This is a genomic window from Chryseobacterium sp. Tr-659, from assembly GCF_011752975.1.
Lineage (GTDB): Bacteria > Bacteroidota > Bacteroidia > Flavobacteriales > Weeksellaceae > Chryseobacterium.
Genome location: NZ_VWWP01000001.1, coordinates 1 through 115,343 on the forward strand (window position 1 = coordinate 1; position 115,343 = coordinate 115,343).

At 35.9% G+C, this 115,343-nt stretch carries 97 protein-coding genes, 9 tRNA genes, 1 other RNA gene and 1 pseudogene; 73 read left to right on the forward strand and 35 right to left on the reverse strand.

Translation table 11 applies throughout. The features are described 5' to 3' along the window. The 5 genes from F3J23_RS00005 to tilS form a co-directional block, all read right to left on the reverse strand. A partial coding sequence (locus F3J23_RS00005; protein WP_167022257.1) for a protein-disulfide reductase DsbD family protein occupies positions 1-1,408 on the reverse strand: 1,408 nt, incomplete at its 3' end. Between the two features lie 304 nt (positions 1,409-1,712). After that, positions 1,713-2,630, reverse strand: a complete 918-nt coding sequence (locus F3J23_RS00010) for a hypothetical protein (protein ID WP_167022260.1) — start codon at positions 2,628-2,630, stop codon at positions 1,713-1,715. Positions 2,631-2,700: 70 nt separating this feature from the next. Beyond that, positions 2,701-3,660 carry a redoxin domain-containing protein gene (locus tag F3J23_RS00015; protein WP_167022263.1) on the reverse strand — a complete coding sequence of 320 codons (960 nt, stop codon included), beginning with the start codon at positions 3,658-3,660 and terminating at the stop codon, positions 2,701-2,703. A gap of 69 nt (positions 3,661-3,729) precedes the next feature. After that, positions 3,730-4,296, reverse strand: coding sequence for an RNA polymerase sigma factor (locus F3J23_RS00020; RefSeq protein WP_167022266.1), 567 nt, complete (start codon positions 4,294-4,296; stop codon positions 3,730-3,732). Then, on the reverse strand, positions 4,269-5,624 hold the full coding sequence (tilS, locus tag F3J23_RS00025) for a tRNA lysidine(34) synthetase TilS (protein ID WP_167022270.1): 1,356 nt from the start codon (positions 5,622-5,624) through the stop codon (positions 4,269-4,271). Before tilS ends, F3J23_RS00020 begins: the two co-directional genes overlap by 28 nt. An 87-nt stretch (positions 5,625-5,711) precedes the next feature. Between tilS and F3J23_RS00030 the strand changes: the two genes are divergently transcribed. Next, positions 5,712-6,545, forward strand: a complete 834-nt coding sequence (locus F3J23_RS00030; RefSeq protein ID WP_167022273.1) for an OmpA family protein — start codon at positions 5,712-5,714, stop codon at positions 6,543-6,545. Between the two features lie 50 nt (positions 6,546-6,595). On the opposite strand, the gene F3J23_RS00035 is transcribed toward F3J23_RS00030, so the two are convergent. Genes F3J23_RS00035 through F3J23_RS00045 form a run of 3 tightly spaced genes read right to left on the reverse strand, consistent with a single transcriptional unit; the run spans position 6,596 to position 8,770 of the window. Then, complete coding sequence (locus F3J23_RS00035; protein WP_167022276.1) at positions 6,596-7,546, reverse strand: HTTM domain-containing protein; 951 nt, start codon at positions 7,544-7,546, stop codon at positions 6,596-6,598. A gap of 5 nt (positions 7,547-7,551) precedes the next feature. Beyond that, a complete protein-coding gene (locus tag F3J23_RS00040) occupies positions 7,552-8,124 on the reverse strand; it encodes a hypothetical protein (RefSeq protein WP_167022279.1) in 573 nt (190 codons plus the stop codon). Between the two features lie 52 nt (positions 8,125-8,176). Further along, on the reverse strand, positions 8,177-8,770 hold the full coding sequence (locus F3J23_RS00045; RefSeq protein WP_167022282.1) for a hypothetical protein: 594 nt from the start codon (positions 8,768-8,770) through the stop codon (positions 8,177-8,179). An 834-nt stretch (positions 8,771-9,604) separates the two neighbouring features. Here F3J23_RS00045 and F3J23_RS00050 point away from each other — a divergent pair. From F3J23_RS00050 to F3J23_RS00075, 6 genes are all read left to right on the forward strand, one after another. Then, entirely contained in the window at positions 9,605-9,757 is a 153-nt protein-coding gene (locus tag F3J23_RS00050; RefSeq protein WP_167022285.1) for a CCPGW family putative bacteriocin, read from the forward strand. A 113-nt stretch (positions 9,758-9,870) separates the two neighbouring features. Next, the gene (locus F3J23_RS00055; protein ID WP_167022288.1) at positions 9,871-10,518 is read left to right on the forward strand and encodes an O-methyltransferase; all 648 of its coding nucleotides are present in this window, start codon (positions 9,871-9,873) and stop codon (positions 10,516-10,518) included. Positions 10,519-10,539: 21 nt separating this feature from the next. After that, positions 10,540-11,256: a C40 family peptidase gene (locus F3J23_RS00060; RefSeq protein WP_167022291.1), complete on the forward strand. Its 717-nt coding sequence runs from the start codon at positions 10,540-10,542 to the stop codon at positions 11,254-11,256. A gap of 22 nt (positions 11,257-11,278) precedes the next feature. Further along, the gene (locus F3J23_RS00065; RefSeq protein WP_167022294.1) at positions 11,279-11,746 is read left to right on the forward strand and encodes a DUF1648 domain-containing protein; all 468 of its coding nucleotides are present in this window, start codon (positions 11,279-11,281) and stop codon (positions 11,744-11,746) included. Beyond that, on the forward strand, positions 11,743-12,087 hold the full coding sequence (locus F3J23_RS00070) for a cupin domain-containing protein (RefSeq protein WP_167022296.1): 345 nt from the start codon (positions 11,743-11,745) through the stop codon (positions 12,085-12,087). The genes F3J23_RS00065 and F3J23_RS00070 overlap by 4 nt, the downstream gene beginning before the upstream one ends. 7 nt (positions 12,088-12,094) lie before the next feature. Then, positions 12,095-13,333, forward strand: coding sequence for a 3-deoxy-D-manno-octulosonic acid transferase (locus F3J23_RS00075; RefSeq protein ID WP_167022299.1), 1,239 nt, complete (start codon positions 12,095-12,097; stop codon positions 13,331-13,333). Here F3J23_RS00075 and F3J23_RS00080 read toward each other — a convergent pair. The 3 genes from F3J23_RS00080 to F3J23_RS00090 are packed head-to-tail and all read right to left on the reverse strand — an operon-like array spanning position 13,325 to position 15,707. Continuing rightward, positions 13,325-13,951 carry a deoxyuridine 5'-triphosphate nucleotidohydrolase gene (locus F3J23_RS00080; RefSeq protein ID WP_167022302.1) on the reverse strand — a complete coding sequence of 209 codons (627 nt, stop codon included), beginning with the start codon at positions 13,949-13,951 and terminating at the stop codon, positions 13,325-13,327. The two genes, F3J23_RS00075 and F3J23_RS00080, sit on opposite strands and share 9 nt — an antisense overlap. Then, positions 13,951-14,706: a glycosyltransferase family 2 protein gene (locus F3J23_RS00085; protein ID WP_167022305.1), complete on the reverse strand. Its 756-nt coding sequence runs from the start codon at positions 14,704-14,706 to the stop codon at positions 13,951-13,953. The genes F3J23_RS00080 and F3J23_RS00085 overlap by 1 nt, the downstream gene beginning before the upstream one ends. Before the next feature lie 23 nt (positions 14,707-14,729). Continuing rightward, entirely contained in the window at positions 14,730-15,707 is a 978-nt protein-coding gene (locus F3J23_RS00090) for an acyltransferase family protein (protein WP_167022308.1), read from the reverse strand. A gap of 201 nt (positions 15,708-15,908) precedes the next feature. Between F3J23_RS00090 and F3J23_RS00095 the strand changes: the two genes are divergently transcribed. The 11 genes from F3J23_RS00095 (at position 15,909) to F3J23_RS00145 (ending at position 26,390) form a co-directional block, all read left to right on the forward strand. Then, entirely contained in the window at positions 15,909-16,382 is a 474-nt protein-coding gene (locus F3J23_RS00095) for a lipocalin family protein (protein WP_167022311.1), read from the forward strand. A gap of 183 nt (positions 16,383-16,565) precedes the next feature. Continuing rightward, positions 16,566-19,379, forward strand: a complete 2,814-nt coding sequence (leuS, locus tag F3J23_RS00100; protein ID WP_167022314.1) for a leucine--tRNA ligase — start codon at positions 16,566-16,568, stop codon at positions 19,377-19,379. A 240-nt stretch (positions 19,380-19,619) separates the two neighbouring features. Then, positions 19,620-20,483 (forward strand): MotA/TolQ/ExbB proton channel family protein, encoded by an 864-nt coding sequence (locus F3J23_RS00105; RefSeq protein ID WP_076594929.1) that lies wholly within the window; start codon positions 19,620-19,622, stop codon positions 20,481-20,483. A gap of 61 nt (positions 20,484-20,544) precedes the next feature. Then, positions 20,545-21,153, forward strand: coding sequence for an ExbD/TolR family protein (locus F3J23_RS00110; RefSeq protein WP_167022317.1), 609 nt, complete (start codon positions 20,545-20,547; stop codon positions 21,151-21,153). A gap of 11 nt (positions 21,154-21,164) precedes the next feature. Beyond that, positions 21,165-21,734, forward strand: coding sequence for an ExbD/TolR family protein (locus F3J23_RS00115; RefSeq protein ID WP_167022320.1), 570 nt, complete (start codon positions 21,165-21,167; stop codon positions 21,732-21,734). 27 nt (positions 21,735-21,761) lie between these two features. Beyond that, positions 21,762-22,601 (forward strand): energy transducer TonB, encoded by an 840-nt coding sequence (locus F3J23_RS00120; RefSeq protein ID WP_167022323.1) that lies wholly within the window; start codon positions 21,762-21,764, stop codon positions 22,599-22,601. A gap of 75 nt (positions 22,602-22,676) precedes the next feature. Beyond that, the gene (locus F3J23_RS00125; RefSeq protein WP_172617109.1) at positions 22,677-22,874 is read left to right on the forward strand and encodes a DUF308 domain-containing protein; all 198 of its coding nucleotides are present in this window, start codon (positions 22,677-22,679) and stop codon (positions 22,872-22,874) included. Beyond that, entirely contained in the window at positions 22,864-23,736 is an 873-nt protein-coding gene (locus F3J23_RS00130) for a PstS family phosphate ABC transporter substrate-binding protein (protein WP_167022325.1), read from the forward strand. The genes F3J23_RS00125 and F3J23_RS00130 overlap by 11 nt, the downstream gene beginning before the upstream one ends. 88 nt (positions 23,737-23,824) lie before the next feature. Beyond that, entirely contained in the window at positions 23,825-25,477 is a 1,653-nt protein-coding gene (locus F3J23_RS00135) for a tetratricopeptide repeat protein (protein ID WP_167022328.1), read from the forward strand. Positions 25,478-25,559: 82 nt separating this feature from the next. Beyond that, entirely contained in the window at positions 25,560-26,279 is a 720-nt protein-coding gene (gene bshB1, locus F3J23_RS00140) for a bacillithiol biosynthesis deacetylase BshB1 (protein WP_167022331.1), read from the forward strand. Positions 26,280-26,314: 35 nt separating this feature from the next. Continuing rightward, a tRNA-His gene (locus F3J23_RS00145) sits at positions 26,315-26,390 on the forward strand. A gap of 420 nt (positions 26,391-26,810) precedes the next feature. Here F3J23_RS00145 and F3J23_RS00150 read toward each other — a convergent pair. Together F3J23_RS00150 and F3J23_RS00155 are read right to left on the reverse strand one after the other, a co-directional pair. Then, positions 26,811-27,146: a DUF3276 family protein gene (locus F3J23_RS00150; protein ID WP_002976288.1), complete on the reverse strand. Its 336-nt coding sequence runs from the start codon at positions 27,144-27,146 to the stop codon at positions 26,811-26,813. Between the two features lie 99 nt (positions 27,147-27,245). Continuing rightward, positions 27,246-28,907: an ABC transporter ATP-binding protein gene (locus tag F3J23_RS00155; protein ID WP_167022335.1), complete on the reverse strand. Its 1,662-nt coding sequence runs from the start codon at positions 28,905-28,907 to the stop codon at positions 27,246-27,248. Positions 28,908-28,998: 91 nt separating this feature from the next. On the opposite strand from F3J23_RS00155, the gene F3J23_RS00160 reads away from it, so the two are divergent. The 6 genes from F3J23_RS00160 to F3J23_RS00185 all read left to right on the forward strand — a co-directional run bounded on the left by F3J23_RS00160 (position 28,999) and on the right by F3J23_RS00185 (position 34,708). Further along, positions 28,999-29,904, forward strand: a complete 906-nt coding sequence (locus F3J23_RS00160) for a transcription antitermination protein NusB (protein ID WP_167022338.1) — start codon at positions 28,999-29,001, stop codon at positions 29,902-29,904. 1 nt (position 29,905) lies between these two features. After that, entirely contained in the window at positions 29,906-30,412 is a 507-nt protein-coding gene (locus tag F3J23_RS00165; protein ID WP_167022341.1) for a DUF1573 domain-containing protein, read from the forward strand. A 10-nt stretch (positions 30,413-30,422) separates the two neighbouring features. Then, complete coding sequence (gene yajC, locus F3J23_RS00170) at positions 30,423-30,776, forward strand: preprotein translocase subunit YajC (RefSeq protein WP_167022344.1); 354 nt, start codon at positions 30,423-30,425, stop codon at positions 30,774-30,776. A 200-nt stretch (positions 30,777-30,976) separates the two neighbouring features. Continuing rightward, complete coding sequence (locus tag F3J23_RS00175) at positions 30,977-31,711, forward strand: SDR family NAD(P)-dependent oxidoreductase (RefSeq protein ID WP_167022347.1); 735 nt, start codon at positions 30,977-30,979, stop codon at positions 31,709-31,711. Between the two features lie 491 nt (positions 31,712-32,202). Continuing rightward, the gene (locus tag F3J23_RS00180; RefSeq protein WP_167022350.1) at positions 32,203-33,057 is read left to right on the forward strand and encodes a mechanosensitive ion channel family protein; all 855 of its coding nucleotides are present in this window, start codon (positions 32,203-32,205) and stop codon (positions 33,055-33,057) included. Positions 33,058-33,175: 118 nt separating this feature from the next. After that, positions 33,176-34,708: a T9SS type A sorting domain-containing protein gene (locus F3J23_RS00185; RefSeq protein WP_167022353.1), complete on the forward strand. Its 1,533-nt coding sequence runs from the start codon at positions 33,176-33,178 to the stop codon at positions 34,706-34,708. Between the two features lie 2 nt (positions 34,709-34,710). Here F3J23_RS00185 and F3J23_RS00190 read toward each other — a convergent pair. After that, a pseudogene (locus F3J23_RS00190) lies at positions 34,711-34,863 on the reverse strand (Ku protein); the annotation flags it as partial. Positions 34,864-35,004: 141 nt separating this feature from the next. On the opposite strand from F3J23_RS00190, the gene F3J23_RS00195 reads away from it, so the two are divergent. Continuing rightward, the gene (locus F3J23_RS00195) at positions 35,005-35,574 is read left to right on the forward strand and encodes a Crp/Fnr family transcriptional regulator (protein ID WP_167022357.1); all 570 of its coding nucleotides are present in this window, start codon (positions 35,005-35,007) and stop codon (positions 35,572-35,574) included. A 103-nt stretch (positions 35,575-35,677) separates the two neighbouring features. Further along, positions 35,678-36,949 carry an adenylosuccinate synthase gene (locus F3J23_RS00200; protein WP_167022360.1) on the forward strand — a complete coding sequence of 424 codons (1,272 nt, stop codon included), beginning with the start codon at positions 35,678-35,680 and terminating at the stop codon, positions 36,947-36,949. An 88-nt stretch (positions 36,950-37,037) separates the two neighbouring features. Here F3J23_RS00200 and F3J23_RS00205 read toward each other — a convergent pair whose 3' ends face one another. The 3 genes from F3J23_RS00205 to F3J23_RS00215 form a co-directional block, all read right to left on the reverse strand. Next, on the reverse strand, positions 37,038-38,369 hold the full coding sequence (locus tag F3J23_RS00205) for a M12 family metallopeptidase (protein WP_167022363.1): 1,332 nt from the start codon (positions 38,367-38,369) through the stop codon (positions 37,038-37,040). 513 nt (positions 38,370-38,882) lie between these two features. Further along, the gene (gene aspS, locus F3J23_RS00210) at positions 38,883-40,637 is read right to left on the reverse strand and encodes an aspartate--tRNA ligase (protein ID WP_167022366.1); all 1,755 of its coding nucleotides are present in this window, start codon (positions 40,635-40,637) and stop codon (positions 38,883-38,885) included. Positions 40,638-40,775: 138 nt separating this feature from the next. Further along, the gene (locus tag F3J23_RS00215) at positions 40,776-41,135 is read right to left on the reverse strand and encodes an ankyrin repeat domain-containing protein (protein ID WP_167022369.1); all 360 of its coding nucleotides are present in this window, start codon (positions 41,133-41,135) and stop codon (positions 40,776-40,778) included. 383 nt (positions 41,136-41,518) lie between these two features. Between F3J23_RS00215 and F3J23_RS00220 the strand changes: the two genes are divergently transcribed. Both F3J23_RS00220 and F3J23_RS00225 read left to right on the forward strand, forming a co-directional pair. Further along, positions 41,519-42,913 (forward strand): MATE family efflux transporter, encoded by a 1,395-nt coding sequence (locus F3J23_RS00220; protein ID WP_167022372.1) that lies wholly within the window; start codon positions 41,519-41,521, stop codon positions 42,911-42,913. 201 nt (positions 42,914-43,114) lie between these two features. Then, complete coding sequence (locus F3J23_RS00225) at positions 43,115-43,234, forward strand: 30S ribosomal protein THX (protein WP_167022374.1); 120 nt, start codon at positions 43,115-43,117, stop codon at positions 43,232-43,234. A gap of 60 nt (positions 43,235-43,294) precedes the next feature. On the opposite strand, the gene F3J23_RS00230 is transcribed toward F3J23_RS00225, so the two are convergent. Continuing rightward, a complete protein-coding gene (locus tag F3J23_RS00230; protein WP_167022377.1) occupies positions 43,295-43,951 on the reverse strand; it encodes a DUF937 domain-containing protein in 657 nt (218 codons plus the stop codon). A gap of 109 nt (positions 43,952-44,060) precedes the next feature. Next, the gene (locus tag F3J23_RS00235) at positions 44,061-44,570 is read right to left on the reverse strand and encodes a DUF2480 family protein (protein WP_167022381.1); all 510 of its coding nucleotides are present in this window, start codon (positions 44,568-44,570) and stop codon (positions 44,061-44,063) included. Between the two features lie 78 nt (positions 44,571-44,648). Here F3J23_RS00235 and lpxB point away from each other — a divergent pair, with 78 nt between their 5' ends. The 10 genes from lpxB to F3J23_RS00285 all read left to right on the forward strand — a co-directional run bounded on the left by lpxB (position 44,649) and on the right by F3J23_RS00285 (position 56,979). After that, complete coding sequence (gene lpxB, locus F3J23_RS00240; protein WP_167022383.1) at positions 44,649-45,752, forward strand: lipid-A-disaccharide synthase; 1,104 nt, start codon at positions 44,649-44,651, stop codon at positions 45,750-45,752. A 41-nt stretch (positions 45,753-45,793) separates the two neighbouring features. Further along, the gene (locus F3J23_RS00245) at positions 45,794-46,882 is read left to right on the forward strand and encodes a glycoside hydrolase family 99 protein (RefSeq protein ID WP_167022386.1); all 1,089 of its coding nucleotides are present in this window, start codon (positions 45,794-45,796) and stop codon (positions 46,880-46,882) included. Positions 46,883-47,023: 141 nt separating this feature from the next. Next, complete coding sequence (locus F3J23_RS00250) at positions 47,024-48,796, forward strand: ComEC/Rec2 family competence protein (protein WP_194303822.1); 1,773 nt, start codon at positions 47,024-47,026, stop codon at positions 48,794-48,796. A gap of 145 nt (positions 48,797-48,941) precedes the next feature. Continuing rightward, on the forward strand, positions 48,942-49,604 hold the full coding sequence (locus F3J23_RS00255) for a succinate dehydrogenase cytochrome b subunit (protein ID WP_167022389.1): 663 nt from the start codon (positions 48,942-48,944) through the stop codon (positions 49,602-49,604). Between the two features lie 15 nt (positions 49,605-49,619). Further along, entirely contained in the window at positions 49,620-51,632 is a 2,013-nt protein-coding gene (locus tag F3J23_RS00260) for a fumarate reductase/succinate dehydrogenase flavoprotein subunit (RefSeq protein WP_167022392.1), read from the forward strand. Positions 51,633-51,656: 24 nt separating this feature from the next. Further along, the gene (locus tag F3J23_RS00265) at positions 51,657-52,424 is read left to right on the forward strand and encodes a succinate dehydrogenase/fumarate reductase iron-sulfur subunit (protein WP_002976316.1); all 768 of its coding nucleotides are present in this window, start codon (positions 51,657-51,659) and stop codon (positions 52,422-52,424) included. Between the two features lie 311 nt (positions 52,425-52,735). Next, on the forward strand, positions 52,736-54,280 hold the full coding sequence (locus tag F3J23_RS00270; RefSeq protein WP_167022395.1) for a TlpA family protein disulfide reductase: 1,545 nt from the start codon (positions 52,736-52,738) through the stop codon (positions 54,278-54,280). A gap of 108 nt (positions 54,281-54,388) precedes the next feature. After that, on the forward strand, positions 54,389-55,801 hold the full coding sequence (gene rlmD / locus F3J23_RS00275; protein WP_167022398.1) for a 23S rRNA (uracil(1939)-C(5))-methyltransferase RlmD: 1,413 nt from the start codon (positions 54,389-54,391) through the stop codon (positions 55,799-55,801). 73 nt (positions 55,802-55,874) lie between these two features. Further along, complete coding sequence (locus F3J23_RS00280) at positions 55,875-56,351, forward strand: hypothetical protein (RefSeq protein WP_167022401.1); 477 nt, start codon at positions 55,875-55,877, stop codon at positions 56,349-56,351. Next, entirely contained in the window at positions 56,317-56,979 is a 663-nt protein-coding gene (locus F3J23_RS00285; RefSeq protein ID WP_167022404.1) for a DUF6048 family protein, read from the forward strand. The genes F3J23_RS00280 and F3J23_RS00285 overlap by 35 nt, the downstream gene beginning before the upstream one ends. A gap of 47 nt (positions 56,980-57,026) precedes the next feature. Here the strand turns inward: F3J23_RS00285 and F3J23_RS00290 are convergent, their stop codons facing one another. Then, entirely contained in the window at positions 57,027-57,488 is a 462-nt protein-coding gene (locus tag F3J23_RS00290; RefSeq protein ID WP_167022407.1) for a hypothetical protein, read from the reverse strand. 96 nt (positions 57,489-57,584) lie between these two features. Here F3J23_RS00290 and F3J23_RS21590 point away from each other — a divergent pair, with 96 nt between their 5' ends. Both F3J23_RS21590 and F3J23_RS00300 read left to right on the forward strand, forming a co-directional pair. Next, positions 57,585-59,603, forward strand: a complete 2,019-nt coding sequence (locus F3J23_RS21590) for a M43 family zinc metalloprotease (RefSeq protein ID WP_228455238.1) — start codon at positions 57,585-57,587, stop codon at positions 59,601-59,603. A gap of 165 nt (positions 59,604-59,768) precedes the next feature. Next, the gene (locus F3J23_RS00300; RefSeq protein WP_167022410.1) at positions 59,769-64,190 is read left to right on the forward strand and encodes a GEVED domain-containing protein; all 4,422 of its coding nucleotides are present in this window, start codon (positions 59,769-59,771) and stop codon (positions 64,188-64,190) included. 127 nt (positions 64,191-64,317) lie between these two features. On the opposite strand, the gene coaE is transcribed toward F3J23_RS00300, so the two are convergent. The 4 genes from coaE to ruvB are packed head-to-tail and all read right to left on the reverse strand — an operon-like array spanning position 64,318 to position 67,484. After that, positions 64,318-64,947: a dephospho-CoA kinase gene (coaE, locus tag F3J23_RS00305; RefSeq protein WP_167022413.1), complete on the reverse strand. Its 630-nt coding sequence runs from the start codon at positions 64,945-64,947 to the stop codon at positions 64,318-64,320. Between the two features lie 9 nt (positions 64,948-64,956). Then, the gene (locus F3J23_RS00310) at positions 64,957-65,823 is read right to left on the reverse strand and encodes an MBL fold metallo-hydrolase (protein ID WP_167022416.1); all 867 of its coding nucleotides are present in this window, start codon (positions 65,821-65,823) and stop codon (positions 64,957-64,959) included. Between the two features lie 13 nt (positions 65,824-65,836). Further along, positions 65,837-66,448, reverse strand: coding sequence for an FMN-binding negative transcriptional regulator (locus tag F3J23_RS00315; RefSeq protein ID WP_167022420.1), 612 nt, complete (start codon positions 66,446-66,448; stop codon positions 65,837-65,839). 13 nt (positions 66,449-66,461) lie between these two features. Continuing rightward, positions 66,462-67,484 (reverse strand): Holliday junction branch migration DNA helicase RuvB, encoded by a 1,023-nt coding sequence (gene ruvB, locus F3J23_RS00320; RefSeq protein WP_167022423.1) that lies wholly within the window; start codon positions 67,482-67,484, stop codon positions 66,462-66,464. A 381-nt stretch (positions 67,485-67,865) separates the two neighbouring features. On the opposite strand from ruvB, the gene hutI reads away from it, so the two are divergent. From hutI to F3J23_RS00345, 5 genes are all read left to right on the forward strand, one after another. Further along, positions 67,866-69,092, forward strand: coding sequence for an imidazolonepropionase (gene hutI / locus F3J23_RS00325; RefSeq protein WP_167022426.1), 1,227 nt, complete (start codon positions 67,866-67,868; stop codon positions 69,090-69,092). A 23-nt stretch (positions 69,093-69,115) separates the two neighbouring features. After that, positions 69,116-70,183, forward strand: coding sequence for a DUF695 domain-containing protein (locus tag F3J23_RS00330; RefSeq protein ID WP_228455239.1), 1,068 nt, complete (start codon positions 69,116-69,118; stop codon positions 70,181-70,183). Positions 70,184-70,484: 301 nt separating this feature from the next. Continuing rightward, complete coding sequence (locus F3J23_RS00335) at positions 70,485-72,500, forward strand: BCCT family transporter (RefSeq protein ID WP_185156415.1); 2,016 nt, start codon at positions 70,485-70,487, stop codon at positions 72,498-72,500. A 125-nt stretch (positions 72,501-72,625) separates the two neighbouring features. Continuing rightward, entirely contained in the window at positions 72,626-73,549 is a 924-nt protein-coding gene (gene hutG, locus F3J23_RS00340) for a formimidoylglutamase (RefSeq protein ID WP_167022429.1), read from the forward strand. Between the two features lie 142 nt (positions 73,550-73,691). Continuing rightward, positions 73,692-74,987 carry an aldehyde dehydrogenase family protein gene (locus tag F3J23_RS00345; protein WP_167022432.1) on the forward strand — a complete coding sequence of 432 codons (1,296 nt, stop codon included), beginning with the start codon at positions 73,692-73,694 and terminating at the stop codon, positions 74,985-74,987. Positions 74,988-75,159: 172 nt separating this feature from the next. Here the strand turns inward: F3J23_RS00345 and pyk are convergent, their stop codons facing one another. From pyk to F3J23_RS00400, 11 genes are all read right to left on the reverse strand, one after another. Continuing rightward, entirely contained in the window at positions 75,160-76,605 is a 1,446-nt protein-coding gene (pyk, locus tag F3J23_RS00350) for a pyruvate kinase (RefSeq protein ID WP_167022435.1), read from the reverse strand. Next, positions 76,598-77,071: an IPExxxVDY family protein gene (locus F3J23_RS00355; RefSeq protein ID WP_167022438.1), complete on the reverse strand. Its 474-nt coding sequence runs from the start codon at positions 77,069-77,071 to the stop codon at positions 76,598-76,600. Before F3J23_RS00355 ends, pyk begins: the two co-directional genes overlap by 8 nt. Further along, positions 77,049-77,813, reverse strand: coding sequence for a ribonuclease III (rnc, locus tag F3J23_RS00360; RefSeq protein ID WP_167022441.1), 765 nt, complete (start codon positions 77,811-77,813; stop codon positions 77,049-77,051). The genes F3J23_RS00355 and rnc overlap by 23 nt, the downstream gene beginning before the upstream one ends. A 9-nt stretch (positions 77,814-77,822) precedes the next feature. Continuing rightward, positions 77,823-79,067, reverse strand: a complete 1,245-nt coding sequence (fabF, locus tag F3J23_RS00365; protein WP_167022444.1) for a beta-ketoacyl-ACP synthase II — start codon at positions 79,065-79,067, stop codon at positions 77,823-77,825. 34 nt (positions 79,068-79,101) lie between these two features. After that, on the reverse strand, positions 79,102-79,341 hold the full coding sequence (locus F3J23_RS00370) for an acyl carrier protein (protein ID WP_002976354.1): 240 nt from the start codon (positions 79,339-79,341) through the stop codon (positions 79,102-79,104). 544 nt (positions 79,342-79,885) lie between these two features. After that, a complete protein-coding gene (locus tag F3J23_RS00375; RefSeq protein WP_167022447.1) occupies positions 79,886-80,314 on the reverse strand; it encodes a hypothetical protein in 429 nt (142 codons plus the stop codon). After that, positions 80,314-83,739, reverse strand: coding sequence for a DUF6443 domain-containing protein (locus tag F3J23_RS00380; protein WP_167022450.1), 3,426 nt, complete (start codon positions 83,737-83,739; stop codon positions 80,314-80,316). The genes F3J23_RS00375 and F3J23_RS00380 overlap by 1 nt, the downstream gene beginning before the upstream one ends. A 5-nt stretch (positions 83,740-83,744) precedes the next feature. Continuing rightward, on the reverse strand, positions 83,745-87,008 hold the full coding sequence (locus F3J23_RS00385; protein WP_167022453.1) for an RHS repeat protein: 3,264 nt from the start codon (positions 87,006-87,008) through the stop codon (positions 83,745-83,747). Positions 87,009-87,025: 17 nt separating this feature from the next. After that, positions 87,026-88,633, reverse strand: a complete 1,608-nt coding sequence (locus F3J23_RS00390; protein WP_167022456.1) for a T9SS type A sorting domain-containing protein — start codon at positions 88,631-88,633, stop codon at positions 87,026-87,028. A gap of 248 nt (positions 88,634-88,881) precedes the next feature. Continuing rightward, positions 88,882-89,285, reverse strand: a transfer-messenger RNA (tmRNA) gene (ssrA, locus tag F3J23_RS00395). 146 nt (positions 89,286-89,431) lie between these two features. Then, positions 89,432-92,572 carry a T9SS type B sorting domain-containing protein gene (locus F3J23_RS00400; RefSeq protein ID WP_167022459.1) on the reverse strand — a complete coding sequence of 1,047 codons (3,141 nt, stop codon included), beginning with the start codon at positions 92,570-92,572 and terminating at the stop codon, positions 89,432-89,434. Positions 92,573-92,928: 356 nt separating this feature from the next. On the opposite strand from F3J23_RS00400, the gene rpsU reads away from it, so the two are divergent. From rpsU to rplL, 28 genes are all read left to right on the forward strand, one after another. After that, positions 92,929-93,126 (forward strand): 30S ribosomal protein S21, encoded by a 198-nt coding sequence (rpsU, locus tag F3J23_RS00405; RefSeq protein WP_034687383.1) that lies wholly within the window; start codon positions 92,929-92,931, stop codon positions 93,124-93,126. Between the two features lie 78 nt (positions 93,127-93,204). After that, entirely contained in the window at positions 93,205-94,092 is an 888-nt protein-coding gene (locus F3J23_RS00410; RefSeq protein ID WP_167024524.1) for a tyrosine-type recombinase/integrase, read from the forward strand. After that, entirely contained in the window at positions 94,089-94,379 is a 291-nt protein-coding gene (locus F3J23_RS00415; RefSeq protein ID WP_167022462.1) for an HPF/RaiA family ribosome-associated protein, read from the forward strand. Before F3J23_RS00410 ends, F3J23_RS00415 begins: the two co-directional genes overlap by 4 nt. Positions 94,380-94,488: 109 nt before the next feature. Then, positions 94,489-94,562 (forward strand) — tRNA-Thr (locus tag F3J23_RS00420). Positions 94,563-94,580: 18 nt separating this feature from the next. Next, positions 94,581-94,661, forward strand: a tRNA-Tyr gene (locus F3J23_RS00425). An 88-nt stretch (positions 94,662-94,749) separates the two neighbouring features. After that, positions 94,750-94,822, forward strand: a tRNA-Gly gene (locus F3J23_RS00430). Between the two features lie 89 nt (positions 94,823-94,911). Then, positions 94,912-94,985, forward strand: a tRNA-Thr gene (locus F3J23_RS00435). 20 nt (positions 94,986-95,005) lie between these two features. Further along, positions 95,006-95,086 (forward strand) — tRNA-Tyr (locus F3J23_RS00440). 87 nt (positions 95,087-95,173) lie between these two features. After that, a tRNA-Gly gene (locus F3J23_RS00445) sits at positions 95,174-95,246 on the forward strand. Between the two features lie 41 nt (positions 95,247-95,287). Then, positions 95,288-95,359, forward strand: a tRNA-Thr gene (locus F3J23_RS00450). A gap of 354 nt (positions 95,360-95,713) precedes the next feature. Continuing rightward, positions 95,714-96,394 carry a response regulator transcription factor gene (locus F3J23_RS00455; RefSeq protein WP_167022465.1) on the forward strand — a complete coding sequence of 227 codons (681 nt, stop codon included), beginning with the start codon at positions 95,714-95,716 and terminating at the stop codon, positions 96,392-96,394. A 5-nt stretch (positions 96,395-96,399) separates the two neighbouring features. Then, positions 96,400-97,764: an ATP-binding protein gene (locus F3J23_RS00460; protein WP_167022468.1), complete on the forward strand. Its 1,365-nt coding sequence runs from the start codon at positions 96,400-96,402 to the stop codon at positions 97,762-97,764. A gap of 221 nt (positions 97,765-97,985) precedes the next feature. Beyond that, entirely contained in the window at positions 97,986-99,227 is a 1,242-nt protein-coding gene (locus tag F3J23_RS00465) for a TolC family protein (protein WP_185156416.1), read from the forward strand. A 4-nt stretch (positions 99,228-99,231) separates the two neighbouring features. Beyond that, positions 99,232-100,317, forward strand: a complete 1,086-nt coding sequence (locus F3J23_RS00470; protein WP_167022471.1) for an efflux RND transporter periplasmic adaptor subunit — start codon at positions 99,232-99,234, stop codon at positions 100,315-100,317. A gap of 22 nt (positions 100,318-100,339) precedes the next feature. After that, entirely contained in the window at positions 100,340-103,438 is a 3,099-nt protein-coding gene (locus tag F3J23_RS00475) for an efflux RND transporter permease subunit (RefSeq protein WP_167022474.1), read from the forward strand. Positions 103,439-103,692: 254 nt separating this feature from the next. Further along, complete coding sequence (tuf, locus tag F3J23_RS00480) at positions 103,693-104,880, forward strand: elongation factor Tu (RefSeq protein WP_034693176.1); 1,188 nt, start codon at positions 103,693-103,695, stop codon at positions 104,878-104,880. 59 nt (positions 104,881-104,939) lie between these two features. After that, positions 104,940-105,010 (forward strand) — tRNA-Trp (locus tag F3J23_RS00485). 12 nt (positions 105,011-105,022) lie between these two features. Continuing rightward, entirely contained in the window at positions 105,023-105,229 is a 207-nt protein-coding gene (secE, locus tag F3J23_RS00490; RefSeq protein ID WP_045501119.1) for a preprotein translocase subunit SecE, read from the forward strand. Positions 105,230-105,249: 20 nt separating this feature from the next. After that, positions 105,250-105,792 carry a transcription termination/antitermination protein NusG gene (gene nusG, locus F3J23_RS00495; RefSeq protein ID WP_065395256.1) on the forward strand — a complete coding sequence of 181 codons (543 nt, stop codon included), beginning with the start codon at positions 105,250-105,252 and terminating at the stop codon, positions 105,790-105,792. A 378-nt stretch (positions 105,793-106,170) separates the two neighbouring features. Continuing rightward, a complete protein-coding gene (locus F3J23_RS00500; RefSeq protein WP_167022476.1) occupies positions 106,171-106,788 on the forward strand; it encodes a hypothetical protein in 618 nt (205 codons plus the stop codon). Between the two features lie 17 nt (positions 106,789-106,805). Beyond that, a complete protein-coding gene (locus tag F3J23_RS00505) occupies positions 106,806-107,453 on the forward strand; it encodes a hypothetical protein (RefSeq protein WP_167022479.1) in 648 nt (215 codons plus the stop codon). Positions 107,454-107,463: 10 nt separating this feature from the next. Further along, positions 107,464-108,132, forward strand: a complete 669-nt coding sequence (locus F3J23_RS00510) for a hypothetical protein (protein ID WP_167022482.1) — start codon at positions 107,464-107,466, stop codon at positions 108,130-108,132. 167 nt (positions 108,133-108,299) lie between these two features. Beyond that, a complete protein-coding gene (locus F3J23_RS00515; protein ID WP_167022485.1) occupies positions 108,300-109,856 on the forward strand; it encodes a LuxR C-terminal-related transcriptional regulator in 1,557 nt (518 codons plus the stop codon). Between the two features lie 143 nt (positions 109,857-109,999). Beyond that, on the forward strand, positions 110,000-111,628 hold the full coding sequence (locus F3J23_RS00520; RefSeq protein ID WP_167022489.1) for a T9SS type A sorting domain-containing protein: 1,629 nt from the start codon (positions 110,000-110,002) through the stop codon (positions 111,626-111,628). A gap of 275 nt (positions 111,629-111,903) precedes the next feature. After that, positions 111,904-112,350, forward strand: a complete 447-nt coding sequence (gene rplK / locus F3J23_RS00525; RefSeq protein ID WP_045501113.1) for a 50S ribosomal protein L11 — start codon at positions 111,904-111,906, stop codon at positions 112,348-112,350. Between the two features lie 11 nt (positions 112,351-112,361). Next, the gene (rplA, locus tag F3J23_RS00530; RefSeq protein WP_002976422.1) at positions 112,362-113,054 is read left to right on the forward strand and encodes a 50S ribosomal protein L1; all 693 of its coding nucleotides are present in this window, start codon (positions 112,362-112,364) and stop codon (positions 113,052-113,054) included. A gap of 17 nt (positions 113,055-113,071) precedes the next feature. Further along, a complete protein-coding gene (gene rplJ, locus F3J23_RS00535; protein WP_167022492.1) occupies positions 113,072-113,656 on the forward strand; it encodes a 50S ribosomal protein L10 in 585 nt (194 codons plus the stop codon). 46 nt (positions 113,657-113,702) lie between these two features. Next, positions 113,703-114,071: a 50S ribosomal protein L7/L12 gene (rplL, locus tag F3J23_RS00540; protein ID WP_062675820.1), complete on the forward strand. Its 369-nt coding sequence runs from the start codon at positions 113,703-113,705 to the stop codon at positions 114,069-114,071. Positions 114,072-115,343 lie beyond the last annotated feature (1,272 nt).

Sequence of the window (115,343 nt, forward strand, 5' to 3'; positions counted from 1 at the left end):
ATCCTAAAGCGATAATGATCCATATGGCGATGAACAGTTCCCTTTTCAGGAAGAATGTTTTCGAAACCAGATCCGCTTTAGACAAGAACTTGAGAGCCAGAGCCAGTTCCACAAACCCTAAAACCACTTTTACCGTATTCATCCATCCACCGGATTTCGGCAGACTCTGCAATGCCTGCGGGAATAAAGCCAGCAATCCGAAAACAATCGCCCATGCCAGTCCGAATCCTGCCAGAGCAAAAGTCAATAACATCGGCACGTTGGAAGATCCCGTTACCGCGCTTCCCAGTAAACTTCCCAGAATAGGGCCCGTACACGAGAAAGAAACAATAACCAGAGTTAAAGCCATGAAGAAAATCCCAATGATGCCTCCCGCTTCCTCCGCCTTCGAAGATTTGTTGGCAATAGAACTCGGCAGCGTAATATCATAATACCCGAAGAAACTTCCGGCAAAGAAGATAAATATAATAAAGAAGACAATATTGAGCCATACACTCGTAGAAATCTCATTGAAGATATTTCCTGCAATTCCGTCAATAATATGGAAGGGGATGCTTAATAAAATGAAGATCAGCAGGATGAAAAACCCATACATAAGAGCATCTCTTTTACCCTTTGCCTTATTCTTGCTTCCTTTAGTGAAGAAAGAAACCGTAAGCGGGATCATCGGGAAAACACAAGGCGTAAGCAAGGCAATCAGCCCTCCAATAAAGCCTAAGAACAGATAGGTCCAGTAGTTTTCATCCATTTTTTCAGCCGCCGTACCACAATCCGTTAAAGGATTTTTGAAATCAATTGTTTCAATTTTCAGTTTCTTAGGATCCAGGGCAGACGTTTCAGAAATGGTCATTTCCTGCTTTGCGGGAATCTCAGTAACAGTTTCCGTAGTTTTTACAGAATCTTTTCCCTTCTGGGCAATTTCTTCAGCCGCCGGATCTTGCGTTACCCCTTTTGGAGTCACTTTCTGATTAAACTCTAACGTATTGGGAGCCAGGCATACCCTGTCATCACAAGTCTGATAAGTAATTTCAGAAGTAACCTCCGCAGGCTTTGTGGGATCCTTTAATTTGAATTTCTGCTTAAACCCTGCCGCATTAGAATAATACACAATAGTCCCTCCGAAAGCCTCCGAAAACTCTTCGTGTTTTTTTCCCGCTTCAGTAAACTTTCCTATGAGTTCAATATTCTTTCCGGACACTTTATACTCGGTAGGAATCCCTGTATCTTCCGGAAGATCCTTGGAATAGATATGCCATCCGCTTTCCATGGTGGCATTGAGAACCGCTTCGTACTGGTTATTCCCCAGATCGTTGATGGTGAATTTAAACTTAACAGGATTTTTTATCTGTGCATTAATTCCCGTTGCTAACACCAGCAGAATTAATAAAAACCAATTTCTAAATTTCATTTTTTCGTTTCATTAAAAATTTTGAGACTCCATTTTGTTTTCTTATCCTTTGCCCATTTCTATTTTGTCTGAAAACTTTCCATGAATGGAATTGTAGTCTTCAGTAGGTATATATTTTTTTGCTTCGCTAAAATAGATAATTTTTTGTCCCTAAAAAACTTAGAAACTCTCTTTTTTAAGCTTGAAGTGCAAAATATTCAGTCTTTGCCATCATTAAAATAGAAGTATCACTTTCTTTATTATTTAAAATGATTATTAATTTTGTCAATTCTGTTGATATACTGCGCAATAAATATTTTTTTGATTAAAATCTGACATTATATTCGAGGGTTGCTATGAAACTTCTCGTTAAGCCGTCAGGTCTTGTATCTCGGGTTAAAAATGGTGCTCCCAAGTTAAGTTGGAGAGCGTGATTTTGATTAATATCATAATCTAAAAAAAGATTTCCATTCATTGTTAATCCCTGAGACCCTTCAATTTTTTGTTCTATCCCTGATGTAGTGGTGAACTTATCACGGGATAAGTGATAAATATTCAATAAGCTCGGCGTAACCCGGAATTGGTGTGTAATTCTGAAGGGATAAGAAGCTCTGAACAAAAGATCACCACTGCGTTTAAAATCTTTAGTGCTTTGAAAGCCTCTCCATATTGAATTCTCCGGACTATTTTCAGCAATAAACTGATTGTTGTTTTGTGTTAATGGTTGTTGTAAAGCAACAGCCAGCTGAAGCTTTTTGATTTCATACCCAATTCCAACAATCATATCCCAGGTTCCCAGACTGGACTGATAATCCATTGGTAAAATCTGTCCGTTTTTAGCTGTATTTCCATCTGTTAAAGGAATTTTGGTCCCTAATGTGAATGAGATGTTTTTGCTTGGCCGGTAATTGGTGGTTAAATAGATATCCGACAACCCAAAAGTATTTACGCCGTTTCCGTTTTGTGATAATGCGGATGCTTTAATACTGACACTCAGTTTTGAATTTACCTCCCTGTTATATTCTAAATAAGGACTGTATATACTAATGGAGTGGTCTGCTTTACCAAAAGAGAATCCAGCTTTGAATTGATTCTTATATAGAGATGTAGAATCATGATCATTTCCCGGTTTTAAACTGTTTACCGTACAGAAACCTGCATCGCTACACCCTTGCGCATATAATGATACAGGAATCGAAGCTGCAAAAAGAATACATAATAATTTTAAATACTGATTTTTCATATTGATGTTTTTTTAGAATTGAAATAGAATTAATTAAGTGTTCAATCAAGACAAAAGATGTTTACAAAAATCAATGTAAATTTTTTAAAATATCTTCTATGGACGCTCTGTTTTTATAGTCTGGGTCAAAATGTCTCCATGTGATTTCTTTGTTTTCATTAAGAATGAATGTTGCAGAAACAGGAAGCCTGCCTGAATTATCAGATCTGCTTTTGGTAAAATCATCCTTTAGTCTTGAGGTATAGAAACCCAGGGTTTCACTGTTGGGAGTATATAGAACATCAAAAGCCTCCGCAATTTTATAACCTTCATCATATAAAACCGTGTAGTCGGTTTTTGTTTTACTAATGGTCTTTTCTATGAATTCAGGCTTTTCCGGAGAAATAATAACAAGTCTGGCATTTTTAGATTTTAGTTCAGGAGCCAGGTTTTGTAATGTTTCAATGTATTTATTACAATAGGGACACCATTGTCCTCTGATAAAAACAATAATCAGCTTTTGATTTTCTTTTGATGAAGAAAATGTATTACCCAGGTGATCTTTGGCTGTGAAATTATCAATTTTATCACCAATCATTTTTCCTTTTACCTGATCTAAAGTTTTATCAGACTGGTCCGTTTTCTTTCTCAGAACAGAAGCTCCGACTTCTAGAAACTGTGCAGGGTTATAATACCCGAAATCATATTGAACCAGTTCGCCTTTTGGATCCAGAAATAAAAAAGACGGATAGTTGACCACTTTAAATTCTTTTGCCAGTTTTACCCCTTCTTTTTCTGCGTCAATAGCAAGGCTCACAAAATTTTTATTAAACATCTCTCCGATTTGGGGATCAGTGAATGTTTTTTTTGCCATGAGTTTGCAGGGGCCGCACCAGGTGGTGTACAGATCAATGAAAATAAGTTTATTCTCTTTTGCCGCAGTTTTTTTCGCTGTTTCTAAATCAATCTTTTGAAAATTGATACCGTTACTTTGTGCATACATTGAAACTCCTGCTAATATGAAGAGGTTCAATACAATCTTTTTGAACATAATATTGTTTTATATTATATTCTCATAAGAAGAAAAAAATCACCCGTTAAATCAATAATTTATTTTAATCTACTGAAAATCAGCGGAAAAAGTTTTATCTTTAATTTTTCTGATTTGCTCTACACATTTATATTTTTGGTTCTGAGCATTGTGTTTGCTTGAATATTGATATTTGTTCTGGATTTCCTCAATACTTTTATTCTCAACAAAAATATCATGGATCAAATTTTGGCAATGGGAAGAAATAGACTTAACATATCCTAGAATTTTTTCCCAATAATATTTTTCGTCCTCAATAGCAGCACTGATTTCATGCTGGTGTTCCAGGAAATAATCTTCAGGAGATGTAATGTAGAAGTTTTTGTTTTTTAATTTTTTCAACCACAGGTTTTTAGAAATTCCGATGATATAATTTCCCAGGCAGGTTTGGGCCTTAAAATGGTCTGCATTGAGTTTTTCATAAAGAATAAGCAAAGAATCCTGGAAAATATCTTCTGCATCTTCTATATTTCCACTATTCTTAAGGATGAATTTTTTGGTGTACCTGAAATACTGTTGGTATAAAATCCCAAAAGCGATATTACTGTCTTTCTTAAAGTCATCTATAGCTACAGAATTAGTTGTTCTTCTATCCATCTTACTGTTACCTTTTTTTGAGTATTTCTATCAGCCTGAAACCTTCGATCTTGCCTTAAAGGAATCACACCAAGGATTTGATTGTCAGCATTACATAATAACCATATCTTTTCCTTATTAAAAACAGATAATTTCGTGTCCCTGAGAAATTTTGAAACTTTCTTTTTCCCGGAAAAACCTGATGGATAAAAAAGATCCCCTTCTTCCTGTTTTCTCAGATACAAAGGAAATTGAAGCAGCTCTGCGTCAAAGTCCCATTCAAAATTCTTGTTGTTGTATTCGTTTATACCTTGAACCAAATCTTGAAGGTTAATATGAATCTGATCTTTTGAAGTATCAAAATGATCAATCAACAGTATTTTTGTTGGAACTTCCGGGGCGTTATTTCTATTTACCAATATCAGTTCATCGCGATTAACAATCAATTGATATTCTTTTGAAAAAAAAGAGCTGTTGTTTTCTGCTTTAAAAATTTTAGGAATTTCTTCTTCCTGGTTAAACCCGTATTTTTTTAGGATTTCAAATTTGACAAAATCATTTTCCTGATCCAGCTTATCTTTTGATAGGATTTTATGGCTTAGGTTAAATAAAGTAATGCGATCTTCAATCTCCTGAATTTGTTTTTGAACAAAATCTTTGGTTTGATTCAGGTAAAAAGAACTTTTTTTGAAGTTATCAAGGAAGTGGTCATTTGTTTCCAGTAATGCCGGAACGATCTTGTTTCTGATTTTATTTCTCAGGTAATCATTTTTTTTATTCGAAAGATCTTCCCGAAATTCAATATTATTCTGTTCTGCAAACTGATAAATTTCGTTTTTTGAAAAACTTAAAAGTGGGCGGAGGATCGCATTGTCATTAGCCGGGATTCCACTTAAACCATTGATGCCGGCAGCCTTGGAAAGGTTAATGATAAAAGTTTCCAGCTGGTCGTTCAGATGATGGGCGGTAACAAGGAATTCCAGATTTTCTTTTTCCTGAATTTCTTTAAAAAAGTTATATCGAAGCTCTCTGGCCCAAAGCTGAATAGAATTTTCAGGCTTCTGATCCTTTTCCGAAACTTCATACCCATGAAATTTTATATGATTTTTCTCACAAAAATCCTGTACCACCTTTTGATCCAGATTCGAATCTTTACCACGAAGTTTATAGTTAATATGAGCCACCTGAATTTGATACTTTGAACGCTGGAATTCAGTGCTAAGGTCCTTGAATAATGAGGCGAGAACCATAGAGTCTGCACCTCCGCTTACCGCCAGAAGATACGTGTGATTTTCAGGCTGATAAACGAGATTTTTTAATTGGTTGATAAAGCTTGATTTTTCCAACATAGATGTGGAGAATTTCTTTTATGCAAAGATAACCCATATAATTCAATTGATTTTTCCTAACTTTGAGTAGTCTAAAAATGATTACTTATGAAGATTTTAAAAATTTTAGCAGTTTCTGCAATGGCGCTGGGGATGACTTCTTGTGTCAGCAAAAAGCAGTATGATGCTTTAAGCACAAACTATAAGCAATGTATTGAAAACATCGGAGAAAGACAAAGAGAAATTCAGGATTTGAAATCTCAGAATTCAGCATTGGCAGGTGAGAATAACTTACTTAAAAGCCAGCATGATGCTTTAAAATCGTCTCTTGATGCATGTCTTTCCAATACAGGAAAAAGTTCTGCTAACATTGATAAACTGGTAGGCGAGATCAATGCTTCCAATTCTTATATCAAGCAGTTGATTTCAAGCAATGCGAAAAACGATAGCTTAAACCTTGCATTGTCTAACAAACTGAAGAGATCTTTGGATAATGTATCTGATCAGGATGTACAGGTAAAAGTGCTGAAAGGAGTGGTAATGATCTCTCTTTCTGATAAAATGTTATACAAAACAGGAGATTACAACATTCTGCCTGCCGCTCAGGAAGTGTTAGGTAAAGTAGCAAAAGTGATCAACGATTACGATAAATACTCTGTATTGATTGAAGGTAATACAGATAACGCTCCTTTAAACTCTCCAAATTTACCAAGAGACAACTGGGATCTTTCTGCTTTAAGAGGAACTTCTGTGGCTAAGGTTCTTCAGACTCAGTTTGGTGTAGATCCGGCAAGAATTACTGCAGGAGGACGTTCTGAATATAACCCGAAAGCTACAAACATGAGCGTTTCAGGAAGATCGGAAAACAGAAGAACGGAGATCATCATTATGCCTAAGCTGGATGAATTCATGAAGCTTATGGATATTGCTCCAAAAAAATAATTACAAACCGTATAGAAAATATATGAATCCCGAAGAAATTCGGGATTTTTTTATCCGATGACTTGTCCGGAAATAACTTTCTTTCCGGGAATTGCTGATCTTTTTGAAGCAGGCTGTTCAAAATAAAAATTTGTGATATTCCAGATGATCATGATGGCTGAAAAATAATACAGGTTAAGGATAAGTGCAATTCCTATATGCATTGAAATTGTCAGTAATAACCAGATTTTTTGTGTGGGTTTGTACCAGATAAAAATGGGATAACACATTTCAATGATAATTGTACTCCATCCGATAAAAATGAGAAGATAAGAATGCTCTGCAAGCCAGGAGAAATCCATATTCAGGTCTCTGTTCGAATAAGGAAGATGAATGGCTTTCCAGATAGATTCGCCGTTCCACCAATTAAATCCTAAAGCTTTATCAAGACCTGAGAAAAAATAGGCAATAGAAATATGAAGCTGAAATAACCTCTTCACCGGAGTGATATTAATTGTTCCGGACTTTTTGCCGTTAATTAGGTTTTTAACTGAAAATATTTGATCGGAAGGGAAGAGGATCAAATAAAATAATGACATGCTGGTGAAAAAATCTGCACCATAAGTAAAAAAAGAACTTCCTTTCAATAATGCAATCTGTAATACCAACAGCAAAAAAGCTGAAATTCTGGAATAGAATCCCATGATGATAAAAATACACAACGTAATAAATGAGATTTTTGTCATTATCATTGTTGTACTTTCAGGAATTCCTAAAGAGTGGAAGAAGTTTATGATTTTTGGAAATGTAATAATCCATTCAGGAGTAAAAACTCCCATGATATCTTGCGGAATAATGCTGCTGCTTGAGAATAGCTTATCAAAATCAGCCATCACAGCAGTGAATTGAAGAAGAATAATAAGTCCTATTGATATTCTGAAGAAACTTAAGAATTCTGCTTGATAATCCTGTTTGAAAAAGAAGTTTTCAACTTTTGTATAGATCAGATTCAGTTTTTTCATTGTTTTTAATGTTTGAATTCATCAACTAGAATAAGGCTTTCATTCGTTTTCCCTTTTCGGAATTCTGCAATACTAGGATAATCGTACAGGTAAAGTCTTGTAGTAACACTGGCTGCTTTCGGATTTTCCTTCATTACGTGAGCTGCTATCTGCTGAATGATAATATCCAGATATTGGTAATATTTACGATCGTATCTGTTTCTGTCGGAAATTTTATCAAGAAACATATTGAAGACAGTAGTATATCTTACTCTGCTCTCTTTACTTTTGAAATTGGGCATTGTTTTTTCTTCCAGTACATTTCCATTCTTGTCTTTCAATTCAAAGATCATAACAAAGTCGCTGGCAACATTAGGAGCGTAAAACCCATATCCTGTATCAAAACCAGTATAAGAAGCAAAAATACTTACAGGTTTAAAGAGGGTAATATCTTCTGAAATTCTGTATGCCAGAGGTTTCTGATAGCTCTTGTTTTCATAATAAAAACCATAAAAACCATCAAATGTGCCTTTCAGTCCGATAATGAAGACCAGAAGTAGAATCATGAAAATTCCTGCTAACTGAAGTTTTCTTTTCATGGCGAAAGATTTAAGAAAAGGCTGTTTTATGAAGTAAAACAGCCTTTTACTGTTATTTGTAATTCACTAATACATTATTAAGCTTCACATTTATTTTCGGATCAATAGTCATATTGTTTTTTACAGATTTCATGATCACGTTGGTAAGATTTTTTCTTCCCATAGTTGGAGGGCAGATCGTATATTCATCGGCTCCTCTTACGGTTAATTTACCCAAAGCGGCAATGTCTTTTTGGCTCAGAAGTGCTGCGTTAGTTGCTACCTGATTGTTCTGAATAGCGTAGTAATCCGTGCCTAATTCTTTTGCTCCGTATTTTTTGAGGATTTCATCCACTCTGATTTTCAGATCTCCATATTTTTTCCAGTCGATATTGGCTTTCATAAAGCATCCACGGATGATATACTGGCGGTTAATTTTGTAAACAAGGAAATTAGTACCCAGGGTTTTCTGGTGAAGGTTCTGTAGTCGTAATAAAGTTTTCACATCATCATCAGAAATTTTTTTCACTTCTTTAATGATGTAGTTGTTGTCAACAATGTAATTGCCCTTTTCTTTATAAAAAGACATTTCCTGAGGTTTCAGCTGGGAAAAAATAATCACTATTCCCACTATTGCCCCAATTAAAAATAAGGTTTTTGCTTTCATGTGGTCGTTTTTAATTTTATATCCCTACTCTGTTTAGGATTTTCGGGTTCCTCCTTTTAATAGAATGTTTTTCATTATTAAAAAATCTATATCAAAGGTAGAAGTATGTCAGGAGTTAATAGTAAGTGTTTTCACTGATTTTTCATCAGGTTTTTACTCCCGGTAAGATGTAAAATGCAAATGGCTTTGTTGTTTAATGAAGCAGTAATGCAATTTAAACATAGAATGAAATCTATTATTTAAATTTTATCAACAAAGTGTTTTGTTTGAGTTTATAGATTGTCAAAACTGCTCTTTGGAAAGCTGGTGATCCCGGTGGAAATAGTATATTTGGTCGAATGTATAACCTGGGATTGAATAGGTGTCGGTATAAAAAAAATAAATCCCGAAGGAGACCGGGATCTATTTTTAATCAAATTAATTCTTCCTTTTTGAGGAGTGAAATAATTCGTTGCAAAAATGAAGTGGATATTTCTGTCTTAGTTCTTTTTGCAGAAGAATCTGTTTTGCTTTTCAGCAGAACTCTTTGTTGATTCTCATGGTTAGTTTGTGTCTCTCCTGCAATCATGTTGTTTTCTCTTAGTGTTTTTACCCCTTATTCTCTATGCAAACTTAGAACTAATACCACAAAAATACCATCCGTATTTTCCCGGTATTTTACATGGGTTTTTCCCGGTGTAATGATTAACAGATGATTACGGATTTTAACGCTATAAGTTATGTAAGCTGGTTATTTAAAATTACGTATATTTAATTCTCTTTAAAATGAAATAAAAAAACAGAGGTATCCGAAAATCTTAAAGAGTAGGAAACTAATACAAAATCCAAATCACCATGAAAAATTTAAAGAAACTTTCAAGAGGACAATTAAAAGATGTAAAAGGTGCAATCAGAGATTGTAATCCGCAGATCATTTGCCGTGCCACCCGAGATTGCTGCCCGGGCTGGGTATGTGGAAGACCAGGACAGTATTGCATTGCTTTATAACAATGAAAAGTAAAAAAGGGAGATTGATTTCTCTCTTTTTTAATGAATATTGACGGGTAATATTGTATTCAAAAGACGTTTTAAATTCTTAAATTTGTTTAAATTAAAATTGTATGAGTTTTTTTGAAGAAAAGAATCCTGAAATGGACAGATATCTGGAAACCCACGCTTCCTCGGAATCCGAAATTCTGAAAAAACTGAGACGAGAAACATACCAGAAGACAACGCAGCCGCATATGATCTCAGGATATCAACAAGGAAGACTGCTAACCATCATTTCTCAGATGCTGCAGCCCAAAAATGTCCTTGAAATCGGAACATTTACAGGGTATGCAACCTTATGCCTGGCCTCCGGATTGGCTAAAGACGGTAAAATCACAACATTGGATGTGAATGAAGATCTTGCTTACCTTCCAAAGAAATATTTTGAATCCAGTGAATATGCAGATCAGATTGATTTTAAACTTCAGGATGCCAAAGAATTTTTACAGGAAACAGATGAGTTCTTTGATTTGATCTTTGTAGACGCAGATAAAGAAAATTACGCTGAATATTTCAGACTGATAAAGCCTCATACAAAATCAGGATCTGTTATCCTGTTCGATAATGTTTTATGGTACGGAAAAGTACTGGAAGAAAATCCCAAACTTAAATCTACGCAGTCTATTCAGGAGCTAAATGATTTAGCCGCAAAAGACGAAGATTTTGAAAATCTTATTTTACCTTTGCGTGATGGAGTAAATTTTCTTCGCAGAAAGTGATCATCTTTAAATTAAGAGTTAATGAATAAAGGAATTTGTATTGTTACAGTAGCACCGGTTCGCGCAGAAAATTCTGACAGAGCTGAAATTGTTACAGAAATATTGTTCGGGGAAAGTGCAGATATTTTGGAAGTAGATAAAAACTGGACTAAGATAAAAATGCACTATGATGGATATGAAGGATGGATGGATACCAAACAACTGAAACCTGTAACAGATGAAGAGCTGGCCAATAGAAAAGTGACGGTGGTAACTGAAGATTTTTCTTCTGTGCTGATGAATGATGGTAAAACATTACTTTCAATGGGATCTGAAGTAGAATTTCCTGTTGTAGCATCAAGAAGAAGCCATGACGTACGCGAAAGTATTGCCCTGACTGCGAAAGAATTCCTTAATGTACCTTATCTGTGGGGAGGAAAAAGCTTCTTTGCAGTAGACTGTTCCGGATTTACACAACTGGTATATAAAATTCATAACATTAAAATACCTAGAGATGCTTCACAGCAGGCGGAAGTAGGAGAACCACTTACTTTTGTGGAAGAAACACAACCCGGAGACCTTGCTTTCTTTGAAAATGCCGAAGGAAAAATTATTCACGTAGGAATTATGCTGGAAAATCAGAAAATTATCCACGCATCCGGAAAAGTGAGAATTGATACGCTGGATTCTACAGGGATTTTCAATAAAGAAATGAATAAACATACTCACAAGCTGAGAGTACTCAAAAGTGTAATTTAATTCTTGTTAAATACGCCCTGAAATGGAAAATACCCTTTTTATCATTTTTGATGTTCTCAATTTTGGATGGGTTGCATTTCTGTGGTGGTTTACCCTAAAGAATTATAATACTTTGCCGGAAAAAATTCCTGTTCACTTTGATCTGGATGGAAAACCCGATAGATTCGGGGGTAAAATCTACGCCTACCTGATGCCTGTGCTGGCGATGCTGATGTTTGTTTTGTTTGTATACATTACAAGACATCCGGAAGGAGCCAATTTTCCGGTAGAAATTACAGAACAGAACAAAGGAGCACAATACCTGATTATGAAGGTATTTCTGAGGGTTTTATTTATATTGATTATGGTACTGTTTATCAACAATCAGGATTATATGTTCAGATATTCTTTTGATGAAAGTGCAAAGCCCAGAATCCCGATGATTACTATTATTTTATCCGTGATAGGCTTTGTGCCTGCAATGCTCTTAATTACTCATTTTTTCAAATGATACAGTCTAAAAATAATTCAGAACACTATATTTGGGGTGATGGCTGCGACAGCTGGATACTCAAAAGTACATCGGGGTTGTCTGTTAAACAGGAAAAAATGCCTGCAGGAACTTCGGAGAAACTACACTTCCATAAATTGGCAGGGCAGTTCTTTTATATATTGAAAGGAAATGCCATGCTGTATATTGATGACGAAAGATTTCAGATGAAACAAGGAGAGTCCATTTCCATAGAACCGGGATCAAAGCATTTTATCTCTAATGAATCCAACGAAGAAATTGAGTTTCTGGTGATATCAAACCCTCCTGCAGATCAGGATAGAATTGAAATAAAAGAATAATTAAACAATGGCTTTTCTGTACAATATATTTATCAGCCTTCTTATTTTCGGAATGAGAGTTTTTTCATTGATTCATGAGAAAACTAAAAAAGGCGTTGAAGGAAGAAAACAGTCTTTGGATAGGGTAAAATCTGTATTCTCAAAAACGGACAAGATAATCTGGATGCATGCAGCCAGCCTCGGTGAATACGAACAGGGATTGCCCGTTTTAGAAAGGCTTAAAGAGCGGTTTCCAAAGCATAAAATACTGGTGACCTTCTTTTCTCCATCTGGCTATGAGAATGTTGTTAAAAAGAAGCATATTGCGGATGTGATCTGTTATCTGCCTTTCGATAAAAAAAGCATCGTGAAAGAATTTATATCACAATTTGATGCTGAACTATTTTTTACGGTGAAGTATGATTACTGGTATAATCTGCTTGCAGAGCTTAAAAGGCAAGACACAAAAATTTATGTTATTTCAGCTTTGTTTTATGAACGGCAATCATTTTTTACTTCTTATGGGAAATGGTTTGTAAAGCAGCTTAAAGAAAACGTAGACTGGTTTTTTCACCAGACACAGTTTTCTCTTGCTTTAGCTAAAAGTATAGGATTGGTAAATTCTTCAGTAACGGGAGATACAAGATTTGACAGAGTAAAACAGCTCCGCCAGCGTAATAATCATGTCGAGTTCATTACAGATTTTATTGGAGGAAATAAGACTATTGTTTTAGGGAGTTCATGGCATGCAGAAGAAAAGATTGCTGAAATAGTGTCCCGTAAAAATAGAACGATAAAGATCATCATTGCGCCTCATGACCTGAAAAGAGTAGATCATTTAAAAAATATATTTCCGGAGGCTTTATTGTACAGTGGGGTACAAGATTCGGTCTCTTCAATTCACAACGCTCAATTGTTAATTATAGATAGTATCGGCCTTTTATCAAAGCTATATTCTTATGCTGATATTGCGGTTGTTGGTGGTGGGTTTCATGATGCTGGTCTTCATAATATTCTTGAAGCTGCAACATTTGGAGTTCCTGTGATCTTTGGGAATCATTACCGGAAAAATCCAGAAGCAGATGATCTGATCTCAATGAATGGAGGGAAGTCTTTTACAGATGAATATGCAGCGGCAGAATTTGTATTGTTTCTTGCCAATGAAGATAATAAGGAAGAGCTCATCGCAATGTCTGAAAATGCCAGAGAATTTGTAGATACAAAGCCTGATTCCACAGAAATGATCCTTAGGAAGATTTTATCTTAGAAATCCCTGACTTTTAATCTCTTTCATAATGTGATCAATGTTTTCCGGAATCCGGTCACATTCAAACCAGTTAAAATCAAGTCCGTTATTGATACAAAGTTTTTGCAGATAATGATTTTTCAGAATTTTCTTTTGAATATCCTCTAGATACACATCAATTTCCATCCAATAATCTTCATCCAGCTTTTTAATTAAGATAAGAGATTTGAATATCTTATTGATGATATAGAGGTAAAGTTTATACACATTGTCAAACCTTTGCCTGCTGAGGTCGTCATTGTAATCCAGAATTTTATTGATAAGCAGAAGGTTCAGCGAAACATCCCCGAATTTATCCGTAGTTATTTTCACATGTTCTGTAATTTCTGCACTGATCTTGCGGATAATGGTCAGGAAATATTTAGCATTTCCAGTATATTTTGAAGCGAGAATAACCTTTTCCTCTACGTTTTCTTCCATTGCATTTCTTTTATCGTCGGTAGTTTCCGGATCAATAAGTTCGAAATACAGTTTTTTAGACAATAACTTATCCTTTCTCAGAAGTCTGAAAATAAGTTTATCTTTCTCTGTGCCGGAAAAGGCACTCAATGCCGCTTTAAACTCTTTTGAATACTCCATTAATTGAAGATTTTAGAATATTTAAGGAATCCGTTTAATGCCCAGTTGGCGGTATAGTATAAAGACTTTACCATTGAAAATCCCATGAAATCCTTATACACAAGATATTGGTCTTTAATGATATTTTTTTTCTTTCTGGAAACACTGTTTTCCCGCATTCTGTATTTAGCGAGGGTCTTTTTTACGGGCATTCCTTCAGGGATTACTTTTAAAAGATTCAGCCACATCACATGGTCTTCGCGTTTGCTTTTGACGGGAAATAAAAACTTGCCCACTCTTTGGGTGTCATACATTGTGGAAACTGGTGCAAGGCGGCATGTTTTCAGTAAATTAGAGAAAGTGACAACTTTATCAGCGAGAAAATCTTTCAGTATTGGCTGAAGGTGTTCATCACATCTGGAGTAGTTACAGTAAACAAGTTCAGCATTATGTTCCTGCATGTAATCCGTCATGGTTTCAAGATATTCAGGATACCAGAAATCATCAGAATCCAGAAAAGCAATATATCTTCCCTGAGCCCTTTCAAGACTGTTGTTTCTTGCGTTACCTGCTCCTCCGTTTTTCTCCAGGACTTGTAATTTTATTCTAGGATCATTATGCCTTCTGATGATTTCTACTGTATTGTCTTTAGAAAGGTCGTCAGTTATCAGCCATTCCCAGTTTTCATAGGTTTGGTTAAGGACAGACTGTATGGTTTCCTCTATAAATTCTGCAGAATTATAACAGGGGGTGATAATGGAGACAAGATCTTTCATTTATGCTTTTTGAATATGTAAAATTATAAAAATCTTTTTTCATAAAGATGCCAGGAGCTTACACCTACAGCAATAACGACCGACATACATACCAAAGCCATTACAAATGGGTTGTAATCTTCAAATAATCCTAAAGTCTGAAAAGTTCTGATGATTGGGAAGTGGAAAATGTAAATTCCGTATGTGAAATCACCATATTTTCCGAAATTATTTAAGAATTTGAATGAATAGGCAATATACATTACGATAACACCGATCATCATTGGGGAAAAAAGCTGAATTTTTAAATATAAATCAATCCAAACCGTAGCAAGAGCGATAATGAAAATGATATTTTTACGTTTGATAAATTTATCAAAATTAAAGTAAATCAGCATCCCAGGGATAAAATAAGATAAAGTTCCGGGAAGCTGCTTGGCAATTGAAATTTTATTTAATGATTCAAAATAATTTAGATAAATAAGGGACAGGAAGTATAAAATAATCAAACTTATATTTCTGTATTTATTCTTCTTTCCAAAAAGCAAGAACAACAAAGGTACGGCGAAGTAGTAGCACATTTCTATTTTCAGTGTCCAGAGAGCGCCATTTACTGCCTGATTTCCAAAGACTCCGGGAAGCCAGGGCGCTTTGAAATTTAAAAATAATGAATTCCAGAGAAGGTATTTGTAAACTTGTGTATTGCTAAAATATTCGGTGAAAGAATATGTACTGACTAAACTTAATAAAATTGCACATAAAAAGATAACCAATAAGTAAGCGGGAACAATTCTTTTGATTCTCTTTTTTAAATAACTTTTTAGGCTTGAAGACCTTTCATAGCTCCTTGCTATAAGAAATCCACTGACTGCAAAGAAGCCGAAAACAGCAATTTCTATAGGACTGTGTTCAAAGATTTTAAGATCAGGAGAATTACTGAGGGTGCCTAGATGTCCTACAAAGACAATAAAGGCAAGGAGAACACGTATGAAGTCAAAATTGTTTTTCGTAATATCCTGCATCTGTATTTTATATTTATTACAAAAATAACTTTTTTAGCAGAACCGAGCGCTTCCATGCATTCAATATTTGTTGAATAAAGGGAAAATTGTGTCTGAGTGTTTTTAAATATATATAAATAATGAGAGAAGAAATAATTTTTCATAAAAAATAGTGATATAAATCAAAAAAATTATAATTTTAGCGCTTGAAAAAATTGATCTATGAAGAAATTAGCTTTACTATTTGGAGGATTGTCATTGTTGGTAGCTGCAGGATGTAATAACGACAATGATACTGTCATTGAATCTCCTTTAATCGGAAACTGGCAGCCGTTAAAAGAAGTTGTTACCACGGTAGAGGTGGGGGAAGACCCGGTTTCTAACACGATTACGTATACAGACTGCCAGAAGAAATCCAGATGGCTGTTCAGTATTGAATCCAAAGGAACGAGAACTGACTGGGGAGATACCGCTACACCAGGGCAGTGTGCTATTTTATCAGATAAAAAATTTAATTATACCTATGATAAGGATGCTAAGACTGTTCAGCTGAAATATCAGGGAACGGTAGAGCCGGTTAATGGAAAAATCATTACTCTGGATGATACTTCGCTTAATCTTTCTGTGAGAGAAGAAACTCAGGATCCTAAGATATACCAGACGAGAACTTATACCTTCAAAAGAATTACTCAATAATAGTCATACTTCAGAATATAAAAAACAGATCTCATCTTCGGGTGGGATTTTTTTGTTGAGGAGAGAATTGCAATTCATCATAAATTAAATTTCTATTTCCTTTAAAATCATTATTTTTGTGAATCTTGATAAAAAGAAAAAATCATTCAATATTTAAAGTCTAACATATAACATATATATAAAGTGTTTTACGATCATCAGCAGATAGAAAAAAAGTGGCAGAAGTACTGGGAGGAAAATCAAACGTATAAGACCTCTAATAACACAGATAAACCTAAATTTTATGTACTCGATATGTTTCCGTACCCATCAGGAGCAGGGCTTCATGTAGGCCACCCGCTGGGATATATTGCATCGGATATCTATGCGAGATATAAAAGACACCAGGGATTTAATGTGCTCCACCCGGTAGGATATGACAGCTTCGGACTTCCTGCTGAGCAGTATGCTATCCAGACAGGGCAGCATCCGGCAATCACTACAGAACAAAATATCAACAGATACGAAGAGCAGTTAAGAAAAATCGGATTTTCATTCGATTGGAGCAGAGAAGTGAGAACTTCAGATGCATCTTATTATAAATGGACACAATGGATCTTTATTCAATTGTTCCATTCATGGTATAATAAAGATACCGATAAAGCGGAGTCTATTGATACCCTGATCAGACATTTTGAAGAAAAAGGAACGCAGGGATTAAATGCCAATCAGAATGATGAATTAAATTTCACTGCTGAAGAATGGAAAGAAGCTTCTGATCTGGACAAAGAAGATATCTTATTAAATTACCGTCTTGCTTACAGAGCGGAAACCACCGTAAACTGGTGCCCGGCTCTGGGAACCGTATTGGCCAATGATGAGGTGAAAGACGGAAAATCTGAAAGAGGAGGTTTCCCTGTATACCAGAAAAAAATGATGCAGTGGAGTATGAGAATTTCTGCTTACTCCGAAAGATTATTACAAGGTTTGAATACTTTAGACTGGCCGCAGCCATTGAAAGATTCCCAGGAATACTGGATTGGAAAATCTCAGGGGGCTCAGGTTCAGTTTCAGGTAGAGAACCATGATGAGGTTGTTGAAGTATTTACAACAAGACCGGATACAATATTTGGAGCTACATTTATGGTATTGGCACCTGAAAACCCTTTAGTAGATACAATTACTACAGCTGCACAAAAAGCAGAAGTAGATACTTATATAGAAGAAACTTCCAAGAAAACTGAAAGAGACAGAATGTCTGACGTGAAAAACGTGAGCGGAGCATTCACCGGAAGTTATGCGGTTAATCCATTCAGCAATGAGAAAATGCCGATCTATATTTCAGATTATGTATTAATGGGATACGGAACAGGAGCTGTAATGGCTGTTCCGGCACACGACGAACGTGACCATAGATTTGCAAAGAAATTTAACCTTGAAATTAAAAAGGTTGTTGAGACTGAAGAAGACATCCAGGAAAAATCTTTTGATTCTAAAGATTCAGTTTGTGTAAACTCAGATTTCCTAAACGGATTGAATTATAATGACGCGAAGTCAAAAATCATTTCAGAGATCGAAGCTAAAGCTATCGGTCATGGAACAACAAACTACAGACAGCGTGATGCCATTTTCTCAAGACAACGTTATTGGGGAGAACCTGTTCCTGTATATTATAAGGATGGAATGCCTTATACGTTGCCGACTTCTGCTTTACCGCTGGAACTTCCTGAAGTGGAAAAATATTTACCTACAGAAGACGGAGATCCGCCATTAGGAAATGCAAAAACATTTGCATGGGATGAAGTGAATCAAAAAGTAGTTTCTACAGATTTAATTGATGACACAACAATTTTCCCGTTAGAATTATCTACAATGCCAGGTTGGGCAGGAAGCTCATGGTATTTCCTTAGATATATGGATCCGAATGATACCGAAACTTTTGTTAAAAAAGAACTGGCAGATTATTGGGGACAGGTAGATTTATATATAGGAGGAAGCGAACATGCAACCGGCCACCTTTTATATTCCCGTTTTTGGAACGTGTTCTTAAAAGATAGAGGATATATCAGCCATGATGAACCTTTTCAGAAATTGATCAATCAGGGAATGATCTTAGGAATGAGTGCATTTGTATACAGAATAGATGGTACTCATCAATATGTATCTAAAAATTTAGCAGGCGAATACAAAACTCAGCAGATTCACGTTGATGTATCCTTATTAAAAGGAACATCTGATGAATTGGATACTGAAGCTTTCAAAGCATGGAGGCCAGATTATGCCGATGCAGAATTTATTTTGGAAGACGGAAAATACATCACAGATCGTGAAGTAGAAAAAATGTCCAAGTCTAAATATAATGTTGTAAACCCTGATGATATCTGTGAAGAATACGGAGCAGACGGTTTAAGATTATATGAAATGTTCCTTGGACCATTGGAGCAATCCAAGCCTTGGAATACTCAGGGATTAAGCGGAGTGTACGGTTTCCTTAAAAAGTTCTGGAATCTGTATTTCAACGGAGATACATTTGAGGTTTCTGAAGAAGAACCTACAAAAGCAGAATATAAAGTATTGCATACCTTAATAAAGAAGGTGGTGTATGATATTGAAAACTTCTCTTTCAATACATCTGTCTCTTCATTTATGATTGCTGTTAATGAATTACAAAAAATAAAATGTAACAAACGCAATATTTTAGAACCTCTTGCCGTTATCATCTCTCCATATGCACCTCACATTTGTGAAGAATTGTGGAGTTTATTAGGACATGATACCTCAATTGAATTTGAAAAATTCCCGGAATTGAATGAGGATTATCTTGTTGAAGATGAAATTGAGTATCCGGTAAGCGTAAATGGTAAAATGAAGTTCAAAATTTCTCTTTCGGCACAATTTTCTGCCAAGGAAGTAGAAGATTTGGTGATTTCGAATGAGAAAATGCAACAGATTTTGGAAGGTAAAACCCCTAAAAAAATCATTGTAGTCCCTCACCGTATTGTGAATATCGTAATTTAAAAAAAAATTAACATTGGGAAATTAAAAAAAATGGGTGTCTTATTTTTTTGATTTTTTAACTCAAATGTTAAATTTGGAAAAAATAAATAAAATAATTTAAAATAATTATTATTTCGAAATCGTATTAAAATTTCTTTATCAAAAAAAAGCAAAATGTTTAATTAAGACTCTTGCATTTTAATTAATTTTGCCTTTAATTTACACCCTGTAAAATTTTAAAACAATATAATTTAGTTAAATATGGAAATGAATGTTTCAAAAAATGATGAGCAAGTAGTTGCTAGAAAGGCAGGAGGTTTAAATCCAGCTGTTATTATTCCTATTCTATTTGCTATAGGAGTATGTATTTATTTATTCGTTCTTGGTAGCCCAGGAAACTTTAAAGATGCAGATAAACTAGGAAGTGGATCTGTAGCTTTTTCAAGTGTTGAAGGAAAAGACATTCACCCAGAATCGTTTTTAGGTATTATCTACAAAGGAGGGGTTATCGTACCAATCTTGATTACTTTCATGATTACTGTAATCGTTTTCTCTTTTGAAAGATATTTCGTTCTTGGTAAAGCGGCTGGAAAAGGAAACTTAGACAACTTCGTTGTTCAGGTAAGAAGCTTACTAAACCAAAACAAAATTGACGAAGCTATCGAAGAGTGTGACAGACAACAAGGTTCTGTTGGTAACGTAGTAAAAGAAGGACTTACTACTTACAAAGCACTTTCTCACGATACTACATTAAATAAAGAGCAGAAAATGGTAGCACTTAACAAAGCTATCGAAGAAGCTACAACTCTTGAGATGCCAATGCTTGAGAAAAACATGATGATCCTTTCTACTTTAGGTACAGTTGCAACATTAGTAGCACTACTTGGAACGGTAATCGGGATGATCAAGGCATTCTTTGCATTAGGTTCAGGAGGTGGTACTCCGGATGCAGCTGCTCTATCTACAGGTATCTCTGAAGCCTTGATTAACACGGCATTAGGTATTGGTACTTCAGCTATCGCTATTATCCTTTATAACTTCTTTACTTCTAAAATTGATGGATTAACTTACAAGATCGATGAGATCTCTATGAGTATCCAACAATCTTTCGCTGAATTCAACTAAGAATTAGCAAGAAATTTGCATTAGCAATTAAAAGAAGTTTAATTAAAAATATTTTATAATAATGGCGAGAGTCAAACCAAAAAGACATGGAGTAGTAACGGACATGACCGCAATGTGTGACGTTGCGTTCCTACTTCTTACGTTCTTTATCTTGACCACTCAGTTTAAAAAACCTGACGTGGAGCAGATCAAACCGCCATCTTCAATTTCGGAAAAATTGCTTCCTGATGCTAGTTTAATGACTATCAACGCTACTCCGGACGGAAAATTCTATTTCCAGCCAGTAGAAAATGCATCAGAAAGACTTGCTCTTTTGGATAAAATGGGAAAAAAGTATGGAATTACTTTTGACAACAACCAAAAAGCAGCTTTCCAGAAAGTTCAGGCAATTGGAGTTCCAATGAACCAACTTAAGGGGTATTTGGATATGCCTGCAGATGAGCAGAAAAATTATAAGAGTCCTACAGGAATTCCTATGGACAGTACAAATAAGCAATTAATTGATTGGGTAAAAGAAAGTTTGAGTGTTAACCCGGACTACAAGTTAGCTATTAAAGGTGACGTTACAACTCAGTACCCTAAAGTTAAAGGCCTGTTTGAAGGTTTAAGAGATATTGATTTTCTTAAATTTTGGTTGATTACATCACAAGAAGGTAAACCTAACGAATAATATCGATAGAAATGGCAGAAGTACAAGTACAAGAAAAAGGCGGCAAGGGCGGCAAGGTCCGTTCCAAGAAGCAGAGTACCAGAGTCGATATGACTCCGATGGTGGACTTGGGTTTTCTATTGATTACCTTCTTTATGTTCACAACTACATTCAGTAAACCGAATGTTATGGATTTAGGTCTTCCGGCTAAACCTAAAAAAGATCAGCCGAAACCTCCTCCAACAGAAATTAAACTTTCGAACTCAATCTCTATATTATTAGGAAAAAATAACAGAGTTTTTTGGCACCAGCAGGATGCAACTTCCTTGAATGACCAGACTCTTATGGAAACTACTCTTGATAGAGAAGGAATTAGAAAAGTAATTCAGCAGGCAAAATCTAGAGCTGCAGATCCCACTAAATTTACTGTGATCATTAAGCCAACCGACGATGCTGTATATAAGAACTTTGTGGATATTCTTGATGAAATGGCAATTACCAAAAGCGAACAGTACGGTGTTACTGATATCAAACCTTGGGAGAAAGCTGTTTATGAGAAAAAAGTAGGAGGTGCTGCTGCACCGGCTCCTGCTACAAAGTAATTTAACCATAAAATTGTTATATCTACTATGGCAGATGAAAATGTATACGGTCAGAATCTTACTTTAGACGAGATCGTATTTGAAAATAGAAACAAGGAATATGGTGCCTATGATCTTAGACATCAGTATCCGAGACTTTTAACAAAGTCATTTATTATTGGAACAGCTTTGTTTCTTTTGGCAGCTTTGTCTCCGTTCATCTATCTTACGATTAAAAATCTTACAGCTCCGCCTAAACAGGAAGTAAAGGCAGATCTTGTAGATATCATCGAGGAAGAACCGATTATCGAGCAGCCTAAAGAAGAAGAACCACCACCACCTCCGCCTCCAAAGGAAGAAGAGAAAATTGAGGTTATTCAGAACGTAGTTCCTGAGCCTGTAAAAGCTCCGAAAATTGAAACTCCACCACCACCGATTTCTAAGCAGTTGGAAACAACAACTGGTTTGAACAATCAGGAAGGAGTAAAAGCTCCGGCTTATACACCGCCGCCGCCACCACCATCTACTGGTACTAAAGCTAGTACTGTAGAAGTAAAAACGAATAACCCGAACGAGATCTATAAAGATGTTGACCAGTCTGCAGAATATCCTGGAGGTATGGGTGCATTAAGAAAGTTCTTGGGAGATAACTTCGATACTTCTCTAATGGAAGGAGGTGAAGGAACACTTAAAGCTAAGCTTAAGTTCGTTGTAGAAAAAGACGGTACTGTTTCGAACGTTACTATTGAAGAGAAATCTCCAAATGGCGACTTCAACAGTGAAGCTGTACGTGTAGTTAAGAAACTTAAAAAGTGGACTCCTGCTAAGAGAAATGGAGAAAGCGTAAGATCTTACTATAGTGTACCATTTACTATGAACTTTGAATAAGACTTATTTATTCAAAATATAAATAAAAAGAGAAGCATATGCTTCTCTTTTTATTTTTTTTGGTATTTTTGTTACATGATGTTCAATTGGTTATCCCTCGTTACGGGATTGTTTTATATCGTTTTAGGAATTGTAGTAATTGTCTATAAGTTCTTTTTTACTATTCTTGAGCCTGCCGTTGCCTACGCTTTGGGAGTGGTATTGGTTATCTATGGGATATTCAGAATTTACAGGGCAATTTCAAGAATTAAAAAATCGAGAAATGAAGAATAGTTTAAAGCTTGCACTTATTTTTGTTCTGAGCGTAATGCTTGCAGGCTGCAAAAAAGAGGAAAATACTCCCTCATATCATAAAGGTGATCTCACAATTTTTACTGATGAATCCTTCCAAAGTGTTACTGAAGCATTAGCCGACGGTTATATGATGAATTATCCAGATACGAAGATTAAAGTGGAAACCCAAAAAGAAGATCTAGGATTTCTTGATCTTTTACATGGTAAAACTAAGGCTGTCGTAATGTCCAGAAATCTGAGCCCGGAAGAGATAAAAACTTACGAGGAAAGAACTGATTTAAAGTTTCTTCCTGCTAAATTTGCTGCAGATGCTGTAGTTTTTGTAGTGCCTAAAGATTCTCCGAAAGAAAGTATTTCAATGGATGAAATCAGCAATGGTTTAATGTCTGATAAAAAAGAATTTATTTTTGATGGTACCAATTCAAGTAATTTGAATTTTGTAGCAGAAAAATTAAAAAAACAGCCAAAAGACCTCCAATTTTCCATTATTCCCGGAAATCAGAAGATTATAGAGGAATTAGGAAAATATCCAAATAAAATTGGCGTTATAGGACTTAACACTTTTAGTCGCCCGTATGATAAAACTTCTGAGAAATTAAGGGAGATGGTTAAAGTGCTTCCAGTAGAAAATAAAGGGAAGTTATACACTGCAGATTTTAATGGACTTCGTACAATGGAGTATCCATTTACCCGAGTACTTTATTTCCTGATTAATGAAGGTAACTTTAATATTGCCAACGGGTTTATCAGGTTTTCATGTACTCATTTAGGGCAAAAAATCGTCCAGAAAGAGGGATTGCAGCCTTATAACCTATACAAAAGAGAGGTCCAGATGCGTTAAAAAATATTAAATTCACAATTTACCCCCAATAATACTGTTTTGGTCTGAAAATTGTGTAGAATATAACTCAATTATTAGAAAATATAAAATGAAAGATATAATGAATATGAATGTAAAGAAGATTGCTTTTGGAGCAGCCGTGGTATTTTTTACCGGTTTTGCCTCTGCACAAACACTGCAGGATGGTATCAACAGTATAGACAGTGATAAATTTGCTCAGGCAAAAACAAATTTCACTGATATGATCGCTAAAGAGCCTACAGCTGAAAACTACTTCTATTTAGGAAATACTTTCTTAAGACAAGGAGAGCCTGATTATGCTAAAGCAGTAGAAAGCTTTAACAAAGGATTAGCTGCTGACAGCAAAAGCTATCTTAACAAAATTGGTTTAGCTGCTGTGAAATTAGGAAAAGGTGATAAAAATGCAATTGCTGAAATCCAGAAAGTAGTTACTGATTCCAGAGAAAAAGATGCAGAAGTATTGTTCAGAGCTGCTGAAGCTTTGACTTTATTTGAAAAAAACAATTCACCCGATCTTGCAATCCAATTTTTGACAAAAGCTATTGAAAAGGCTGAGAAAAAAGGAGTTCCCGCGTATTACTATTATACTTTAGGAGATGCTTACAGATTGAAGAGAATGCCGGGAGAGGCTATGTCTGCTTATGATAAAGCGTTACCTACAGCTAAAAATAAAGCTTCCGTTTATACCAGAATGGCCACTTTATGGATGGCAGCACAACAATGGCAGCAAGCTAAGCAGAACATCGATAAAGCAATTGGTGTAGACGCTACTTATGCTCCTGCTTACAAAGCTCTTGCATCTTATGATATCAGATATCAGCAGAATGCAAAAGCTACACAAGATCTTATTAACTATACCAAATACGCTGACGAAGATCCGTATACTCAATTAGAAATTGCAAAATTATACTTCACAAATGAAGATTATGTAAACTCTAAGACAGTTTTAGATAAGATTTTTGATAAAATTGAAGATCCTATTAAGTTCAAATTAAGAGCTTATCAGGCTTATGCAGATAAAAACTATGCAGAAGCAAAACAAAATATGGATACTTTCGTATCTCAGGCAGAAAAAACAAGAATACAGCCTGCTGATCAAGGTTTACAAGGGCTTATTGCTGCTGGCTTAGCAAAAGATGAAAAAGATGCCGCTAAAAAATCAGCTTTAATGTCTGAGGCACAACAAAAAGTTGGTATTGCAAAAGCTGCAAAAGACGAAACAATGAAGTGGGATTTAGAATTAGCTAACATCGCAGGCGGTGGTGGAGTTTCTCAATCAGAAGTTGATAAAGGACCTACTAACCCTGCTATTGAAGCATTGAAAAAACAAGTTGCAGCTAATAGCCAGGATTCTGATGCATTATTTAAACTAGCAACCGCTTATCAGGATGTTAAAAACTGGAACGGAGCGATCCTAACATGGCAGAAAATGTCAACGCTTCTTCCGGACTGGGCACCGGCATATTACAGCCAGGGGTATTCTTACCAGCAGGCAGGAAATAATGATGCAGCAAAAATTGCTTACGAAAAGTTCATCAGCACGGTAAAACCTGCTGACCAGGAGGCAAACAAACAGACTCTTGCTTACGCTTATTTCGCGGTAGCTTATATGAGCAAAGATTCTGATGCTGCAAAAGCAAAAGATTATGTAGCTAAATCTCTACAGCTTGATCCTACTTATCAGGATGCTGTAAAATTAAATGCTGAGATCAATAAATAATTTAAAATTTAAATTATAGATATTAAAACTTCCCATTCGTAATGTTTGGGAAGTTTTTATTTTAAACCCTATCTTTGAATTTATGAAAACTGATATACTTGCTTTTGGTGCACATCCGGACGATGTAGAACTGGGATGTGGCGGAACTATTGCTAAAATGGTTTCAGAGGGTAAAAAATGTGTAGTTGTAGATCTAACAAGAGGTGAGCTCGGAACGAGAGGTACAGACGAAACAAGGAAAGCTGAAGCAGCAGATGCTGCCAAAATCTTAGGACTTTCGGCAAGAGAGAACCTGGGTATGAAAGATGGCTTCTTGGTCAATTCTGAAGAGTACCAGATGAGGATCGTAAAAATGATTCGCAAATACAGGCCGGAAATCGTTTTAGCCAATGCAATTGATGATAGACATCCGGATCATGCAAAAGGAGCGAAATTAGTGTCCGATGCGTGCTTTTTAGCCGGATTGAGAAAAATTGAAACCGTAGAAGAAGGAGAAATTCAAGAAGTGTGGAGACCGAAGCATGTTTTTCACTATATTCAGTGGAAAGATATCAAACCGGAATTTGTTATTGACATTTCTGAGCATCTTGATAAAAAACTGGAAGCTTGTATGGCTTATAAAACTCAGTTTTATGATCCAACTTCTAAAGAACCTGAGACCCCGATTACAACAAAAGACTTTTATGAGAGCTTAACTTACCGTGCGCAGGATTTAGGACGATTATCGGGAGTGACTTACGCTGAGGGATTTACGTCTGAGAAGTTAATTTCTTTGAAAAATTTTGATGGAATTGTTTGGTAGTTGAGGAAATTGTCCTATATTTGCACTCAGAAAACGGTGATTGTAGCTCAGTTGGTTAGAGCGTCGGATTGTGGTTCCGAAGGTCGTGGGTTCGAGACCCATCATTCACCCAAAGAAAGTACACTTTTTGAAAGTGTACTTTTTTATTTTAGATCTTTTCATGTCACAAGATCACCTATCTTTTATTCTCCTTTTTCGAAAAAAAGATCATTGTAAACTTAAAAATTCTTGAGCCAGAGCATAAATATGGTGTCTGAGTTCTTTGAATTAAATGAAAATAATGTGCCTGTACAGCTTCTGACATTTTCCCCGCCGTATAATAGTGACAATAATAATGTGTAATGTGATCTGTTTGGAGGTATTTAAGCTGATTCCTGAAATAATAGACTAGTTAGACTTCGGAATGACGGAGATAGTATTTTGTTTTCTGGAATAAATATTATAAAATAGTACCATGTCAATTTAGCATCTGATTTCCGGGCATAAAAAAAGCATCTTTTTCAGATGCTTGTGTTTTTAGATATTCTTTTTTTAAACTTCGTCGTCAGAATCAATTGTGTAAGATCTGCTCTTGAAGTCTTTGTCATGTTTTTCTGAAATTACATCCTCACCCTTTTCATTAATGATGAAATCTGTGGACTCATTAAACATCTCCTGGAAACTCTTAAAATCTTCCTTGTAAAGGTAAATTTTATGCTTCTCGAATGTAGCTTCCCCATTCTCTCCGAAATTCTTCTTACTCTCAGTAATTGTAAGATAATAATCTCCTGCTTTCGTCTCGCGCACATCAAAGAAATAAGTTCTTCTCCCTGCTTTTAACACCTTCGTGAAAATCTCATTTTCATGGCGTTCCTTGTATTCACTCATTGTTAGATATTTTTTAATCTTGTTAAGAACAAATATAAAAGAATTCTTTTAATCACAAAATTTTTTTTATGATTTATTTAACAATTGAGAACGAAATGGCTAAGCGGTTACAGAATTGGCAATTTCCGTGAGGTTGATGATTTGGTCGGCTTTTTGAGCGCTAGACTCTCTGTGTGTGATAATTATGGAGGTTGCATTACTGATTTTTTTATCAATATTTTCAAGAATATTTTGCTCGGTTTCTGTATCTAAAGCAGACAAAGAATCATCAAAAATAATGATGTTTGGGTTCTTAATTAAGGCCCTCGCGATGCATAATCTCTGTTTTTGTCCCCCCGAAAGCATTACACCACGTTCACCCACTAGTGTTTTATATTGGTCTTTAAACTCAACGATATTTTTGTGAACATCCGCAATTTTTGCGTACTCAACCACGGTGTCGTGAGAAGGGTGATCAATAGCAAAACCAATATTATTCTCTATGGAATCTGAGAATAAATAACTTTCCTGCGGGATATAGCCGATGAAATCTCTATAGTTATTCAGATTATGATCTTTCAGGTTTTTACCATCAATTAATATTTCTCCTTCGGTAGGATCTATTAATCGGCATAATAGGAGTGCTATTGTCGATTTTCCACTACCGGTTTTTCCCATAATAGCTAAAGATTCTCCGGCTTTAATTTTAAAACTTAAATTTTCAAGCGCTTTAATTCCCGTATTAGGATATACATATGAAACATTTCTGAATTCAATATCACCTTTAATAGGATAGTTTTCAAAATTAGTATTAACGATCTCCGATTTTTTATCCATAAATTCATTGATCCTCTGCATAGAAGCTTCAGCTCTCTGATTTACAGAAGTTACCCAGCCTACCATAGAGAAAGGGAAAATCAGGGTATTGATATACATGAAGAAGTCCGCAATTTTACCAATGCTTAATTCACCTGCAATATACTTGGTTCCGCCAATCCAGATAATGGCTACATTCAGTAAACCAATAACAAATAAGATGATGGTAAAGAAATAAGCTTCTGTTTTAGCAAGATCAAGCGCTTTATTCTGATAGTCGGTGACTTTGATTCCATAGTTCCTTTCAATATATTTTTCTTTCGCGAAAAATTTCACCACACGGATTCCGGAAAAACTGTCCTGAACAAAAGTCGAAATTGCAGACTGGCTTTTCTGCATAATCTTCGATTTTTTATTGATGATTGAGCTTACTTTATAAATAGCGTAAGATAAAATAGGAAGAGGAAGTAAGGTCCACATCGTCATGGAAGCATCTGTCTTTACCATATAGATTGCTGTGATGAGTACCAGAACAATCAGGTTGGCCACATACATAACACCAGGCCCAAGATACATTCTTACGGCAACAACATCTTCACTCAACCGGTTCATTAAGTCTCCAATAGTGGTTTGTTTATAATCCGTTAAGGATAAATCCTGATAATGTCTGTAAATCTTGTTTTTAAGTTCATATTCAATCCTTCTGGAAGCAACAATAATGGTTTGCCTCATCATAAAGGTGAAAAATCCTGTTAAAAGTGAACATCCGACAATAATCCCGACATAGATGAGAACCTGCTGGTTAAATCCCAGATTCCCTCCTTTAGTGAGCTCATCCACAGATTTTCCTACGAACTGAACTTTATATATATTGAAAAAATTACTGGCAAAGATGAATAATACCCCCCAAAACAATAGTATTTTGTGTTTCCAAAAATAAGGGTTTAAGGTTTTTAGCGCTTTCATAAAGTTTTGCAAAATTACAAAAATGTCATCATACTACGAATTTCATCAATTTTAAATTTTGTATCTTTGCAGGCATAAAAAAGCTCTTTGAATGTTAGGAAGACGACAAATCCGTGAAAAAGTAGTACAGACAGTGTATTCTTACTACCAAAACCCTGTAAAGTTTGATGTTTTAGAGAAAAACATGTTCGCTGGAATAGAGAAAATCTATTATCTTTATATCTACCAGCTCAATTTTCTGGTTGGCCTTAAAGAATTGGCAGAACATCAGATCGAAATTGGTAAGAACAAGTTTCTTAAAACCGATGCTGACATTAATCCTAACCAAAAATTCATCAACAATCAAGTATTGCTTAAACTGGAGGAAAATCCTGAAAGATTGTTCTTTACAGGGCAGCATAAACAATTGAAGTGGGATATGCATGATGACTTATTGGTGAAAACTTTCCAAAGAATTACTGCAGGAAAACGTTATCAGGATTTCATGAAAGAAGAAGGATATTCTTTTGAAGAAGATCAGAAATTTATCGGGAAATTGTTCTTAAGATATATTGCTGAAAACGAAGATTTTCATGATTATCTGGGGGACAAAGAACTTTCATGGTATGATGATATTCATATTGCCAACTCAATGGTTCAAAAAACAATCGGTTTCCTGAGAGAAGATGAAGAAAGCAGAACTTTAATTAAAATGATTAAAGATGAAGAGGATAAAACTTTCGCAAGCAAACTCTTGAGAGATACCCTGAACAACTGGGAAAATAATGAAAAGAAACTTGAAGAAAGACTGGAAAACTGGGATTTGGAAAGAGTGTCTTTAATGGATAAAGTGATTTTGTCTACAGCAATTGCAGAACTGGATAATTTTGCATTTACCCCTTCAAGAGTTATTATTAATGAATATATAGAAATAGCAAAAGTATTTGCTACAGACCGTTCAAATATCTTCATTAATGGTATTTTAGATAAATATTGTAAAGATCAAAATAGAATATAAAATGAAAAAGACGTTATCAATTATCGCCTTGTCAATTATAGGCTTTGGGTTAGTTTCATGTAAAAAAGAAAACAAAGAAACTCAAAGTGCTGAAACTGCAGCTCATGATTCTGCCTCTACTACAGGCCCGCTTCTTGTGGATTCCTCAAGAACCTCTGTACATCACGAAGCAGCAGCTCCGGTTTCAAACGAACCATCTACTACTGTAGCTTTATCTGAAAATAATTTTGATTTCGGGAAAATCAAAAAAGGAGATAAAGTGGAGCACGTATATGAAGTGACTAACACAGGGAAAAATCCATTAATTATTTCTGAAGTAAAGCCTGGATGCGGATGTACAGCTCCTGATTTTACGAAAGAGCCAATTATGCCTGGTAAAAAAGGGAAAGTGACATTACACTTTGATTCTTCAAGCTTTGACGGAAACGTTCAGAAATATGCAGATGTTTTTGCAAACGTAGAGAAATCTCCAATCAGATTAACTTTTACGGCAAACATTCAACCATAATATTTAAGATATGTTGACATTATTTTTACAGGCACAGCCGCAAGGTAATTCATCTATGATGCTGATCATGATGGGGGTGATGTTTGTAGGGTTTTACTTCCTTATGATAAGACCTCAGATGAGAAAGCAGAAGCAGGAAAAAAATTTCCAGGAAAACCTTAAAGTAGGAACCAGAGTCGTTCTTACATCCGGGCTCCACGGAAGAATTGCACAGGTTCAGGATGATGGTTTTGTGATTGAAACCTTATCCGGAAAACTGAAATTCGAAAAAGCTGCGGTTTCAAGAGAAATGACAGAATCTCGTTTTGGAGATAAAGCAAAATCTGCTGATAAAACAGAAACAGCTACTGAAGAAAAGAAATAATTCAGTTTGAAAATATTTGATTGCGGCGGGTGAACGAAGTTCACCCGCCGCAGCTTTTTTATATAATGCCTCCATAATATAACAATCCTTTTCATTCTGAGTGTATTGAAAAATCTGTTTCGTATTCATAACAGATGATGAAAAATATAATCCTGTATAACATTATCAATTAATATTCAATAAAAAATTATCTTTGCTCAATGAGCCAGAGTATAAACAAAACAGTTCTTATTTTAGGAGCTAACTCAGATGTTGCCAAGCAATGCATCAGTCAATACCTTCAAAAAGGATTTGCTGTAATAGCAGCTTCCAGAAATACCAAATCATTGGAAGGTTTTATTGCTGAAAATAATCTGGATCATTCAAAGATTTCGGTTTTATACTTTGATGCAGCGGATTTCGGATCTCATGACGAATTTTATTATGGACTTTCTGTGAAACCTCATATTGTAGTATATGCTGCCGGTTTTTTGGTAGACAACCAAAAGGCCTTAACTGACTTTAATGATACCAAACAAATGATGGAGGTTAATTATATGGGAGGTGTATCTATTCTGAGTATCATAGCAATGGATAAGAGTAATAAAAACCTTGAAAGAATCATAGGACTTTCTTCACTTTCAGGAGTGAGAGGAAGAAAGAGTAATTTTGTCTACGGAAGTACCAAGGCAGCATTTACTCAGTTTCTTGCCGGGTTAAGACAAGAACTGGCTTCCAGAAAAATAATTGTGAATGCTTTGGTCATTGGTTATATCAGAACAAAGATCAACGAAGGGCTGGAGCTCAATGAATCGTTAATAATGGAACCGGATTATGTAGCAAAATTTATTGTTAACGCAGGAGATTCATTGATTATTGTTCCTAACTTTAAATGGAAAATCATTTATTTTATTCTGAAAATCCTTCCTGAAGGACTTGTTGCCAAGCTTCCTTAATTTTGTGATGCGAAGCATTATTAATAAAGTCAATGTAAGCATTATAATCTCTTTCTTAACAACTTTTTTCCAGGATTGGTGAAGGAAAATTTATCGCTTTCTCTTTCCTTATCCTCATTAAAAGAAACTTCAGGTTAAAAAGACATCCATAATTTTGCTGATAAAAGGTCATTATCAATTGTATGGAAACTAATAAATAAGAGAATATGAAATATTAGTTTCCGGAATAATCATACTTCGGTATCTTTTTTGTTATTCTATGCCCAAGAATTATTTCTTCTTAGCAAGATTCAATTTTCAAATGATCATTGAGTAAAGCTGAAACTATCTTTTCTGCTGTTAATCTAATTTTGTGTATCATATTATTTACTTTAATCCTGAAGGGTTAAGGTTGATTTCTTTTTGAAACAGATTATATTTTCTCAATATCATTTTTAAGTCGTGCCGAAGAAATAGAAACAATGTAAATATTAAAATAAGTAGTATAAAAGATGGACGATTTAGAATTGAACAAAATTCAACAGCATTGGGATACCTTAATTTCTTCAGCCATTTCGTGGGCACCGAGAATATTTACTGCAGTCATTTCTGCATTGCTGATCTACCTGATTGGATCATGGATGATCAGAATGATCAAAAAACTTGTAGAAAAAGGTTTTAAGAAACGTAATATGGAAGCTTCCCTACAGCATTTCCTTTTAAATATTATCAATTGGGGACTTAATATTCTTCTTTTTATAGTTGTAGTAACGCAGTTAGGGGTACAGACTTCAGCATTTGTTGCAATGATTGGTGCTGCAGGTTTGGCAGTAGGTCTGGCTTTACAAGGATCACTAACCAATTTCGCAGGAGGAATTCTTATTCTGTTGCTAAAACCTTTTAAAATTGGAGATTTTATTTCCACCAACTCCGGAGTTTCAGGAACGGTACAGGCTATCGATATTTTTCATACGAAGCTGATTACTCCGCAAAATCAATTGGTTATTATTCCTAACGGAGTAGTTTCAAACAATAGTATTACCAATTTTACCCAATTAGGAACACGAAGAACTTCATTGGATATTGGAGTTGCATATGATGCAGACCTTAAAAAAACAAAGGAGATTTTAATGAGTGTAATAAAAAATAATCAATATGCTCTTGAAGTCCCTTCACCACAAGTAATGGTGACGGAGCTTGGAGAAAGCGCCGTAAATTTATCAGTGAGAGTGAGTACTGCTACTGAAAATTTCTGGACAATGAATGAAGAACTTATCATCGATTGTAAAGAAGCCCTTGATAAAGCAGGAATAGGAATTCCTTTTCCACAGAGAGATATACATGTGTATAATAAAAGTCAGATATAACTTTAATTCTTAATTATACTGAAAATTCCTGCATTGAGAAATGTGGGAATTTTTTATTCTTCTGCTATTTTTGAATTAGGTAAGTTAGTTTTATATTTGCGAAGAAAATTAAATAACCATGATTAATAAACTATTCCTTTGCCTAGGAATTTGCTGTGCTGTGATATCTGTAGCCGCACAAAACCAATTTTTGGATACTTCTTTTGGAAATAATGGTGTATTTACGTACACTCCCGGCAATCTTTATGGGTTTATATATGAAACGGGAGCGGTAACTTCCCAGCAAAAGATTGTAGTAAGCGGGACTTATTACAATATTCCCAATAATAGCCAGTCTACTACCAATGTTATTCAGAGATTAAATGCAGACGGAACAATAGATAATAGTTTTAATACAGTGTTTATTCCGCCTTCTTCTTCAAGTCCTCTTTCCCGTTTAATTAAAATGAGTATTCAGCCTGATCAAAAAATTCTTCTTGGAGACCTTTTAGGTCATAAACTCATTCGTTTAAATGAAAATGGAACTTATGATACGGGGTTTGGTAATAATGGAATTGTTGGCAGTGCCATTTTAGATCCTTTTTTTGAAAACTTAGGGCTGTCTGGGCCATTTAATTTTAATAATGTTCTTTTAACCGGAACTAACAAAATTTTAGTATGTACAATATTGACGGATGATCAGGGGTCAAAATTAGCAGTTTTCCGTCTTAATACTGATGGTTCTATTGATGCTACGTTTGGGAATAATGGCGTGATATTGCAAGAAGCAAATACAGGACGTTTAGTTATTCAAAATGATTCAAAATTAGTGCTGGTAGGTTACAAAGCCGGTGATATCTTTATAAAGTCAAGATACACGGAAGACGGTATTCTTGATACTACTTACAATAATAATGCTGTTTCATATACTCCAATTCCAAGCTACTCAACTTATCTTTGTACAGCCGCAGGTAAAGATAACAGCACTTATATTTATGGAGTTTCTTCTTCTGCAACTTCACCAATACCTCTTATCACTTTAATGAAACTGGATCAGAATGGAGAATTGGATAACAGCTTTGGAATAAACGGAGTTGTGAATGAGCCGTATTATAATAACAATAACTATTATGTTGATAACAATATTCTTTACCCCACTTTATTATCAGATAACAACAACAATATATTCTTAGTATGTATGGCAAGCCCTACGGGGAATCCTGCAGATCTGAATCAATTGATTAAAAAATTTAAACCGGATGGGTCTGTTGATGCCGGTTTTGGGGTTAACGGTATTGTTGATGTTGATCTAAATTATAAAGAATTTATGAGATCAGCCATAATAACTCCTGATCAGAAAATAATGATTTTTGGGAATCATCAGACTCCCAATAAAGGTATTATTACTAAGGTCCTTAACAACACAAATGTACTGTCTGCTAAAGATCAGGGAATAAAAAAAGAAAATTTAAATATTTACCCAAACCCGGTAAAGGATATCTTAAATATTAATGGCCAAATAAAAAAAGAAGAGGCAGAAATATTAGATGCTGGAGGAAGAAGGGTATTAAAAACAATCATTAATGATAATAAGATAAATATTAGCAATCTTGAACAAGGAATCTATTATCTTAAGATTGGAGATGTTGTTAACAGATTTATAAAAGAATGAGTCGTATTTTCGTTTACTCTTTTGAACCGGATATTAGAAAGATCAGATTTGTCGAGCATGTCGAGATCAAGTTTTGTTGTTTCCGTTGCGGAATACATTTTTACGGGGATGTTTACTAAACCGAAGCCAATGGCACCATTCCAAATTGCTTTCATTGTCTTACGTTTTTAAAAGTCAAGCAATTAACATGCCGTTGGAAGTCTCTGTGGTACCTTTAATAAGCTTTGTTGTCAAATGACAATTGTTTTTATCACATACTTTTATACCTTTATCTTTCCACAATTTGCGGATAAAATATGGAAGAACTTTTTAACTATATCAAAAAATTCGGAACGCTGAATCATCAGGATGAACTTTTGATTGCAGAAGGAATTCAGGAAATTACAGTGAAGAAGGGTGAACCTTTTATAGAAGCAGGAAAAGTAAGTCAAAGAATTGCTTTTGTGAAAAAAGGAGTTTTCCGGTCTTTGTATTATAATAAGAAAGGGGATGATTTTACCCGTTATTTTATCTATGAGGGCAGATTTATAGGAGATTTTCAGGGCTTTACCGATCAGCTGCCTGCCCACGAAGATATTGAGGCGATTACAGATGCCGTATTATTGGTAATAGATCTAAAACATTTTAAAGTACTGGAAGGAAAAATTGCTGTATGGCCGGTTTTATTTTCCAGGATTCATGCCTTTGTTGTTGAAAACAAGCTGAAGGTAGCGAGCATTATGTTGAATCAGGATGCAAAGTCCCGTTATATTCACTTTTTAAATCACTATCCCGGGCTGGCCAACAGAGTTCCACAGTCGATGCTGGCTTCCTATCTTGGAGTTACTCCTTCATCACTGAGCCGGATCAGAAGGAATATAGTATAGATATGATGAACTGGTTTCCTGCTTCCGCTTTCTTTTTTGTCAAATGACAATGGTCTTCCTTGCTGACTGCCATAGCTTTGCATCATAAAATAAAAGTATAAATATGGATATTGTATTAGGATTGCAATGGGGAGATGAAGGAAAGGGAAAGTTTATCGATCTTATCAGCGAAAATTATGACATTACAGCACGTTTCAACGGCGGATCTAATGCTGGGCACAGCATAGAGAGAAACGGGAAGAGAATTACGCTTAAAATGATTCCTTCGGGGATCTTTATGAAGAAAGTACAAAATGTTGTTGGTACGGGAACTGTTCTGGATCCTGTAAGTTTTAAAAAAGAAATTGAAAACCTTCAGACATTTGATGAGACCGTTCAGCCTGAAAACAATGTAATTATTTCATTAAAAGCTCACTTTGTGCTGCCTACTCATAAACTTCTGGATGTATTTATGGAAGAGAGTTCCGATTATACTACAATTGGAACTACCAAAAATGGGATTGCACAGGCTTATTCAAATAAAATTTTAAGACAGAATGTAAGAATAGGTGATATGTATGCTCCGGACTTTAAAAACAGAGTACAGCATATTCTGGAAAGAGATTATAAAATGCTGACAGCAGGAGAGATGATACTCCCTCCTTTAGAGGAAATCAGTAATGAGTTTTTTGATGCGGTAGATTTTTTGAAAAGATTTAAATGCACGGAGACAGAAATATATTTAAACAATGCTTTGGCAGAAGGAAAAACAATATTGGCAGAAGGATCTCAGGCTGCAATGCTGGATATTGACCACGGAACATATCCTTATGTAACTTCTTCTTCTACAACAGCTTCAGGAGCGAGCAGTGGACTTGGTGTTTCACCGAGAAAGATCGGTGAAATATTTGGAATTGCAAAAGCGTATTGTACGAGGGTAGGAAATGGTGTTTTTCCAACAGAATTATTTGATGACCTGGGTGAAGAGATCAGAATCAAAGGGAATGAGTTCGGATCCAATACAGGACGTCCGAGAAGAACCGGATGGCTGGATCTTCCTGCTTTAAAATATGCCGTGATGATCAACGGGGTAACTCAGTTGGTCTTAACAAAGGCAGATGTATTAAGCGGGTTGAAATCTGTAGCAATTTGTACTCATTATGAACTGGAAGATGGAAAAACAGTGTCCGTTTCGGGATTGCTTCCGGAAAATGGAAAGCCGATTCTGAAATGGATGAATGGATGGGATGCTGATTTTTCTATAATAAAGCATTCTTCGGAATTGCCAGAAGAGTTAATGGATTTCTTATCATTCTTGGAAACTGAATTAGGAATTCCGGTGGCCTATCTTTCAACAGGTCCGGGAAGAAATGAAATGTTGAAATTAATCAGTTAATAATTATACAGCAGAAAATATATACTGATCTTATAGACAAAAGAGGTTAGGAAATTTATTTCCTAACCTCTTTATTTGGATGAAAAGTTTAATTAACTTTTGTAAGTATAAAACGTTGTTTTGTAGAAGGCTGAACCGTTTGATCCGTAGTGCCGATTACAATAGGTGTAAGATTAGTTGTTAAACCATTTTTCACCTCTAGTCTCAGTGCCGGTGCATTCTTAGGAGCGAATCCAAAACCATTATTTCCGAGATTGAATAACAGCCATTTCTGAGAATCCGTATTGGAATTGGTTCTTAATTCAACCGCTGTTCCGTTCGTTGTTCCGTTACTTTTCACGGTTAACACCTTTGTGGGATCCAATATAGATTTGATGATATAATAGCCATGATCTGATTTACTGAACGTAAATCTCTGGTTATTCCCTGTGGAAGCTGAATATAGAACTATGCTGGTGCCGTCTGTAGTGGAACTTCCGGAAATATCTAAATTTTTATCACTCGCTAAAGATGTTGTCATTGTATAAGTTCCGTTGATTGCCGAACTAGTATTCACAGGTCCATACAAATGATTTATTCCGGCATAATCACCGGCTGACAAACCTGTCCTTTGCTTGGTAAAAGTGGAACCATCCAGCTTAGTCATTACAGGCTGGCTTGGGTTTATAGCAAAGTCTGTAGACTGATACATCATGACAGATCCGAAATCAAATGCACCATGCCCTGCATAATCATTGTAAAGATTGAAGTTATGACGGCTTCCTTCTGTTGCCTTGTTAACATCTACAATAATGTATTGATCTCTGTCCGGGCGGCACTGCTCATGCATAATTCCCATAGAGTGCATTATTTCATGAGCAATAATTGCAGGATAGGTAATATTATAAATTTTAATACCGTTAACTCTGTTTTTTTGCCATCCAAGCGGAGAACTGTTTGTGGTTGTATAAGTAAAAGTGATATATTCTGTTTGATTGGTACGTTCAACAAACTGCATGCTGGTTTGAGAAGAGATCATATCAAACGCTTTGTTGATATTGGTAAGAAAGGTATTATAATTCTGTGTACTCAGACTTCCCTGACTGGGTAATGTGTAATAGACGGTTGCATTAGGCCATGTCTTAATAAAGGAGCTTACAATAGTACTTTTCTCAGTTGTTGACATTCCAGAATTGGCCTGCATCTTTAATTTGTCAAATTGTTCAGAGCTGATAGTAATATCTTCTGCATAAAAATATTCACCATTTACTTCATTGACATACGTGTAGGTTCCGTTAATCAGTAATTTGTGAATCTTTGCATTATCTAGCTTTGTTGTTGTATGATCTATTGAATCTGCTTGCGTGTTTTCAATATCCGACCTACATGAATTCATTGCCAAAACAAGGCATCCTGATAAGAGTAATAGTTTGCTTTTCATATTATTTAATATTGGTTGATGATCCGGTTTTTAAATATGAACAGCTATATTATTACCATACGCAAAAGATTGTAAAAATAAATCAATTCCTAAGTTTGATTAGGTCTCCATTATAATTAAGCCGCATGCTGTAAATGTATTAATAAAAAGTTATATTTGAATATAACATAATATAATGATTGTTTTATTGGTGTTTTGTTTAAAATGTGTATTTATTTCACTAAATTATTTATTTTAATTTAATTTTTACTATGAATTTTCAAATTAGATTATTCACAGATATTTGATATAATGATTAAATCTGTTATTTATACTGATATAAAATTCATTCTATTATCAAATCAATGAAATAAGCTTGAAATATATAATATTATGGACTGCAAATAATACTGCTTATAAATGTTTGTTTTTCAAAATAAGATGATCTGTATGGGTATTGATAAATATAAAGTTAAATTGAAGACTTCTATAATTTAGAATATAAAAAAACGGGGCAAAAACCCCGCTTTACATTTATGATTTTAAATTCAATTTCAATTCTAACTCATCGAGCTGTGCATCAGCAATAGACGCTGGCGCATCAATCATTACATCTCGTCCTGAGTTATTCTTAGGGAATGCGATATAATCTCTGATTACCTCATTTCCATCAAGGATCGCTACCAAACGGTCAAATCCGAATGCTAAACCTCCGTGTGGTGGAGCTCCGTATTTGAATGCATTCATAAGGAATCCAAACTGAGCTTCCGCTTCTTCTCTTGTAAATCCTAATAGATCAAACATTTTGGACTGAAGATCCTTATCAAAAATTCTGATTGATCCTCCTCCGATTTCATTTCCGTTAAGAACCATATCGTAAGCATTGGCTCTTGCTTTCCCTGGATCAGTCTCCAATAAATGAATATCTTCAGGTTTTGGAGATGTGAAAGGGTGGTGCATTGCATGGTATCTTTCAGTATCTTCATCCCATTCCAATAGAGGGAAGTCTACAACCCAAAGTGGCGCAAATTCATTTCCTTTTCTTAACCCTAATCGGTTTCCAAGCTCCATTCTTAACGCAGAAAGCTGAGCTCTTACCTTATTTTCATTTCCGGAAAGAATCAACATTAAGTCACCTTCTTTTGCTCCGAATTTTTCAATGATTTTTGCTAAATCTTCTTCGTTATAGAATTTGTTTACGGATGAGGTCTTCACACCGTCATTCTGGAATTTTACCCAAACCATCCCTGAAGCTCCTATTTGTGGGCGTTTTACCCAATCCACAAGCTCATCAATCTGTTTTCTTGTATACTCTGCGCATCCTTCTACATTGATTCCTACTACCAATTCTGCATCATCGAATATCTTAAAGTCTTTACCTTTTACAAGCTCATTTAGCTCCACGAATTCCATTCCGAAACGGATGTCCGGTTTGTCATTACCGTATTTTTGCATCGCATCTGCGAAAGTCATTCTTGGGAAATCTCCGAATTCCTGCCCTGTAATATCTTTTAAAAGCGTTTTCGTCATTCCTTCAAAGACATTCATAACATCTTCCTGCTCTACAAAAGCCATTTCACAGTCGATTTGTGTAAACTCAGGCTGTCTGTCTGCTCTTAAATCCTCATCACGGAAGCATTTTACAATCTGGAAATATTTATCCATTCCACCTACCATCAAAAGCTGTTTGAAAGTTTGTGGCGACTGTGGTAATGCATAGAATTGTCCTGGGTTCATTCTGCTTGGAACCACAAAGTCTCTTGCGCCTTCCGGAGTAGATTTAATAAGAACCGGTGTTTCCACTTCAATAAATCCTTCTTCAGATAAATAATTTCTAACCTTTTGTGCCATTTTGTGACGGAAGATCAGCTTGTCTTTTACCGGATTTCTTCTGATATCCAGATAACGATATTTCATTCTTAATTCTTCACCGCCGTCCGTTTCATCTTCAATAGTGAATGGAGGAAGCTGAGAATCATTAAGGATTGTTAATTTTTCTACTAGAAGTTCGATTTCTCCAGTTGGAATATTAGGATTCTTGCTTACCCTTTCAATAACTTTTCCGGTAGCCTGAATTACAAATTCACGTCCTAATTTTTTGGCTTCCTCCATCAGCTGAGCAGAAGAGCGCTCCTGATCAAAAACCAGCTGTGTAATTCCGTAACGATCTCGAAGATCTACCCAAATCATAAATCCTTTATCACGGATAGTCTGTACCCATCCTGATAGTGTAACTTCTTCATTCAGATTTTTCAGAGATAGCTCTCCATTGGTGTGTGATCGAAACATAATTATTTGTTTAAAGTTCAATGTTTAAGGTTCAGTTCCGAACCTTGAATTTTTCGTTGGCAAAGATAAGATTTTTGCAGGTTTTATAAATAAAAAAACTTCCTTTTCGGAAGTTTTCATATATGGTTTTAAGATTTTTTAATCTCTTTTTGCCCCTCTTTCTATTAATAATTTCGCGGTTTCATCTCGCTTTGTGCTCTCAGCAATCTCAAGTGGAGACCTGTTCTGACATTTTTTATTAATATTTGCCTTATTGTCTAACAGAAAATTAACGATATTGTTTTTTCCGGACAGCACACTGAACCCAAGAGGAGAATAAGAGTTGGCTCCAAGAACAAAACATTTATTGTAATCTCCTTGTATAAACTGTTTTTTAAAGGTTGCCACATCATCAGAATAAATGGCTTTCATTTTTTCCTGAGTTAGTTTCTGGGCAGAAAACGTACCGGCAGATAATAACATTCCCAATAGAAAGGTAGTAGAGATTATTTTTTTCATAAGAATGATTTTTAAGAATATACAAATCTAAATTAAATTTTATTACCAATTGCTAAGTTTTGTAGATATTTGGATTTGTATAAATCGTATTTTTCTTTTATTGGTTGTGAAATCGTAAAATGACAGGCTGGAGACAGGCTTTATTTTAAAAGTTTAATAATCTCAGACTTTTACCTATTAGTTTTATATCATATTATTTTGTTGTAAATATGTAATTACTATCGTATTACAAAAATAAAATATTGTAAAATAGAAAAATTAATACAATGATATTTTCTAAAAATTGTTTTATTCTGTTGTGAGGAAAAACTGAAAAACTTTCCATATGTCAACTTTTTACTGATTCTGAATGAATATTTTTGCTAAGTATAACTAGGAAAATAATGACAAAATATATTGAGTTTTTGAAAAAAGCATTCAGTGGAGAAGAAACTGATTTCACGAAAGTAAATATCAGAAGTGCTGTTTTGCTTCTTGCTATACCTATGATGCTGGAAATGGCCATGGAATCTGTATTTGCGCTGGTAGATCTTTATTTTGTGGGACATCTGAAAGAAAGCGGATTTGCAATTCAAACGGTTGGGCTTACAGAATCAGTACTTTCGGTAATGTATTCTATTGCGATAGGAATGAGTATGGCAGCAACAGCCCTGGTTGCAAGGAGAATTGGGGAGAAAAACCCGGAGCAGGCTTCAAGAAGTGCTGCACAGGTGTTATTGGTCTCTTTTGTGATCACTTTTATTTTAAGCTTGCTGGGAGTAGTGTATGCAGAAGAAATTCTGATTCTTATGGGCTCAAAACCCGAAGCTGCAGCTTATGGAAAAGATTTTACCAGAATTATGATGGGAAGCAGCACAATTATTATGCTTTTGTTTTTGATCAATGGAATTTTCAGAGGAGCCGGAAATGCAATGATTGCGATGAAAAGTTTATGGATTGCTAATATTGCCAACATTATTCTTTGTCCGTTATTGATAAAAGGCTTAGGCCCAATTCCTGCTTTAGGGCTTACGGGAGCGGCATTAGCAACAACAATCGGAAGAAGTATAGGGGTGCTTTACCAGCTGTATCATCTGTTGATAGCTGATACACAGATTAGAATCAGGCTTCCTTATTTTAAGCCCAATTATGATTTAATAAAATCCATTATAAAAATTGCAACCCCTGGGATCTTTCAGTTTGTAATTGCTTCATGCAGCTGGATATTCCTTGCGGAGCTGGTTGCAACTACCGGCGGAGAAAATGCTTCAGCGGGTTACCAGACCGCATTAAGACTGATGATGTTCTTTATGCTTCCTGCGTGGGGGCTGAGCAATGCTGCTTCCACATTAGTCGGGCAGAATATGGGAGCGAATGAAATGCTGAGGGCAGAACAGTCTGTTATGAAAACCGTTAAATATAATGTGATTTTTATGCTCATCGTAAGTCTGATCTTTATTTGTATGGGAAACTTTTTAGTAAGCTTTTTTACTCAGGAGATCGAGATCAAGAATTTTGCTAAAAATGCATTGCACATAATGAGTACCGGATTTATTTTCTACGGAATCGGAATGGTAATGATTAACGCCTTTAATGGAGCAGGAGATACATGGACTCCTACATGGGTTAATCTTTTTGGGTTCTGGCTGTTTCAGATTCCATTGGCTTATTTTCTCTCAAAACATATGGAACTGGGCCCTAAAGGTGTTTTTATTTCAATTCCCGCCGCAGAAACCCTGATTACTGTGGTTGCTTTTATTTTATTTAAAAGAGGAAAATGGAAAACAATAAAAGTATAAAGCTACGTGGCAGAAGATGGCAGTCTTAAAGTTTTAAGTACATACATAGGTTTTAAAAACAATTGATTAAGGCGTCAACTATCAAAACAGCAGGTCTATCATAACTTCCAGCTTCCTTCTTATTTATAAAACTTTAACAGCTTAATTCGTTGGATTTTAAAAGGTTATTTTTTAAATTCGTAATAACAAATACATATTACTATGGGAAAAGGAGACAAAAAATCACGAAGAGGGAAGATTAATTCCGGAAGTTATGGTAAAAGAAGACCTAAAAAAGCATCAAAATCTTTTGTGGCTTCTGAAGACAAATCAAAAAAGTAAATGAAATAAAAAAGACCAAAGAAAATCTCTTCGGTCTTTTTTTTATAAAAATTAAATTAATTATTTTCCTCCTAAAATGTTTCCAAGAATACTTCCGAGTCCGCCGCCGCCTTGCTGCTGGTTTCCTCCGCCTAATACGCTTCCAAGGATATCATTCAACGGATTTCCTGATGATTGGGATTGTCCGCTACCTCCTAAAACACTTCCCAGAATGTCATTTAAAGGATTTGATTGCTGGGTCTGAGCCTGATTGGAGGCGTTTCCAAGAATTCCACCCAAAAGATCTTCCAAGCCACCTGCTCCTACATTATTCTGTTGTTTCTGCTGACCAATATATCCCATAATAACAGGAGCCAGCATTGCAAGGATAGGTCCGATTTTATCTATTGAAATTCCTGTATTCTGTGACAGTTGGTTCTCAACATCGCTTTTCTGTCCGCCAAAAATATGGCTAAGAATAGATCCGCCTTCAGCCTGTCTTGCTTCAATTTGTGAAGCGTCATTAAGGATACTTCCGTTATGATCTTTATCTAAAGCATTGTTTAATGCCTCTGCTTCATTAGCGTCCTGAGATTTATTTCTAAGATAAGAAATGATAAGAGGTGTAGCTACTGCCAACAGAGCAATTACCTGGTTTCTGTTAATCCCGAATTTATTCTCGGCTTGTTCAGCAACCTGGTTGCCCGTGTTCCCTGTAAGTAGGTCAATTAAGCTCATTTTTTGTGTTTGTTTAGTATTAAGTAACCCAAAGTTATCAAAAAATATGCCTCACAAAATATTTGCTTTTCATAATTATTGTTAAAGTTTCCGGGGCAGCTTCAAAACTTTAATTCTTAATAATCGGGACGTTTGAACATGCTTCTCCGAACATCAGAGATTTCACAATAGGTTTTAATTGCTCCACCAGTTCTATATAAGCGTTTTCAGGGATTTCTTTATCTGAACAGCCTTTTACCAGAACTCTTTTACCTCTCATTTCCTCAAAATCATAGGTCTGAATGGCGTTGTGCATTAAAATAACTTCGAGATCCTCACGATTCCCGAAAACTATTTTTTTTGCAACATCAGTAAGCTTTGCTGTCAATACAAAATAAGCCCAAAGCGGGATAATCGTATCTACAGAATTGTAGATGTATATATAGCTGTCTTTATAATCTTCTGCATTAATAGCTTCTACCTTTTCACGGAAATCTTTTTCCTTCAGGATCATTTCCTGGAAGAGAAAATCTTTAAGGTCAATACCCTTTCTTTCCCCTTTGGGAAGTAAAGTGGCAAGGTCAAAATTGATAAGGCCGCTTTCCGCAACTTTATTCCGGATTTCAAATTCTTCTGACATTTTTTATCATTATCTTTGAACAAATTTACGAATTAAGATCATAAGTATTTTAATTTGTTCTCTATCCTTACTATAGAAATGAAATATTATATTATTGCAGGAGAAGCTTCCGGAGATCTGCATGGAAGTAACTTGATGAAAGCTTTGAAACAAAAAGATCCCCATGCAGAATTCAGATTTTGGGGTGGTGATCTGATGAAGGCTCAGGGAGGAACATTAGTGAAACATTACCGTGATCTGGCTTTTATGGGATTTCTTGAAGTGGTTATGAATTTACGGACCATTTTGAATAATATTAAATTCTGTAAAGAAGACATTCAGAAAAATAAACCGGATGTTTTGGTATTGGTAGATTATCCAGGCTTTAATCTGAGAATTGCAAAATTCGCCAAAGAGCTTGGAATCAAAGTTGTTTATTATATTTCGCCGCAACTTTGGGCATGGAAAGAAGGACGTGTAGAGATCATTAAAAAATATGTGGATGAAATGATGGTTATCCTTCCTTTTGAAGAAGATTTCTATAGAAAACATGGGGTTCATTCTCATTTTGTAGGTCATCCTTTGCTGGATGCTATTTCGGATCTGCAGGAAATCAGCATTGAAAAGTTCAAATCGGAAAATGGGTTGAATGAAAAAGAAATCATTGCATTGTTACCGGGCTCCAGAGAACAGGAGGTGGAAAAGATGCTTGAAATCATGCTTTCCGTGAGACCTCATTTTAAAAATTATCAGTTTGTAATTGCCGGTGCGCCAAGCCTTCCTAAAGAATTTTATCAAAAATATGTGGACGATAATGTTCACTTTGTATCCAATAAAACATATGATCTGCTGAGATATTCCAAAGCAGCACTGGTAACTTCCGGAACAGCTACTCTGGAGACTGCTTTACTGAATATTCCTGAAGTAGTATGTTATCGAGGAAGCAAAATTTCTTATGCTATTGCCAAAAGGCTGGTTAAAAATATCAATTATATCTCTCTTGTTAATCTGATTATGGATAGGGAAGTGGTGAAAGAGCTGATCCAGAATGATCTGAATACAAAAAATCTTGTGGATGAGCTTAATAAAGTGCTACAAGGAGAAAAAAGACAGCAGGTTCTGAATGACTACCACCTTTTGAGAGAGAAGCTGGGTGGAAAAGGAGCCAGCGGACATGCTGCTGATGTGATCCTTGGCGTTTAATTTTTTGAGTAGTATTTTTGAGAATTTAACTGATTTTGACCATGACTTATTTTAACCGTTTTCTTTTATTAATTGTAATTACATTATTCTTTTCAAAAAGCACTGCTCAGGAGAAATCAAAAGATAAAATCCAGATATTTTACTATGGCTGGTACGGAAATCCGGCTACAGACGGAGACTATCAACATTGGAACCATCAGATACTCCCGCATTGGAGCAATCCGAAATGGAATAATCTCGGCCATTATAAAGGAGGTGATGATATCGGAGCCAATTTTTATCCGGCTTTGGGTAATTACAGTTCTAACGATCCGCATATCATTGAAAAGCATATGAAGATGATCAAAGAATCCGGAGTAGGCGTTGTGGTAGTCAGTTGGCTGGGAAAAGATTCTTTCACGGATAAAAGTTTAGGCAGATATCTGGATATTGCCGATCGTTTTGATTTAAAAATTGCTTTTCACATAGAACCTTTCTATACAAACACCTCAGAATTTAAGGACCAGATTTCTTACCTTATCAAAACCTATTCTTCCCACCACGCTTTCTATAAAAAAGAAGGGAAACCGTTATTATATGTTTATGATAGCTATAAAATTCCTAAAGAAGAATGGGCAAAATTACTGTCGGGAAAAGGAGAGGAAACAATCAGAAATACAGATATTGATGCATTTTACATAGGATTATGGGTGGAGAAAAATGACGCAGCTTTTTTTGATACAGCAGGGTTTGATGGCTTCTATACCTATTTTGCCAGTGAAGGCTTTGTTTATGGAAGCACAGTTTCTAACTGGAATTTCCTTTCCGGCTATGCAAAAGATCATCATCTTATTTTTATTCCTTGTGTTGGGCCTGGTTATTCAGATACAAGAATACGACCTTGGAATGAAGCGAATTTCAAAAGCCGTGATAACGGTAAATACTATGAAAATATGTTTGATGCTGCAATAAAGGTAAATCCGGATTTCATTGGAATCACTTCATTTAATGAATGGCATGAAGGAACACAGATAGAACCTGCCGTTCCCAAAAAAGTGGGAAGTTTTAAATATGAAGATTACGGGAAGGATCCATGGCTTTATATCAAGGAAACTAAACGATTGACGGAAAAATTTCTGAAAAAGAGATAACATACATTCGAAGTTAATTTTCATAGCAAAAAATCAAGCGTTACCTTGATGGTTTTCAAAATATAAAAGACAATTATTTAGTAATTTCAGAGATCATAAGCAAGAGGTTATTTCTCTATTTTGGAGAGGTAAATAATTGAATTGCACAAACAACCCTTACTTATTCTGGTCATCTGCTTCATTCTTGGAATTATTTTTCAAGACTTACTAGTGTTGAGAAGAGCTTTTGTATATTCTATAACTGGAATTAGTATAGGCGTTTTAACACTCTTATTTTTCCATTCCTATTTTCTGCACAAAACCAGAGCTTTTTTACTAGGGGTTTTGTTTTTTGGAACAGGAATTATCCTTCATTATTATAATACTTTTTCATCGGAGGTTCCTTCATTTTCAGGGAAGAAAGGGGTTGTTACTTTTAAAATATCTCGAAAATTAAATTCGAGCGAAAAGTATAGAAAATATGAAGTGACAGCCCAAACTGGAAAACAGGGTTTCAATTCTGTTTTTTATATTCCTAAAAGTGCTGCTGAATTAGATTTTATTCATTACTACAGAGCAGAAGCTTATATAACGAGACCTAAGCCTCCTTCCTATGATTTTCAGTTTAATTATGCTCAGTATCTGAAGAGAAGAGGCATAGATTGTCAGATTTTCTTTTTAAAAGAGATTTCATCCATAGAAAGAACGGATTTGTCCCTTTCGGAAAAGATAGATCAATACAGATTTAATGTTTTGAAAAGCATTGATAAAACCGAAATGTCAACCCGTACCAAAGAATTTTTGAAAGGTATTATTCTGGCTGACCGTACAGAAATTGAGACTGATACCCTTGATGATTTCAATAGATCCGGGCTGATACATTTTCTTGCGATTTCCGGAACCCATATTGTAGTCATTTTTGGAATGTTTTACTTTGTGCTGATTCGTTTTGCTCCATTAAAGTTCAGGAAATACGCTGTTGTTTTAAGCTTATGTTTTATCTGGCTGTTTGCCATATTTATCGGATTTGGAAATTCCGTGCTGAGGTCATGTATTATGCTGACGGTGTATTTTATTTTCATATTACTGCAAAGGAAGCCGGACCTTCTTCATTCACTAGCATTATCAGCATTTATTATTTTGATTATAGATACCCGGCAGATTTTTGATGTTGGATTCCAGCTTAGCTTTTTAGCTGTTTTGGGTATTTTCTGGCTGAATCAGCCTCTTCTGAAATACTTCCCGAAGCAGGATCATTACTTCAAAAAGCTTATATTTAATACCATTACGATTTCTTTATCTGCTCAGCTTGCAACACTTCCTCTGGTGCTGTATTATTTTCACCAGTTTTCTTTCATATCCCTGATTGCCAATTTTGTAGTGGTTCCTTTTTCTGAAATCATTATCGTTTTTTCGTTTTTAATGACAGCTTTTATTGCTTTCCATATTGATTTTGAATTGATGAATGTGATATATGACTTTATGATTCAAATCTTGCTAAGGATGATCCATTGGTTTGCTGAAATCGATGTGTTGTTTTTTGATCATATTCCTATGAATAAGATTGAAGTATTGTCTGCATTTTTAATCATTTATCTGCTGAGACCCGTTATTTTAAAATCTGATTTTAGAAATTCACTGAGAGTGATGATGGGAGTTTTAGCATTTTTGATCCTAAGAACCGGCTACACTATTTTTGAAAATCACAAAGGAGAAGTACTGGTTCAATCTTTCGGTCGGGATACAATACTTTCAGTAAAAGACGGGAACAGAGTTTGTTTCTGGATTTCGGATAAACAGGACCAGAAGAAGATTTTACACTACATTGTCAAGCCCTATTGTTCTTCCAGAAGAGTAGCATATTTTGAGATAAAAACCCTGCCTTCTTCTGTTGAAAAAGTAGTTTTCAGAGATAAGATTTATGATCTGAAATGATGGTTTTTAATTTAGCTCTTTTCCTGCATTTATAATGGGTAGAATTCTTATTTAGAAAGATTACAAACTGTCTAATTGTGAGATTTCTCACTTTTCGATATTGTTAAACTTTCTTAATTTTGTGGAAATTCAAATTTAAACTTATATGGCAGGTTTAACGAGTTCTACGATAGGTAGAAAATACGCTATGGCATTATCAGCTATGTTTTTGCTGATTTTTCTTATACTGCATTTGACAACCAATTTGTTATCAGTCCTGAATAAAGATGCATTCAATACCGCATCCGACTTCATGGGCTATAATCCTTTTGTGCAGTTCTTAATGCAGCCTATTCTTGGTTTTGCAGTAATTTTCCATTTCGTTATGGGATTTGTATTGGAGATCAAGAATAATAAAGCGCGTCCGGTAAAGTATGAATCAAACAACGCATCAGTGAATTCTTCATGGATGTCCAGAAATATGATTATTTCCGGAGCTGTTGTTTTGGCTTTCTTGGCGCTGCACTTATATGATTTCTGGTTACACGAAATGAATTACAAGTATGTAGAAGGATTAACTCCTGATGCTGAACGTTTCTGGCCTGAACTTCATGAGAAGTTTGCTGATCTTTGGAGAGTAGCTTTGTATGTGATTTCTTTTGTTTTATTAGGATTACACTTAGCTCACGGATTCCAGTCTTCGTTCCAGTCTATCGGAGCAAGACATCCAAAATATACGCCGGTGATTAAAGCTTTCGGGAAATGGTATTCAATCCTTATCCCTGCAGGATTCATCATCGTAGCAGTTTACCATTTTATAACTCAATAATATCAATATACTAGTATGAGTAAATTAGATTCAAGAATTCCAGCGGGTCCTCTTAAAGACAAGTGGAAAAATCATAAAGACCATATGAACCTTGTTGCACCAAACAACAGAGATAAGATTGATATTATTGTTGTAGGTACAGGTTTGGCAGGTGGTTCTGCAGCAGCTACATTAGCTGAGCAGGGATACAACGTTAAAGCATTCTGCTATCAGGATTCTCCAAGAAGAGCGCACTCTATTGCAGCTCAGGGAGGGATCAATGCAGCGAAGAACTATCAGGGAGATGGAGACTCTACATACAGATTATTCTATGATACCATCAAAGGTGGTGACTATAGAGCAAGAGAAGCCAACGTATACAGATTAGCTGAAGTTTCTGCAAATATTATTGACCAATGTGTTTCTCAAGGAGTTCCTTTCGGGAGAGATTACGGCGGCCAGCTAGATAACCGTTCATTTGGTGGGGTTCAGGTAAAAAGAACTTTCTATGCAAAAGGGCAAACCGGACAACAGCTATTATTAGGTGCTTATTCTGCAATGAGCCGTCAGATCGGTAAAGGTAGAATCAAGATGTACAACCGTCATGAAATGATGGATCTTGTAATTGTTGATGGAAAAGCAAGAGGAATTATCGCAAGAAACCTGGTAACAGGTGAAATAGAAAGACATTCTGCTCACGCAGTAGTAATCGCTTCAGGTGGTTACGGAAACGTATATTTCCTTTCTACAAACGCGATGGGATCCAACGTTTCTGCAGCATGGAAAATTCACAAGAAAGGAGCTTACTTCGCAAACCCTTGCTATGTACAGATTCACCCTACTTGTATTCCTGTTCACGGAACTCAGCAGTCTAAATTAACTTTGATGTCTGAATCATTAAGAAACTCCGGAAGAATCTGGGTTCCTAAAAAGATTGAAGATTCGGTAGCCATCAGAGAAGGTAAATTAAGACCTGAAAATATTAAAGAAGAAGATAGAGATTATTATTTAGAAAGAAGATATCCTGCATTTGGTAACCTTGTACCTAGAGACGTTGCTTCAAGAGCAGCTAAGGAAAGATGTGATGCCGGATTCGGAATTGAAAATAATGATACTCAGGAAGGTGTTTACCTTGATTTCTCTACGGAGATCATTAAAAAAGGTAAAGAATCCGCTATCGAAAAACATATTCATAATCCTACAGATCAGCAGATCTACGATCTTGGTAAGAAGTGGGTTGAGGAGAAATACGGAAACTTATTCGTAATGTATGAAAAAATTACGGCTGATGATCCTTATAAAACTCCAATGAAGATTTATCCTGCAGTTCACTACACAATGGGAGGTGTTTGGGTTGATTATAACCTTCAGTCTACTATCCCTGGATGTTTCGTAATTGGTGAAGCGAACTTCTCTGATCACGGTGCAAACAGATTGGGAGCTTCTGCATTGATGCAAGGTCTTGCAGACGGATACTTTGTACTTCCTTATACAATTGCAGATTATCTTTCTGCAGATATCAGAACAGGAGCTATTCCTACCAATTCCGGTGCATTTGACGATGCTGAAAAAGGAATTAAAGAAAAAATTGATTTCTTCTTAAATAATAAAGGAACTCATTCTGTAGACCATTTCCACAAGCAATTAGGAAACATCATGTGGAATAAAGTAGGAATGGGAAGAACTCCTGAAGGATTAAGAGAAGCAATCAAAGAAATTGAAGAAGTAAGAAACGATTTCTGGAAAAATGTAAAAGTACCGGGTGAAGGTGAAGGAATGAACACTGAGCTTGAAAAAGCATTCAGAGTAGCAGACTTCCTTGAACTAGGACAATTAATGGCTATCGATGCACTGCACAGAAACGAATCTTGTGGTGGGCATTTCCGTGAAGACCATTCAACTCCGGATGGAGAAGCGGAAAGAGACGACGTACACTACAAATACGTCGGAGCTTGGGAATATCAGGGAGAAAATATCAATACGGAAGTATTGCATAAAGAAGAACTGATATATGACAACATCGAGGTTAAAACTAGAAGTTATAAATAATCTCCAACCTATAAATATAACATTATGAGTGCAAAAAAAGGCTTACATCTTACGCTGAAAATTTGGAGACAAAAAAATAGTAAAACTAAAGGTCAGTTCGAGACCTATAAAATATCAGATGTATCTACAGACTCTTCGTTTTTGGAGATGTTGGATATTCTGAACGAAAATTTAATTAACGAAGGTAAAGAACCCATCGCTTTTGATCACGACTGTCGTGAAGGAATCTGCGGAATGTGTTCTCTTTACATCAATGGTAGAGCTCACGGACCAGATACAGGGATTACAACTTGTCAGCTTCACATGAGAATGTTCAAAGATGGAGAGACTATCGTTATTGAACCTTGGAGAAGTGCTGCTTTCCCTGTTATCAAAGACTTAATGGTAGACAGAAGTGCGTTCGACAGAGTAATGGCAGCAGGAGGTTTCATTTCTGTGAATACTTCTGGTAATACGTTGGATGCTAACGCAATTCCGGTTCCAAAAGAAGATGCAGACAGAGCAATGGATGCAGCTGCTTGTATCGGATGTGGAGCTTGTGTGGCAACATGTAAAAACGGATCTGCAATGCTGTTCGTGGGAGCTAAAGTTTCTCAGTATGCATTACTTCCTCAAGGTAGAGTAGAAGCCAAGAGAAGAGTTCTGAACATGGTGAAAGCTATGGATGAAGAAGGATTCGGAAACTGTTCAAATACCGGTGCTTGTGAAGTAGAATGTCCAAAAGGAATTTCTCTTGAAAACATCGCAAGAATGAACAGAGAATATATGGCTGCTCTTGTAGATCAAGGATAGAATTGATTCAAATACATAAAAAATCACCTTCAAAGCTGAAGGTGATTTTTTTATATATACCACTTAGCTGTTAAAGTTTGTTAACTTATTGAATAATTTTAGGTATTCTTTACTTAATAAGTATATATTTGGAGGGCAGTTGAATTGGTTTTTGAAAAACATTTTCATCTGCTTTTTACCAGGGAAAAATGGGTGTAGAAAGTAATCGGGATACCCCTTTTAAACGGTAATGATAAATTTTTTAAAAAAAATAATTAGTGTGAATTAACAAGCCCTAAAAAGCGTATTTTTGTGTAATATTAAAAATTGAAATGAAAAAATATCTTTTATTGTTTATCATCGCGATTTTCGTGATGTCTTGTTCAAAAAAAGTAGAAGTAAAAGGGAAAATTACAGGAAGCTCTCCACTGGAAAGAATTGAGTTTGTGGAAGCTTCAGGAGTAGGAACCCTGCCTTTGATTAATATTGGTTTAGATAAAGACGGAAACTTTTCAGGAAATTTTGAGGCTCCTAAAGATGGGATGTATGTGATCAACTATGCAAACAAACAAAACCTGATCTATCTTGAAGGAGGACAAAAAGTGAACATCTCAGGAAATGCAATGACTTTCCCTAATGAGTACGTAATTACAGGTGATGCTAAAAAGAACAATGATTTTCTTTCCGGAACTCAGAAGTTCTTAGGTGAGTACGGAACCAAAGTTAATTTAGGTGCATTAATGAGCGGAGATGAAGCTGCATTTTTAAAAGGGATGCATAAAGTAGAGGCAGACATTAATAAAAATGTTGATGACCTTGCTAAGAAAAACAACCCTAGCAAAGCCCTTCTGGATTGGAAGAAAAATGATGTGAAAGTTACTATCCTGAATTTGCTTGCCAACTACGAGATGTCACACGGTCCAATGTCTGGTAATCCATCATACAAAGCATCTAAAGCTTTTAAAGATTATGAAACTCAGCTTGAGACAGATAAAGAAGCAATGGTGAAAACTATTCCGCTTTACAGACAATATCTTCTTGTAAAAATGACTCCTGATTTCCAGAAATATGCAGAAGCAAACAGTAAAGGAAAAACAGGAATTACTACTTCCGAGATGTTTGCTCAATATTTAAAAACTAAAAAAGACTTATCTCAAACTGCAAAAGATTATCTTTTAGCGTTTGTAATGGCTCAGGCAGATATTCACCCAACGACTCCTGCTGCGAACATTGATAAAATTAAAAAGATTATTGATACAGATATCAAAGACGCTACTATTAAAAGTGACCTGCTAAAAATGCAGGTAGCTATTACAGGACTTAAAGTAGGAGAAGCAGCTCCTGAAGCAGCTCTAGTAAAACAGGACGGAAAAGCTTACCAGCTTTCTGAAAACAAAGGGAAACCTTATATGTTATTCTTCTACGCTTCGTGGAACCCTTACATCGGTGAAGCTACGGTGCCTGTTTTAAAAGAAGTGGTTAATTTCTATAAATCTAAAATGAACTTTGTATTTGTAAATGTAGACGATACAAAAGATCAGTTCATTAAAACAAGCAATTCATTGCTTAAAGGCATCCAGGGAGTAAATGTTTATGGAGAAGGAGGAATGGAATCCGATATTGCAAAGAAATATGGGGTTTACGGATTCAAATTACCTTGCTTTGTGATTATCGATAAAGACGGTAAAATTGCCAGCAGATCTTTTGTAAACCTTGGAGAACAGGAACTGGTAACAATTCTTGATAAACTGACAGGTCTTTCAGCACCAAAAGTAAATCCGAATATGCAATTGCAGCCACAATTACAAATTGATCCGGCAGCTGCCCAGCAACAAGCTCCACAGCCCGCAAATCCACAGCCGGCTCAGACAAAATAATAAACTTTAACACAGTATAGAAACCTTATCCTCGGATAAGGTTTTTTTTATTGTATTTTTGCAAACTGAAACGTAATGGTTTCAATTAGGAAAATAGAAAAATTTAGAATGAGTAGGAAGAAAAAAAGAGATCTAATTCTTGAAAATATAAAGCTATTGACTGCCGGAGCAAAAGGCGTGGCAATAGGAAGGACAGAAGAAGGAAAAGCTGTGATGGTTTCAGGAGCAATTCCGGGAGATATTGTGAATGTAAGAGTGAAAAAAGCAAAGTCAAAATATTATGAAGGCGAAGCAATTGACGTTCTTGAAAAGTCACCTTACAGAGTGGATCCTAAATGTATTCACTTCGGAACCTGCGGAGGATGTAAATGGCAGAATATGAGCTATGAAAAACAGCTTGATTTTAAACAGGAAGAAGTCTATAATAATATCAAAAGAATCGGAGGAATTGAAAACTTTGAAACCGTATCAATCCTTGGTTCCGAAGAACAGTATTTTTACAGAAATAAAATGGAGTTTTCTTTCTCTAATGCGAGATGGCTTACTCAGTACGAAATCAGTTCAGAAGAAAATTTTGGAAGCAGAGATGCATTAGGATTTCATATTCCGGGAATGTGGAGTAAGATTCTTGATCTGAAAGAATGTTTCCTTCAGGAAGACCCTTCCAATGCAATAAGACTGGCTGTAAAAGAATATGGTGTAAAGAACGGACTGGATTTCTTTGATGTAAGAAACCAGGAAGGTTTTTTAAGAACTCTGATGATGAGGCAGAACTCCAAAGGCGAATGGATGGTGCTTTTCCAGCTTTACAGAGAAGAAAAAGAGAACAGAGAAAAACTTTTTGAATTCTTATTGGAAAAATTCCCTCACATCAAAACATTGGTATACGCGATCAATTCAAAACAAAATGATTCCATTTATGATCTGGATATCAATGTCTATTTCGGAGAAGGTTATTTAATGGAAGAAATGGATGGACTGAAGTTCAAAATTGGACCAAAATCATTCTTTCAGACCAACTATAAGCAGGCATTGGAATTATACAGAAAAACACTTGAGTTTGCAGATCTGAAAGGTGATGAAGTTGTTTATGATCTCTATACAGGAACAGGAACAATAGCCCAATATGTAGCAAGAAATGCAAAACAGGTAATCGGGATAGAATCTGTACAGGAAGCAATAGATGCGGCAATAGAACACGCCGCATTAAATGGCCTTACCAATTGTACTTTCTATTGTGGTGATATGAAAGATATTTTCAATGATGAATTTATGGCTAACCACCCTAAAGCAGACGTATTGATTACCGACCCTCCAAGAGACGGGATGCACCAGAAAGTAGTAGAGCAGATCTTAAAACTTTCACCGGAAAAGGTAGTTTATGTAAGCTGTAACTCCGCTACACAGGCAAGAGACCTCGCATTAATGAAAGATCATTATACAGTAGTGAAAATATTACCGGTGGATATGTTCCCGCAAACCCACCATGTTGAGAATATCGCATTGTTGGTTAAAAAATAAATTTAATTAAATTTGAATTTCAAATTTGAATATAAAATGTCAGTTCCATCTGGCTTAAAATAAAAATATACAGATGAAATATTTTAAATTTCTCATAGCTGTCTGCTTTTTAGGAATGCTTTTTTCCTGTGGAGGAGATGATGACATCTGTGAAAGTGGAGAAGGGACTCCGAGAATGAAGGTAAGTTTCAGATCAGCTGAATCGGGAAAAGATACTACTGTAGATACGCTGTATGTATCAGTAGACTATGGTGCAGGAAAAGTAGATTTGGGAAAACTTGCAAATATTGATTCCCGACTAATTCCTTTACGGGTAGATGATTCACCTTATACAGATGTTTATTTCAAAACCAGGTACAAAGGTCCTGAATCTCAGGTGAGAGTAAGTTATGGTACGAAATCAACCTATGTGTCTCCGGGATGCGGTATCAAAAAGTATTATGAGAATTTAAGTTCAGAATTAATCACTCCGAATCCTGTACTGAAACTGGAAAGCGGGCAAAATCAAATAGAGAATGAAGATAAGACTAATCTTTACCTTGTTTTTTAGTTTATTAGGAATAATAGGCTTTGCGCAACATAAAAAGGAAGCCGGGAAGAAGGTTCATGAGAAATATAAACCTAACTTTATGGTTGGGCTTGATGTACTGAATACCGGAGTTGGATTTTTTTCTGATAGAAAGATGTACCAGGGTTTTATTTCTTCAAAGATCAGGGGAAATGTTCATGCCATTGCTGAGGCGGGATTTGAAAAGAATATCTATCAGAAGAATGGATATGATGCCAAAGTAAATGGACCTTTTGTGAAGCTGGGAGCATTTTATATGCTGGCAAAAGATGCGGAAAATGAATTTAACGGATTTTATGCCGGAGGAAAAGTGGGAGGAGCATTTTATAACCAGGAGTATATGGCAGTTCCCGTTCGTGGATTTGGAGGAAGTAACTTTTCTGAAGCGTTTCCTTCATCATCTCAGTCCTCTTTCTGGCTGGAAGGAACATTAGGAGGAAGAGTACAATTGTTCAATTCCAATTTCTATATTGATGTGAATCTTCAGCCAAGATATCTGGTGTATACCTCTAAACAGGATGATATCTATCCGATGATTGTTCCCGGATTCGGAAGAAGTTCCTCAAAATTTAATATGGGATTCGCGTGGAATCTGGCATATAAATTTTAGATAAGATATACATGATCATATAAAATAAACCCGGAAATTTTCCGGGTTTATTTATTATTGTTAGTTATAATTTCTTTATACAGTTTTTCGAGCTCTTTCGGAGGAACTCCCGAGTCAAAAGTTGAAGATGTATATACCTTGCCATCTGAAGTGATAGATATAGATGAAGCTAATGCAGCATCTGTAAACCGGGAAGATGTGGGTGCCTTAAGGTTGGAGATTGTTGAAAGTTCAATCTGGCCTGCCTGTTCAGAAATTCTTTTCCAGTCATCAACAGATAAAGGAGAATGAGTAACTGTCTCATTTAAGGAGAATATTTTTAAGCCCGGTGAAAATGTGGTAATTCTTCTGGTTCCTCTTGTTTGTTCCTTTAATTCTATTTTTTCAATTTTTGATTTTTGTGTGGTATTTGTTAAGTTGTTTTTATTGATTTCTGTTTTATTTTGAGAAGTACAATTTGTGTTTGATAGGATTAGAAATGTTACTATTAATAATGAATAAGCTTTCATTTTTATAACTGTTTTAATATTTGTGATTATTTTTTGAATATGTATTATGTATTATGTTAAAAACTGATATATTTGCAAAGTTAATAAAAATAAAAGATGCAAAAATCTACTACTTCAAAATCTCTCTTTTTATTACCTCTGTTATGTGCCGGCTTAATGAGTGCACAAAAAACTGAAAATAATAGAAAGAAATTCGAATCTATAGCAAAAACAACACCAATGGAGCTTGCTAAATCCAATGGATTCGACAGATGTGCTACTACTGAATACGAAGAATTTCTAAGAAGGAATTTCCCGGGAAGAATGACTACTGATCAGTTCGAGGCTTGGCTTAAACCATTAATTGAAAAAGCTAAAAACGAAAAATCACAGAATGGAGGTATTATTACCATTCCGGTAGTTGTTCACGTTATCCACGGTGGACAGGCAGTAGGAAGTGCTCCAAACATTGTAGATGAACAGGTGATGTCTCAGATTGCTGTAATGAATCAGGATTATCGTAGATTAACGGGAAGTCCAGGATTTAATAATAACCCGGTAGGTGCGGATGTGCAGATTCAGTTTGCATTGGCAAAAGTAGACCCGAACGGAAACCCAACCAATGGAATCGATAGAGTAAACCTTTGCCAGTCTACATTCAAAAAAGATGTAATTGAAGCTTTTGTAAAGCCGGAAACTATTTGGGACCCTACTCAATATATGAACATGTGGAGTGTGGCTTTTGCTTCACCTAATACAAACTTATTAGGCTATGCCCAGTTCCCGGATGGCTCAAACTTACCAGGATTAAATCCACTGGGAGGTTATGGCGTTACTGATGGAGTAGTTGCCAATTTTTCTACATTCGGAAGCAGTGACTTTAATACCAATAATAACTTCCTATTATCTGCTCCTTATGATAAAGGAAGAACAATGACCCATGAAGTAGGTCACTTTTTAGGGTTAAGACATATCTGGGGAGATGCAACCTGTGGTGACGACTACTGTGCAGATACTCCTACGGCACACACTGCCAATTATAGCTGTGATCAGATTGCAAGCTGTAATGATGCTTCAGTTATGGAAATGGTTGAAAACTATATGGATTATACAAATGATACTTGTATGAATACCTTTACAATCAATCAGAAAGACAGGATTACTGCTGTTATGAATAATTCTCCGAGAAGATCTACATTGAAGACTTCAACTAAAGATATCGCTATTCCTTTATTTCCGAATGATGCAGAAGTAAAACTGGAAAGAACATGTTCAGCTGTTACATGTTCAGGTGCCTTAGCTGTACCTGTATCTTTATTTAACAGAGGTACTTCAGCGCTTACTTCAGCACAAATTACTTATACAATTAATGGTGTTGCGCAAACACCTTATAACTGGACGGGTAACCTGGCTCAGGATAAATCTCAGCTGCTTAGTCTTCCGGTACCTGCTGGTACGCTGGGAGGACCAATGACAGTAAGTATTGCAACTATAAACGGAGGAGCTGATCAAAGAGCTTCCAATAATACCATTAATGCTACATATGTTGGGGCGCCAATGCCTGTTGCACAAAATGTGATCTTTAATCTTCAATTGGATTATTATGGATCTGAAACAAGCTGGACATTAAAAAACAGCGCAGGAACTACTGTGTACAGTGGAAGTGGGTATGCAGATGCAACAACCGCTAACCTGCCGGCACTAATCACTCAAAACTGGACATTAAGTACGGATGATTGTTATACATTCACAATCAATGATGCCTATGGAGATGGTATTGCTCTTGATGGAGGATACTATAATATCACAACTCAGTCAGGAACGATCCTGATTTCCGGTGGAAGCTTCACCACATCTCAAAGAAAAGTGATGAAACCTCAGGTTTTAAGTACAAGTGAAGTGAATAAAAAAGATAATACTTTTGGAATTTATCCAAACCCTGTAAATGATATCTTGAATATTACTAAAGTTTCTGCAAAGGCTACATTCGAAATCCATAATACAGTAGGTCAGCTTGTGAAAAAAGGTAGTATTGAAAATAATAAAGTAAATGTAGGAGAGCTGGTAAAAGGAAATTATATTATTACTGTAAAAGATAATAATAATTCGGAAAACTTTAAATTCATCAAAAAATAAAGATAACCTTTAAATATTAGTAAATCCCCGGGAGTCCTCGGGGATTTCTTTATTTAAGGTATAGGTGGTTATATTGTTGTTTTTTTTCAAAAAAAACCTAAATAGAGCTATAAATTAATAATAAAAAATGATTAGATTTGTATGATTAACATTAATGCAAACATTATGAAGAAACTCTTTACCTCTTTAATTCTGTTTCTCTGTTTGATCAATATAGGCTTTTTATCAAAAGTCTCTGCTCAATCAGGTCAGATCGGGACAGGAACGGGTACCTCCGTGTATCTCCCCATACGTTCCTACTATGGATATAGTTATTCTCAGCAGATTTATACCGCTGCTGAAGTTTCAGCTGCCATAGGTACATCAACCTACATTACAGCCATCAAGTTTTATTCCACTACCGTTGTACCTTCCCAGGATACCTATAAAGACTGGACGGTTTACATGGGGAATACAACTCAGAATAGCTTTGCATCCACTACAAACTGGGTTCCTTTAAGTTCTCTCACACAGGTATATTCAGGGGATATTCCTGATTTAACAAATGGAAGCTGGGTAACCCTTCAATTGGCAACACCATTTACATGGAATGGTACAGACAATCTTGTGATTGCTGTGAACGAAAAATCTCCAAGTTATTCGGATTCTCCGGGTGTTGCTTGGGGAGCCTATACTGCAGGTGCAAACCGAGGGATGATCTATTATGAGGATGGAGCAAACCCAAACCCTGCATCACCTCCTACAGCTAAAGACAGATTATCAGATATTCCAAGAGTTCAGCTGGTAAGTCATCTTTTGACAGCCTGTACAGCTGCACCGCCAGCGAATATCTCGGTTAATAATGTAACCACAAGTACAGCTACTGTTAGCTGGAATACAGCTGTAGGTGCCACTTATGTAGTAAGATACAGAAGTTTACCTTCAGGAACATGGCAGCAGATTAATGTGACTACTCCTCTTGCTGGAAGTACTCCAATTTCCGGATTGACAGAGCAAACACAATATGAAGTTCAGGTAGCTACAGTCTGCGGTGGAACACAGGGAGCGTACTCACCAAGTACGAACTTTACTACACCTGCTCTGACCTATTGTACAGCCGGTTCTACAAGTTCTACTATCGATGGATATATCAGCCAGGTTACTGTTAACGGATTGGGTGCTCCTTCTATGGTAAGCAATTCAAATTTCAGCAACTATACGGATTATAGTGCAGATCCTACAAGATTAGTAACTCTGGTGAGAGGTAATACTGCCACAGTAAATGTTTCTAAAGCTTGGCCTGATTATCAGTGGAGCTTTGCCACTGCAGTCTGGATTGACTTCAACCGAAACGGAGTCTTTGAAACCAATGAAAGAGTCCTAAATAATGCAAGTAATACAACAACTCCGGTAAACGCTAGTTTCACTGTACCTGCCGGTGCTTATATTGGACCTCTTACAACGAAAATGCGTGTTGCTTTACGAGAAAGTAGTGCACCAGCAGCGTGTGGAACATTTACTTATGGTGAAGTAGAAGATTATGCAGTAAAACTTATCGATCTTTCTGCATGTACTACAGCTCCGCCTTCCAATATTTCAGTTAATAATATTGGTCCGTCTTCAGCTAACGTAACGTGGACATCTGCAACTAATGCTACTTATATTGTAAGATATAGAAGCTTACCTGGCGGTACATGGCAGCAGATTGCTGTGAATACTGCTATGATCAGTAATCAGTTACTTTCCGGGTTATTAGAGCAAACTCAATATGAAGTTCAGGTGGCTACTGTTTGCGGTGGTGTTACAGGGGCATACTCTCCGAGCGTAACCTTTACCACACCTGCTCTTACGTATTGTACAGCAGGACCTACAGCTAATACTGCTACAAGCGGGTATATCAATAACGTAACGGTTACTCCTACAAATACTCCGATGATGATCAGTAATTCAGGATCGGATGGTTATAAAGATTATACAGCTGATGCTACAAGGCTTGTTATCTTAGAAAGAGGAACAGGGAATACAAATAAAATTTCCGTAAACAAATACTGGCCAGGTACTACGAGTTCTTATGGAGTTTCTGCGTGGGTAGACTTTAACAGAAATGGACAGTTTGAAACATGGGAGAGAATTCTAAATACTACTTATAATACAACTACTCCTGTAACGACTACTTTCTCAGTACCGAATGCTGCCGGAGGTGTTTATACAGGTACTCTTCCAACCCGTATGCGTGTTGTGATGAGATATTTTGATAATGCTAATGCCTGTGGAACATTCACTCAGGGAGAAGTAGAAGATTATGCAGTAAGATTTGTTGATCCTCAAAACTGTACAACAGCCGCTCCAACAAATATTACAGTAAATAATCTTACAGCAACTACTGCAACAGTATCATGGGTTTCTGCAGCAGGAGCTACTTATAGCATAAGATGGAGAACTACACCTGGTGGAGTTTGGCAAACAGCTAATGTACCTGCGGGTCAGAACTTCTATGGTATCACAGGTCTTACTGAGCAGACTAATTATGAAGTTCAGGTAGCTACTACATGTAACGGAACTACAGGAGGTTATTCGGGATCGGTAACATTTACAACACCACCGTTGTCATATTGCCAGATGACAGGAACAGGAACTAACGACCATATTTCAAATGTAACCGTTACCTCTTCCAACCTTGGGGTTCCTCCAATGAATAATACTTCAGTACAAACTAATTATATTAGTTATACAACTCCTGAGACTCTTATTACTTTAGATGTTAATTCTCAAAATAATAAAATCTCTGTAGCAAAAGGATGGACAGGTTCAACAGGGAATGATGCAGTTACTGCTTGGATTGATTTCAACAGAAACGGTCAGTTCGAAACCAATGAACAAGTTCTTACTTCACCAGCTAATACCACTACGCCTGTTACAAATGTATTCTCTGTTCCTGCAACAGCATATACAGGTCCGCTTACAACGACGATGAGAGTTGTACTGAAACGTACAAGTGCTCCTGTATTATGTCAGAATGCAATAGATGGAGAAGTGGAAGATTACAGAGTAAGAATCCGTCCTTGTAGTAATGCAACTCCTAATACCCCTACATTTACACCAACGCACAATTCTGTTACCATAGGTATTACTGGTGCAGGAGTAAGTTATATGGTTAAATACAGAGTTCAGAATACAACTACATGGACAACGGTATATGCTTCTACATTATTAGGAAACATTCCATTGGTTATTAACGGTTTGACACCAGCTACAACTTACGAGGTTCAGATTGCTGCTATATGTGGAGATATTGTTGGTACAGCTACTCCGATAAAAACATTCACAACAAGATGTGATCCAACTCCTCCGAATGTAACAATAAGTAATATTACGCCTACAACTGCATTGATTACCTGGGCTCCGCTTGCTGCCAGCTCTACGTATACAATGAGATGGAGAAAAGTAGGAACAACACCATGGAATACAATTAACCTGCCGGCTCCTCCAGCTAATACGTATGTATTAGGAAGTGCAACGGCTTTAGAACCATACACTACGTATGAAGTTCAGATTGCGAATATGTGTAACGGAGAAACTACTCTTAATCCATATTCTAATCCTAAAGTATTTACTACGGAAAGAATTTGTGAGATTCCTCCTCCAGGATTGACAATTACCCAGTTATTGCCAACATCAGCAGAAATTAAGTGGGATCCATTCCCGGGAGCAACCTATTTGCTTAGATATAGAAAAGTAGGTATTCCTAGCTGGACGGAAGTTCCTTCGTTGGTAAATAACCTTGTTTTAACAGGTCTTACAGAATTGACGAAATATGAAATGCAGGTAGTAAACATTTGTAATGGAACACCTGGAAATTATACTCCTCCTTACTACTTTACAACTCCTACAGTAATCTACTGTCAGATGGGTTCAGGAAGTTCAACAGGAGAACATATTTCAAAAGTAACAGTGAAGCCTACTGGTAAGAAAATGATGGAAAATGAATCAGGACCATCTACGTATACAAATTATACGGGAGTTCCTAAGACTTTCATCGAAATGATTCAGGGATCTACGGACAATGAAATCATCATTGAGAAAAAATGGACAGGAAATACTTATAATGAAGGAATTGCAGTATGGATTGACTTCAACAGAAACGGAGAGTTTGACATTAATGAAAGAGTATTTACTTCTCCGCCAAATACAGACAGCCCGGTATCTGGTAAATTCAATGTTCCTGCAGATGCTTTCGTAAGTATGACGGATTACAAATATGTTGTAATGAGAGTAGCAATGTCAAGAGATGGAATTCCAGTAAACTGTACCAGCTTTAAAAATGGTGAAGTTGAAGACTATACTGTAAGAATTTCAAAACCTGCTGTTGCTAACCCTATTGATCAGACTGATATCATGATCTATCCTAACCCGGTAAGTTCAGTATTATTTGTGAAAAATATTAGCAAGAGAGCGAAATATAAGATTTATAATGCTGCCGGACAGGTAATCGCAGATGGTATATTGCTGAACAACCAGATCAATGTAAGCAGATTGATTAATGGTGTTTATGTTATCGATATCGATGATAACGGTAAAACTGTTCAGAAGAAATTTATCAAAGAATAATGATCTAAATTTCAGATAGAATAAGCCCCCGGAAACGGGGGCTTATTTTTTTATGATTCTTTCCTGATTTAGAGTGAAGACCTCAAGAATGAAAAAACTCGTTAGAAATATTCCTAACGAGTTTTGTTTATTCAATACTGAACACTACCTTTTCAGTCTGTTCTTTTAGTTCTTCCAGATTGGTATTGTTGTAAATAATACAATCTGCTATTTTGATTTTATCCTTTTCAGGCATCTGCTTTTCCATTACAGATTCTACTTCACGGTAGGTTTTATGATCTCTGTCCATTACTCTTTTGATCCTGATGTTATCTTCAGCAGTCACTAGAAGAGATTTATAACACTGCCTGTTGAGTTTTAATTCAAACAATAATGCTGTTTCCTTAAAAACTAAATACTTGCTTTGTTTTTTTACCCAGTTCTCAAAATCAATCCGCACAGCCGGATGAATAATTTCATTTAATTTCTGAAGCAGGTCTTTATCATTAAACACTTTGTCTGCAACAAATTTCCTGTCATACAGACCGTTTTCATCATAAGCTTCTTCACCAAGAAGTTCTTTGATCCTTACTTTAAGATCTTCATTGTCATTCACAATAGTTTTAGCCCTGTCGTCAGAATAATAGACTGGAAAGCCGAATTCCTCAATAAAATGGGCTACTGTTGTTTTTCCTGAACCAATTCCTCCGGTTAAGCCTATGATCTTGGGCGCTGGTTCCGGTTCAGTCTGCTGGGTCTCTGAATGTAATTCTTCCATAATTAAAAATTAATATCCAAAAACATCATTAAAACTGAAGGTCTCGTCAAGCCTTACCCCTTTGTCTGTCATTTTAAGACTGGCAAGCTCGTTGTGGGCATCGTGTTCGAAAAACAGTAAATATTCATTATCTATACATTGTTTAAGGAATTTTCCTTTTTCTTCCAATGTAAGAAGAGGTCTTGTATCATATCCCATTACATATACCTGGTTAATATGTCCTGCCGTAGGAATAAGATCGGCTGCGAAAACAACTGTCTTTTCCTGGTACTGAATTACCGGAAGCATTTGTTTTTCCGTGTGGCCGTCTACAAATATGACATCCATTTTCAAGTCTGGTGCAAAACCGTAGTTTCCGGTCTTCGGAAGCGGTAAAAAGTTTAATTGGCCACTTTCCTGCATAGGAATGATATTTTCTTTTAAAAAGCTGGCTTTTTCCCTTGCATTAGGCTCTGTTGCCCATTGCCAATGGTTTTCGTTGGTCCAGAAATGTGCGTTCTTAAAAGCGGGTCTGTATCCTGTTCTGTCATCATTCCATTCTATAGCTCCCCCACAGTGATCAAAGTGAAGGTGGGTTAAGAATACATCAGTGATGTCTTCCTTTACAAACCCATATTTTTTTAAGTTTTTATCCAGAGTATCATCTCCCCAAAGAGAATAATGTCCGAAGAATTTATCATCCTGTTTATTCCCCAGGCCGCAGTCTACCAGGATCAGTTTTTTTCCATCTTCAATAAGCAGCGAACGGGTTCCCAGTTCGATCAGGTTTTTGTCGTCTGCAGGATTGGTTTTTTCCCACAAACTCTTCGGGACGACTCCGAACATAGCACCGCCGTCCAGTTTAAATTTTCCACATTGTATTGGATATAGCTTCATATGTATATTTTGATTATTTCTTTATTGATTTCATTTTCTCAGCAATTTTTCCGGCTTGGTCATCAGATTGCTCAAGTTGACGGATGATATTATTAAAATCAGCTTCTTTTCTGTTTTGAGAAAGCTTTTGCTTGATAAATATTTCTGTTGGAATTATTTTAAGCCCAAAAGCACCCTTCATTTCCTTTTCCACAAATTCTTTTCCCATATCTTTCACCATCATCGGGCATTGCTGGAATTTCTCATATTTGGTGGTTAATCTGTCCAGGTGGGCATATAGTTCATCATGATTCATCAATTCAACTTTGCCGTAGATCTGTACTGCTTCATAATTCCAGGTAGAAACGTTGATATGATCATACCAGCTGCTGGAAATATAAGTATGCGCTCCTAAAAAGTCACAAAGAACTTCATCTCCGTTTTTCAGAACTTTTGCCTGTGGATTAGCCCTTGAAATATGAGTTTCAAGATAAGCATTTTCCGGATGATCTTCATTGAGCATCATCATAGAGTGCGTGGCACGAATTTTATCAACTGAAGAAATCAGTAATGCAAAAGAATTTTCTCTGATAATCTCTTTCATCAGATCAATATCTTCGCTTTTGTATAATTTAGGAACAAACATAAATTAATTTGAATTAAAAAAGTTCCCCGGGATTTTTAGGTCTTGTAATATTTAAATGTTGATAGGCTTTTTCCGTGACTTCTCTTCCTCTTGGAGTTCGGATGATAAAGCCTTCCTGAATTAGAAACGGCTCATAAACTTCTTCCAGTGTTTCCGGGTTTTCACCGATAGATGTTGCAAGAGCAGAAATTCCCACAGGTTTTCCTCTGAAATTCTCAATCATGACACGCATGATCTTGTTATCCATCTCATCCAGCCCGAATTCATCCACATTCAGAGAATCCAGCGCATATTTTGTAATATTGATCTCAATCTCACCATTACCTTTAATCTCCGCAAAATCACGGACTCTTCTTAGCAAGGCATTCGCAATTCTGGGAGTTCCGCGGCTTCTTCTTGCAATTTCTATAGCGGCATTTTCATAAATAATGACACCTAAAACTCTTGCACTTCTTTGAATAATCACTGACAAGAGTTCAATAGAATAATATTCAAGCCTGCTTTGAATTCCGAATCGGGCAAGCATGGGTTTGGTAAGCATACCGCTTCTTGTAGTAGCTCCCACTAAAGTAAAAGGATTTAATCCAATCTGAACACTTCTTGCATTGGGGCCTGTTTCCAGCATGATGTCAATCTTATAATCTTCCATTGCAGAATACAGGTATTCTTCTACTACGGGAGAAAGACGGTGAATTTCATCAATGAAAAGAACATCATTTTCCTCCAGATTAGTTAATAAACCAGCTAAACTTCCGGGTTTATCCAATACGGGGCCTGAAGTTATTTTACAGTTTACACCAAGTTCATTAGCAATAATATTCGCTAACGTTGTTTTTCCAAGACCTGGCGGACCATGTAACAAAACATGATCAAGCGCACCGCCGCGCCTTTTGGCGGCAGTAACAAAAACTTCAAGGTTTTCCAGCGTTTTTCTCTGTCCCGCAAAATCTTTAAAGCTCTGGGGACGGATCTGTTCTTCCTGCATCAGCTCCTCGCGTGAGTAGTTTTCCTTATCTGGATGTAAAAAATCTGGCATTAATTCATTTCATTTACCTCAAAGATAGGAAATTTAGACAAAGGTTGAAAGGTACACTGACAAAAGGTTGAATTAAGGTTTAGACGAAGACTAAGGTTTAGACCAACGATGTGTTTCTAGGATATGAACAAGAAGATGTAAGATATAATTAATTGGGATATTTTAAGTATTTTTGAGATGGAAAACTTTATAATAGATTGATAAAAGATTTTACAGAAATGCCTGTTGGGCAAAAAACAATAAATATTGCTGAAAAATGTTTTCATATATCGGACCGCTTGCCTAAAAAAGAAGAGTTGGTTGATGAAGTAGTACATGATTTGAATAAAATTACCAATCATTTGAATAGAAACAATCAGCCTTAGTCTAAACCTTAAAATAATGAAATTAATAGGACCATTTAAGCAGGTGGTAACACTTGCCAACTTACCGTTAAGAGGAAAAATTTCTGATGAACAATTGGAAATCATTGCCGATGGAGGAATCATAGTAAAAGATAACACTATTCAGGAAGTTGGAAACTTTGAAACGCTGAAAACAGAAAACCCTACGATAGAAATTGACAAGGTAGAAGGAGAACAGATAGTTCTTCCTGCTTTTGTGGATTCTCATACTCACATCTGCTTTGGAGGAAACAGGGCCAATGATTTTGCTATGCGTAATGCCGGGAAAACCTATCTGGAGATCGCGGAAAGCGGTGGAGGGATCTGGAGCTCTGTACAGCATACAAGAAATGCTTCAGAAGAAGAATTGCTGAAAACCTTGCTGGAAAGAATCAATTTCCTTGTTGATCTTGGAATCACAACCATTGAAGTGAAAAGCGGATACGGTCTGGATGTAGAAAATGAGCTGAAAATGCTTAGAATTATTAAAAAAGCTCAGGAAACCACTCAGGCAACTTTAGTTCCTACATGTCTTTCAGCGCATTTAAAACCAAGAGATTTTGAAGGAACTAATCCGGAATATTTAGAATATATCATTACTGAAATTTTACCTAAAGTAAAAGAAGAGGGATTGGCCAATAGAGTAGATATCTTTATTGAAAAGTCTGCATTCCAGCCCGAAGAAAGTAAAGACTTCTTATTAAAAACAAAAGCACTGGGATTCGAAATTACGGTCCATGCAGATCAGTTTACACCGGGAAGTTCAAGAATTGCAGTAGAAGTGGGAGCAAAGTCTGCAGACCACTTAGAAGCTACTATTGATGAGGATATTGAATTTTTAGCACAATCTGACACTGTCGCAACTGCTCTTCCGGGGGCAAGCTTAGGATTAGGTGAAAAATTTACACCCGCAAGAAAATTATTGGATGCAGGAGCTATAGTAGCTATTGCCAGTGACTGGAATCCGGGATCTGCCCCAATGGGGAATCTGATTACACAGGCTTCCATTTTAGCAACTTTTCAGAAACTGACAACTGCTGAGGTCTTGGCAGGAATGACCTTCCGTGCTGCATATGCCCTTAATCTGGAAGACAGAGGACAATTAGAAACTGGAAAAAAAGCAGATTTTGTAACTTTCAAAACCAACAACTTTCAGAATGTTCTGTATAACCAGGGAAGTCTGAAAGCTGAGAAAGTTTATATTAATGGAAATATTGTGAATTAAATTTGAAAAGCCTTAAGATTTGAATGATGAAAGAAGAAAGACTTAACTATAAGGTTTTTTGGGATTGGTTTCTGACCATGGAAAAAGATTTCTATGGAATTGTAGAAAGAGGAGAGCAGGAAGCTATAGAAAAAGACTTTTTTGATATCATTTCTCCCAGGCTTAAAGAACTTAATGATGGGTTTTATTTTCTAACCGGAATGTCTGATGAATCTATCGCGGAGTTGATTATTACAGTAGACGGAGAAGTAAAAAATGTTGTCTTTGCAGAGGAACTGATTGCTGTTGCACCCAAGCTTAGCCATTGGAAATTTACAGCGCTGAAGCCTGAAATGGATATACAAAATGTATATGTTAGTATGGGAGACTATAAGTTCACCAGAGATAATATTTTTTTCTATTCTAATGAACTGGAAGATTACCCTGATGAGGTTGATCTGGTTTTTGTTTACAGTGGAGATATCGAAAACAAAGAGGCAATTACTACCGGGATCTGTATTTTCTTAGATAACTATTTAGGAGAGCTAAACTTTGCCACACAAATTGACACATTTAGAGTAACAGAAATTAATCAGGCAGAAAAAGAGCTTGTACCGATTGAGAAACTAAAAGACTTCCTTCAATGGAGGGAAAGAGAATTTATTGAAAAGTACAAGAGTACAAAACATGTAGATATTGAAGAAGAATTTTCTATTATAAGGGCCCATTTGGAAAATGAGAGGCCACTTATTGCCTGTATGAATCTTCCCTTATTAAAATATGACAGGAAAGCTTCTTATCCATGGATTTCAGTATTAAAAGTTCAATATAATGGTGAAGATAATGATGGGCTTCCCGATAAAGAAGATTTTGAGAGATTAAGCAATATAGAAGATCGGGCTATTGAAGAACTCAAAAAATATGGATATCTTTATCTGGGAAGAGAAAGTGCAGATAATATCAAAGAAAGTTATTTTGTAGGGAAGGATTTCAGACAAATAGCAAAAGTTTTTAATACGATACAAAATACAAATCCTGAATATAAAATATCATTTAGAATTTTTAAAGATAAATATTGGCAATACTTTAAATATTATAATAACGTGAATTGAAAACATTGGGAAAAATATACTCTATAATCAGGGAAACTTAAAGATCTTTTTATATTTTTTGAAGGGTTGAATATATAAAGTTGAAATCATAAAACCCCTTACTTTTTTCGTATTCCATATAAGTTTCCTTATATTGTGCCGCAATTGCTGGTGATTTATAATCAAAAACAGCAATTTTCAATAGTTCTTAAGTACAGATAAACAGGCAGAGAACCTGGATATTTTCTCCCTTTTAGTACTTCTATTACAGCTATACCACAGACCAGGTTGACTTGTCAATACTATAAATACGAAAATAAAAATGATGAATTTTCAAAATGTTAGATCTACTTTTAACAAAGGGGTCACTATTCCGAGTCTAATTTTTATTGTAGGAACCTGTTTTCTTTCTGCATTGTATCCTAAACAGACAGAAAGTGTGCTCAATGGAATCAAACAATTCATATTTGTTAATCTCAACTGGGTATATGTATGGTCTGTAACACTATTTGTTATTTTTCTGGTTTATCTGTTGTTCAGTAAATATTCAAATATAAAGCTTGGGGCCAATGACAGTAAACCGGAGTATTCATTCTTTTCCTGGATCTCGATGCTGTTTGCAGCCGGTATGGGAATTGGTTTGATTTACTTCAGTGTGGCTGAACCTATGCAGCATTATTCTTCAGAGCTTTTTTCAAATAACCATTATGTAAGCAGAGCCAAGCAGGCGCAGCTCTATACCTTTTTTCACTGGGGAATTCATGCTTGGGCGATCTATGGAGTAGTAGGTCTTTCATTATCTTACTTTGCATACAGGTATAGATTGCCGCTATCATTGCGCAGTTGCTTTTATCCTCTGCTTAAAAATAAAATTAACGGAAAATGGGGTAATGCTATTGATGTTTTTGCACTTTGCTGTACCTTTTTTGGGATTACTACCACTTTGGGTTTCGGTGTTGTTCAGATAAGCTCAGGATTGAATATACTTCATGTTACCCCTGAGAATAGTTTTATGTATCAGGTCATCATTGTGGTTTGTTTGATCTCCCTTGCTGTTATTTCTGCTATTTCAGGGGTAGGTAAAGGAGTGAAATTACTAAGCAATATTAATATAATTAGTGTTATTCTGCTTTTATTATTTGTCCTTATTCTGGGACCAACGGTGTATCTAATCGGAAGTTTTACTGACGGATTAGGAAATTATATTAATAATTTTTTCAATCTCACCTTCAATACCCATGTGTATGAAAAAAATGCATTACCATGGTTTTATGACTGGACGATTCTATACTGGGCATGGTGGATCTCATGGTCTCCATATGTAGGACTGTTTATTGCAAGAATTTCTAAAGGAAGAACCATTAGAGAGTTTATTCTGGCAGTTTTAATATTACCTACGCTCTTCAATTTTATCTGGATGTCTGTATTTGGTAATAGTGCCATATGGTTTGATTTGAATACAGCTCACGGACAGCTAAGTAAATTTGCAACAGACCCGGATGCATTAATGTTCAGATTTCTGGAATATATGCCATTATCTGCTTTTACAGGTTTTTTTGTAATTCTTATCATTATCATCTTTTTTGTGACCTCTGCAGATTCAGGAATATTTGTGATGAATAGTATTGCTACAAAAAATGCAAAAAAATCACCGAAATGGCAGATTATATTTTGGGGTGTTTTGCTGGCTGTTTTATCCCTTTTATTATTGAATGTAGGTGGTTTAAAAGCACTTCAAAGCATGACATTGATTACAGCATTGCCCTTTTCAATCATTATCATCTTATTTATTGTAAGCCTGATGAAAGGGCTTAGTATTGATCAGAAATATTATGACCGAAATTTTTCGGCTTCTACTGTGCCGTGGTCAGGCGAATTCTGGAAAGAACGTTTAAAAAATATCGTTTCCTTTAAAGATAATTCTTCCGTAGATCATTTTATTCAGGTCAAAGCAAAAGAAGCTTTTACAGATTTACAACAGGAATTTGCATCCAACGGAATTGAGGCCAAAATAAACCATTTTAATAATCCTGTCAGAATAGAAATAGAAATACATCAGGGAGTAGTTAATAATTTTATTTATGGAATTAAAAATCAGATAAAAACAGTATCTGAATACGTAATTAACGAAGAAAATCTTCCGGATATAGAAGATAACAAAACCCATTACCCAAGATCTTATTTCGGAGATGGAAGAGAAGGATATGATGTGCAGTATTTTACTAAGAATGAGCTGATCTCTGATGTATTGAAACATTATGAACGCTTTTTAGAGATAATTTCAGAAAAAAGAAATGAAATGTTTATCAGCAGTAATGCCAATAAGGATATGGAGTAAAGATATCCTGTTAATTTTATAGTGAATTCTTTGTATTATGTGTGAAAGTCACTTTTATATCTAAACAATATTAGCTAGCTTTACTGGATATAACGATGCGACTAAAATTGAATTTTTAAAGAATTATGGTTCAAAATATTTGGCAAGGCAGATTGGATGGAGAAGAACTTCTCTATCACAGAATTTTTCAAAGAGTAAAAGAAGAACGTAATTACGATGCTGTTTCAAAAGATGACTTCGCCCTGCATGGTTTTGCTGTAGATGAAGGAGTAAGGAGGAATAAAGGGCGCCAGGGAGCAAAAGAAGCACCAGATGTGATCAGGAAAAATATGTCTAACTTTCCTGTTATCGTTCCGGATTTTAAATTGCTGGATTTTGGTAATGTTACCTGTGAGGACGGAAATCTGGAAAACACTCAAAATAATCTTGCCAAAAATATTTCCAAAGTACTTTTAAAAGGTGGAAGATCTCTTGTTCTTGGAGGTGGGCATGAAGTTACTTATGCACATTATCTAGGAATAAGAACTGCTTTTCCCGAGCAGAAAATCGGAATTATCAATATCGATGCCCATTTTGATAACAGACAGCCTGAGAAAGGCATAGGGCCAAGCTCAGGAACAGGATTCTGGCAAATTGCTCAGGAAGGACCAATCAATTCCCTTCATATCGGAATTCAAAGAAATTCAAATACCTTGAAGCTTTTTGATACTGCTCATCAGTATGGGATGAAATATATTTTATCAGACGAACTATTTTTCGAAAATCTTTCTTCCGTTTATCAACGCATTGATGAATTGCTGGACAGCGTAGATTATGCCTATCTCACAATCTGTATGGATGTTTTTAATGCCTCAATCGCACCGGGAGTTTCAGCATCTGCCTATAACGGAATTTTTGCAGATACTGCTTTCATGCATTTTTACAGACATATCCTTAAAAACAAAAAGCTTATTGCGCTGGATGTTGCAGAGGTAAACCCTGCTTATGATATTCAGGACAGAACAGCAAGACTGGCCGCATGTCTTGTGAATGAGTGGTTTATGGTTTAAGAAAGAAAGCTTTAACTTTGCAATAGAAAAAATCATTATTTTATATCATCTTAAGGAACAAATTTTGTTGCTCTCATGATGCTTTTTACATAAAAGGCATTAATAAATTCAATTTTTTTGAATTTAAAACAGAAATTACATTATGGAACAATCAATTGAAAATAAACTTATCAAAGCGGATAAGGCATTTTCAGAATGGAGAAAAGTACCATTCGAAGACAAACAGAAACTCATCGCAAAGGCTGCAGACATTTTAAAAACCCGATCTGAAAAGTTTGGAACCATCATTACTAAGGAAATGAATAAACCTATTTCAGAATCAATTGCTGAGGTAGAAAAGTGTGCATTAATGATGAATTATTATGCAGATGCTGAAAATATTTTAAAACCCGAAAAGATTGAATCTGAATTTGCCTATTCTGAAGTTCATTATGTTCCAAAAGGAGTAATTTTAGGAGTAATGCCTTGGAATTTTCCTTTCTGGCAGGTACTAAGATTTGCTGTTCCTGCAATTCTTGCGGGAAATGCAGTCGTTTTAAAACATGCCTCAATTTGTTTCGGAAGCGGAAATGCAATTGAAGATGTTCTTCTGGAGGCAGGTTTCCCGGAAGGCATTTTCCAGAATCTTGAAGTTGGACATCAGGCCGTAAAAGAAATTCTTGAACATGATACTGTAAAAGGAGTAAGCCTTACAGGAAGTGGAAAAGCCGGTGGAGAAGTAGCATCCATTGCAGGATTAAATATCAAAAAATCTTTACTTGAATTAGGAGGAAGCGATGCTTTTATCATTTTTGATGATGCAGATCTGGATGAAGCTGCAAAAGCAGGAGCAAAATCAAGATTGCAGAACTGCGGGCAAACCTGTACTGCTGCAAAAAGATTTATTATCGATGAAAAAATTGAAGATGAGTTCTTACCGAAATTCATTGAAGAATATAAAAAATACGAAATCGGGGATCCTTTAAATAAAGAAACTAAATTGGCAGGGATGGCAAGACCGGACCTTGCAGATGAATTGGAAGCTCAGTTCAACAGAGCGTTGGAAAACGGTGCTGAAATTATTATTCCTTTAGAAAGAATCTCGGAAAACGAATTCAAACCAGGCTTAATCAGAGTTCAGGAAGGTAATCCGATTTTAAAAGAAGAGCTTTTCGGACCTCTTGGAATAGTAATGACTGCTAAAAGTGATGAAGAAGCTTTACAGATGGCCAATAATATTCCTTTCGGGCTTTCAAACTCAGTTTGGACGAAGACCATAGAGCGCCAGTTGTTCTTTATTGAAAACCTTGAATCAGGAACCGTAAATATTAACAGAATGACCAGTTCTGATCCGCGTTTTCCATTTGGGGGAAGCAAGGCTTCAGGATATGGAACAGAGCTTTCTTTACTGGCCTTAAAAGAGTTTGTAACAGCGAAAACTGTTGTAGGGAAGTATTAATATAGAAAGGAAGCTGGAAGAGGGAGTGGGACGTTTACAAAAACATCTTACAATAATAAGCTTCTTCAAGCTTCAAATCATAAAAACAAAAACTCACGAAAATTATTCGTGAGTTTTTTATTGATAAGAAAGCAATTTCGCCCATTAGCTATTTGCCTTTTAGCTTTAAAATTTAAACTGTAGTCAGTCTCAATGTATTCGTTTTACCACCTTCATATGATGGTGTCGCATTGATATTGATCACAAAATCTCCGGTTTCGATATAACCGTAATTGTGTGTCAGCATGTTTACCTGAATAATTGTTTCATCCGTAGACTTCTTCATATCATAATAGTAAGCGTGAACCCCCCAAAGAAGATTTAACATGGTAATAACTCTTCTGTTACCACTATATACGATAATGTGAGAATTAGGTCTGTGTGCCGCCAGCTGGAATGCTGTATATCCTGAATGAGTAAGCGTTACGATAGCAGAAACGTTTGTTGTTTTAGCAATTCTTACCGCTGCAAGACAAACTCTGTTCGTAATAAACCTTTCATCGATACAGTTGTAATCTTTTTCGATAGGCTCGTTTTTATGTTGATAAAAATGAGTTGTTTCAATATTCTTTACAATTTTAGCCATGTTTTCCACAACCTGTACCGGATATCTACCTACAGAAGTCTCTCCTGAAAGCATTACCGCATCAGCGCCATCCAATACGGAGTTAGCAACGTCATTTACCTCTGCTCTTGTTGGTGTTAAACTGTTGATCATTGTTTCCATCATCTGGGTAGCAATGATTACGGGCTTTGAATAAAACCTTGCCTTTTCAACAAGATTTTTCTGGATGGCAGGAACTTCTTCCATTGGAACTTCAACTCCAAGGTCACCTCTGGCAACCATTAATCCATCACATTCAACAAGAATCTCTTCAATATTTTTAACCCCTTCAGGTTTTTCAATCTTCGCAATAATCGGAGTTTTGAATTTTCCGTTTGGATGTTTGGAGATTAATTCTTTCAGATCAATAATATCCTGTGCATGGCGTACAAAGGAAAGCGCAATCCAGTCAACCTCCATATCAAGCATGAAATTGGCATCCTGAATGTCTTTCTCTGTTAATGCAGGAAGAGATACATTGGTATTAGGAAGGTTTACTCCTTTTTTAGAGCTCAAAGGTCCCCCTTGAATTGTTTTCGCTTTTACAGTATCTTTTTCATTGGTTTCAGTAACTTCCAATACCAGTTTCCCATCATCAATAAGGATTCTTTCCCCTACTTTTACATCTTGTGGAAACTGTTGGTAAGTCATATATACCTTGGTAGAATCTCCTTCCATCTTTTCATTGGTGAAAGTAAGAATGTCCCCGGGATTTAAGTAAGAGCCTTCTTTTACAACGCCTACTCTTAGCTTAGGACCCTGAAGATCTCCTAAAATACCCACTGAATAACCATACTCGCTGTTTAGCTCTCTAATTATATCAATATTTTGGCGAACTAAGTCGTAATCTGCATGTGAAAAATTTATTCTGAAAATATCAACACCCGCTTTCATTAAATCTAACATAACCTCCTTCGATGATGAAGCCGGCCCTAGTGTTGCGATAATTTTTGTCTTCTTTAAATACTTATTCATAATACTGGATAATTTGATAAAGTTCTTCATCAGAACTCAGTGTGTAATCTTGAATTGGAAACACAAGATTTTCAGGGAGCAAAATTACGGAAAAATCAGGAAACTGTTCCGAACTATGTAGAATATATTCCACATCTACCTGATTATTTAATAAAAATTTAATGTTTTCTTCTTGTGTAAAGAGTTCGGTCTGAACTTTTTTTTGCTTACTTTCCGAAGATTTATTGGAAATAAAAGTAAAACAGGTCTTGGAATACTTGTGATAGGCCTCAAATCTTGGAAAAAAATAATCATAATAATCCCCATGAAGAACAAAATCTTTTTTTCTTGAAAAACTGAGGTTGTTGGTCTGATTTATTTTGTAGAAAAACTCATGAGCAGGTATATCTTTTGCTAATCTTACCAATCCTATGGCAATATCTTCAAATTCTATATCATCAAGATCATAAAGTTTTTGAATTTCCAAGTATATTTTCCTTTTTATTTAAAATATAAAATGCCCTTTGTGCTGCTTTTTCCTCTGCCTTCTTCTTGGATGTTTCTGTTGCATTGGCAATTTTTTCTTCCCCCAGCCACACGTGGCATCTGAATACTACAGATTTATTAGCTTGTATTTCCTCGCAGGTTTCGTACTTTATATTAACCTTCTTCTTTTGGCTCCATTCAAGCAGGAGGCCTTTATAGCTTACAATCTTGTTCTCAAGCTTGTTGATCTCAGAAGGGGTAAGGAGCTTTTCCAGAATGATCTTTTTACAGGTATCATAATGGAAATCTAAATAAACGGCACCAATTAAGGCTTCAAATAAATTTCCGGAAATATTCTCCCCCAAAGCTGAAGAACTGTTCTGCTTCTGCAGAAGGTTGGTAAGCTTGAGGTCTTCTCCTAATTTATTAAGGTTTTTCCTATTAACAATCTTAGATTTCATCTGTGTCAGATATCCTTCATTAGCCTGAGGATAGGTCTGGAACAAATGACAAGAAATAATTGTACCCAAAACAGAATCTCCTAAAAATTCAAGTCTCTCGTAGTTGCTGTCTTGATTTTTAGAAGAATTTTTCAAAGAAAAAGCTTCACGATAAAGAGCAATATTTTGAACCTCTGCACCCAATACTTTTCGAAGCTCGGTACTGAGAAAATATTCTCTCTCCGTTAATTGTCTTTTTCTTTTTTTGAGAAGGAATTTAGAAAAGTATTTCTGTAACTCCATTCATTGAATTTAGATTTTCTTAAATAGAACGCAAGCGTTATGCCCGCCAAATCCAAAAGTATTGCTCATGGCTACTTTTACATCTTTCTTCACAGCGTCATTGAACGTAAAGTTCAGTCTGCTATCAATATTTTCATCATCAGTAAAATGATTGATGGTAGGAGGAACAATACCATGAATAATAGTTCCTAATGCAGCAATAGCCTCAATCACACCCGCAGCACCTAAAAGGTGGCCTGTCATTGATTTTGTAGAATTAATCTGAATGTCATAAGCATGCTCGCCTAATAATTTAGAAATTGCATTAGATTCTGCGATGTCTCCTAATGGAGTAGATGTACCATGCATGTTGATATGATCTACTTCATCAGCAGTTAAGCCTGCATCTTCTAAACAGCTTTTCATTACCAGATAAGCGCCAAGGCCTTCAGGATGAGGAGCGGTCATGTGGTGTGCATCTGCACTTAGACCCCCTCCCAATAATTCTGCATAAATTGTAGCACCACGTTTTACGGCGTGCTCATATTCCTCAAGAACGATACATCCTGCTCCTTCACCCAGTACAAATCCATCTCTGTCTTTGTCGAAAGGTCTTGAAGCTGTTTTAGGATCGTCATTTCTTGTAGAAAGTGCCATCATTGCATTGAATCCACCAACACCACTTGCTGTAACGGCTGCTTCAGAGCCTCCGCAAACAATTACGTCCGCTTTTCCTAATTGGATCAGCATTTTGGAATCAATTATAGCATTTGCTGAAGATGCACATGCAGATACGGTGGTATAGTTTGGTCCGTGGAAGCCATACTCAATAGAGATGTGACCAGGAGTAATATCCGCAATCATTTTTGGGATAAAGAACGGGTTGAATCTCGGAATTTCCGTGTTAGCCCATCCTAATACTTCAGTTTCAAATGTCTCTAAACCTCCGATTCCGGAACCCCAAATGACACCAACTCTGTTTTTATCTACATTGTCTTCAATAATTCCGGAGTGTGCTACTGCTTCTTTTGCAGCAACAAGTCCCAATTGAGTATTTCGGTCCATTTTTTTAGCCTCTTTCTTATCGAAATGCTGTAACGGATCGAAATTTTTCACCTCACAAGCGAACTTTGTCTTAAAGTTTGTGGCATCAAAAAGAGTAATCGGAGCGGCACCGCTCTCACCTTTCACAAGATTTTCCCAGTATTCTTTTGCATTATTTCCTATTGGTGTTATTGCTCCAAATCCGGTTACAACTACTCTTTTTAATTCCATAAACTTTGTTTAATTTCTTTTTTGTTGAAGAATATTATTTATTTACTACTTCTTCGATGTAAGCGATAGCGTGTCCTACAGTAGTAATTTTTTCAGCCTGATCATCAGGGATTTGAATGTTAAATTCTTTTTCAAATTCCATGATTAACTCAACTGTATCTAGTGAATCAGCTCCTAAATCGTTAGTGAAGCTAGCTTCAGGAGTTACTTCTGTTTCTTCAACGTCAAGCTTATCAGCGATGATAGCTTTTACTCTTGATGCAATGTCTGACATAGTAAATTATTTTTTTAATTGTTAGATGGTGCAAATATATAAAATTCTTTACGATAAAACATTTTTTTAGTCTTTTTTGTGGACAGGAAGCTTTCATTTTAGATTGTTTAGCTTTACTCTTTTAGTTTTCAGGTGTTTATATTTTAGTTAATAGATAATACAGAATTTCAATTTCTGACAAGTTGATCCATTTTAAGGATAAGCTGTTTTTAATAAGGGATGGTTTTTATCTTTATAAAGTGTTTTGGGTTTAAAAAGTGATACGCTTGATGCGTATAATGGGAAGGTCAGTTTTGCATATGAGGTGGGGTTTTGGCTTTATAAAAAATCAATATATTCTTCTGGAAATGTTTTATCTGAAAAAATTCAAATCTATATAGAAATTAAAAGAAGAAATACATCCATATTTAACTACTAAAATAATGGCAGCATAAGACTTAATTTAAAAAGAAAGAGCCCGATAAAATATCGGGCTCTTTATAATCAAAGATTATTTAATTTGGTCTAAACTTTTGGAAGCACTATAAATAGGTAGCATTTAATATTATTCATTAAAATATTCTTCAAGGTATTTAATGTCTTCTTGATTGTTAATATTGCATTCTACAATAATTAAATTCTTATTTTCAAGACCATTTAAGTTATTAAAGATTTTTTTAAAATTATTAATTAAAAATTCAAATGATATCATATGGAAGCCAATAGTGCTAATAACAATATTATTTTGCTTTCCATTTATTAATAGCTTAAGCAAGACTATGTGTAATTTGCCCAAAGTATCATCTACTCTAATTTCAATATCTGTTAATTGATTAAAAAGTTTAATTAATTTATTTCTCTCACTTTTTTTTATTTCATCATAAAAGTAATTTATTTTCAGAGATTGTGTATAAGCAAAATTTACAAAAATATATTCATTTTTATTTTCTAAGGTTTGTATTTCCTGTAGAGTTATTGTGGATATTTTATTCATTATCTTGATGGTTTTACAGGGAATTTATAGACCTTTTGATGATATTGCAGGGGATTTAATTTATCGAATTTAGAGTGTTTCATAAGTGCATCCATATATTTATAATCACCAGTTTTTATTTTATACTGAATGGCTGCATTCATTCTATGATTTCCTTCGTTAAAATATCGTATTCCCTCGTGTTCATATCCTCCAACTCCTCGAAATTTAGTAAAAGAATTGTTTTCCATTTCTTGTAAATACTTAGCTACAATTTCAGGATTGATTCCCTTGTTAATACTTTTAAATCCTTGTTCACTTGCTTCTGCTGCAATTTTTGCAGACAATGAAAGTTTAGCAGCTCTGGCCTCATTAACAAATGTGAGACCATCTGCCATGTCTAACTTTGCTTCTCTAAAGGCAAATCCCATTGTTCTAAATGTTCTACTCCAAAAATCCTCACCAACATAATAATTAGGGTTTGATTGCCATGCAAGGTAAGCTTCATTTCGTGTATCATATTCGTTTCCATGACGATAATTCCAATTTGTGAAATTATTTTCACTATAAGCCACATCATTGGCTGAATATCCTAAATATACAGCTGCAAAGGGACCTCCGTTAATACTTCCGCTTTCAATTGTTGAACCGTCTGATGCAAAATTTGTATAGCCTCCAGTTTTGTATGTATCATCTCCTTTTTGCATTCCTTCTACAAAATGCCATACTCCATTTTTCAATCCCCATCCTAAGCCTTCTCTTCCATCTGGATCAATGAAATTAACAGGGTTATTAAAAGTATAATTGTAAGGGCTGTGTCTGGTCATTTTTTCGGCTAGTGGATCCACAACACCCCATCTTGCAATATCAGGCATATACATTCTTGCTCCATAATCATAGAACCCTGTAGCTAAAAGTTCTTTCCCATTATACTTATAATTATAAGAAGAGTTATTTGCAGAAGAATTATATCCTGTATGTTTCAAGCCAAATGGATAATAATTATTCTCTTCCAGAATCTGCATTTCAGATCCATTTTTGGTGTAACTTAGTCTTATATTGCCCAGGTGATCTTTATAATTATAAACATATTTATTATCAGTAAAACTATAATATCCTTCACTTGTAGGTACAAATTGTAGGACCTCATCTTTATACTGAAATCCATCTAAATATTCTGTATATATAATTTGACCAATTTCAGTAATATTATGAAATGAGCTTAATTTTGTTCCATTTGCAGAATAAATGTACTCAAAATATTCAATCTGTTTTTCAATTAAATTGGGTAAATTTAAATGGTTATAATTAATATTATCAATAAGATGTGCTGCGTCTTTGACCATATTGCCATTTGCATCATATGCCATTGTATCTCCTCCGTCAAGACCTAAAGAATTACCACTAGAATCCCAAATATCTACAAGTTGATTTCCTTCATAAGTATAATTTATATCATCGATCTTCATTCCCGAATTGTTATCTGTTCCTCCAAACCTTAATAATGTTTGAATATTCCCGTTAAGGTCATATGTTACACTCTCATTATAAGCATTTGTCTCTATTACAGATGAATTTGGCTTTTGATATTTTGCTGTCTGTAGTCTGTTTAAAGCATCATATTGGTAAGTATATCTTCTTAAAATGCCATCGTTTGCAGTCTTCCAATCAATTTCAGATATATTCCCATTAAACTTTGCTAATCCGGAAGGGCTTTCTGGCTGCTGATATTTCAACTTATAGGCAAATAGATCCGTTCCTAGATTAGAAGGGTCATTAATTTGTGTCATCCAGCCTTTAATATTATAAGTGTAGATGATATCCTGTATGTTATTTCCTACTTTTTGATTTTCAAGCTGAGAAAGCTCATTATAATTATTTTGAGTTAAAATTTCAATGGGATTATTGTTTACTTTATGCTTGTGTAATAATAATCTATTTTGATCATCATATTCAAAATTTTCAATAATAACGGTTTCATTATCTGTATTCAACCTTTTATGCCGGGTTACAACAGTTTGAGCAGCTCCTGAAAAATTCAGTTTTGATTCTGTGTTGGTATAGCCTCCTAGATGATTGATAGAATAATTTCCAATTGCTCTTACTTTCCTGTCATAATAGATATAGTCCTTAGTCCAGTTATCATTTTCAACATTCTTTACAAGGCTCATAACAGAAAGTCCATTGGTACTTCTTCCATCTGCTGTGGGAGTTTCAGTCAAAACAGGTTCTCCTTGAATATTTGTTGGAAAAGAAGGATTGAAGCTATACCCTGGATAAGAATCATAATAATTTAAAGACAATAAAGTAACCCAAGTCGGAGATTTAGGATAGGTGTTTTCGGGATTATTATAATAAACATCCATACCTTGTCTATTAAAAAAAACAGTATTTATTCTGTTTACATTATTTGAATTCTGAAGATCTGCCAAAGTCTGTTCAGATGATCTTGAGCCACCAGTACTAATCCCAGTAATAGCAACCCTTCCAAACTGATCATATTTAGTATACAGCCAATGTCCTTTCTTATTTAATTCAGCATCTTGGGTAGCCACTAATCGATCTTGTTTATCATATATCATAAATTCCCATCCTTTTCCTGGGAGTTTCTTTTCCACAAGTCTTCCTTTTGTGTCATAGTGATATTGATAACATAGTTCGTCGTGTTTTACTACATTAGTGGCAATATCACCACGAATGCTTGCTAATGGTGGAATAATAAAAGCAAGCTGATTAAACTCATTATAGACATAATATGTATCAGCATACTCATCTACATTGATTACTTTTCTGGCTAAAATAAGCTGCCCTTGCCCATTCTTGAATTCAATGGTTTCATTTTGATCTTCATTTTTTACAGAGTTTTTGTACAATTGCCCATCCGTATAGAGCCAGTTCTCACCTAAAACGGATTTAGTTGCTCCGTTTTCCCATGAGGTAACTGTAGTGAATTTTCGCACCCTATCTACTACAGTAACAGCATCGTATCCGAATTTTACAGGTTTGTTACTCCAGTCATTTCCCATTTGTATCTGTTGCTGGATACGCTCTAGAGGTGAGTTTTCCAGTGCTTTTTCTGCATATATCTTTTCCGATCCATAAACTGATGAAACATTTCCTAGTGGATTAGAAACAATAGCTCCATTCGTAGTTCCTGATTGCGGAATAGGAAGATAATCTTTTGCCTGCCTGCCGAACTGATCGTATTCGATAGGTGTTACAACATCGCGTCCTAACGGAGATGCTTTTATATTGACAATCTGTTTTAATCTCCCCAATCCATCAAAATACTGTACTGTTTCTGAGGATTTTGTAGATGATGTCCCATTATAATCCAGATAAGTCTTAGTCTGAACATAGTTTTCTGTATTAGGAAGTGTAGTAAGCTGGCTGTATGCCAGATTGGACAGAAGTAAGGCTCCTAGGGGTATTATGAGTTTTTTCATCGTGTTTAGTTTTTATAGTTATATTTCATTTCCTTTACTATCTGACCATTAACATCTACTATTTTCTCAAGTCTGCCCGTAGAATCATATATATAACTGTCTCTAATTCCTGAAGGTGAAGTAATGCTTCTTATTCCAATTAATGGATCATAGGTATAGGTTGTGATCTGATAATTAGATAAAGAATTTCTAAAGGTATTCAAATCAGATAAAAATGAAGTCTCATCATTGTTTACAACAGCTAATGCATCTGTATTGGAAGCATTAACAATCAAGTCAATGAGTGACTGCTGAATATCTGCTAATTTAGCGCCTTCTATTTTCGCAATAGGCTGGCTCTTTTTGTATCCCCAGATAATGGATGTAGTTAACCCATTCTTATCTGTATACTGTGCTAAATTTCCTTTGGCATCATATTGATCATATGTGATTTCAGTTGTAGTATTCCCTATAAGATCCGTCACCAGAATTGAACTTGGATATATATGAGAAGAATTGTCATATATTATTTCATGCTTACTTATGGTTGTCCCATTTTTCTTCACTTCTGTTTCTACTGGCTCACTTATTATATTGGCTAGGATCAGTTTGTTGATTTGTTTATCAGTAGGATATTTATATTTAACCTCCATCAGGTTATTATCTGAGTATTTGACATTTTTATCGGATAAGAAGCATAGGCTGTTAAATGAATTATTTTCCAATGAGCTTATAATTGTATTGCTCGTGTTTTGATAATCTTTGACTGTGGAATCATTCATAAATACGTAATCTCCAGTAAATTTGCTGACTTCATAGCTTATTTTGCTAACCTCAGAATTTTCCGCAAGGAATATATCACTTGAACTAACTCCTAAAGAGTAAACATTTACGGGGGTGAATCCAGATGGATTAATTTGGTAATGGTTATCTATTTCTTTTAAAAGTATTCCGTTATTATCTTTCTCCTTGATATTTAAGATCAATCCTCTCATATAACTTTTATCCGGATGATGAATAGTAGGAGCAGGCCAAGTATCATATTTTGAGAAATATGGTGAAAAATACAACGGATCAAGAATGAACCCTCCATTGCTTACACCAGCATTTTTCCATGATTTTCCTACTTTATTATCATCAGGATTTGTGGAAAAAGCACTTAATGTATATTCTTTTTTTCCTTTGCCATCAGTCTCAGCAACTACTCTTGAATACCTTATCAGATCATCTGTGTACATGTATTTTGGACTAGAATATATAACCATATATCTACTTCTGTTGCCATTGTTTTCATTTACTGTAATCTTTTGAATTTCAGTCAGTCTTCCAGCTCCATTATTATTGAAAGAAGCAGCCACTTGAAGAAGTTCCGGATGGATCTCTCCGCTGGTCTGCCCATTAGGAAGAAGATATTTGTATGCAGTAGTAATTGGCAGGGATTGGCTATTTTCTTTTTTAATGATATTCTTAATACGAAGCCCGCCAGTTTTATTATTAGTGATATATGACGCTCCACCTGTATTAAAGTCGTTAAGTTCATATTCGTAAGATATACTCCCTTTGGTCGGATAAATAATTTTGGTAAGTATTCCTGCTTTTGTTCTGTTCTCAGAAGGTCTTCTATTGGCACCAGAATAATTATAGCCATAGGATGTGCTTATTACTTCTGGAACTAATGTCATTGCGGTATTATCATTGAAGTACCCCCAGAAGTCCTGTTGAAAAGCATTTCGAGAGGGAAGTGCTTCAGACATGTTATATTCAAAATCTGTTGAAGCAATCTGATCGTTTGATCTTCCTATTAATTTAAGAGTGTTTAGTTTTAATCTTTTACATGTATAATCATTGCAGGATCCTGTAAAATACGACTGGAGAAATTCCATTTTTGAAATTCTAGTATTATTAAAATCGTATTTTTCTACAGATGAAAGACTTTTTCTTTTGTTATTTCCATTCTGGCTCTGGTTAATATCCTGCCTTTCAAGTCCATTGTAAATAAGGGTGATTTTATTTTGATCTGATGTAGTGATCGCAGAAATTCTTTTTGGTGATTTCAGTTTAAAGTCTGTATTTCTAGGGAGTTCACGTTCTGTAAAACCTGGATCTCCTGAATATATAAAATAATTTGGTGGATTTATTGTGAATCCCCATCCAGGAAAGAATTTTTGCTTTATAAATGATTTTTCACTATAAATAAGATCAGGTAAGGTTTCGTACTTATAATCTATATAATCTCCACTTACACCTTCCATTTTACTTACATACCATTTAGAAGTATATTCATTAGCGTCAATCCCTTCATTCCTGTCAGGAGTATGGACTCCCCAACTGTCATCATGCTCTGGAGTAGTTTCCGTTTCGCTGTAGAGTTTTTCTGTATATTCAGGTGTATTCGGGAGAGTATAGACTACTCCCTCTGGAGTAGTGATAATCCATTTGTTATCTGTGGAACCAAAAGGTGACTTTATTTTTAATCCGGGAATATAGGGAATGGTAACAGGATTTCTATTCCCGTCAAAAACAAACTTACCCGAATATTTCCCTATTTTAAAGTAAAACTCATCAGGTTCGCCATCAACATTAAGAATTTGCCAACCTACTCCAAGCATAGCTGCCAAATCAGCAATAAGATATCCATTTGAGATATTAGGAGCGGGTCCAGCAACAGGCTGTGCGAGAAGCGAACGGAATTTATCAACATTAATATCATTCTTGATATTCATAGCAAGTCCTTGAATTGCCCCTCCAAGTGACTGATTATTATAGGGCGTTTCAGCCATTATGAAAGTTCCGTTATAAGGTGTTGCAAAAATTTTAGGATTCCAGTTGGCATAATCCAGCCAGCCATTGATGCTTTTCTGTTTATTTGGCATGGGAGTACTTATTGTACCTGCAACACCTACTGCTGCATTGGTATATATGCTAATGTCATCAGGAAAGCCATTAACTTTACGGGTAATATATCCTCCAGCTTGTACTTCCCACCCCAAACCTGCGTCTGAAGCAATGTCGTTTACTCTTATTCCTTTTCCCTTATCGTATATTAAAGTTACATTTTCGCTTAGGGATTTAGTTGAGATATCTGTAATGGCTAGTGATGGATTTATAGTTCCTGTACTCAAATCAACCTGCTGATCGGAAATTTTGAAGTCAGTTAGTCCACTAGCTTCTGGTTTGCTTACCTTAGGCCTGTTAGCATTTATGGTTTGCATGTCCAGCCAATAGGTCTGCGCTTTACAAAGGACTGCACTTGTTGTAAAAAACAAAAAAAATATTATACTTTTATTCATAGCTTTATTTTCTATTCTTATTTTTTGATTAGCTTAGCATTTGCTGTTTTATTCGTATCCGTCTTTATCGTAATTAAATAGGCTCCCTGTACCAAAGCCTGCGTATTAATCTTTGTCACTTTATTCTTTGTTTTCAGATTCTGGATCTGTCTTCCACTCATGTCATACAACAGAATATCTGCCTCTTTGAAATCAAAGCCGATTTCTACATACGCATAATCGGATACAGGGTTCGGGTAGATCTTAATATCATATTTTTCAATTAGCTGATCTACTTGTTTGTCTCCAAGCTTTACAATCTTCCAGTTTTCTTTGCCTAACTCTTCTGCACTCGTTCCTGCTAAAATGATGGAGCCATCACGGTTTAATTTTAAATCGGAAAGTCTTTCCTCCTTTTTTCTTGATTCTCCGGCGATGTGCTTTCTCCACTGTTCGTTTCCATTTTGGTCTAAATACAGCATCCAGAAGGTTTCATCATCTTTCTCTATTCTTCCTTCTGCCTGGGTATAACCTCCCAACAGAATACCTTTTGACCTCCGGCTTCCATCTTCCTGCTCCCCGCTGATCACATTCATTCCCATCAGGACATCTCGGTTCTTGAAGTTGTAGGATTTCTGCCACTGTTCTTCTCCTCTTTCGTTTAAGGAAATCAGCCAAAGGTCTGTGCCTTCTTCAATGCCTACTGTTTTATTGCCGGATCTTTCGGATCTGGATTCTCCTCCAACAAGGTAACCTGTTGAAGTTAATGCCAGTGTTCTTAGATGGTCATCTCCTTTGCCTCCGAAGTTCTTTTCCCATTCTACTTTGCCGTTTTTATCCAGTTTGATAATCCAGTAATCGCCTTCCCCGAAATTGCTGCTGACTTTGGAATGAGAGACAAGCTTCGCACTGCTTCCAGCATCCTGCTCCCCGCTTCCCGCCTTCACCTCAGAACTTCTGGAATAAACTCCCAGTAAGGCTCCGCCATCTTTTGTAGGAATCATCTTTTCGACTTCATCCAACCCTTTTCCGCCTAAAGTTAATTGAGAGAGCTCTTTTCCGTTTTTGTCGAGTCTTGTGATCCAGACATCTTTGGATCCATAGCCTTTTGAAGCGTTTTGTACATTACCGGCTACAAAAAATCCTAAGTCGGTGGTTTGAATAACAGCTCTGGCTTCTTCATCGGAAGGGGTTCCTAATGTTTTCTGCCATAATTCATCGCCGAATTCATTGATTCTGATCAGCCAGATATCGGAACCACCTTTGGATTCTTCTTTTTTATCTAATCCTTTTCCGGAGTAAGAGGTTCCGGCTAGTAGAAAGCCGCCATCCTGAGTGGTAACGGTGGCTGACAGGTAATCATGGTTAGATCCTGAGAAATATTTTTCCCAGGCCTGGTCTCCCTGCTGGTTGAGTTTAACTAAATGGAAATCGTAACCGTTGTTTGGTTTAGTTCCAGCCTCCTGCTTCCCTCTTCCTGACTGTATGGCGCTTCCGGTGATAAGATACTGCTGATCGATAGTGGTGGTGACCTGTGAAAGGAAATCCTGGGTAGAGGATTTGATATCTTTCTGCCAAACCACTTCCTGGGCACTTGCGCCCAAGACTGTACATAACGTAAATGCACAGAGATAGATTTTTTTCATTCCCGTGTTTATTTTGAGTTAATTATTATCAGTTCTTTTAAACGTTACGAATTTAATATTTTTTAATACGTAAAAATGTCTCACTATAAGGGAGTCTTATATGAGTTTTGTCACTTTTTAGTGTCTTGTTTTGTTGTGAAATGACTGAAAGAAAATAGTTGGTAAATTTAATTTTTGGACACAAAAACAAAAAAGAGAAGATGTAATTATTTAAAAATCAATAATTTACAAATTCTCTTTAGTTTAAAAAGTGGAGTTGGAGGGATTCGAACCCTCGTCCAAACAAGCAATACATAAGCTTTCTACATGCTTATTCTACTATTGGTTTTCGACTGGAGGCAGAGAGCAGACACCCAACTTCCAGCTTATCTTCTAAAATTTTCGTGCTTTAGCCGAAGCTTCTAAAGCCTTATTTCCGCATTCCTATATCCCAGAATCAAACGCCGCAGAACAGAGCATTTGTGGAATATCTTGCTTCCTTACTGAAATCTTCAGGAAAACGCTTGAATCTACTATACTTCGATTATTAAGCTGCAAGAGCGAACTCTTCGTTGCCAGTTAAAATTTTGCAGCAAGGGATTATAGAGATCGCGCTACGGTTCTCTGCATGCTTACTTACCCATTGGTCTTGCTGTCGAAACCAGTCAACCCCATGAATAAAGTGAATGCAAAGATAAAATATTTTGTTCAAATACCGTTCATACTGTTCATAGCTTTTTTAAATAATAATGTTCATGCAGAATTTTTAATTCAGTCAATAATAAAAATACCGATACATTGTACCGGTACTTTTAAATCTTACTCTCTGTTTTTTAAGAGTACCCAACCTGATAACTCCGTTGGCTTTTTTGTCCATCGGTCTTCCCATGATAATTTATACCAGTAAGTTCCGGTAGGTAATGCTCTACCGAGGTAGGTTCCGTTCCAGATAGGATCTTTTGAGGTGATTTTAAAAACGTTTTTGCCATACCTGTCAAATATACTGCCATCAAAGTTTCCGTATTTACTGATGATACTGAAGTCAAGATGATCATTAATACCATCGGAATTCGGAGTAATAACATTGGCAAGGAAAAAGGTGTAATATTCCGTACTGGAATAGCACGTTGCTCCCTTGCTTCGTACAGATACAGAATACTGTGTGTTTTTAAGCACATTATTGAAAACATTAGAAGAATGCCAGGTGACTTCTCCGTCAATAGAATATTCCATAGGAGTATTTCCATTGCTTTTTGCAATAATTGTTAAAACAGGATCTTTATATTGTACCTCCAGAATTTGTGGAGTTGGAATATAAGAAAGTGTTGCACTAAAAGTTTTAGAACAATATCCGTTGCTGATGATGACAGTATATGTATCTGCTATATCCACACTGATGGTTTGGGTGGTTGCGCCATTGCTCCATTTGTAAGTGTAATTAGGGCCGGAGCCGGCATCCAGAGTTGCCTTATCTCCTTTGCATACTTCAATATCTTGTAATGTTGAAGTGATTTCAGGAACAACTTTTATGGTGATGCTTGCTGTGGCAGTACAGCCGTTTGCGCCTGTGCCGGTTACCGAATAGGTAGTGTCTGATGTAGGAGTGACAGTTTGTGTATTTCCTGTTCCCGGAAGATTGGTCCATATATAGGTTGCTGCTCCGGCTGCAGTTATGATTACAGATTCACCTTTGCATATTGTAAGTTTAGGAGCTGAAAGTATAATAGTAGGAGCGGTTTTGTTTTCTATGACAGTGACAGAGGATTGTTGTACACATCCAAGTGGATTAGCACTGGTGATTTTTAGAGTATAAGTTCCGGGGCTGTTAATGATTGGAGTGAGAGTGTTACCTCCAGAAACGATATTTCCTCCACCGGATGCTGTCCATAAGAACGTAGCTCCTGGTTGGTAAATGGAGTTGGTGGCATTTAACGTGATTTGTGAAGTTGTACAAGTAATTGATGCTGGAGGATTGATATTGACAATAATGGATGGGTCCATTATTACAGTTATGGATTTTTGATACTGACATCCTATAGGAGTAGCCACTGTTACAGTATAAACTCCCGGAGCAGTAATTGTATTGGTAGCGGTATTTACACCATTAGACCAGGAAAAAGTATTTCCGGTGCCTGCAGCAGTTGCGGTAAGCGTAGTAGAAAGTCCCTGACAGAATGTGCTATTTCCTGTAATCTGAACATTGGGGTCAGTGCCGGCTGCAATAGTAATGCTGGCCGGATTGCTGGTGCAATTCCCGTTACTGCCTGTTAAAGTATATGTTCCGGGGGTATTAACGATGATGGATTGCGTTGTGGCACCCGTAGACCATAGATTTCCTGTTGGAAGGCTAGATGTTAAAGTGATACTATTGCCGTTACATAGTACATTTGAGGAAGTAGAAATAATAGGAGTAGGGAGCAGGCTTACAGAAAGTTGGAGTGTGGCAATCTTCGAACATGTGGACGATTTTATTCTCACATAGATAGTTGCATTTCCTGATGTATAGGCCTGTGGATTCGTAATGATATTTGAATTTCCTGCAATTGCGTCTGCTTGTAAAACATAATAATCAAAACTAACACCTGAAGTTGTACTGACAGCATTTTGGGAAGAAGTCAGATCAAAAGTTGCTGTTGATGAATTAGAGCATTGATTTAAACTGGAATTCTGAACCACGGGAACAATTCCCTGAGTAACAACGACTGATTTCTGATACTGACATCCTGCCGGTGTTTTTACCGTTACAGAGTAAGTGCCAGGTGCTGCAGCTGAAATGACAGGCGTTGTGACGCCTGTAGACCATACATAGCTGTTCCCGGTTCCGTTGGCTGAGGCGGTGAGCTGAGTGCTGGCTGACTCACAAAGAATCAGGTTTCCTGCAATCTGAACATTAGGATCATTTTCTGCTGTAATTGTTATGGTAGCAGGGGTGCTTGTACAGGTTCCGTTTGTGGTGGTCAGGGTATAGGTCCCGGGAGTTGTTACATTGATAGATTGTGCATTGCTTCCTGTGGACCAGGTATTTCCTGTAGTGTTGTTTGAGGTGAGTGTAATAGTTCCTCCTGAACATAAGGTTGTGGAGGAGGCGGTAATAGCAGATGTGATGCTTTTGTTCTTGAAAATAATGGCATTAGTCTGCCTGCAGGCATTAGCGGTATTGTTTGGATTGGCTGGGTCCTGATAGCTGATACTATAATAATAAGTATTTGTAGTATTTACAGTAATTGGAGTGGTGATAGGATTGCTTCCCGTTGTTGCATTATTGGCACTATTAAAATAGTTTACAGTGAAATTGGGATTTCCGTTGAGTATTCCTGCAGAGAGGGTACTAAAATCAAAAGAGGTCGTATTTCCGCAAATACTTATTTCTCTCGGTGAACCAGGAGTGGTTCCCGATGTTCCGGGAGGAATGAATGGATTAGGTGCATTAGAGGAGTTGTTGAAAGGGGACGCAAATGTTGCGGTTCCTCCCCACGTTAAATTGAATGTGTAAACAGTAGTTGACCAGTTGTCTATATATAAATAATAAGTTTGTCCGGCAAGTACATCCATGTATTTGCAGTATCTGGGGTTGCCAAGTCCACCAGGTACGGATGTAAGGGTGCTGGTCATATTCAATCCGGTTGCACCGAAATCTCCGGAAGCGTTACATCGGATTGGAGTCCCTCTGTTGGAGCAGGTTACATTAGGACCGTAAACGGCCCAGTCGTAATCCACAGGTCCGGTGGGAGTAATGTCAAAAGTAAGCGTGCCGCTGGTGGCTATAGTAAATTTATACCAGACAGAATGATTTTCATTAGAAAGGCATCCTCCAAGGTTTTCGTTAATATTTCCTATTCCTGATGGGGTATAGTTGATATTAGAATTTCCACATACAGTAACAGCGGAAATGCAGTCTTCCTGAGCGGCAAGAGACAGATAAAGTATTGCTGACAGAAAAATAAGTAATTTTTTTACCATATTCAATTTAAAAAGGAGTTGTTGTATTAAAGAAATGTTTTTAATTAAATGAGTTCATCCTGTTTTGATCAATAAAAGTGCTGTGAAAATGTTATGTTCTCATATTCAATTTTTTAATACTTTAAGCGTGTAAATTTAATCAAAATGTGAATAATTTAAAGTATTGTCTATTTATTTTATATGATTTATTGTTTTTGGTTTAAATAATAAATCTTTTTTACTTGTTTTGCTTTTTGATTATTATGTTTATAATGCTTTTTAATGAAATTAAAATTGAATATTGTGATTTTAAGTGATATAATTTTGTTGTTTAATGAAATTGTATTACTTTTGCAATCCAAAATGAGATGTAAAATATGTTAATAATTCCAGTAAAAGATGGTGAATCCATCGACAGAGCTTTAAAAAAATACAAGAGAAAATTTGATAAAACAGGTACAGTTCGTCAATTAAGAGCTAGACAACAGTTTATTAAGCCTTCTGTGACTTTAAGACAAGCTAGGCTAAAAGCTGCTTACAAACAAAGAGCACTTAGCAAAGAAGAACAGGCTTAAGATTTTTTCTTAACCATATATTAATTCACTTCTTAAATTCTTATATTTGAGGAGTGAATTTTTATTTTTATACCCATGATGCTGGAAAAGTTTTTAGAATACCTTCAATTCGAAAAAAGATATTCTCCTCACACCATTACAAGCTATAAAAAAGACCTTGAAGACTTTTCCTATTTCTACCTTCGAACAGAATCTTCCGAGAATTTAGCCAAAGCTGACAAGAAAATGATCAGAAATTTTATTGTTGAGCTGAGTGAAAACAATATTTCTAAAAGAAGTATTAACAGAAAACTATCTTCACTTCGAAGTTTTTTTCTTTTTCTCTTAAAAATAGGAGAAATTAAAGTTTCCCCCACAGAAGGAATCTCTTCCCTTAAGTTTTATGCTGAAAAACAGATCCCTATGTCCAAAGAAGAAATGGCGGATCTGAATGAAAAAGTATTTGAACAGGTGCATGACGTGCTTGAAAAATGCATTATGGAGGTGCTTTATCAGACCGGAATACGAAAAGCTGAACTTTGTGGCCTGATATTTGAGAATGTTGACTTAAACGGAAATGAATTAAAAGTCATTGGAAAAGGGAACAAAGAAAGAGTGATTCCCATCTCCGATGATCTGTCTGAACTTCTTAAAACCTATCAGGAAATAAGGAAACCGCAGACAGAATATAAATCATGTTTTTTTGTCAATAAGAAAGGGAAAAAACTCAGCGAAAAATTTGTTTATGTGGTAGTTAATAAGTACCTTAGTCTTATAACAACGAAAGAAAAAAAAAGTCCTCATATCCTACGGCATAGCTTTGCTACTCACGTGTTGGACAATGGGGCGGAGATCTCCAAAGTAAAAAAAATATTAGGGCATTCCAGTCTTGCCAGTACTCAGGTCTATACGAATGCTAATATTGAACAATTGAAAAAAGTGTTTAATCAAGCTCATCCTCGAGCATCAAAAAAAGAAGAATTATGAAGATTTCAGTACAATCCATTGGTTTAACTCCACACGAACCACTAGAATCACACATCGACAAAAAAGTAAGCAAATTAGATACCTTCTATGATAAAATTCAGGAGTGCAAGGTATTTTTGAAAGTAGAAAATAATGCTGATAAAGCAAATAAAACTGCCGAGATTATTTTAGCAGTTCCGGGAGATGATATTGTGGTTAAAAAGACAACAACAAGTTTTGAAGAAAGTCTGGATCTTTGCGTTGATACTGCTAAAAAGCTATTAATCAAGAAAAAAGAAATGGCATAGAAAAAAAAGTTAAAAAAAGTTCATAAAAAATTTGAGAATTCAAAAAATCCGTTCTATATTTGCACTCGCAAAAAAGGAACAGCGATCTTTTGAATTCTTTTTTATATTTGCCTCCATAGCTCAGTTGGCCAGAGCACGTGATTTGTAATCTCGGGGTCGTGGGTTCGAATCCCTCTGGAGGCTCATAAAATATAAACTTTTGGGGAGATTCCAGAGTGGCTAAATGGGACTGACTGTAACTCAGTTGCTTCGGCTTCGTAGGTTCGAATCCTGCTCTCCCCACTTTATATTTTTATAAAAAAAACTTGCAAGATTAAATAAGTTTTCTTAGTTTTGCACAGCGTTTACCAATGGTTTTGGAAATAAAATTGCGGAAGTAGCTCAGTTGGTAGAGCGTCAGCCTTCCAAGCTGAATGTCGCGGGTTCGACCCCCGTCTTCCGCTCAATAAAATCACACTTTTAGGGTGATTTTTTTTAACACTGAAATGTGTAGAGTAGAGTCTCTCTATCAGTTTCAGTCTTTTATTAAAATGCCTCCATAGCTCAGTTGGCCAGAGCACGTGATTTGTAATCTCGGGGTCGTGGGTTCGAATCCCTCTGGAGGCTCATTTTAATATAAAATATCTGGGGAGATTCCAGAGTGGCTAAATGGGACTGACTGTAACTCAGTTGCTTCGGCTTCGTAGGTTCGAATCCTGCTCTCCCCACATTTTATATTATAAAAAAAACTTGCAAGATTAAATAAGTTTTCTTAGTTTTGCACAGCGTTTACCAATAGTTTTGGAAACAAAATTGCGGAAGTAGCTCAGTTGGTAGAGCGTCAGCCTTCCAAGCTGAATGTCGCGGGTTCGACCCCCGTCTTCCGCTCAATAAAAATCACGCTCATTAGTGTGATTTTTTTAATTGATGCCGACTTAGCTCAGCGGTAGAGTGCTTCCTTGGTAAGGAAGAGGTCACGGGTTCAAGTCCCGTAGTTGGCTCTCGAATCTCCCGAATTTCTTTCGGGAATTTTTTTTATCCAAACTTTCATTCTATATAAAAACCGGAAGACTTCGGATATTTTGATCATACCTATCTCAAACAACAGCTAAGAAAATAAACTCTTTATTTCAATTGATCTATTCAGTGGTGATAAGGTTTTAGCTTGTTTTGAAAATTGAAAATTCATTATTCTGTTAAACTTATTGATCAAAAAATAAGTAGCAAACTTGTATTGTACCGGAATATAACTCTAAAATTTTAACCCCTGTCTGCATAACGTTTTAGAACTTTCGCTCCATTTTTAGGATCGTAATCCTAAAAATTTTCGTTAAATTCGTGTAAAATAAATTTTGATGAATATTCTTTTATTAGAAGATGATCTCATACTTTCTGCAGAACTTTGCAGATTTTTAGAATCAAATCATTTTAACTGTGATAAAATCTATGACGGGGAAACTTTTCTTCGCCAGATTAAAAATAATACTTACGATCTTTATCTTCTTGATATTAATGTTCCAAAAATAAATGGGCTGGATGTTTGCCAAACCATCCGTTCTTTTGATAAAAATACTCCAATCATTATCATCTCAGCTTATGGAGATATCTCAGATAAAAAAGATGCCTTTAACAGGCTGGCGGATGATTATCTGGTAAAGCCTTTTCAATTTGAAGAGCTGCTTCTAAGAATCAATTCTCTTTTGAGAAGAAAAACACCTTCCGACACCTCCGATCAGGATATCCTGAGAATTGATGATCTTATTATCAACAAAACAGAACAGAAAGTGTATCGTGGCGGGAATGAAATTACTCTTACACTAAAAGAATTTCAGCTTTTGGTTTATCTTGCGGAAGCACAGGGAAGAACGGTTTCCAAACAGCAGATTACAGAACATGTATGGGAGCATAACTTTAATACCAATACCAATACCGTGGAAGTATACATCAATTTTCTGCGAAAAAAAATTGATAAAGATTTTAAAATAAAACTGATCCATACACGTTCAGGTTTTGGATACTATCTAAGTCCATTATAATATAAATGTCTTTAAAGAGAAAGATTGCCTTAACGATAAGTATTGCCTTTTCACTGCTTTTTGGAATGGTGATGGCGGTTATTTATTTATCTTTTAACGATTTCAGAAGAGATGAATTTAAAGAGAGGTTCAGACAGAGGCTAGAGTTTACTACCCATTTTATTTCTAAATCCAAAGATTTTGAAGAAGAAGCACCTGTTTTCTTTAACGAAAATTCAGACAACATTCTTTTGAATGAAAAGATTTTAATTTTCAATGAGAAAAAAGAGCTTATCTACAGTACCATTAAAGATAGAAATGTGACCTGGGACAGCGCAATGCTGAAAGAGCTGGATAGAAAGAAAATTATTTATACGGAAAAAACTGTTCCGGAGATCTATGCTGCACTCAGAAACATCAATGGAGAGAACTATTACATTCTTACCAGTGCTTTTGATACCAATGGAAAATCAAAATTAGGATACCTTAAATATCTTTTGATTACAGCTTATGCGATGAGTACACTTCTTATCGGGTTTTTTAGTTATTACTTTGTGGAAAAGTTTCTTCGTCCTTTAGAAGATCTTAATAAAGAGATTTCAGAGGTTACAGCGCATAAACTGACTACACAAATTCCCGTTCAGCAGTCTAGCGATGAGGTCAGTGTTCTTGCACAATCTTTTAATACAATGATTGCAAGACTGGATGATGTTTTCCAGTCGCAAAAGGATTTTACAGCAAGTGCTTCCCATGAAATCAGAACGCCGATTACAAGAATGGCTTTTCAACTGGAAAATCTCATTAAATTTGAAGCACACTCTCCGGAAACTCTTTCCTCTTTACAGCAAATTCAACGGGATGTATACCAATTGTCTGATCTTACGAATTCATTGTTGCTGCTTACTAAATTTGATAAAGAAAATATTCAGACCATTTATGAAGAAGTAAGGATTGATGAAGTGATTTTTGAAGCTTTTGAAGGGGTGGAAAAAAGCTATCCCGATCTTAAACTTGATTTTTTAATTGCCGAAGACAGTTCTGAAAATGCTTTTCTTACCATTAAAGGGATTCAATCTTTATTGATCATCGTTTTTATTAATCTCTTTAAAAATGCTGCGGTATATTCGGATGATATCGAAGTGAAAGTATTGATTACTGAAACAAATGATAATCTTTCTGTAGAAGTTATCTCCCATGGGAATACCATTTCCGAAGTAGAACAAACTAAATTATTTGAAGCGTTTACAAGAGGAAATAATTCACAGAATATTGCAGGCTCAGGATTAGGGCTTAGAATTGTTAAAAGAATTCTGGAATACCATGATGCCGAAATTCTATACTCTTCTCCGGCAGACTACATCAACAGGTTTACCGTTATTTTTAAAAAATAAATTTCAACATTCTCTGTTCTAGAAAAATAACGCTCATTTTTTGTTAAACTCTAGATTAAATTTTATTCAAAAATTCAATAGATAGAGAAAAATTTTTATTTTATTTTTTGTTTTGTACTATCTGAAACGCCCTGTTTAAGGAGATTTTAATATTTTTTTAAGGCTCATTTAAGTTTCTTTTAATCGCATCAAAGCAATTTTGTATTTTAAAAAGAAAAATAATGAACAGAATTGCAGTGCTGTGTCTTGCCGTTTCCTCATTCATGGCGGCACAACAGCAAATGTCTCTTGTGGAATGCGAAGAAGCTTTTCAGAAGAACAATCTACAGCTGCTCGCCGAACAATACAACATCAATATGGCTGATGCAGATATTCTACAGGCTAAAATCTGGGAATTGCCGCAATTGAGCGGGCAGTTTAATGCATATAACCCCGAAGGAAAAAAGTTTTTTGATGTTGGACATTCAAAAGGAGCTGGAATTACTCAACTAATTTATATGGGAGGCAAAAAGAAAAATGAAATTGCTTTTGCCAAATCCAACAAAGAACTTGCCCAGCTTCAGTTTGCCCAGCTTCTTGTTGATCTGCGGTCTCAGCTCCGCTCGGCATATTTCAATCTGTATTACGAAAAACTTAAACTCGAAAATACAAATAAGCAGTTAGGATATATGAATGATCTCCTAAGTGCCTATCGTGTGCAGTCCGCAAAAGGAAATGTTTCTCTTAAAGATGCCGTGAGATTACAGAGTATTGTGATTCAGCTGAACCATGATAAACTTGAAATCAGTAAAAATATTCTTGATTTTGAACAAAACCTGAAAGTTTTAACAGGAATTACAGAAGATATAGAACCAACGATATCAGAAGCCGAAGCGAAAGATGCACTTGTTGCACAACCTTTTGGTGATGAAGAGGAACTGAAAAAGAAAGCATTGGAAAATAATGCAGATTACCGTTATAATTTAAAATTAATTGATAACAGTAAATTATATGCTCAATGGCAGAAGTCATTGAACGTTCCGGATCTGAATGTAGGAGCAGCGTGGGATCAGGCAGGAGGTACCTTTAATAATGAAGCCAATCTTACATTGGGAATTCCTCTTCCGCTTTGGAGAGTAAACCAGGGAAATGTGGTAAAGGCAAATTATGTCATTCAGCAGAACCAGAAAAATGCAGATTTTCAGAAACTGACTCTCGAAACCAAAGTACAGTCTGCTTATAAAACCTGGAAGGCACAGTACGACCAGCTTCTGGATATCAAAACCACAGATCTGCAAAATATGGATCTTGTATACAATGGAATGCTGACCAATTTTAGAAAAGGAAACGTCAACTTGATCGAATTTACAGACTTTATGGACAGTTATCGTGAAACAGCACTTCAGATCTATGATATGAAGAATGAGATCATGCAGTCCGCAGAACAGCTTAATCAATTAGTACAAACGAAAATCTTCTATTAAAACCATGAAAACATATATTATTCCCATATTGATGGTCCTTTCTTTAGCAGCTTGCGCAAAAAAAGAAGAAGTAAAAACCAATCAGCCTAAAAAAGGATTTGAACTGAGCAACACCATGTTGAACTCCATTTCCTTAGCAAAAGTAGAAAAAAAGAACATAGAAGATGAATATAGCTTTTACGGAAAGATCTCCGCAGATAAAAACAGTTATATAGATGTTTATCCACTGGTGGGAGGAAACGTGATGAGTGTAAATGTAGAACTGGGGGACTATGTGAAAAAAGGACAGGTGCTGGCAACCATCAGAAGTACCGAGCTGGCAGAGATCCAGAAAGATGTAAGTGATGCTAAAACAGACTTGGTAGTGGCAAAAAATAATCTTCGTGTCGCGAAGGAATTGTATGAAGGGAAACTGAATACCGAAAGAGATGTACTGGAAGCAAAAAGTCAGCTGCAAAAAGCGGAAGACCAGTTACAGAGAGCAACAGCCGTAAGTACGGTGTATAATGTGAAAACCGGAAATATTTACAGTGTAGTTGCCCCTATCAGCGGTTATATTGTTCAGAAAAGTATCAATAAAGATATGCAGCTGAGAAGCGATAGAAGTGATAATATCTTTGACGTTGCCAATACCACTAATGTATGGGCTATTATGAACGTTAATGAATCCGATATTGATAAGATCAGCCTTGGAATGAAAGCTCAGGTATCTACGCTGTCTTACCCGGATAAATTTTTTGACGGGAAAATTGATAAAATATTTAAGATCATTGATCCGCAAACCAATGCCATGCAGGCAAGAGTAGTCCTGGATAACGCCAATGGCCTTTTGATTCCGGACAGTAAGGCAACCATAAAAGTCTCCAGCCTGGAAAGCAACAGTATGCTGACCGTTCCGTCTAAAGCGGTGATCTTTGATGATAATAAAAGCTTTGTAGTGATTTTCAAATCAAGAACGGATGTGAAAATCAGAGAAATCAAGGTGCTGAAGCAGGTCGGTGATATTACCTATATTGCAGATGGTCTTAAAGAAGGAGAGGAAGTGATTACTAACAATCAGCTGTTGATCTATCGTTCTCTGAACAGCTAACCTTAACACCTCTTACTTTATCATGAATAAATTTATTAAAAATATAATCGCTTTTTCGTTAAAAAATAAAGCTTTTACCTTTATCTGGGTGGCTGTTTTAGCGATATCCGGATTTATAAGTTTCAAAAATATGCCCATTGAAGCTTTTCCGGATGTAACCAATACCCAGATTGTTATCATTACACAATGGAATGGGCGTAGTGCAGAAGAAGTAGAACGTTTTGTAACTACCCCCATCGAATTGGCGATGAGCCCGGTTCAGAAGAAAACCAGTGTGAGAAGTACCACGATGTTTGGACTCTCCATTGTTAAAATTCTGTTTGACGATGGGGTGGATGATACTTTTGCCAGAAATCAGGTCAATAACCAATTAAGAACCATTAGCCTTCCTGATGAGGTAGATCCTGAAGTACAGCCACCCTACGGGCCAACCGGAGAAATTTTCAGATATACTCTGGAAAGTAAAACAAAAGACTCCCGTTCATTGCTTACATTGCAAAACTGGGTGATAGACCGTGCTCTGAGAGGAGTACCCGGAGTGGCAGATATCAACGTTTTTGGAGGGCAGGATAAAGTTTTCGAATTAAGTATAGATCCGAGAGCCCTGGATAAATATAATCTTACCCCTCTTCAGGTGTATGATGCTGTTACCAAAAGCAACCTGAATGTGGGAGGTGATGTGATTGAAAAAAATGGTCAGGCTTATGTGGTAAGAGGAATCGGTTTGGTAAAATCAGTTGCTGATATCGGAAATATTACCATTCAAAATGACAGTGGAAACCCTGTACTGGTAAAAAATGTAGCAGAAGTTCATGAAAGCTCGATGCCAAGAGTAGGGCAGGCGGCCTTAAATAATCATGATGATACCGTAGAAGGAATCGTGGTGATGAGAAAAGGAGAAAACCCAAGAGAAGTACTGGTAGGAGTAAAAGCTAAAATTAAAGAGCTTAATGAAAAGATTCTTCCGAAAGATGTAAAAATGGTTACGTTCTATGACAGAGATAACCTGATGGATTTTACAACGTATACCGTAATGCATAATCTTATTGAAGGAATTGTACTGGTAACGGTAATTGTTTTGATCTTTATGGCAGACTGGAGAACAACATTAATTGTTTCTATTATTATTCCATTGTCTTTACTGTTTGCCTTTTTATGTTTAAAACTGGCCGGGATGAGTGCTAACCTGCTTTCATTAGGGGCCGTAGACTTCGGTATTATTATTGACGGAGCCGTCGTCATGGTGGAAGGACTCTTTGTAATGCTCGATCATAAAGCCCACCGGTACGGAATGGAAAAATTCAACAAACTGGCCAAAGGCGGCTGGATTAAGCAGACGGGAACCGGCTTAGGAAAGGCGATCTTCTTTTCAAAACTGATTATCATCACTTCCCTGATTCCGATATTCTCGTTCCAGAAAGTAGAAGGAAAAATGTTCTCTCCTTTAGCATTTACGCTTGGATTTGCATTAATGGGAGCACTGATATTTACATTGACACTTGTACCTGTTCTTTCTCATATCCTTTTAAATAAAAATGTAAAAGAAAAGAATAACCCATTTGTAAATTTCTGGGATAGAATTGTTCTAAAAGGTTTTAATTTAACCTATAAGCATAAGAGAACAAGTATGATTGTTGCCATCTCGTTTCTTGCTTTGACTTTATTCTCCGGTAAATTCCTGGGAACGGAATTCTTGCCTCAGCTGAATGAAGGTTCCCTTTGGATCACTGCCGAAATGCCTATGAGTTCATCACTGAAAGAATCGTTGAAAACGGCAGATCTGCTTAAGAAAGATATTATGAGTTTTTCCGAAGTTACAGATGTTCTTGCCCAGACGGGAAGAAGTAATGACGGAACAGATCCCAACGGATTCGGATTTGTACAGTTTGCCGTTAACCTGAAACCAAGGGAAGAATGGAAACGAAAGATTACTTATGATGAACTGATTAATGAAATTGATCAGAAATTACGAAGTTATCAGGGGATCACATTTAACTATTCCCAGCCGATTTCTGACAACGTGGCAGAAGCCGTAGCAGGTTTTAAAGCGGAAAATGGTATTAAGATCTATGGAGACAATCTGGAGACATTGGATAAACTGGCTCATGAGGTTTTAACGAAAATTAAAGATGTAGACGGAGTAAAAGATCCGGGGATCATTAAAAATATTGGGCAGCCGGAAGTAAGTGTGGTACTGGATAGAGATAAAATGGCCGCTTATGGGGTAATGCCGGCAGACGCACAGGCAGTACTTGAAATGGCATTCGGAGGAAAGACAGCTTCTGAAATGTTTGACGGAGAAAGAAAATTTCCGATCCGTCTTCGTTATTCACAAGAATACAGAACCAATGAAAATGATATTGCCGCTTTGATGGTTCCTACACAGGATGGTGCAAAGATTCCTTTAAAAGAAATCAGTAATATCGTAAAAGACAATGGAGCTGCATTTATTTACAGAGATAATATTAAAAGATATATCGGGGTGAAATTCTCAATCCGAGACCGAGACCTTGGAGGAACCATTGCTGATGCTCAGAAAAAAGTGGCAACTATTGAGCTTCCTGACGGATATTCCGTAGGATGGACAGGCCAGTTTGAGAACCAGCAGCGTGCTTCCCACAGACTGACGCAGGTAGTTCCGGTGAGTATCCTGATGATTTTCTTCCTGTTGTTTATCCTATTCGGGAATATGAAAGACTCGCTCCTGGTACTTGCTAATGTACCTTTTGCATTAATTGGAGGAATTATTGCATTGCACGTTACCGGAATCAATTTTGGAATCTCTGCCGGAGTAGGAATGATTGCTCTTCTGGGAATCTGTATTCAGAACGGGGTAATCCTTATCACGGAATTTCATCAGAACGTTAAAAACGGACTTGATATAGACAATGCCATATTGAGTGGAGTAAAATCCAGAACCAGACCCGTGATTATGACGGCGCTTATGGCATCCATCGGGCTTATGCCGGCTGCTTTATCCACCGGAATTGGTTCAGAATCTCAGAAACCTCTTGCTATTGTAATTATTGGAGGACTTATTACAGCTACAATACTTACACTACTTATTTTTCCGATTATTTTCTGGATCTTCAACAGGCCAAAAAAGCACAGTCAGATTTAATTATCTTTCATTTTATATATTAATCGAGCCTGGAATATTCTGTATTTCAGGCTTTTTTATAAAAGCTTTCAGAAAGTTTTTTTCAATCAGGAAAAATGTGTAAATTTGCAGTCTCAATACGTTAAAATATAAGGTTTGTCCTTTATGGGATGATAATATTGAAAGTTTTTTTAATAAAAAGTTTTTGGTATTTAAAAATTCATTATATTTGCACACCGAAAATTTGAAAAACAATAAATAAATAATTTTAAATCATGGCAAAGGAAACGTTTAATCGTAACAAACCACACTTGAACATTGGTACTATTGGTCACGTTGACCATGGTAAAACTACGCTTACTGCAGCTATCAGTAGTGTATTAGCTAACAAAGGTCTTGCTGAGAAAAAAGACTTCTCTGCGATTGACTCTGCTCCAGAAGAAAAAGAAAGAGGTATCACTATTAATACAGCTCACATCGAGTACGAAACTGAAAACAGACACTATGCACACGTTGACTGTCCAGGTCACGCCGACTATGTTAAGAACATGGTAACTGGTGCTGCTCAGATGGATGGAGCTATCTTAGTATGTGCTGCAACTGATGGACCAATGCCTCAAACTAGAGAGCACATCCTACTTTGCCGTCAGGTAAACGTACCAAGAATCGTTGTTTTCATGAACAAAGTTGACATGGTGGATGATGCTGAGCTTTTAGAGCTTGTTGAACTTGAACTTAGAGATTTATTATCTACTTACGAATATGACGGAGATAACTCTCCAGTAATCCAAGGATCTGCTCTTGGTGCTCTTAACGGAGACGAGAAGTGGGTTAAAACTGTTGAAGAATTAATGGATGCAGTTGATACTTGGATCGAGCAGCCTGTTAGAGATCAGGATAAGCCATTCTTGATGCCAATCGAAGACGTATTCTCTATTACAGGTAGAGGTACTGTAGCAACTGGTAGAATCGAGGCTGGTGTTATCAACACTGGTGATCCAGTTGATATCGTAGGTATGGGTGATGAAAAATTAACTTCTACTATTACAGGAGTTGAGATGTTCAGAAAAATCCTAGACAGAGGTGAAGCTGGTGATAACGTAGGTCTATTGTTGAGAGGTATTGAAAAAACTGACATCAAGAGAGGTATGGTTATCGCTAAGAAAGATTCAGTTAAGCCACACAAAAAATTCAAAGCTGAGGTTTATATCCTTTCTAAAGAAGAAGGTGGACGTCACACTCCATTCCACAACAAGTACCGTCCTCAGTTCTACGTAAGAACTACTGACGTTACAGGTGAGATCTTCTTACCAGAAGGTGTTGAAATGGTAATGCCTGGTGATAACTTAACAATCACTGTTGAATTACTTCAGCCAATCGCTCTTAACGAGGGTCTTAGATTCGCGATCAGAGAAGGTGGTAGAACAGTAGGTGCAGGTCAGGTAACTGAAATCATCGACTAATCATCTTTAAACAATATAAAAGCTTCCGTAAGGAACCTCTTTACGGAAGCTTTTTAACTACGGGCATCGTCCAATGGTAGGATACCGGTCTCCAAAACCGTTGATCAGGGTTCGAATCCTTGTGCCCGTGCAAATATAAATTATGAGTTCATTTGTCGATTTTTTAAAAGGTTCTTATAACGAATTCAGACATAAGGTTGAATGGCCAAAATGGGCTGACCTTCAGTCATCTACAATTGTAGTGACTATTGCGACAGTGATTCTGGCATTATTTACTTTTGGAGTTGATGAATTGTTTTCTAAATCAATCAGCAACATCATTGGAATGCTAATCAACTTGTTCAATTAATTAAAAAGTATTTTCCCATAATGAGCGAATTGAAATGGTATGTGCTGAAAGCAATCAGCGGACAGGAAAATAAAGTGAAAAACTATATTGAGACAGAAATCAAACGTTTAGGGTTTGAACAGTACGTTACTCAAGTGGTTATTCCTATGGAAAAGGTAATCCAGATTAGAAACGGTAAAAAAGTTCCTAAAGAAAGACCTTACTATCCTGGATACTTAATGATTGAAGCTGAGTTGATGGGAGAGATTCCTCACGTTATCAAAAATATTCCTGGAGTTATTTCTTTCTTAAGCTTAACAAAAGGAGGGGATCCTGTTCCAATGAGAAAATCTGAAGTGAACAGAATGCTTGGAAGAATGGATGAACTTTCAGAATTTGCAAGCGATGTTGAAATTCCATATGTAGTAGGTGAAAATGTGAAAGTAATCGATGGACCTTTCAACGGATTCAATGGTACAGTTGAGAAAATTCTTGAAGACAAAAAGAAAATTGAAGTTTCTGTATTAATTTTCGGTAGAAAAACTCCAATGGAACTAAGCTACATGCAAGTAGAAAAAGTATAACAAATACTTATATAAAATATAAACGGCCACTTATTGAAGTGGTCGTTTTTTTGTTTTTATTTATGTAATAATCCGGGTTTAATTTTAGTTCTGTCGTTATTTTTATCCCATATTGTTGAATTTTTATTTATTATAGTATCTTATAGTTTAATTTTCACTAATTAGGGATAATATAGTGCTGATTGTTTAAAATAAACAATTATTTTTTGTTTTTTTTACATATGGCATGTTTTTTGTTAGCAATAAATTAATTAATCCATAAGCCTTTTTATATTTTAACAATATACCATGCATGAAACATGAGTATAATGTTTCGTATGAGTTTAAGATATAAAAAGGATTGGGGAAAATTAGTTAACCACATAAACACACAAAACAATGACGAAGATTATTTCGACAGTACTTCTTGCAAGTGCTGTATTTTCCAATGCTCAGGTAGGTATTAACACAAATACTCCTGAAAAAACCTTATCCGTAAACGGAACCATGAAGACATCCGGGATGTATTTCAAAACCCCTCTGGAAAAACTGGGGACCAATGAAAACTATACTTTTATCATTAAGTCTCCCGCTCCCGAAAATAAGATTACTGCTTATAACGATTCTTTCGTACCGAATTCCCCGGCACCTATCAATCTTATCCAGTTTAAAATTACCTGCGATGCTACGGATAAAGACTGGGTAAACCAGTTTGATACTAAAATCAATTCCAATAAGTTTCTGGTAGTAATCTCATCATTTGGATTTACGCAACCGGTAAGAACCTTTTCCGCAGACTGGCTGACTCCTGTTCCACAAATCTTTGCCTATTCCTCAGGAGGAACATGGAAGCTGAAAGCGGACTATCAGGGATTTGCTCCTGATAACTCATTCCCTACCGGAGTTTGGACGCTTAACCTTCTTGTTTTTGACCGAGCTTATGCAAAAGAACTTAACCCTACCCAGGCAATGGGTGCTTTAACTACCGGAGCCGCTGCCGCTCCTTTGATTCAATAAAATAAAAACATAATAGAATGAAAAAAATTATCACATTTGTCCTTGCGGTTGGAGCTTTTTTAACTGCTGGAGCACAGGTAGGTATAAATACTAAAACACCACAATCCACTCTGGATGTTGAAGGAGAAACTCTGGTTGAATCTTATCTTATTGATACGGTAAATTCTGCGGCAGGAGGAAACTATTTTCTTTTAACCCGTTCTAAAGATACCAGCCCGGTAGGAAAGGTGAAATTGCTGGATATTTCTCTTAGAAATGTTGCTCCTGTGAATGCTTATAAAATTGTTTTAACCAATGTGAATCAGGATGAAGTTGTAAGTTTGAATACAGGACTTGAAACCAGTAAATATGTAGTAGCAATTACCGGAGCTGTTTTTACCAATGCTATTTCTGCTGCTAATACTACAACTACTCCTAAATCTTTTGGAGCATATTCTACTGAAGTTACACCGGTAACAAGCGGCGGGAAGACATACCACGCTATTAACCTTGCATTTAAAGGTGCAGGAACTGTATCTTCTGCTAATGGTACATGGACACTTACACTGAATGTTTTTGAAAGATCTTTGGTAAAAGACTGGGGTACATTCAATGGCTCGGTATCAGCATCAGCTTCACCAGTATATTCAGGTGTTTCAACAAATACTCCTTTAGGACTTCAATAAAAAAACAAATATGAAAAGAAAGATTTATATTATCACAATCATGTTTCTGGGTATTCTCCTAAATGCTCAGACCGGAAGAGTGGGAATTAAAACAATCAATCCTACACAGACTCTTGACGTAAACGGGGATACCCGTACCAATGCTTTGTATCTTAGAAATCCGGGAGAACCTACCATGACGGGAGGTAGCTTTCTGGCTACTTCTCAGAATTCTTTACAATTATATGATCCAACCCTTGAAAGCAGTGGTTTGTTTAATTATCTGAAGCTTACTCTGACAGGAGTGTCGGGAGCAGGTATTACAGATTACGATACTAAAATTGATGCTAACAATTTCCTTCTTATCGTACATAATTATTCATTCAAGCTTAATGATGGTACTACTAGTGTTGCTTTAGATTATGGAGATAACGGGACAAATGATAACCGCCAGGGATCTCCTGAAGTTATTGCATTCAAAAGTAACGGAACATGGCATCTTAAGGCAGGCTTTACCAACAGCCGGCTTATAGCGCTTACATCTGCTAATCCTGCCAGAACATATAATAACTTTACAGTAGAATTTTATCTGATGGCTTATAAAAGACTCATCACAAAACAAAACTTTAATGATATTACTGAGGATTTGGGTGGAACAGACGGCTCTACCAAAACCATTAGTAAACCAGCAGGTTTTTAAAAATTGCTTTCATCATAAAAATCATAACCGGCCATTTATTTTAAATGGCCGGTTTTTTTGTGGCTTTTTTGTGAAATGTTTATTTTTTTATCATATTGGTTGGCTTTGTGTTATATTGTATGTCATTTTCTTAAATGATTTTATAATTTTATATTGAAATATATTTTATGGGGAAATATTTACTTTTTATATTGATGCTAAGCCTTGGGGGATTCTGTTTTGGCCAGGATAAGAAAGAATATGAAGAATATATAAGGGTTGCCAATGATATAAAATTTAAAGATTGGCCAAAAGCAGAACTGAATATACAACAAGCCAGAAAAAAAGTTTCTGAGAAAGATTTGGGCGACTTTTACATAGAAGCAGCCAAAATTTACAGTGATGTCAATTATTTTGATCTCGCATTGGATTATTCTGCAAGAGCGTATCATTTATTTCTGGATAAAGATGAAGAAAAAACCGCAAAAATAGATGGGATATTTGCTTACATCTACTCTCAGCTCAATGATACCAAAAGAGCAATTTCTTACTATAAAAAACTTCTGAATTTTTACCAGAAACAGAAGAAGCAAACGGAAACTATCAAAGCACTGAATAATCTCGGAAACGGATATCTGGTTTTATCAAAGCTGGATTCTTCAAGATATTATTTTGAAAAAAGTTTGATGATCTTTGAAAATTATAATAACCCTGTTCTTAAAGCTTTCGTATTTTCAAATTTTGGGAAGCTTAATTTCATTGAAGGAAATACGGTGAAAGCAGAAAGTTATTTACTGGAAGCAAAAGATATTCTTAAAAATAATCATATTGATGATGAGAAGTCAAATTATCAGGTTAATTATAATCTGGCTAATTTCTACATATCAATACACCATCAGGAAAAAGCATTATTCTATGCAAAAAACGTTGGAAAGTATGTTGTGCCGAATGCTGTAAGTTTTGACAATACCAATTATTTAAAAACATTGTATCAGGCATACCAGCTAAATAAAGAGTATAAACTTTCCACTGAAACTTTTGCGCAATATGATTCTATAAGAAACCTGTTGAATATAGAAGAAAAGGCAGTGAATGTAGAAAGGCTGAAAGTAAAGCAGGATTATGAATTGCAGAAAAGAATTGATAAAATTGAACAAGACAGAGAGAATATGCTCTATGTGATCATGGTAATCATTCTTCTGTTGGTTTTAATCATTTGTATTTTATGGCTTATCAATTTCAGAAACAAAGCTGAAAAGTTACGGCTTGAAAAGAAACTGATTGAAAACCGGGAAAAACAGCTGGAAATTGATAATCAAATGAAAGAGAAAATGCTTGTCTATAAATCTATGGAACAATCCAAAATAGAAGAAATCTTCAAATCTCTTTTGGAGCAGGTGAATGTTTTAAAATCTAAATTGAAAGACAGTGAAATTGATGAAGTTTCAAGAATTATCAATGAAATTAAGCTGAATACTAAACAGGACTCCTGGGGAGATTTCGAATACCATTTCCTTAATGTTCATGAATCATTTTATGAAAATCTGGATCGCAGGCATCCTGGGCTTACCAATTATGATAAAAGATTGGCTGCGATGTTGAAGCTTAAATTATCTACAAAAGAAATTTCCAATCTTCTGAATGTAACTCCGAAAACTATAGAAAATTCAAGAACCAGACTCAGAAAAAAAATGAATCTGACTAATACAAAAGAAGATCTTGCTCAATATTTGAATGAATTGTAAGTTTTTGATAATCATTATTTTATTTTCATGTGTGTGGAAATAGTGTGGTGGTTTTTACTGCTTATGTGGTAATTGTGTGGGTGATTTTTAATAAGATTTGAAAGGATTGTATTCCTTTGTTTCATATTTAAAACAATACCGCTATGAAAAAATTACTTACTCTTTTTATAACCTTATCCCTATGCTTTTTGGGAAAATCCCAATGGAATTCAGCTCTTGATCAGAATCTTCTGGTTTCAAGCCCCGGAGGGTCCTCTTTTGCGGCTACTACAAGTGATGGCAAAACATATATAGGATATTGGAAAAGCGTGCCGGCTCCGGTGAATTTCGAACTGAGATTACAGATCCTGGATAAATTGGGGAATAAAATGCTTGGAACAGATGGGATTAAAATTACAGATCAGATTCCCATGAGTACTTATACTGTTGTTGAAAGAACTGCAGTAGATGCTAATGACAATCTTTATATTGGAGTTACGGGAACAGGGGCCGGAAATCCGGGATTTGTTTTCAAAATTACTCCCCAGGGAACTTCTGTATGGCCGAATGGTATTAGTTTAGGAGAGGCTTATCTGCCTACAGTTTTACCATTGTCTGATGGAAATATTGTGGTAGGATATTTTCCGCCAAGTCAGAAATATACCAAAGTACAAATGTTTAATCCTTCGGGGCAGGCGGTCTGGGCAAGCCCTGTTCAGATTCTTGCTGATGATACTACCAAGAATACAATTCCGGCTGATCTTTACGAACTGTCAAATAGCGAATGCGAGATTATTTTTCACAAACAGCTTTCTTTTGGAACAACGAGTTATTTGTTCGCTCAGAAAATAAGTTTAAAAAACGGAGCAATTTTGTGGGATGGAGCGAAGCAGATTACCTCCAAATCTACGGCTTACAACGCGAAATATTCAGGAGCTGTAGACGGAGATGTAGTGTATTATGGATTCAGCAGTGGCGAAAGTATGAGATTTGACGGATATCTTCAGAGGGTTAATTCAGATGGAAGTCTTCCATGGGGAACTGTAGGAGTAGATTTCGATACTAATCAGACTTATTTCGAAAAAGATATGAAGATTGCCTTTGCTCAAGGATCTTCTTATATCTGGTCAATGTCGAATTATAGTTCTTCATCACAGGGAGAGAATGGAGAGTTTATACAGAAATTTGATAAAAATACAGGAGCAAGACTCCTGACAGATCATGCAAAACAGGTATTTCCTATTGATAATATTTCGATGTTCCATTACGGTGAGCTGCAGCTGGTAAATAATAAACCTTTTTTTGTAGTGCAGAAAAAAGAAACTCCTACATCTCTTAATGTTTCTTTAAATGCTGTGATGCTGGAAAGTGATGGAAATTTCTCGTGGCCTCAGCAATACCTTCCGATGGCCACTTTTTCAGCTTCCAAATCTTATCCTAATGTTCTAAGGCCGGTGGACGGCCAAAGTGTAGTGGTGTTTCAGGAAAAGAAAAGTTCAGATAATACACCAGCAATCTATGCCCAAAATCTGATATTGCCAGCCGGGACCATGGCTGCACAGGATATTGCAATTAAAAATTCAGATATGGATATTTACCCTAATCCTGCTGTGGATGTTATTCATATAAAAGGAATAAGAGATCAGGATTTCAGTATTTATAATGCTGCTGGCCAACTGGTAAAATCAGGATCTGCGAAACAGGGAGAGATTGAAGTGAGGGATCTGGTAAAAGGAATGTATATATTAAAAATAAAAGGGAAGGAAGAAAGCAAGAAATTTATTAAAAAATAATAGTTCAAAATAGTAATAATAGAATTAGTTAGAGAGAAGGGCAGAGATCTGCTCTTCTTTTCTTATTTATGATATGAACAGATTGGCGGAGAATCATTTGTGAATATAAATTATTTTCTAAAACTTTTTAAAAATCAGCAATATCCGTTTGTAGTTTCAAAAATATTTTATACTTTTGCAGTCCAAAAAGTAGGCTTGTCATAGGTGAGTAAGATAACCTACTGAATAATAAATGCTTCCAAACTCATTAATTATTCAAATTTAAAAAACAAACAATGGCTAAGAAAGTCTTTAAAATGGTAAAGCTTCAGGTGAAAGGTGGCGCAGCTAACCCTTCTCCACCAGTAGGTCCAGCATTAGGTTCTGCAGGTGTGAACATCATGGAGTTTTGTAAGCAATTTAACGGAAGAACCCAAGATAAGCCAGGGCAAGTTTTACCTGTAGTAATTACAGTATACGAAGACAAATCTTTTGAATTCGTTATTAAAACTCCACCTGCAGCAATCCAGTTAATGGATGCGGCTAAGATCAAGGGAGGTTCTGGTGAACCAAACAGAAACAAAGTAGGTGCTGTAACTTGGGAACAAGTAAAGAAAATCGCTGAAGATAAAATGGCGGATCTTAACTGTTTTACAATGGACTCTGCGGTTTCTATGGTTGCAGGTACTGCTAGATCTATGGGATTAAGAGTAACAGGAACTAAACCAACTTTTAACGCTTAAAACCTAAAGAAATGGCAAAATTAACTAAAAAGCAAAAGGAAGCTTTAAGCAAAGTAGAAAAAGGAAGAATCTATAACCTTGAAGAAGGTTCAGCTCTTGTAAAAGAAGTGAACACTACAAAGTTTGATGCTTCAGTAGATATCGCTGTAAGATTAGGAGTAGACCCTAGAAAAGCAAACCAAATGGTAAGAGGTGTAGTATCTCTTCCTCACGGTACTGGTAAAGATGTTAAAGTTTTGGCTTTAGTAACTCCAGATAAAGAAGCAGAAGCTAAAGCTGCTGGTGCTGACTATGTAGGTCTTGACGAATATTTACAAAAAATCAAAGAAGGTTGGACAGATGTTGACGTTATCGTTACTATGCCAGCTGTAATGGGTAAATTAGGTCCATTAGGTAGAGTATTAGGTCCAAGAGGTTTAATGCCAAACCCTAAATCAGGAACTGTAACAATGGAAATTGGTAAAGCAGTAACTGAAGTAAAAGCAGGTAAAATTGATTTCAAAGTAGATAAGTATGGTATCATCCATGCTGGTATTGGTAAAGTATCTTTCGATGCTGCTAAGATCAAAGAAAATGCTCAGGAATTAATCCAGACATTGATCAAAATGAAGCCAACTGCTGCTAAAGGAACTTATGTGAAGAGTATCTATTTATCTTCTACAATGAGCCCAGGTATTGCAATTGATACTAAATCTGTTAACTAATAATAATCCTTAAGACAATGACAAAAGACCAAAAAGTTGTAGCAATACAAGAGATCAAAGATTTGCTTCAGGATGCAAAAGTAGTATACGTAGCAGATTTAGAAGGTTTGAACGCTGGTAAATCTTCAGATTTCAGAAGACAGGCTTTCAAGCAAAATATCAAAGTGAAAGTGGTGAAAAATACACTTTTACAAAAAGCAATGGAGCAAATTGAAGGAGTAGATTACTCTGAAATGTTCCCATCTTTCAAAGGAAATTCAGCATTAATGATTGCTGAAACTGCAAACGCTCCTGCGAAACTTATCCAAGGATTCAGAAAGAAAGAAGAGAAGCCAGCGTTAAAGTCTGCTTTTGTTCAAGAAACTTTCTACGTTGGTGACAACAACCTAGACATGTTGGCTAACATCAAGTCTAGAGAAGAAATGATCGGTGAAATCATCGGATTACTTCAGTCTCCAATCCAGAGAGTTGTTTCTGCTCTTCAAAACAAATCTGAAGCTGTAGAAGCTCAAGCTGAAGAAGCTGCTCCTGCGGTAGAAGAAACTCCTGCTGAAGCTCCAGAAGCTGCTGCAGAAAGCACTGAAGAAACAAGTGCTGAATAATTACACTCAAAAAATTAAATAAATAATCAACAAAAACATTACAACAATGTCAGATTTAAAAAATTTAGCTGAAACGCTAGTAAACCTAACTGTAAAAGACGTAAACGAATTAGCTGCTATCCTTAAGGATGAGTACGGAATTGAGCCAGCTGCTGCTGCTGTAGTTGTTGCTGCAGGTGGTGCAGGTGATGCTGCTGAAGAAAAGACTGAATTCGATGTAATTCTTAAGTCTGCAGGTGCTTCTAAATTAGCTATCGTTAAATTAGTAAAAGATTTAACTGGTGCTGGTCTTAAAGAAGCTAAAGATATCGTAGACGGAGCTCCTGCTGCAATTAAGCAAGGTGTTTCTAAAGACGAAGCTGAAGCTCTTAAGAAGCAATTAGAAGAAGCTGGTGCTGAAGTAGAATTGAAATAATTTCAATTGTATCATACATATAGATCCCGGACATTAGTCCGGGATTTTTTTTTATAAACCTTTCGGAAATTAATCTATAATGGTATTTAAATATTATTAACGCTTATTTGTTAATATTTTTTTATGGTTATTTATTTTTTAATAATTAATATTTTATTTTGATTTTTATTTGTTTGTTATTTGTTTTATGTGAATTTTTACTAATAAAATATTATTTTTTTTGAAAAATTATTATATTTGCACTGGAAAACACAACATAATTGAATAGGAATTATTTTCTCTCCTGTAGTCTTGGAATGGCACTTCTTGTGCTGTTCATGGCTATAGTAAGACTAAGCGCTAAGTCTGTATTTGTAATAGCGGGTAAGTCTGAACTATTATATGATACGGATGCAAAGAATGGTTTGCAGTTATATTCTACAGATTTATCCTTGTATCTATTATCCGGGTCTATAAAATACGATAAGTATGAAATCCCTGATAAAATGATTTTTTAATCCTTCAGTCATTCCGTAGGTTATCAACTATTTCATTGGTGATTTGTAAAATTGAAAGATTTTCCTTTTCAATAAATACATAAAAAACAAAAAAAATTCGTTAAATGAAAAATAAATTATTGATTCTTTTACCCGTAGATTTAATGAATTGTGTATAAGTTGGGATTAAAAAAAATTCTTAATCTGCGGTCTTTATATTATTAAAAGAAAGACTCAATGAAACGTAAAATCTTATAAGGCTATTGTGAAATAACTGTAAGATTAGCTTGTGTTGTGGAAGGGCTGCCTGTTTTTCAGGTAGCTCTTCCTATTGAGAAGGGTTATGATAAAAACTGACCAGGAGCTGTTTTTACAAAAAAATAGCTCTCATAAAGCTTTTTTTTATTTAAATAATGAACGGCGATTAATATTTAAAGGTTGTCAAATTATTATTTAGGCAAAAGGTGTCGTTTTTCTAGAATAGAAGGCTGAAATGTCCTTTATGATTTCAAAGGAAAGGTAACTTTAAACTTGTTCAACTTGAATGCAGATGATGAGAAGAGATGTATTTCTGGTCTTTTAAAAAGTGCCCTGATGAACTCTGTAAATATTTAACCACTTCAAAATGAAGTGGTTTTATTTGTAAATATAGAATTTTTTTTGTATCTTTGCCCTTCTTTTGGCGCGAAAAATTGTTTGTAAATTTATAAAATACTGAAAATCAACTCTTTCATTGTGTAAACATGAAAGGGATTTCGTATATATACATATTGCGGGTAATACTGCCTCAAAAGTA

Bases quoted from the DNA above. Each gene is read 5' to 3' on its own strand.
- F3J23_RS00520 (WP_167022489.1), top strand. From the start codon at position 110,000: ATGAAAAAATTACTTACTCTTTTTATAACCTTATCCCTATGCTTTTTG.
- F3J23_RS00045 (WP_167022282.1), bottom strand. From the start codon at position 8,770: ATGAAAGCAAAAACCTTATTTTTAATTGGGGCAATAGTGGGAATAGTG.
- F3J23_RS00085 (WP_167022305.1), bottom strand. From the start codon at position 14,706: ATGAAAGATCTTGTCTCCATTATCACCCCCTGTTATAATTCTGCAGAA.
- F3J23_RS00215 (WP_167022369.1), bottom strand. From the start codon at position 41,135: ATGAAAAAAATAATCTCTACTACCTTTCTATTGGGAATGTTATTATCT.
- F3J23_RS00120 (WP_167022323.1), top strand. From the start codon at position 21,762: ATGGCAGATGAAAATGTATACGGTCAGAATCTTACTTTAGACGAGATC.
- rplA (WP_002976422.1), top strand. From the start codon at position 112,362: ATGGCAAAATTAACTAAAAAGCAAAAGGAAGCTTTAAGCAAAGTAGAA.
- F3J23_RS00345 (WP_167022432.1), top strand. From the start codon at position 73,692: ATGGAACAATCAATTGAAAATAAACTTATCAAAGCGGATAAGGCATTT.
- F3J23_RS00300 (WP_167022410.1), top strand. From the start codon at position 59,769: ATGAAGAAACTCTTTACCTCTTTAATTCTGTTTCTCTGTTTGATCAAT.
- F3J23_RS00095 (WP_167022311.1), top strand. From the start codon at position 15,909: ATGAAGAAATTAGCTTTACTATTTGGAGGATTGTCATTGTTGGTAGCT.
- F3J23_RS00370 (WP_002976354.1), bottom strand. From the start codon at position 79,341: ATGTCAGACATTGCATCAAGAGTAAAAGCTATCATCGCTGATAAGCTT.
- F3J23_RS00015 (WP_167022263.1), bottom strand. From the start codon at position 3,660: ATGTTCAAAAAGATTGTATTGAACCTCTTCATATTAGCAGGAGTTTCA.
- F3J23_RS00055 (WP_167022288.1), top strand. From the start codon at position 9,871: ATGAGTTTTTTTGAAGAAAAGAATCCTGAAATGGACAGATATCTGGAA.
- F3J23_RS00465 (WP_185156416.1), top strand. From the start codon at position 97,986: ATGAACAGAATTGCAGTGCTGTGTCTTGCCGTTTCCTCATTCATGGCG.
- tuf (WP_034693176.1), top strand. From the start codon at position 103,693: ATGGCAAAGGAAACGTTTAATCGTAACAAACCACACTTGAACATTGGT.
- rplK (WP_045501113.1), top strand. From the start codon at position 111,904: ATGGCTAAGAAAGTCTTTAAAATGGTAAAGCTTCAGGTGAAAGGTGGC.
- F3J23_RS00035 (WP_167022276.1), bottom strand. From the start codon at position 7,546: ATGAAAAAACTGAATCTGATCTATACAAAAGTTGAAAACTTCTTTTTC.
- hutG (WP_167022429.1), top strand. From the start codon at position 72,626: ATGGTTCAAAATATTTGGCAAGGCAGATTGGATGGAGAAGAACTTCTC.
- F3J23_RS00475 (WP_167022474.1), top strand. From the start codon at position 100,340: ATGAATAAATTTATTAAAAATATAATCGCTTTTTCGTTAAAAAATAAA.
- F3J23_RS00245 (WP_167022386.1), top strand. From the start codon at position 45,794: ATGACTTATTTTAACCGTTTTCTTTTATTAATTGTAATTACATTATTC.
- F3J23_RS00415 (WP_167022462.1), top strand. From the start codon at position 94,089: ATGAAGATTTCAGTACAATCCATTGGTTTAACTCCACACGAACCACTA.
- F3J23_RS00500 (WP_167022476.1), top strand. From the start codon at position 106,171: ATGACGAAGATTATTTCGACAGTACTTCTTGCAAGTGCTGTATTTTCC.
- F3J23_RS00470 (WP_167022471.1), top strand. From the start codon at position 99,232: ATGAAAACATATATTATTCCCATATTGATGGTCCTTTCTTTAGCAGCT.
- F3J23_RS21590 (WP_228455238.1), top strand. From the start codon at position 57,585: ATGCAAAAATCTACTACTTCAAAATCTCTCTTTTTATTACCTCTGTTA.
- F3J23_RS00185 (WP_167022353.1), top strand. From the start codon at position 33,176: ATGATTAATAAACTATTCCTTTGCCTAGGAATTTGCTGTGCTGTGATA.
- F3J23_RS00020 (WP_167022266.1), bottom strand. From the start codon at position 4,296: ATGGATAGAAGAACAACTAATTCTGTAGCTATAGATGACTTTAAGAAA.
- F3J23_RS00515 (WP_167022485.1), top strand. From the start codon at position 108,300: ATGGGGAAATATTTACTTTTTATATTGATGCTAAGCCTTGGGGGATTC.
- yajC (WP_167022344.1), top strand. From the start codon at position 30,423: ATGTTGACATTATTTTTACAGGCACAGCCGCAAGGTAATTCATCTATG.
- lpxB (WP_167022383.1), top strand. From the start codon at position 44,649: ATGAAATATTATATTATTGCAGGAGAAGCTTCCGGAGATCTGCATGGA.
- F3J23_RS00455 (WP_167022465.1), top strand. From the start codon at position 95,714: ATGAATATTCTTTTATTAGAAGATGATCTCATACTTTCTGCAGAACTT.
- F3J23_RS00255 (WP_167022389.1), top strand. From the start codon at position 48,942: ATGGCAGGTTTAACGAGTTCTACGATAGGTAGAAAATACGCTATGGCA.
- F3J23_RS00075 (WP_167022299.1), top strand. From the start codon at position 12,095: ATGGCTTTTCTGTACAATATATTTATCAGCCTTCTTATTTTCGGAATG.
- pyk (WP_167022435.1), bottom strand. From the start codon at position 76,605: ATGAATAAGTATTTAAAGAAGACAAAAATTATCGCAACACTAGGGCCG.
- rplJ (WP_167022492.1), top strand. From the start codon at position 113,072: ATGACAAAAGACCAAAAAGTTGTAGCAATACAAGAGATCAAAGATTTG.
- F3J23_RS00380 (WP_167022450.1), bottom strand. From the start codon at position 83,739: ATGAAAAAACTCATAATACCCCTAGGAGCCTTACTTCTGTCCAATCTG.
- F3J23_RS00385 (WP_167022453.1), bottom strand. From the start codon at position 87,008: ATGAATAAAAGTATAATATTTTTTTTGTTTTTTACAACAAGTGCAGTC.
- F3J23_RS00225 (WP_167022374.1), top strand. From the start codon at position 43,115: ATGGGAAAAGGAGACAAAAAATCACGAAGAGGGAAGATTAATTCCGGA.
- F3J23_RS00130 (WP_167022325.1), top strand. From the start codon at position 22,864: ATGAAGAATAGTTTAAAGCTTGCACTTATTTTTGTTCTGAGCGTAATG.
- F3J23_RS00030 (WP_167022273.1), top strand. From the start codon at position 5,712: ATGAAGATTTTAAAAATTTTAGCAGTTTCTGCAATGGCGCTGGGGATG.
- tilS (WP_167022270.1), bottom strand. From the start codon at position 5,624: ATGTTGGAAAAATCAAGCTTTATCAACCAATTAAAAAATCTCGTTTAT.
- F3J23_RS00290 (WP_167022407.1), bottom strand. From the start codon at position 57,488: ATGAAAGCTTATTCATTATTAATAGTAACATTTCTAATCCTATCAAAC.
- F3J23_RS00200 (WP_167022360.1), top strand. From the start codon at position 35,678: ATGGATATTGTATTAGGATTGCAATGGGGAGATGAAGGAAAGGGAAAG.
- F3J23_RS00125 (WP_172617109.1), top strand. From the start codon at position 22,677: ATGATGTTCAATTGGTTATCCCTCGTTACGGGATTGTTTTATATCGTT.
- F3J23_RS00090 (WP_167022308.1), bottom strand. From the start codon at position 15,707: ATGCAGGATATTACGAAAAACAATTTTGACTTCATACGTGTTCTCCTT.
- F3J23_RS00195 (WP_167022357.1), top strand. From the start codon at position 35,005: ATGGAAGAACTTTTTAACTATATCAAAAAATTCGGAACGCTGAATCAT.
- F3J23_RS00010 (WP_167022260.1), bottom strand. From the start codon at position 2,630: ATGAAAAATCAGTATTTAAAATTATTATGTATTCTTTTTGCAGCTTCG.
- coaE (WP_167022413.1), bottom strand. From the start codon at position 64,947: ATGGAAGAATTACATTCAGAGACCCAGCAGACTGAACCGGAACCAGCG.
- F3J23_RS00260 (WP_167022392.1), top strand. From the start codon at position 49,620: ATGAGTAAATTAGATTCAAGAATTCCAGCGGGTCCTCTTAAAGACAAG.
- F3J23_RS00155 (WP_167022335.1), bottom strand. From the start codon at position 28,907: ATGAAAGCGCTAAAAACCTTAAACCCTTATTTTTGGAAACACAAAATA.
- F3J23_RS00280 (WP_167022401.1), top strand. From the start codon at position 55,875: ATGAAATATTTTAAATTTCTCATAGCTGTCTGCTTTTTAGGAATGCTT.
- F3J23_RS00460 (WP_167022468.1), top strand. From the start codon at position 96,400: ATGTCTTTAAAGAGAAAGATTGCCTTAACGATAAGTATTGCCTTTTCA.
- F3J23_RS00160 (WP_167022338.1), top strand. From the start codon at position 28,999: ATGTTAGGAAGACGACAAATCCGTGAAAAAGTAGTACAGACAGTGTAT.
- F3J23_RS00400 (WP_167022459.1), bottom strand. From the start codon at position 92,572: ATGGTAAAAAAATTACTTATTTTTCTGTCAGCAATACTTTATCTGTCT.
- F3J23_RS00315 (WP_167022420.1), bottom strand. From the start codon at position 66,448: ATGTTTGTTCCTAAATTATACAAAAGCGAAGATATTGATCTGATGAAA.
- F3J23_RS00230 (WP_167022377.1), bottom strand. From the start codon at position 43,951: ATGAGCTTAATTGACCTACTTACAGGGAACACGGGCAACCAGGTTGCT.
- F3J23_RS00065 (WP_167022294.1), top strand. From the start codon at position 11,279: ATGGAAAATACCCTTTTTATCATTTTTGATGTTCTCAATTTTGGATGG.
- F3J23_RS00410 (WP_167024524.1), top strand. From the start codon at position 93,205: ATGCTGGAAAAGTTTTTAGAATACCTTCAATTCGAAAAAAGATATTCT.
- F3J23_RS00510 (WP_167022482.1), top strand. From the start codon at position 107,464: ATGAAAAGAAAGATTTATATTATCACAATCATGTTTCTGGGTATTCTC.
- bshB1 (WP_167022331.1), top strand. From the start codon at position 25,560: ATGAAAACTGATATACTTGCTTTTGGTGCACATCCGGACGATGTAGAA.
- F3J23_RS00285 (WP_167022404.1), top strand. From the start codon at position 56,317: ATGAAGATAAGACTAATCTTTACCTTGTTTTTTAGTTTATTAGGAATA.
- F3J23_RS00505 (WP_167022479.1), top strand. From the start codon at position 106,806: ATGAAAAAAATTATCACATTTGTCCTTGCGGTTGGAGCTTTTTTAACT.
- hutI (WP_167022426.1), top strand. From the start codon at position 67,866: ATGAAATTAATAGGACCATTTAAGCAGGTGGTAACACTTGCCAACTTA.
- F3J23_RS00310 (WP_167022416.1), bottom strand. From the start codon at position 65,823: ATGAAGCTATATCCAATACAATGTGGAAAATTTAAACTGGACGGCGGT.
- F3J23_RS00335 (WP_185156415.1), top strand. From the start codon at position 70,485: ATGATGAATTTTCAAAATGTTAGATCTACTTTTAACAAAGGGGTCACT.
- rpsU (WP_034687383.1), top strand. From the start codon at position 92,929: ATGTTAATAATTCCAGTAAAAGATGGTGAATCCATCGACAGAGCTTTA.
- F3J23_RS00105 (WP_076594929.1), top strand. From the start codon at position 19,620: ATGGAAATGAATGTTTCAAAAAATGATGAGCAAGTAGTTGCTAGAAAG.
- F3J23_RS00070 (WP_167022296.1), top strand. From the start codon at position 11,743: ATGATACAGTCTAAAAATAATTCAGAACACTATATTTGGGGTGATGGC.
- F3J23_RS00165 (WP_167022341.1), top strand. From the start codon at position 29,906: ATGAAAAAGACGTTATCAATTATCGCCTTGTCAATTATAGGCTTTGGG.
- aspS (WP_167022366.1), bottom strand. From the start codon at position 40,637: ATGTTTCGATCACACACCAATGGAGAGCTATCTCTGAAAAATCTGAAT.
- F3J23_RS00235 (WP_167022381.1), bottom strand. From the start codon at position 44,570: ATGTCAGAAGAATTTGAAATCCGGAATAAAGTTGCGGAAAGCGGCCTT.
- rlmD (WP_167022398.1), top strand. From the start codon at position 54,389: ATGAGTAGGAAGAAAAAAAGAGATCTAATTCTTGAAAATATAAAGCTA.
- F3J23_RS00080 (WP_167022302.1), bottom strand. From the start codon at position 13,951: ATGGAGTATTCAAAAGAGTTTAAAGCGGCATTGAGTGCCTTTTCCGGC.
- F3J23_RS00115 (WP_167022320.1), top strand. From the start codon at position 21,165: ATGGCAGAAGTACAAGTACAAGAAAAAGGCGGCAAGGGCGGCAAGGTC.
- secE (WP_045501119.1), top strand. From the start codon at position 105,023: ATGAGTTCATTTGTCGATTTTTTAAAAGGTTCTTATAACGAATTCAGA.
- ruvB (WP_167022423.1), bottom strand. From the start codon at position 67,484: ATGCCAGATTTTTTACATCCAGATAAGGAAAACTACTCACGCGAGGAG.
- F3J23_RS00270 (WP_167022395.1), top strand. From the start codon at position 52,736: ATGAAAAAATATCTTTTATTGTTTATCATCGCGATTTTCGTGATGTCT.
- F3J23_RS00375 (WP_167022447.1), bottom strand. From the start codon at position 80,314: ATGAATAAAATATCCACAATAACTCTACAGGAAATACAAACCTTAGAA.
- F3J23_RS00180 (WP_167022350.1), top strand. From the start codon at position 32,203: ATGGACGATTTAGAATTGAACAAAATTCAACAGCATTGGGATACCTTA.
- F3J23_RS00150 (WP_002976288.1), bottom strand. From the start codon at position 27,146: ATGAGTGAATACAAGGAACGCCATGAAAATGAGATTTTCACGAAGGTG.
- nusG (WP_065395256.1), top strand. From the start codon at position 105,250: ATGAGCGAATTGAAATGGTATGTGCTGAAAGCAATCAGCGGACAGGAA.
- F3J23_RS00220 (WP_167022372.1), top strand. From the start codon at position 41,519: ATGACAAAATATATTGAGTTTTTGAAAAAAGCATTCAGTGGAGAAGAA.
- rplL (WP_062675820.1), top strand. From the start codon at position 113,703: ATGTCAGATTTAAAAAATTTAGCTGAAACGCTAGTAAACCTAACTGTA.
- F3J23_RS00175 (WP_167022347.1), top strand. From the start codon at position 30,977: ATGAGCCAGAGTATAAACAAAACAGTTCTTATTTTAGGAGCTAACTCA.
- F3J23_RS00390 (WP_167022456.1), bottom strand. From the start codon at position 88,633: ATGAAAAAAATCTATCTCTGTGCATTTACGTTATGTACAGTCTTGGGC.
- fabF (WP_167022444.1), bottom strand. From the start codon at position 79,067: ATGGAATTAAAAAGAGTAGTTGTAACCGGATTTGGAGCAATAACACCA.
- F3J23_RS00330 (WP_228455239.1), top strand. From the start codon at position 69,116: ATGATGAAAGAAGAAAGACTTAACTATAAGGTTTTTTGGGATTGGTTT.
- F3J23_RS00135 (WP_167022328.1), top strand. From the start codon at position 23,825: ATGAAAGATATAATGAATATGAATGTAAAGAAGATTGCTTTTGGAGCA.
- F3J23_RS00205 (WP_167022363.1), bottom strand. From the start codon at position 38,369: ATGAAAAGCAAACTATTACTCTTATCAGGATGCCTTGTTTTGGCAATG.
- F3J23_RS00050 (WP_167022285.1), top strand. From the start codon at position 9,605: ATGAAAAATTTAAAGAAACTTTCAAGAGGACAATTAAAAGATGTAAAA.
- rnc (WP_167022441.1), bottom strand. From the start codon at position 77,813: ATGGAGTTACAGAAATACTTTTCTAAATTCCTTCTCAAAAAAAGAAAA.
- F3J23_RS00265 (WP_002976316.1), top strand. From the start codon at position 51,657: ATGAGTGCAAAAAAAGGCTTACATCTTACGCTGAAAATTTGGAGACAA.
- F3J23_RS00110 (WP_167022317.1), top strand. From the start codon at position 20,545: ATGGCGAGAGTCAAACCAAAAAGACATGGAGTAGTAACGGACATGACC.
- F3J23_RS00040 (WP_167022279.1), bottom strand. From the start codon at position 8,124: ATGAAAAGAAAACTTCAGTTAGCAGGAATTTTCATGATTCTACTTCTG.
- F3J23_RS00060 (WP_167022291.1), top strand. From the start codon at position 10,540: ATGAATAAAGGAATTTGTATTGTTACAGTAGCACCGGTTCGCGCAGAA.